Origin of the sequence: Mesobacterium pallidum, from assembly GCF_019966535.1 — a bacterium.
Taxonomy (GTDB): Bacteria; Pseudomonadota; Alphaproteobacteria; order Rhodobacterales; family Rhodobacteraceae; genus Mesobacterium; species Mesobacterium pallidum.
This window is the reverse complement of the sequence record NZ_JAIMID010000004.1, coordinates 271,098-361,203: the sequence shown is the minus strand read 5'-3', so window position 1 is coordinate 361,203 and position 90,106 is coordinate 271,098. Positions and strand designations below refer to the sequence as shown.

Annotated in this window: 95 protein-coding genes and 1 CRISPR repeat array; of the genes, 34 read left to right on the top strand and 61 right to left on the bottom strand. The window is 63.8% G+C overall.

The window, feature by feature from the left end; translation table 11 throughout:
* Positions 1-27 precede the first annotated feature (27 nt).
* From MF270_RS08870 to MF270_RS08855, 4 genes are all read right to left on the bottom strand, one after another.
* Entirely contained in the window at positions 28-435 is a 408-nt protein-coding gene (locus MF270_RS08870; protein WP_238365514.1) for an NERD domain-containing protein, read from the bottom strand.
* A 797-nt stretch (positions 436-1,232) separates the two neighbouring features.
* Positions 1,233-1,484: a ribbon-helix-helix domain-containing protein gene (locus tag MF270_RS08865; RefSeq protein WP_238365513.1), complete on the bottom strand. Its 252-nt coding sequence runs from the start codon at positions 1,482-1,484 to the stop codon at positions 1,233-1,235.
* Between the two features lie 179 nt (positions 1,485-1,663).
* A complete protein-coding gene (locus MF270_RS08860) occupies positions 1,664-2,983 on the bottom strand; it encodes an MFS transporter (RefSeq protein ID WP_238365512.1) in 1,320 nt (439 codons plus the stop codon).
* 8 nt (positions 2,984-2,991) lie between these two features.
* A complete protein-coding gene (locus MF270_RS08855; RefSeq protein ID WP_238365511.1) occupies positions 2,992-3,252 on the bottom strand; it encodes a metal-sensing transcriptional repressor in 261 nt (86 codons plus the stop codon).
* A gap of 85 nt (positions 3,253-3,337) precedes the next feature.
* On the opposite strand from MF270_RS08855, the gene MF270_RS08850 reads away from it, so the two are divergent.
* The 3 genes from MF270_RS08850 (at position 3,338) to MF270_RS08840 (ending at position 5,121) form a co-directional block, all read left to right on the top strand.
* The gene (locus MF270_RS08850) at positions 3,338-3,691 is read left to right on the top strand and encodes a hypothetical protein (protein WP_238365510.1); all 354 of its coding nucleotides are present in this window, start codon (positions 3,338-3,340) and stop codon (positions 3,689-3,691) included.
* 61 nt (positions 3,692-3,752) lie between these two features.
* A complete protein-coding gene (locus MF270_RS08845; protein ID WP_238365509.1) occupies positions 3,753-4,481 on the top strand; it encodes a HupE/UreJ family protein in 729 nt (242 codons plus the stop codon).
* A 16-nt stretch (positions 4,482-4,497) separates the two neighbouring features.
* Complete coding sequence (locus tag MF270_RS08840) at positions 4,498-5,121, top strand: transmembrane anchor protein (RefSeq protein WP_238365508.1); 624 nt, start codon at positions 4,498-4,500, stop codon at positions 5,119-5,121.
* Between the two features lie 48 nt (positions 5,122-5,169).
* On the opposite strand, the gene chrA is transcribed toward MF270_RS08840, so the two are convergent.
* The 11 genes from chrA to MF270_RS08785 form a co-directional block, all read right to left on the bottom strand.
* Positions 5,170-6,573 (bottom strand): chromate efflux transporter, encoded by a 1,404-nt coding sequence (chrA, locus tag MF270_RS08835; protein WP_238365507.1) that lies wholly within the window; start codon positions 6,571-6,573, stop codon positions 5,170-5,172.
* Complete coding sequence (locus MF270_RS08830) at positions 6,570-7,406, bottom strand: chromate resistance protein ChrB domain-containing protein (protein ID WP_238365506.1); 837 nt, start codon at positions 7,404-7,406, stop codon at positions 6,570-6,572. The genes chrA and MF270_RS08830 overlap by 4 nt, the downstream gene beginning before the upstream one ends.
* A 318-nt stretch (positions 7,407-7,724) precedes the next feature.
* Positions 7,725-7,982 carry a hypothetical protein gene (locus tag MF270_RS08825; protein WP_238365505.1) on the bottom strand — a complete coding sequence of 86 codons (258 nt, stop codon included), beginning with the start codon at positions 7,980-7,982 and terminating at the stop codon, positions 7,725-7,727.
* Positions 7,979-8,653, bottom strand: a complete 675-nt coding sequence (locus MF270_RS08820) for a YcbK family protein (protein ID WP_238365504.1) — start codon at positions 8,651-8,653, stop codon at positions 7,979-7,981. The genes MF270_RS08825 and MF270_RS08820 overlap by 4 nt, the downstream gene beginning before the upstream one ends.
* A 75-nt stretch (positions 8,654-8,728) precedes the next feature.
* Positions 8,729-9,016, bottom strand: coding sequence for a DUF6127 family protein (locus MF270_RS08815; protein ID WP_023851444.1), 288 nt, complete (start codon positions 9,014-9,016; stop codon positions 8,729-8,731).
* Positions 9,017-9,035: 19 nt separating this feature from the next.
* Positions 9,036-10,112 (bottom strand): DUF2793 domain-containing protein, encoded by a 1,077-nt coding sequence (locus tag MF270_RS08810; RefSeq protein ID WP_238365503.1) that lies wholly within the window; start codon positions 10,110-10,112, stop codon positions 9,036-9,038.
* 10 nt (positions 10,113-10,122) lie between these two features.
* A complete protein-coding gene (locus MF270_RS08805; protein WP_238365502.1) occupies positions 10,123-14,088 on the bottom strand; it encodes a baseplate multidomain protein megatron in 3,966 nt (1,321 codons plus the stop codon).
* A gap of 9 nt (positions 14,089-14,097) precedes the next feature.
* Positions 14,098-14,544, bottom strand: coding sequence for an NlpC/P60 family protein (locus MF270_RS08800; protein WP_238365501.1), 447 nt, complete (start codon positions 14,542-14,544; stop codon positions 14,098-14,100).
* A complete protein-coding gene (locus MF270_RS08795) occupies positions 14,541-15,425 on the bottom strand; it encodes a DUF2163 domain-containing protein (RefSeq protein WP_238365500.1) in 885 nt (294 codons plus the stop codon). The genes MF270_RS08800 and MF270_RS08795 overlap by 4 nt, the downstream gene beginning before the upstream one ends.
* Positions 15,422-16,048 (bottom strand): phage distal tail protein, Rcc01695 family, encoded by a 627-nt coding sequence (locus tag MF270_RS08790; RefSeq protein ID WP_238365499.1) that lies wholly within the window; start codon positions 16,046-16,048, stop codon positions 15,422-15,424. The genes MF270_RS08795 and MF270_RS08790 overlap by 4 nt, the downstream gene beginning before the upstream one ends.
* Positions 16,049-16,051: 3 nt before the next feature.
* Complete coding sequence (locus MF270_RS08785) at positions 16,052-18,469, bottom strand: phage tail tape measure C-terminal domain-containing protein (RefSeq protein ID WP_238365498.1); 2,418 nt, start codon at positions 18,467-18,469, stop codon at positions 16,052-16,054.
* Positions 18,470-18,539: 70 nt separating this feature from the next.
* Here MF270_RS08785 and MF270_RS08780 point away from each other — a divergent pair, with 70 nt between their 5' ends.
* Positions 18,540-18,752 (top strand): AbrB/MazE/SpoVT family DNA-binding domain-containing protein, encoded by a 213-nt coding sequence (locus MF270_RS08780; RefSeq protein ID WP_036718052.1) that lies wholly within the window; start codon positions 18,540-18,542, stop codon positions 18,750-18,752.
* Complete coding sequence (locus MF270_RS08775; RefSeq protein ID WP_238365497.1) at positions 18,752-19,132, top strand: type II toxin-antitoxin system VapC family toxin; 381 nt, start codon at positions 18,752-18,754, stop codon at positions 19,130-19,132. Before MF270_RS08780 ends, MF270_RS08775 begins: the two co-directional genes overlap by 1 nt.
* On the opposite strand, the gene MF270_RS08770 is transcribed toward MF270_RS08775, so the two are convergent.
* From MF270_RS08770 to MF270_RS08700, 15 genes are all read right to left on the bottom strand, one after another.
* The gene (locus tag MF270_RS08770; protein ID WP_418887871.1) at positions 19,122-19,292 is read right to left on the bottom strand and encodes a DUF7697 family protein; all 171 of its coding nucleotides are present in this window, start codon (positions 19,290-19,292) and stop codon (positions 19,122-19,124) included. The two genes, MF270_RS08775 and MF270_RS08770, sit on opposite strands and share 11 nt — an antisense overlap.
* Positions 19,293-19,363: 71 nt before the next feature.
* Positions 19,364-19,801, bottom strand: coding sequence for a hypothetical protein (locus MF270_RS08765; RefSeq protein WP_238365495.1), 438 nt, complete (start codon positions 19,799-19,801; stop codon positions 19,364-19,366).
* Entirely contained in the window at positions 19,801-20,739 is a 939-nt protein-coding gene (locus MF270_RS08760; RefSeq protein WP_238365494.1) for a phage tail tube protein, read from the bottom strand. The genes MF270_RS08765 and MF270_RS08760 overlap by 1 nt, the downstream gene beginning before the upstream one ends.
* Before the next feature lie 24 nt (positions 20,740-20,763).
* Complete coding sequence (locus tag MF270_RS08755) at positions 20,764-21,183, bottom strand: acyl-CoA transferase (protein ID WP_238365493.1); 420 nt, start codon at positions 21,181-21,183, stop codon at positions 20,764-20,766.
* Positions 21,184-21,190: 7 nt separating this feature from the next.
* Complete coding sequence (locus MF270_RS08750; RefSeq protein WP_238365492.1) at positions 21,191-22,105, bottom strand: addiction module antidote protein; 915 nt, start codon at positions 22,103-22,105, stop codon at positions 21,191-21,193.
* Entirely contained in the window at positions 22,102-22,695 is a 594-nt protein-coding gene (locus tag MF270_RS08745) for a ComF family protein (RefSeq protein WP_238365491.1), read from the bottom strand. Before MF270_RS08745 ends, MF270_RS08750 begins: the two co-directional genes overlap by 4 nt.
* Before the next feature lie 114 nt (positions 22,696-22,809).
* Positions 22,810-23,439, bottom strand: a complete 630-nt coding sequence (locus tag MF270_RS08740; protein ID WP_238365490.1) for a DUF6441 family protein — start codon at positions 23,437-23,439, stop codon at positions 22,810-22,812.
* Positions 23,436-23,747 carry a head-tail joining protein gene (locus tag MF270_RS08735; RefSeq protein ID WP_238365489.1) on the bottom strand — a complete coding sequence of 104 codons (312 nt, stop codon included), beginning with the start codon at positions 23,745-23,747 and terminating at the stop codon, positions 23,436-23,438. Before MF270_RS08735 ends, MF270_RS08740 begins: the two co-directional genes overlap by 4 nt.
* Positions 23,747-24,082 (bottom strand): DUF2190 family protein, encoded by a 336-nt coding sequence (locus tag MF270_RS08730; RefSeq protein ID WP_238365488.1) that lies wholly within the window; start codon positions 24,080-24,082, stop codon positions 23,747-23,749. The genes MF270_RS08735 and MF270_RS08730 overlap by 1 nt, the downstream gene beginning before the upstream one ends.
* Positions 24,083-24,097: 15 nt before the next feature.
* A complete protein-coding gene (locus tag MF270_RS08725) occupies positions 24,098-24,670 on the bottom strand; it encodes an HNH endonuclease signature motif containing protein (protein WP_238365487.1) in 573 nt (190 codons plus the stop codon).
* 15 nt (positions 24,671-24,685) lie between these two features.
* Positions 24,686-26,761, bottom strand: coding sequence for a prohead protease/major capsid protein fusion protein (locus MF270_RS08720; protein ID WP_238365486.1), 2,076 nt, complete (start codon positions 26,759-26,761; stop codon positions 24,686-24,688).
* 5 nt (positions 26,762-26,766) lie between these two features.
* Positions 26,767-28,323 carry a phage portal protein gene (locus MF270_RS08715; RefSeq protein ID WP_238365485.1) on the bottom strand — a complete coding sequence of 519 codons (1,557 nt, stop codon included), beginning with the start codon at positions 28,321-28,323 and terminating at the stop codon, positions 26,767-26,769.
* A complete protein-coding gene (locus tag MF270_RS08710; protein ID WP_036706675.1) occupies positions 28,323-28,532 on the bottom strand; it encodes a phage head-tail joining protein in 210 nt (69 codons plus the stop codon). Before MF270_RS08710 ends, MF270_RS08715 begins: the two co-directional genes overlap by 1 nt.
* 2 nt (positions 28,533-28,534) lie before the next feature.
* Positions 28,535-30,538, bottom strand: a complete 2,004-nt coding sequence (locus MF270_RS08705) for a phage terminase large subunit family protein (protein ID WP_238365484.1) — start codon at positions 30,536-30,538, stop codon at positions 28,535-28,537.
* Positions 30,486-31,082, bottom strand: coding sequence for a hypothetical protein (locus tag MF270_RS08700; RefSeq protein WP_238365483.1), 597 nt, complete (start codon positions 31,080-31,082; stop codon positions 30,486-30,488). Before MF270_RS08700 ends, MF270_RS08705 begins: the two co-directional genes overlap by 53 nt.
* Positions 31,083-31,193: 111 nt before the next feature.
* Between MF270_RS08700 and MF270_RS08695 the strand changes: the two genes are divergently transcribed.
* Entirely contained in the window at positions 31,194-31,466 is a 273-nt protein-coding gene (locus MF270_RS08695) for a hypothetical protein (protein ID WP_036751164.1), read from the top strand.
* A 95-nt stretch (positions 31,467-31,561) separates the two neighbouring features.
* Entirely contained in the window at positions 31,562-32,149 is a 588-nt protein-coding gene (locus tag MF270_RS08690) for a DUF3489 domain-containing protein (RefSeq protein ID WP_238365482.1), read from the top strand.
* A gap of 53 nt (positions 32,150-32,202) precedes the next feature.
* Here the strand turns inward: MF270_RS08690 and MF270_RS08685 are convergent, their stop codons facing one another.
* From MF270_RS08685 to MF270_RS08590, 20 genes are all read right to left on the bottom strand, one after another.
* Entirely contained in the window at positions 32,203-32,427 is a 225-nt protein-coding gene (locus MF270_RS08685; protein ID WP_238365481.1) for a DUF7220 family protein, read from the bottom strand.
* 9 nt (positions 32,428-32,436) lie between these two features.
* A complete protein-coding gene (locus MF270_RS08680; protein WP_238365480.1) occupies positions 32,437-33,534 on the bottom strand; it encodes a DNA cytosine methyltransferase in 1,098 nt (365 codons plus the stop codon).
* A gap of 1 nt (position 33,535) precedes the next feature.
* Positions 33,536-34,915, bottom strand: coding sequence for a site-specific DNA-methyltransferase (locus MF270_RS08675; RefSeq protein ID WP_238365479.1), 1,380 nt, complete (start codon positions 34,913-34,915; stop codon positions 33,536-33,538).
* Positions 34,916-35,184: 269 nt separating this feature from the next.
* Complete coding sequence (locus tag MF270_RS08670) at positions 35,185-35,754, bottom strand: hypothetical protein (RefSeq protein ID WP_238365478.1); 570 nt, start codon at positions 35,752-35,754, stop codon at positions 35,185-35,187.
* Positions 35,755-35,932: 178 nt separating this feature from the next.
* Positions 35,933-36,313 carry a DUF6362 family protein gene (locus tag MF270_RS08665; RefSeq protein WP_018303644.1) on the bottom strand — a complete coding sequence of 127 codons (381 nt, stop codon included), beginning with the start codon at positions 36,311-36,313 and terminating at the stop codon, positions 35,933-35,935.
* Complete coding sequence (locus MF270_RS08660; protein WP_137457471.1) at positions 36,306-36,506, bottom strand: hypothetical protein; 201 nt, start codon at positions 36,504-36,506, stop codon at positions 36,306-36,308. Before MF270_RS08660 ends, MF270_RS08665 begins: the two co-directional genes overlap by 8 nt.
* The gene (locus MF270_RS08655; protein ID WP_238365477.1) at positions 36,503-37,042 is read right to left on the bottom strand and encodes a hypothetical protein; all 540 of its coding nucleotides are present in this window, start codon (positions 37,040-37,042) and stop codon (positions 36,503-36,505) included. Before MF270_RS08655 ends, MF270_RS08660 begins: the two co-directional genes overlap by 4 nt.
* 340 nt (positions 37,043-37,382) lie before the next feature.
* Entirely contained in the window at positions 37,383-37,985 is a 603-nt protein-coding gene (locus MF270_RS08650; RefSeq protein WP_238365476.1) for a hypothetical protein, read from the bottom strand.
* Entirely contained in the window at positions 37,904-39,703 is a 1,800-nt protein-coding gene (locus MF270_RS08645; protein WP_238365475.1) for an AAA family ATPase, read from the bottom strand. The genes MF270_RS08650 and MF270_RS08645 overlap by 82 nt, the downstream gene beginning before the upstream one ends.
* Positions 39,700-40,467: a PD-(D/E)XK nuclease family protein gene (locus MF270_RS08640; protein ID WP_238365474.1), complete on the bottom strand. Its 768-nt coding sequence runs from the start codon at positions 40,465-40,467 to the stop codon at positions 39,700-39,702. The genes MF270_RS08645 and MF270_RS08640 overlap by 4 nt, the downstream gene beginning before the upstream one ends.
* Positions 40,454-40,852, bottom strand: coding sequence for a hypothetical protein (locus MF270_RS08635; protein ID WP_238365473.1), 399 nt, complete (start codon positions 40,850-40,852; stop codon positions 40,454-40,456). The genes MF270_RS08640 and MF270_RS08635 overlap by 14 nt, the downstream gene beginning before the upstream one ends.
* On the bottom strand, positions 40,852-41,262 hold the full coding sequence (locus MF270_RS08630; RefSeq protein ID WP_238365472.1) for a DUF6511 domain-containing protein: 411 nt from the start codon (positions 41,260-41,262) through the stop codon (positions 40,852-40,854). Before MF270_RS08630 ends, MF270_RS08635 begins: the two co-directional genes overlap by 1 nt.
* Positions 41,263-41,265: 3 nt before the next feature.
* A complete protein-coding gene (locus MF270_RS08625; protein ID WP_238365471.1) occupies positions 41,266-42,954 on the bottom strand; it encodes a DEAD/DEAH box helicase in 1,689 nt (562 codons plus the stop codon).
* 14 nt (positions 42,955-42,968) lie between these two features.
* The gene (locus MF270_RS08620; protein ID WP_238365470.1) at positions 42,969-43,592 is read right to left on the bottom strand and encodes a hypothetical protein; all 624 of its coding nucleotides are present in this window, start codon (positions 43,590-43,592) and stop codon (positions 42,969-42,971) included.
* Positions 43,593-43,693: 101 nt separating this feature from the next.
* Positions 43,694-44,569, bottom strand: coding sequence for an ATP-binding protein (locus MF270_RS08615; RefSeq protein ID WP_238365469.1), 876 nt, complete (start codon positions 44,567-44,569; stop codon positions 43,694-43,696).
* Entirely contained in the window at positions 44,569-44,865 is a 297-nt protein-coding gene (locus MF270_RS08610; RefSeq protein WP_238365468.1) for a hypothetical protein, read from the bottom strand. The genes MF270_RS08615 and MF270_RS08610 overlap by 1 nt, the downstream gene beginning before the upstream one ends.
* A 38-nt stretch (positions 44,866-44,903) precedes the next feature.
* A complete protein-coding gene (locus tag MF270_RS08605) occupies positions 44,904-45,098 on the bottom strand; it encodes a hypothetical protein (RefSeq protein WP_126010870.1) in 195 nt (64 codons plus the stop codon).
* Positions 45,099-45,182: 84 nt separating this feature from the next.
* A complete protein-coding gene (locus MF270_RS08600; RefSeq protein WP_238365467.1) occupies positions 45,183-45,905 on the bottom strand; it encodes an RNA polymerase sigma factor in 723 nt (240 codons plus the stop codon).
* Between the two features lie 110 nt (positions 45,906-46,015).
* A complete protein-coding gene (locus tag MF270_RS08595; RefSeq protein WP_238365466.1) occupies positions 46,016-46,255 on the bottom strand; it encodes a hypothetical protein in 240 nt (79 codons plus the stop codon).
* 109 nt (positions 46,256-46,364) lie between these two features.
* Positions 46,365-46,874, bottom strand: coding sequence for a helix-turn-helix domain-containing protein (locus MF270_RS08590; RefSeq protein ID WP_238365465.1), 510 nt, complete (start codon positions 46,872-46,874; stop codon positions 46,365-46,367).
* Between the two features lie 543 nt (positions 46,875-47,417).
* Here MF270_RS08590 and MF270_RS08585 point away from each other — a divergent pair.
* The 12 genes from MF270_RS08585 to MF270_RS08530 all read left to right on the top strand — a co-directional run bounded on the left by MF270_RS08585 (position 47,418) and on the right by MF270_RS08530 (position 60,398).
* Positions 47,418-47,873 carry a DUF2924 domain-containing protein gene (locus MF270_RS08585; RefSeq protein WP_238365464.1) on the top strand — a complete coding sequence of 152 codons (456 nt, stop codon included), beginning with the start codon at positions 47,418-47,420 and terminating at the stop codon, positions 47,871-47,873.
* Entirely contained in the window at positions 47,870-49,195 is a 1,326-nt protein-coding gene (locus tag MF270_RS08580) for a recombinase family protein (protein WP_238365463.1), read from the top strand. Before MF270_RS08585 ends, MF270_RS08580 begins: the two co-directional genes overlap by 4 nt.
* Positions 49,192-49,578, top strand: a complete 387-nt coding sequence (locus MF270_RS08575; protein ID WP_238365462.1) for a hypothetical protein — start codon at positions 49,192-49,194, stop codon at positions 49,576-49,578. The genes MF270_RS08580 and MF270_RS08575 overlap by 4 nt, the downstream gene beginning before the upstream one ends.
* Before the next feature lie 82 nt (positions 49,579-49,660).
* The gene (locus MF270_RS08570) at positions 49,661-50,251 is read left to right on the top strand and encodes a restriction endonuclease subunit S domain-containing protein (RefSeq protein ID WP_238365461.1); all 591 of its coding nucleotides are present in this window, start codon (positions 49,661-49,663) and stop codon (positions 50,249-50,251) included.
* The gene (locus MF270_RS08565; RefSeq protein WP_238365460.1) at positions 50,251-51,768 is read left to right on the top strand and encodes a type I restriction-modification system subunit M; all 1,518 of its coding nucleotides are present in this window, start codon (positions 50,251-50,253) and stop codon (positions 51,766-51,768) included. Before MF270_RS08570 ends, MF270_RS08565 begins: the two co-directional genes overlap by 1 nt.
* Positions 51,761-53,008, top strand: a complete 1,248-nt coding sequence (locus MF270_RS08560) for a restriction endonuclease subunit S (protein ID WP_238365523.1) — start codon at positions 51,761-51,763, stop codon at positions 53,006-53,008. Before MF270_RS08565 ends, MF270_RS08560 begins: the two co-directional genes overlap by 8 nt.
* The gene (locus MF270_RS08555; protein ID WP_238365459.1) at positions 53,005-53,706 is read left to right on the top strand and encodes a DUF3800 domain-containing protein; all 702 of its coding nucleotides are present in this window, start codon (positions 53,005-53,007) and stop codon (positions 53,704-53,706) included. Before MF270_RS08560 ends, MF270_RS08555 begins: the two co-directional genes overlap by 4 nt.
* Entirely contained in the window at positions 53,703-54,161 is a 459-nt protein-coding gene (locus MF270_RS08550; protein ID WP_238365458.1) for a hypothetical protein, read from the top strand. Before MF270_RS08555 ends, MF270_RS08550 begins: the two co-directional genes overlap by 4 nt.
* Before the next feature lie 174 nt (positions 54,162-54,335).
* Entirely contained in the window at positions 54,336-57,551 is a 3,216-nt protein-coding gene (locus MF270_RS08545; RefSeq protein ID WP_238365457.1) for a type I restriction endonuclease subunit R, read from the top strand.
* Positions 57,548-58,264: a M48 family metallopeptidase gene (locus MF270_RS08540; protein WP_238365456.1), complete on the top strand. Its 717-nt coding sequence runs from the start codon at positions 57,548-57,550 to the stop codon at positions 58,262-58,264. Before MF270_RS08545 ends, MF270_RS08540 begins: the two co-directional genes overlap by 4 nt.
* Before the next feature lie 497 nt (positions 58,265-58,761).
* The gene (locus MF270_RS08535; protein ID WP_238365455.1) at positions 58,762-59,127 is read left to right on the top strand and encodes a hypothetical protein; all 366 of its coding nucleotides are present in this window, start codon (positions 58,762-58,764) and stop codon (positions 59,125-59,127) included.
* Positions 59,124-60,398, top strand: coding sequence for a relaxase/mobilization nuclease domain-containing protein (locus MF270_RS08530; protein ID WP_238365454.1), 1,275 nt, complete (start codon positions 59,124-59,126; stop codon positions 60,396-60,398). The genes MF270_RS08535 and MF270_RS08530 overlap by 4 nt, the downstream gene beginning before the upstream one ends.
* A gap of 86 nt (positions 60,399-60,484) precedes the next feature.
* Here the strand turns inward: MF270_RS08530 and MF270_RS08525 are convergent, their stop codons facing one another.
* The 6 genes from MF270_RS08525 to MF270_RS08500 all read right to left on the bottom strand — a co-directional run bounded on the left by MF270_RS08525 (position 60,485) and on the right by MF270_RS08500 (position 65,920).
* On the bottom strand, positions 60,485-60,730 hold the full coding sequence (locus tag MF270_RS08525) for a hypothetical protein (RefSeq protein WP_238365453.1): 246 nt from the start codon (positions 60,728-60,730) through the stop codon (positions 60,485-60,487).
* Positions 60,717-61,184 carry a hypothetical protein gene (locus MF270_RS08520; RefSeq protein WP_238365452.1) on the bottom strand — a complete coding sequence of 156 codons (468 nt, stop codon included), beginning with the start codon at positions 61,182-61,184 and terminating at the stop codon, positions 60,717-60,719. Before MF270_RS08520 ends, MF270_RS08525 begins: the two co-directional genes overlap by 14 nt.
* A gap of 9 nt (positions 61,185-61,193) precedes the next feature.
* Entirely contained in the window at positions 61,194-63,125 is a 1,932-nt protein-coding gene (locus MF270_RS08515; protein ID WP_238365451.1) for a type IV secretory system conjugative DNA transfer family protein, read from the bottom strand.
* Positions 63,122-63,775 (bottom strand): hypothetical protein, encoded by a 654-nt coding sequence (locus MF270_RS08510; protein WP_238365450.1) that lies wholly within the window; start codon positions 63,773-63,775, stop codon positions 63,122-63,124. The genes MF270_RS08515 and MF270_RS08510 overlap by 4 nt, the downstream gene beginning before the upstream one ends.
* Positions 63,776-63,827: 52 nt before the next feature.
* Complete coding sequence (locus MF270_RS08505) at positions 63,828-65,027, bottom strand: hypothetical protein (protein WP_238365449.1); 1,200 nt, start codon at positions 65,025-65,027, stop codon at positions 63,828-63,830.
* Positions 65,028-65,287: 260 nt separating this feature from the next.
* On the bottom strand, positions 65,288-65,920 hold the full coding sequence (locus tag MF270_RS08500; protein WP_238365448.1) for a hypothetical protein: 633 nt from the start codon (positions 65,918-65,920) through the stop codon (positions 65,288-65,290).
* Between the two features lie 347 nt (positions 65,921-66,267).
* Here MF270_RS08500 and MF270_RS08495 point away from each other — a divergent pair, with 347 nt between their 5' ends.
* On the top strand, positions 66,268-66,834 hold the full coding sequence (locus MF270_RS08495; protein ID WP_238365447.1) for a hypothetical protein: 567 nt from the start codon (positions 66,268-66,270) through the stop codon (positions 66,832-66,834).
* On the opposite strand, the gene MF270_RS08490 is transcribed toward MF270_RS08495, so the two are convergent.
* Complete coding sequence (locus MF270_RS08490) at positions 66,827-67,018, bottom strand: hypothetical protein (protein ID WP_238365446.1); 192 nt, start codon at positions 67,016-67,018, stop codon at positions 66,827-66,829. The genes MF270_RS08495 and MF270_RS08490 overlap by 8 nt on opposite strands.
* Positions 67,019-67,326: 308 nt before the next feature.
* Here MF270_RS08490 and MF270_RS08485 point away from each other — a divergent pair, with 308 nt between their 5' ends.
* Positions 67,327-67,932, top strand: a complete 606-nt coding sequence (locus tag MF270_RS08485; RefSeq protein ID WP_238365445.1) for a recombinase family protein — start codon at positions 67,327-67,329, stop codon at positions 67,930-67,932.
* 157 nt (positions 67,933-68,089) lie between these two features.
* On the opposite strand, the gene MF270_RS08480 is transcribed toward MF270_RS08485, so the two are convergent.
* A complete protein-coding gene (locus tag MF270_RS08480) occupies positions 68,090-68,533 on the bottom strand; it encodes a hypothetical protein (RefSeq protein WP_238365444.1) in 444 nt (147 codons plus the stop codon).
* 706 nt (positions 68,534-69,239) lie between these two features.
* Between MF270_RS08480 and MF270_RS08475 the strand changes: the two genes are divergently transcribed.
* Positions 69,240-71,918 carry a CHAT domain-containing protein gene (locus MF270_RS08475; RefSeq protein WP_238365443.1) on the top strand — a complete coding sequence of 893 codons (2,679 nt, stop codon included), beginning with the start codon at positions 69,240-69,242 and terminating at the stop codon, positions 71,916-71,918.
* Here MF270_RS08475 and MF270_RS08470 read toward each other — a convergent pair.
* Positions 71,905-73,338 carry a hypothetical protein gene (locus MF270_RS08470; protein ID WP_238365442.1) on the bottom strand — a complete coding sequence of 478 codons (1,434 nt, stop codon included), beginning with the start codon at positions 73,336-73,338 and terminating at the stop codon, positions 71,905-71,907. The two genes, MF270_RS08475 and MF270_RS08470, sit on opposite strands and share 14 nt — an antisense overlap.
* Positions 73,339-74,216: 878 nt before the next feature.
* Between MF270_RS08470 and MF270_RS08465 the strand changes: the two genes are divergently transcribed.
* The 3 genes from MF270_RS08465 (at position 74,217) to MF270_RS08460 (ending at position 76,145) form a co-directional block, all read left to right on the top strand.
* A protein-coding gene (locus tag MF270_RS08465; RefSeq protein WP_238365441.1) for an IS5 family transposase occupies positions 74,217-75,004 on the top strand; the annotation gives its coding sequence in 2 pieces (ribosomal slippage) (positions 74,217-74,553 and positions 74,553-75,004; 789 coding nt in all).
* A gap of 252 nt (positions 75,005-75,256) precedes the next feature.
* On the top strand, positions 75,257-75,622 hold the full coding sequence (locus MF270_RS28415; protein WP_418887869.1) for a glycosyltransferase family 2 protein: 366 nt from the start codon (positions 75,257-75,259) through the stop codon (positions 75,620-75,622).
* 112 nt (positions 75,623-75,734) lie between these two features.
* Complete coding sequence (locus MF270_RS08460; protein ID WP_238365440.1) at positions 75,735-76,145, top strand: hypothetical protein; 411 nt, start codon at positions 75,735-75,737, stop codon at positions 76,143-76,145.
* A gap of 3 nt (positions 76,146-76,148) precedes the next feature.
* Here MF270_RS08460 and MF270_RS08455 read toward each other — a convergent pair whose 3' ends face one another.
* On the bottom strand, positions 76,149-77,147 hold the full coding sequence (locus MF270_RS08455) for a tyrosine-type recombinase/integrase (RefSeq protein ID WP_238365439.1): 999 nt from the start codon (positions 77,145-77,147) through the stop codon (positions 76,149-76,151).
* A gap of 442 nt (positions 77,148-77,589) precedes the next feature.
* Positions 77,590-77,823, bottom strand: coding sequence for a hypothetical protein (locus MF270_RS08450; protein WP_238365438.1), 234 nt, complete (start codon positions 77,821-77,823; stop codon positions 77,590-77,592).
* Between MF270_RS08450 and MF270_RS08445 the strand changes: the two genes are divergently transcribed.
* The 9 genes from MF270_RS08445 (at position 77,822) to cas2 (ending at position 89,165) form a co-directional block, all read left to right on the top strand.
* Positions 77,822-78,739: a hypothetical protein gene (locus tag MF270_RS08445; protein WP_238365437.1), complete on the top strand. Its 918-nt coding sequence runs from the start codon at positions 77,822-77,824 to the stop codon at positions 78,737-78,739. The two genes, MF270_RS08450 and MF270_RS08445, sit on opposite strands and share 2 nt — an antisense overlap.
* A 188-nt stretch (positions 78,740-78,927) precedes the next feature.
* Positions 78,928-79,140 (top strand): helix-turn-helix transcriptional regulator, encoded by a 213-nt coding sequence (locus tag MF270_RS08440; protein WP_238365436.1) that lies wholly within the window; start codon positions 78,928-78,930, stop codon positions 79,138-79,140.
* Between the two features lie 430 nt (positions 79,141-79,570).
* The gene (locus MF270_RS08435; protein WP_272490708.1) at positions 79,571-79,963 is read left to right on the top strand and encodes a TadE/TadG family type IV pilus assembly protein; all 393 of its coding nucleotides are present in this window, start codon (positions 79,571-79,573) and stop codon (positions 79,961-79,963) included.
* A complete protein-coding gene (locus MF270_RS08430) occupies positions 79,963-81,267 on the top strand; it encodes a hypothetical protein (RefSeq protein WP_238365434.1) in 1,305 nt (434 codons plus the stop codon). Before MF270_RS08435 ends, MF270_RS08430 begins: the two co-directional genes overlap by 1 nt.
* Positions 81,268-81,524: 257 nt before the next feature.
* Positions 81,525-82,346: a calcium/sodium antiporter gene (locus tag MF270_RS08425; RefSeq protein ID WP_238365433.1), complete on the top strand. Its 822-nt coding sequence runs from the start codon at positions 81,525-81,527 to the stop codon at positions 82,344-82,346.
* 40 nt (positions 82,347-82,386) lie between these two features.
* Positions 82,387-84,162, top strand: coding sequence for an SLC13 family permease (locus tag MF270_RS08420; RefSeq protein ID WP_238365432.1), 1,776 nt, complete (start codon positions 82,387-82,389; stop codon positions 84,160-84,162).
* A 440-nt stretch (positions 84,163-84,602) separates the two neighbouring features.
* A complete protein-coding gene (cas9, locus tag MF270_RS08415; protein ID WP_238365431.1) occupies positions 84,603-87,851 on the top strand; it encodes a type II CRISPR RNA-guided endonuclease Cas9 in 3,249 nt (1,082 codons plus the stop codon).
* Between the two features lie 61 nt (positions 87,852-87,912).
* Positions 87,913-88,824: a type II CRISPR-associated endonuclease Cas1 gene (gene cas1, locus MF270_RS08410; RefSeq protein WP_238365430.1), complete on the top strand. Its 912-nt coding sequence runs from the start codon at positions 87,913-87,915 to the stop codon at positions 88,822-88,824.
* Positions 88,825-88,859: 35 nt separating this feature from the next.
* Entirely contained in the window at positions 88,860-89,165 is a 306-nt protein-coding gene (cas2, locus tag MF270_RS08405; protein WP_238365429.1) for a CRISPR-associated endonuclease Cas2, read from the top strand.
* A gap of 74 nt (positions 89,166-89,239) precedes the next feature.
* A CRISPR array of direct repeats spans positions 89,240-90,065; the repeat unit is 36 nt; unit sequence AGTTTAGCTGTTCAGAATTCGGGGTCCAGCCGCAAC.
* Between the last annotated feature and the right edge of the window lie 41 nt (positions 90,066-90,106).

The window sequence follows — 90,106 nt, the reverse complement described above, 5'->3', positions numbered from 1 at the left end:
CTCAGCATAACAACGAAAGCCGCCTGATCATGCCCTCAGGCCATCCGGGAAATTACACCACCTTGACGGACGTGACCCCCAGAGGTCAGTACGGTTCTGAGACATACGTTTGGGAAAGTAGTCCATGGCATCGAGATTCCAGTCTTTCACCTCAAAGACCGCAATGCCGATATCTGGGTTCAACAGCACGAAGTCAGGACGCAAGCCGTTAAGGTGAGGTTGAACGTAGATTTCCCATTTCGGGCTAAGATTCCGATGAAAGAAATCGAACACCATCCTTTCACCTTGCGTCAGCTCTTGGCGCAGGTTTGAGAACTCCTCCAGAGGAGGTTCGACTAAACGCTGAGACAGCGCGTTCTGCGACCCTGTCGGCCACTCACTGCGGTCCGGCGCTCCAGCTTCGATTGGAGATTTGGAGGTAGGATGTTCAGACACTGTACGCGCCCTCCCAAAGGACTCTGATCGTAACTGCATGATGAATTTGGCTTATTCTGGGCGGGATCAGTGCGACGCACAACGGCTTCCTGCTTCCACGCAGGACGATCACTCCGCTTCTTGGTGCTACGCCTCCTGCATGTTCGGTCTCTGTTTCGCTCGATAGCGAAGGAAACAGGGCGCGCAGTTTTGGCGGGCCTGCGAGTCAGGCCATTGGAAAGGCGAGGAAAATTTCGACCGAACCGGAATCGGCGCGGTTCGCCCGACCAGAGACGAGAGGCCATACAGAGACGGGAAACGCTGCGCACCCGGGTCTCAGCGGTTCGCACCCACCCGGCAAACCCCTTTGAAAACAGGAGAAACTCCGCTCTTGGCGGCCGACTAGAACGGGTTCGAAAGGGTGATAGTGGCGGAGGGGACGGGCCTGATATCCAACCTTCTCTACCTTAAGCCTTTTTTGTGTGCTTCGGCTGCGCAAACCCACCTTCGACTTGCCTATGTCTCGTGCCCGCGCCTTCGTTTCATAACAACGAAACGAGTTGCCCAGGAGGGATCGAAGATGCCGGACCAGTACACAGACCAAATCGAATTGGTAAATCCATGGCGGATCAGCCCTCGATTATTGAAGCGTTCAGGCTGGCATGGCGAGTCACCTATCATGAAACGCCCAAATCCACTCCCTACCGCTCTAATCACACCAGCCGAGCGTCGTGCAGAACTCTGCACTTTCCTGGCGCTTGCGTTGGTACGGTCCCGGCTTCCCGAGAGCTGATGCGGTCAATGCGGCTGAGACGGGCTCAGCCTTGGTTCCGGGCAATTACCTCGGCGGCGGTAAGCGACACGTAGCTGCCCTCGGGCGCGGAAAAGGCTCGGTTCAGTTCGGCTTTCAGGCGATCGGACGCGGCGCGCTCGACGCGTTCCATATCGCGGCGGATCAGGTCGCGGATATACTCGCTCACGTTTTCGTAGGCACCGTACTCGCCGACATTGGCCGCAACGAAATCGCTGAGCGCGCCGCTAACGCGAATAGTCATGGTGGTGCGGGGCATGGCGCGCTTTCTCCTCTGCACCCAAACTAGATGACTAAAACGATCAAGAAGCAAGGGTGCGGCCATCGCTGCAAGTGCTAGAGCCGGGCCACTTCACGCCCTTGTTCTTTCCTTTTGCAGTCAGAATATGGATCTTCCGCTTGTTGCTCACAGAAGCTTTCCGGACGATCTATGCACCTCTAAAGCTGCGACGCCCAGCGTGGATGCTGGTCGTCCACGACGAACGGGTGCGCGTGGCGGCGCTCACCCTTGAGGTGAGGATGATCGAGCGGCAGGTTTTCGTGGGTATGCTCGAGGATCTCGGGATCCTCCTGCGGCCAGAGGCGCAGCGCGGTGAGCGCACCGGCACCCGCGAGCAAGGCAAGGCACCCGAGGGCCACGACCGGCCCGAACTGTGTCATCAGCCAACCCGAGAGCGGATAGGTGACAAGCCAGCAGGCGTGGCTGAGGGCGAACTGGGCGGCGAAGAGCGCGGGGCGGTCCTCGGCATGGGCCGAGCGGCGCAGGAGACGGCCGGAGGGGGTGAGCACCGCCGAATAGCCCAAGCCTACCAGAAGCCAGGCGCCGAGAAGGAACGGCCAGTCGAGCCCGAGTGCGACGACCTCCCCTGCCAGCGCCAGCAGCGTCAGCACCATGAGCGCGGCGCCGCCGACCATCACGGGCCTGTCGGGCACACGGTCGAGCAGACGCGGCAGCGCGAACGCCGCCAGCATCGAGCCGGCGCCGAAAGCGAACATGGTCCAGGCGAGCGCGCTTTCGTCGAGGCCCAGCGTGCCGCGCACCAGCACCACGGAGTTGACCAGGACCATGGCGCCAGCTGCCGCGGCGGCGAGGTTCAGCGCCAGCAGCCCGCGCAGGCGCGGCGTCGCAAGATAGATGCGGATGCCGCGTGTCGTCCGGTCGTAGACGCCACGCGGCTCGGACGGCTTCGGGCTCGGCAGGATGACCGACACCACCAGCAGCGCCGAGGCGGCAAACCCCACGACGGTGCCGAGGAAGAGGGAGTTGTAGCTCATGATCGCGAGCAGGAGCGCCGCGAGCGTCGGGCTGACGATGTTCTCCAGATCGTACGCCAGCCGCGAGAGCGACAGCGCACGGGTGTAGCGCGCCTCCTCGGGCAGCACGTCGGGGATCGTCGCCTGGAAGGTCGGTGTGAAGGCGGCCGAGGCCGATTGCAGCAGGAAGATCAGGACGTAGACCTGCCAGACCTCGGTCACGAACGGCAGGCAGAGTGCCGCGCCCGCGCGCACCACGTCGAGCCCGACCAGCAACGCGCGACGCGGCAACCGGTCGGCGAAGGCGCCGGCGATGGGCGCGATGCCGACATAGGCCACCATCTTGATGGTGAAGACCGTGCCCAGCACCATCGCGGCGCCGTCGCCCGCGAGATCGTATGCCAGCAGGCCAAGCGCCACGGTCGCGAGGCCCGTGCCAAGAAGCGCCACGACCTGTGCGAGGAACAGGTGGCGGTAGGTGCGGTCAGAGAGGATCTCCAGCATCAATGGTCTCAGAGGTAGCGGGCGATGGCCTTCAGCTCGTCGCGATCCGCGGGGGAATGATCTTCGTCCAGGCAATGGTCCATGTGATCGTGGATCAGCGCCCGCTTGGCGTTGGCGACGGCCTTCTCGACCGCATGCAGCTGCTGCGCGACGTCGAGGCAGGGTTTGCCGTCCTCGATCATGACGATCACCGCGCGCAGATGGCCGTCGGCGCGTTTCAGCCGGGCGATCAAGGCGGGATGGGTTGCGTGGACATGGGGCTTTGTCATAGAAAGACGCTATCCTCCCTGGGGGGATAGAACAAGATGACCTTTCAAGGGGTCACGCAATCGAGCGGGCAGACAGGCAAGACTGATGAGACTTCTGGCGACATACGGAAGACGGGCGTTTGCGGCGCTTCTCTGCCTGTCGCTCGTGGTCTGGTCGGTCATGCCCGCCGCAACCCATGCGCCGACCGTCTTCGAGACAATCCAGGACCACCTGGAGATGATCGCGGATCACGGGCATTCGCACGGGTTCGAGGAAGACCTCTACTGGGCGATGCACGGCCACAGCCACGACACAGCTGATCACGATCACAGCCAGGCGCTGCCCGAACCAGGCGAGAGATCACATCTGATCGCATCCTACCGCGATGCGTGGATGCTGAAGGCCTCGCCCGGCGGCGGTCACCACGCCTTCAGGATCGAACGACCTCCGCGTGCCTGATCGGCGCCGCGCCGCCGCGCGGCATCACCGATCCCTCAACCGCACGAACGGAGACCTATTCATGAGTTCAAGCTCAAGGGGGCTGCATGCGCTCGCATCGCGACGCGCGGTCGCCCTGACCCTTACAGTGCTGGCGCTCTACGCCTCGAGCGTGGCGCAGGCGCTGGCCCACAACGTCACCGAAGGCGACGCGGGCTACATCCAGGAAATCTGGGGGGTGCACATCATCCCCTTCATGTACCTCGGCGCCAAGCACATGGTGACCGGATACGATCACATCCTGTTCCTGCTCGGCGTCGTTTTCTTCCTCTACCGGATGAAGGACGTCGGCATCTACGTGAGCCTCTTCGCCCTCGGCCATTCGACCACGATGCTGCTCGGCGTCTGGTTCGGCTGGGGCATCAACGCCTACATCATCGACGCCATCATCGGCCTGTCGGTCGTCTACAAGGCGCTCGACAATCTGGGGGCATACCAGCGCTGGTTCGGGTTCCAGCCGAACACCAAGGCCGCGACGCTGATCTTCGGCTTCTTCCACGGCACGGGCCTCGCCACCAAGATCCTCGACTACGAGATCGCCTCGGAGGGGCTTCTGGCCAACCTCCTGGCATTCAACGTGGGTGTCGAGATCGGGCAGCTTCTGGCGCTCGCTGTGATCCTCATCGTCATGGGCTACTGGCGGAAGTCCCCGAACTTCTTCCGCCAGGCCTACACCGTCAACGTCGTCATGATGTCCATGGGCTTCATCCTCATGGGCTACCAGATCACCGGCTACTTCGTGGCCGCGTAAGCTATTGGAGAGACACATGTTCAACGCAGAGAAACCCAGCCTCGAAGAGCTGCCGAGCTCCGCGCAGCTGCTGAAGTCCACGATCATCGCCGCGGTGTCGGCGGTAGTCATCCTCGTGACAATTGTCCTGCCCGCGGAATACGGCATCGACCCGACCGGCGTCGGCCGCGCGATCGGGTTGGCGGAGATGGGCGAGATCAAGACCCAGCTCGCCGAGGAGGCCGAAGCGGACCGGATGCTCGACGCCGCAGCCGACGAGCAGTCCAGCCTCTTGGGCGATTTCCTCGGCCTCTTCGTCGGCGCCGCCCATGCGCAGGAAGCCGAAACCTGGCGCGACGAGGTCACGTTCACGCTGGCGCCTGGAGAGTCGGCGGAATGGAAGCTGGTCATGACCGAAGGTCAGACCGCCGAGTACCGCATGATGGTCGACGGCGGTCGCGTGAACTTCGACCTGCACGGGCACGGCTCGGGCCAGTCGGTCACCTATGATCGCGGGCGCGGGTCCACCGGGAACGAAGGCGAGATCGTCGCGAATTTCGACGGAGAACACGGCTGGTTCTGGCGCAACCGCGACAGTTCTCCGGTGACCGTGACCGTGCAGGTCCGTGGCGAATACGCCGAGTTCAGGGACGCGAGCTGAGCCTTGAGCAAGGTCGGGCGGCGCGTCTCTGGCGCGCCGCCACTGCCGTCAAGCGGCCCCCGCGAGGTGCAGCGCGACACCAAGCAGGGCAGCGCCCCCGAGGACGACCGCCATCCCAAGCTTCAGCCGGAACACCGCGACCAAGGCCAGCGCGGACAGCGCAGCGGCGGCCCAGTCGATCGATGCGAGCCTGGGCAACTCGATCGACAGCGGACCGGCCTCGATCCGGAGCACCTCCCGCCACACGACATGGATTGCGAACCAGATCGCGAGGTTCATGATGACCCCGACCACGGCCGCCGTCACGGCCGTCAGAGCCGCCGAGAGCGCCCGGTTCGACCGCAGCCCCTCCATGAACGGCGCGCCGAGGAAGATCCACGCGAAGCACGGTGCGAAGGTCACCCAGGTAGCGAGCAGCCCGCCAAGGGTGCCGGCCATGAGCGCGCTTTCCCAGCCGGCGTCGCGGAAGGCGCCGAGGAAGCCCACGAACTGCAGCACCATGATGAGCGGCCCGGGCGTGGTCTCGGCCATGCCGAGCCCGTCGAGCATCTCGCCGGGCTCGAGCCAGCCATAGGTTCCGACCGCCTCCTGCGCCACGTAGGCCAGAACCGCATAGGCGCCGCCGAAGGTGACCACCGCCATCTTCGAGAAGAAGAGAGCGATATCGGCGAAGACGTTGCCCGGCCCGAGGGCGAGGAGCAGGAGCGCGACCGGCAGAAGCCAGAGCGCCAGCGCCGCCAACCCCGCGACGAGCGCGCCGCGCCGCGCCTCCCTCGGCATTCCCGCCAGCTCCTCTCCGAGCAGCGTCTGCGCATCCTCAACATGAGCGGCGCCGACCGTCCCGTGACCGCCGCCAGGCGCGAACGCCGCGAGACCGGCGCGCGCGCCGAGAAACCCGATCAGAGCCGCCGCAAGCACAATGAGCGGGAACGGCGCTTCGAAGGCGAAGATCGCGATGAAGGACAGCACCGCGATCACGCGCATGGCGTCGTTCTTGAGCGCCCGCCGGCCGACGCGGACGACCGCCTGAAGGACGATGGCAAGGACCGCGGCCTTCAGTCCGAAGAAGAGCGCCGAGACGACCCCGACCTCGCCGAACAGCACGTAGACCCAGCTCAGCGCCATGATCGCTATGACGCCCGGCAGCACGAAGAGCACGCCCGCGATCACGCCGCCCCAGGTGCGGTGCAGGAGCCAGCCGATATAGGTGGCAAGTTGCTGCGCCTCGGGGCCGGGAAGCAGCATGCAGAAGTTCAGTGCATGCAGAAACCGCCCGTCGCCCAGCCACCGCTTTTCCTCGACGAGGATGCGGTGCATCACCGCGATCTGCCCGGCCGGGCCGCCAAAGGACAGAAGCGCCACGCGCGCCCAGACCCGCGTCGCCTCGGCCAGCGTCGGAAAGGGCTGCGGCTCGATCCGGGTCTGCGTATTCGGCAGCGGTGCGTCGGTCATTGCGCACCTGCGGGACGGTTCGTCGGCCAGTTGTGGGTCTCGTCCGTGGCGTCGCGCGCCCAGCGGTAGATCGCGTCATAGAGCGCCATGCCGGCCTCGAGCTGCTCGAGGTCGTCCGAGTACATGCGGGAGAGACCGAGGGAGGCGGCGAGCAGCCCGGCCGCTTCGGGCGCGAGTTCCGGGCGCCCCGTATCGGCGCCGCGCACGATGGCGGCCAGCCGATCGAGCGCGGGCGTCGAAAGGCCGAACTCCTCGATCATTGTGTCGAAGGAGCAGCGCTCACCCCTGTGGCTCCAGAATACGTCCTCGATGTCGTAGGGCATCGCACCGAAGAGCTCCGCCGTGCCGAGCACTTCCGCGGGCGCGACGTAGAGGAATATTGCGCGAGGGTCGACGAAGCGCCGGATCAGCCAGGGACAGGCGATCCGGTCGATCTTGGGGCGTGAACGCGTCACCCAGACCGACCGGCCTTCGGCGTCGCGCGCGGTGATCTTGCGGGCATCGATCAGTTGAAGACCCGCAGCGAGCCAGGCCGCCTGACCTCCTTCCAGGTATTCCGCCGAAATGCCTGCGCTGCGCAGGACAGCGGCCACGCCCTGACTGCGCCTGTGCCCTTCGGCGCAGACGGCGACCACGGGACCGGTCATGGTTGCCGCAAGGCGCTCCAGCGCATGATGTGCGATCTCGGCCTCGGCGAGCGGTCGGGCGGCAGGGACTAGCCGCGGCTCGGAGGCGCGGGCCGCCTCGGCGCGGACATCGAGAATGATGGGGCAGCGAGGGGTGCCGATCAGCTTCGCAAGCTTGTCGGCGGTGATGGAATCTGGCGCAGGCATGCGCGTTCCTCCTTGAGTTCAAGGTTGAGGTGGAACGCGAGCTTCGGCTGTCGCCTCGTGGGGAGATCGCGGATCCCCATGCGCCAAAAATCGCGGATGGCGGGCTTGCTGTCAATTGTCCTGCGCGGCCATCACGACCGCCTTGCCGTCAGCCCGAGGTGAGCACAGGCGCGAACCTGATCCCGCAGCACGGCATAATCGCTGAGCATCTCCGCGAGCGCCGAGTCTTCCTGCAGCAAGGCCATCTCCTCTGCCGCCCGCAACTGGAACTCCCGGCTGTACTGGACGGTCGGCGGACATGCTCGTGGCCCACCGCCGTCAGAACTCACCGTCGCGCAACCGCTGAGCCAGATCGTCGCGAGAACGAGGGCGGCGAGCCGCCGCCTCGAGCATCCGGCGTTGGACGTCATTGGCCTTCTCCGTGGTTTCAAGGCGTTCGGCGAGGCGGCCCGTGCGCTCGCCGGAGCGGCGCAGGGCCAGCAGGAACAGGAGCACTGCCAGTGCGATGGCTGCGTAGCGTAGCGCCGACCCCATCCACGGGCTGGCCGCAATCCCGCTGAGGAGCGCGGCGATCACCGCCGCCCCCGGCGCCAGTCGTCGAGCCGCGCGTAGATCGTGACCGCGATGCCGCCGAGCGCCACGGCGATGAACACCCAGCGGAGCGTATCAAGATACGGGACCAGCGGCAGGACGGCGCTTTGCGTCTCCGCCAGCACCTGCTGGGCGACTTCCACCCCGGCCGCGCCGAGCGTCGCGACACCCGCCGCGCCGCCACCCTTCATGGTGCGGCTGTCAGCCAGCACCTCGCGCGCGGGCGGCGTCTCCGCTGCAAATGCTGTCGCCCGGACCGGGAACCGCTCGCCCCACTGACGCTCGGGGCCAAGATCGACATGCATAAACCCCGAGCGCGGATAGAAGCCGAAGCCGAGGAACCCGACCTCCCGCGCCGCGGCCTCGAACGCCACCGGGTCGTGGTTCACCATGGCGATGTCGAAGGCGGCCCCGTCGAGGTGCTTCGAGCGCTTCGCGCCGCCCACGGCGCGGTTGTGCTCGGGGCTGCGATAGGCGGAGCGGACGATCAGCGGCTTGCCCAGCCGGTCGCGCAGCGCCTGCAGCCTGTCGAGCGCGGGTTCGTTGACGAGCAGCTTGCCGGTGCCCCGGCAGGCGATCTCGGCTGGGCTGAAATTCGGCCAGCGCCAGGTGCTCTCCGGAACGTCGCGCCAATGGCGATGGAATGTCGTGGTCATGGGGGTCCTCCGAAACGAAAGAACCCGCCTCGAAGGGCGGGTCATTGCGGGCTGATGAATGGGGATGGGGCGCGGCTACGGGCCGCCGCCGAAGATCTTGAGCTTGATGGCGATGCCGGCGAGCAGCGCCAGCATGACGCCGGTAGTGATCATGCGGACGGCGGTCTGCATCGCGGTGCGGCGCACCAGCCGGATGCAGTCCACCAGGGAGCGCAGATCGCGGATGTCGAGCGCGGCCTCGTCGCCGTCGAGCCCGACATCGGCAAGCGCGCGCTTCGCGCCTTCCTCGGCCGCCCGCGTCAGGATCGCCTCGAACTCGGCGTCGGGCATGCGGACGAAGCCCTCGGATCGGGGTGGTGTCATCGGATCCTCCCTCCGCCACTCAGCCAATCTTGCAGCCCCAGAAGGACGTGTGATCAGCGGCGAAATACCCGTCCGCAACCCGGAAATACCCCTGCAGCTCGACGGTATCGCCTGCGGTGAGCGGCACCATGGTCTGCAGCCAGATCGCGGTGGCGAGCGAGACGTGGGTGGCGGAGATTTCGCCGAGGGAGCCGCGGATTTGGGTGGTGCCGTTCAGGACGAGCCGCCCACTCATCCGCGCCGTGGCGCTGGCGTTGATCTTGTAGAGCAGCGTCGCGCCGAAGACGTAGGTGCCGTCCACCGGCGCCACGAAGTGGTTGTTCGCGGCGTCGAACGCGCCCTGATCGTTGGTGTCGGTGTTGTTGAGGCCGATCTTCGTCCAGGCACCGACGCCGACGTAGTTGTCGTAGTTCGTCCAGGCCTTGAACCGTGGCAGCCGGGGCTGGTCGACGATGCCGTTGGCGTTGTTCACGCTGAGCCCGTCGAAGAAGGTGCTGCCGTCCGCGGAGACCGCAAGCCGGAAGCGGTCGGAGCCGAAGAGCCCCACCAGCGCCTTGGTCACGAAGCCGGTCTGCAAGGTCAGCCCGAGATCGTCGCCCGCGGCCTCCTTGTTCATGGTGTAGAAGAGATCGCCGGTCCCGCCCTCGGCCACGGTCCTCGCCGTCCAGAGCGCGGCGTTCAGCTTGGCCGAGAACGGGTTCGACGCATCCGCCGTCGTACCGAGCCCCAGGAGCGCCATGTTCTGCAGCGCGTCCGGCGTTGTCCCGATCCAGCCTGCGCCGTCATAGACCAGCAGCAGACCTTCGTCTTCGACCCAAGCCCGCCACCCGGTCCGTGGCGGCAGGCGCAGCCAGGTGCCGTCCGTCCAGAGCGCGACATTCAGATCCCAGCCCGTCCAATCGCCCGTCGCGCCGGAGGCGATAATGTAGCGGTCGCCGTCGACGGGGCTGGCGGGCGGCGCGCTCAGGTCCCGGTCGAGGACGGAGAGCTGGACGAGTCCGTCGAGGATCCGCAGCGCCTCGTTGTTGGTGACATGCTTCTGGGCCTGCGCCGCCAGGATGTAGGGCAGCAGGAGATGGGTCGTGGCGTCGGACATCGGTTGGCTTTCAGAACAGGAGCGTGACGGTCTTGGGCGCGCCCCGCCCGACGAGGGCGGAGAGCTGGAAGATGCGGATCGAGAGGCTTTCGCCGGGGCCGAGCGGCGCACCCCAATCGGCGCTCTGCTGGGCGGCGGTGTAGACCGCGCTGGTGGTGGCGGTGCCCAGCACCCGCTTCACGGTGGCGCCGTCGAGGATCTCCACCTCGTAGGCTTCCAGTTCCTCGGCCAGCGGCACTTCGAGCCCGCCCCAGCTGTCCGCCGCAAGTGCGCGCGACCGGCGCGTCCAGCGGATGGTCAGATCGCCGGGACTGCGCGGCTTGCGCCACGGCTGCTCCACATGGCCCACAGAGAACGGTCGCAGCCCCACGCCCTGAGGCGTGAAGGACTGCGCCACATAGGTCTCGTCGCCGACCGGGCGGCTGGCCGGACCGATGCGCCAGTTCCAAGGTATTCCGAGATCGGCCTCGGCGATCGGCAGGGACGCCAGCGCGGTGTCCAGGACCACGACCCGCGCGCCAGCAGGCGCCGGGTTGCCCATGGCGCTTTCGGTGCCGCGCTGGCCGCGCAGGAGACGTGTCAGCCGATACGTGCCCGGCGCCAGCAAGTCGGCCGCGCCCGCCTGCACGATCTCCCAGATGCCCGGCGCGCTCTCGATGGCGAGCGCATTGGCGCCGCCGAACAGGGTCAGGTCGGTGACGCTTTCCAACGTGCCGGTCAGCAGATCGACCACCAGCGCATTACCGAGGTCGAAGCGCGAGGTGGGGCCCGCATAGAAATCCGAGATCAGAGCCCCGATCCGGGCGCGGCTGCCGAAGGTCGTCAGCAGCTCGAAGCCATCCGTCGATGGGCTGCGGAACACCGCCATCTCGCCCGGCCAGGGAACCGCGTGGGCGGCGACGAACGGCCGATGCGCGGGCTGGTCCTCGGTCAGCTGCGGCAAATCCATCAGCACCGCATCCGGCGCGCCGAACACGACAGCGCGCGTCAGCGACGCCGCGCGGGGATCGCCGGGTGGCAGATCGTAGGTTGCCCGGTCCTGACGGACCGCCTCCATACCGCGCGCCTCCGCGTCGGCGATGGAGACGAGCCGCAGGTCGACCAGCCGCCCGTCATGCTCCAACCGAATTGCGTCGGCCGGATCGAGCGAGAGCCGCGAGGGCGGCAGACGGAAGGCCGCCGTCTCGCGCCCCACCCACGCCTCCATCAGGGCGCGGCGGCAGCGGCGTTCGGCCTCCTCGGGCGGCACGGCGATCGGGAAGGACTCGGAGGCGATCCGGGTCGTGTCCACGGTGATGCGCCGCGCCTCGACGAGGGCGGCGTCGTAGTCCTCGTCGGCGCGGGCGACCTGCCATTTCAGGGCCTGCGGCAGTTCGGTCTCCTGGCCACGGGTCAGCTCCAGCACGTCGCCCTCGCGGGCGGCGACCAGATCGTCGGGCGCGAGGGTGGCGACGGAGGCGCGGCCGCGCATGACGAAGCGGATCACGCCCTCGGTCTCCACGGCGTCGAACCCGAAATGCCGCGACAGCGTGGTGATCGAGGCGCGCGGGCTTTCGAGCGCCGTGATTGCGTAGCCCTCGACCGCGCCCCAGAGGCCGGTGACAACGATGCGGTTCTCGGGCAGCCCGGCGCGGAGACAGAGGTGCCGCACGAGGGCTGCCAGCGACACCGCTCCCAGCCGCCCCGTCAGCCAGTGCCCCAGCCGCCAGTTCGCCCCGTCCGTCCAGACGTCGGTCAGCGCCGGAAAGAAAGGGTACGGCCGCGCGTCCCAGGTCCAGGCGGCGCATTCGGGCACATGCACCATCCGGCCGCCATAGACCGAGGAAACAGGGTTGTTCGCCGCGGTGCCCCACCAGAGGTACGTTGCCTCCAGATAGGCCCGCTGAATGGCGTCGTCGCGCCAGCCCCGCGAGAAATGCGGCGTGAAGCTCTCGGACGACTTCGGATCGAAGAAGACGTTGGGCTGGTTCGTGCCCCGGTCGATGGCGGGACAGCCGAGCTCGGTGAACCAGATCGGCTTCGACTCCGGCGCCCACGTCGTCGGCGTTCCGGCCTCCACCCCGCCCGGGCGGTCGTAATGCGGGTTCGCCCACCAGGCGCGCAGATCCTTGTAGCGGAAGACCCACGGCTTGGCGGCCGCGCCGTCCGTGATCGGAGTGCGCACCTGCGCGGTGCGATCGGCGGTGCTGGCATAGAACCAGTCGTAGCCTTCGCCGCCCGCGATGTTCGTCTGCAGATAGGCGCGGTCGTAGATCGCGGGCCAGCCCTCGGCGGCATCAGCGTGCTCGAAGCCGTCGCGCCAGTCGGAGAGCGGCATGTAGTTGTCGATCCCGACGAAATCGATCTCCGGATCGGCCCAGAGCGGATCGAGGTGAAAGTACACGTCGCCCGAGCCATCGCCCGGCTGATGCCCGAAATACTCGCTCCAGTCCGCCGCATAGCCGATCCTGGTCCCGGACCCGAGGATGGACCGCACATCCGAGAGCAGATCCCGATAGGCCTGCACCGCCGGATAGCTGCTGGCGCCCGAGCGGATAGTGGTCAGCCCCGGCATCTCGGTCCCGATCAGGAAGGCGTCGACCCCGCCCGCCGCCGCGCAGAGATGGGCGTAGTGCAGCACCATGCGCCGCAGGCCCCAATCGCCGGGCGTGCCTGTCCAGCTGACGCTCTCGCCTGAGACGCTGAAGCTCGCGGGCGTGGCAGCGCCGAACAGCGCCGCGACCTGGCTTGCGGCCGTTCCGGTCTTGTCCACCGTCCCGGCGAAACCGGCGGCGGGAGAACAGGTGATCCGCCCCCGCCACGGGAAGGCAGGCTGCCCGGTCTCGGCGGCGTTGTCGGAATACGGGTTCGGCAGGGTATTCCCGGGCGGCACGTCCATCAGGATGAACGGATAGAAGGTGACGCGCAGCCCGCGCGCCGTCATCTCCTGGATCGCCTGCACCACGGCGAAGTCGGACGGCGTGCCGCCATAGACCGGGCGATCCTGGTCGTCGCGGCTGACGAGGAAGGCATTGGCGCGGCTGACGCCATTCACCGACCAGCTGGCGGGCGTGGTCGACTTGGCCGAGACCTCGACACCAGGCCGCACCTTGCAGGATCCCGCCCGCAGATCGTCGCCGAACCAGGCGACGACGAGGCTGACGCTTACGACCGCCGGTGCCATCGCCTGCAGCCGGTCGAGCGCCTCCACCATGTCGGTGGCGTCGGCCAGAGCGTTCAGGTTCTCGGGCACCGTTGCGCCGCCATCGGTCTTGCGGATGGCCTGCGTCGCGTAGGTGAACTCGCCCGATGCGGGGATCATGGTGACCGCGCGGGTCAGCCCCTCGGCGGTGTCGGGATCGGCGAGTGGGCGGAACACCTCGAAGGAAAGTTGCGGCAGGCGGTTGCCGTAGGTCGAGAGCGCCAGTTCCTCGAAGACCACATAGGCCGTGCCGCGATAGGCGGGCGTGCTGGCCGCGCCCATCTTCGCGGCAATGAACGGATCGGGGCTCTGCGCCTCGTCGCCGGGATACCAGCGCCAGGTGACGCCGGAGAGGTCCATAGGCTTGCCGTCGGCCCAGATGCGGCCGATGCCGGTGATCGAACCCTCGCAGAGCGCGACGGCGAAGCTGGCGTAGTAGAGATACTCGGTGGTCTTGACCTTGCCGCCCCCGCCGCCCTTGCCGCCGCCCTGTGTCGTGGTCTTCGTCTCCTCGCGAAAATCGGTCGCCCAGATGATGTTGCCGCCCATCCGCATCCGGCCATAGAGCCGCGGGATGACCGCGCCCTCGGTGGCCGAGGTGATGCGCAGCGTGTCGAGCCGCGCGCCCTCGATGCGCTGCGTCGGCGCCAGCGACGAGATGATCCAGCTGTCGACGACAGAGCCGATGCTCGAGCCGATGAAGCCGCCGATGGTCGCGGCGCTCACGCCGAGGATCGCGCCGCCGATGCTGCCGCCAATGGCGGCGCCAGCGGCACCGAGAACGAGCGTTGCCATGTCGGGGTCTCAGCGGTGCGGGAACAGGAAGGCGAAGGCGATGCGCCGCCGCCATGGTTGCGTGAGCGGTTCCTCGATGACGCCGAGCCGCTCGTAGGCATGGAGGAAGCTGTCGGGCCCGGTCACGATCCCGACATGCTTGGCGATGGCGCGGGGCTTCATGCGGAACAGCACCAGTGCGCCAGGACCGGCCTCGGCGGGAGCCACCTCGATCATCATGCGCCGCGCGGCCTCGGCCAGCACCTCGCGCGGGCCGGTCTCGCCCCAGTCGCGGCTGTAGGCCGGGATCGGGAACGGTTCGGGCCCGACGACCTCGCGCCAGATCCCGCGCGCCAGTCCGAGGCAGTCGCAACCGACGCCCCGAAGGCTAGCCTGGTCGTGATACGGCGTGCCGAGCCAGGACCGCGCGATGGCGATGACGCGCGCGGGGTCGGCCAATGCGAGGGGTTGCGTCACAGCACGCCTCCCTCGTGCCCGCCATCCTTGGTGGCGTAGCGCAGCACGGCATCCTGGCCGGGGATATGCGGGAAGCCGCGGAAGTTGGCGGTGTTGGCGAACTTCGCGCCACAGGTCTCCATGCGCTTGTCGCAACCCGCACGGATGGTGAAGCCGTCACCCTCGGCGATCGCGCGCACCGGCGCCTCGAGCAGGGTCAGGATCGCGATGCCGTCGGTCACATCATGGCCCAGCACCTCGGCACGCCGGCCTGCGTTCGCGCCGCTCGTCCAGTCCAGCGTACCGAAGGTGAACCAGCCGGAGGCGAAACCGCCAAGGCCTGAGGCAGTGAAGGCCCGGTCGCGCAAGAGATCGATGACGGCGCCCGTGCCCTTGTAGGCCGGATCCTCGAGATCGACGCCACAGCGCGCGTCGCCGAGCGCGGCGTCGCAGGTCGCCTGGAAGGTCCGCCCGACCGTCTGGCCGAGCACATGGGCGAGCGAGCGCACCTCGGCGACGAAGGCCAGCCGCCCGCGCCGAATCTGGCCGATGGCCCCGCGGCGCATCAGCACGCGCTGGCCGGTGTCGGCCCAGTTAACCCGCCAGACCTCGACCTCGGCGTTGTCCCAGCGGCCGTCGAGGATGTCGGTCTCGGTGATCCGATCCGAGGTCAGCACGCCTTCCGCGTCTTGTGCATCCACCGACAGGTCCGATCCCGAGCGGACCTCGGAGGCTGTCAGCCCGCTCTCGGGCTCGAAGTCGGTCCCGTCGAAGGCGAGCGTCCGGTCATGGTCGGTGAAGCCGAAGGTGACGCCATCGGCCCGGGTGATCCGCCAGCACCAGGCGAGCGTGGTCCTGCCCTCCTCGAGATGGGCCTGCAGGGCGGGATCGAGGGTCTTCATCGGCGCAGTTCCAGAAGCGGAATGGAGGTGATCGAGCCGAGCCGCTCGAGGTCGAGCGTCACATCGAGCACGTCGGTGTCGAAGCGGACTGGCACATCGAACTCGAAGCCCGCGGTGATCGCGACGCCAGCGCTCGGCGCCGCGCTGAAGGTGACGAGGCCAGTGGCGGTGTCGACCGACCAGCCGGAGGGCTGCTCGACCCCGCCGAGGGCGATGCGCACGCTGCCCGCCACCGGCTTGGTGATGGCGCGAGTCCAGGATTGCGCGCCCGAGGCGTAGCGCTTGACCAGCTGGAAGGCAGTCGTCGCGCCGTCGCCGGTGCCGATCGCCTGGTCGGTCGGCGATGGCGTGCCCGAAGGCAAGCAGGACTTGTGATCGCCCCAGTCCTTGAAGCGGAAACCGTGGAGCCGGCCATTGCGCGCCTCGAAGAAGGCGACCACCGTCGCCAGATCGTCCGCGCGGCGGATGCCGTAGGCCACGTCAAAGCGGCGGCGCGAATTGGCCCAGCTGGCGTTGCGCTCCTCGTCGCCCGAGGCCAGCTCGACGATCTGGGTACGCCGCTCGGGTCCGCCGCGCGCCCCACGACTGATGTTGTCCGGGAACCGAATCTCATAGAACGCCACGGCTTACATCCCCCGGCGCCCGAGCGAGACCGCACGGGCGATGTCTGCCGCGACCTGCGTACGCGATTGCCGGAAGCTCTCGGCGTCGCGCGCCATGATCGTGACGTTGACGCCGCCGCCTGCGCCGTAGTTCTGGGCCTCACGGCGCGACAGCACCCGCTCGCCGCGTTGCAGGATCGCAGGCACCTCATCGTGTCGAAGTCCGGCCATCCCGCCGGAATGCATCCGGGGCGCAGAGGCGAAGGCCATGGCCGGGATCATGCGCGAGGGTCCAGCCGATCCGACCATCCCGCCCGCATGCAGGACGTTGGCGAAGATGCCGCCCGCGCCTGCGAAGACGCCCGAGAGCGCATTGGCGATCGGCCCGAGGATGAAGCGTCGGGCGGCGAGCTGGGCAAGATCGGCGATCATCGACGTGACCATGTCGCGGAAGTTCAGCTTGCCGGTCTTCACGAACTCGCCGACGGCGTTCTCGGCCGACTGGAATGCGCCGACGAGGCTCTGGCCGATATCGCCGCCGATCTCGCGGGCCTTGCTTGCGTAGTCCGACAGCGCCGCCGTGACCGCCCGCCAACCGGTGACGGCAGCCTCGGTCGCGGGCTCTGCCGCAGCGGCGGCAGCCCCGGCCGCCGCACCGGCGCCCGTGGCTGCGCGACCTGCATCTCCGAGCGCCGTCTCCAGCCGCTCGGCCGCGCCGGTGGCCTCGGTCAGCGCATCGGCACTGGCCTCGTCGGTGCCGCGCACGGCATCGCGCAGCGCCTGCCAGCTTTCCAGCGGCGCGCGGGCCCCGTCGGCCAGATCGCGCGCCGCGCCACGGTAGACGTTGGCTGACTCGAGCGCCCGGTTCGCCGCCTCGGTCAGACCGAGATCGGGCGCGGTGAGCGAGTTGTCCTCGAAGGCCCGGTCGAACGCCGCCTGCGCCGCTGTCGTGGCAGCACTGGCCGCACCCTCGAAGCGGTTCTCGATCTCGCCAATGTCGAGGTCAGGCACCAGCGAGATGCGGCGCTCCGACCCGAGCGCTTCCAGCCCCTGGTTGATGCCGCCGATGAAGCCGTTGATGCGCGCGACTACGCCGTTCAGCATCGCCTCGACACCATCGACCAGGCTGTTGGCCGCCTGGAACGCCAGATCGCCGATGGCAGCAGGCAGCAGACCCCAGATCGCCTTGATCGCCTCGTAGGCACCTTCGAAGGTGTTCGCGGCGGTGTTGCCGAAAGCCACCACGCTCTCGATGGCGCTCTGCATGCCCGACGCGGCGTCCGCCTTCAGGTCGAAGAACATCGCCGTGGCGGCTGCACCAGCGGCAGCGGCGCCCATCCTGATCCGCTCCCAGACCTCGACAGCGAGGTCCTTCAGGAGCGACATCGCCTCACCAAAGCCGCCTGCACCAGAGACGAGACGCGTGAACTGGTAGACGAGCTCGCCCGCGCCGACAATCAGCGCCCCGATGCCGGTGCGGATCAGCGCGCCGCGCAGGACGACGAGCGCCGTGGCAAGGCCTCGCACGGAGAGCGCGGCGGCGGCCATGCCTGCCACCCAGCGGCTCGCGAGAAACGCCGCGAAAGTGGCGGCATAGGTCGTCAGGCGACCGATGTTGTCGAAGAAACCGCGGATCGCGATGCCGAGCGGACCGGTGCGGCTGGCGACCGCCGCCATGGCGTTGGCCACGGCTTCCAGCGCCGGGGCCGCGGCGACGGCCAGCTGGTTCGACAGGCCGCGCCAGATCAGACCGAGACGGGAGATGGCGTCGTTCGTCCGTTCGATCTGGTCGGCATCCTGCTCGGAGACGACCACCCCGAAGGCGAGGACATCCTCCGTCGCCTGGCGCAGCGTCGCGGTATCGATCCGCGACATGGCGATCGAGCCTTCCTCGCCGAAAAGCTGGCCCGCGACAGCCGCGCGTTCAGCGGCGGGCACGAAGCTCTCAATGGCCGCGTTGATCGCGCCGACGCGCTGGTCCAGCGGCAGGGAGATCAGCTCATTGGCCGAGAGCCCCAGCCGGTCCAGCGCATCGGCGGCGGGCCCGGTCCCGGCGGCCGCCTGGCTGAGACGGCGCGTCAGATCCTTGGTGGCCTGCTCGATGCCGGACATCGACACGCCCGCCAGCTCGCCCGCGCGCTCCAGCGTCTGGATAGAGGCGACCGTGGTGCCGAGGGATTGGGCGAGCTTCGCCTGCGCATCGACCGTCTGGAGGCCGGACCGAATCATCGCCACGCCAGCGGCGGCTGCGGCCGCCACTGCGGCGGCGGCAGCCACACGCACCCGGCGTGAGAAAGCCGCCAGCCGGGCGTTCGCCGCTTCCATCTCGCGGCTCAGCCGTCCGAAGCCGCGCGATCCGGCCTCGCCGACGCCTTCCAGCTCGGCGCGCACCTGCCGTCCGCCCACAGCCGCGAGGCGGACGCTTACCCGTTTTTCCGCCATCGGTCAGAGTCCTTGCTTTCGCCGCATGGGCGTCTTACGTTTTAGCTATCGATCCTATGAGAGTATGACCATGGCCGAGACCGCGACCCTTTCCTCGAAGTTCCAGATCTCGATCCCCAAGGCGATCCGCGCGGCGCAGCACTGGGAAGCCGGGCTGACCTTCGCCTTCATCCCGAAGGGCACCGGCGTCCTGCTAGTGCCGGTGCCGAAGCGGGAGGCGCTGAAAGGGCTCGCGCGCGGAGCATCCGCCACCGACTATCGCGACCGCTCGGACCGGTTCTGATGATCCTGGTCGATACGTCGGCCTGGATCGAATGGCTGATCGACTCGGCAACCGGCGCCAAGGTGGCCGAGCACCTGCCCGAACAGGCGGAGTGGCTCGTCCCGACCATGGTCCAGCTCGAGCTGGCGAAATGGCTGACCCGCGAGGTCGGCGAGGACAAGGCCGATCAGGTCATAGCCTTCACGCAGGTCTGCGCTGTCGTGACGCTCGACACTGAGATCGCGCTGGCGGCCGCGGAAGCCTGCCGCGAGCACAAGCTCGCCACTGCCGACGCCATCATCTTCGTGACGGCCCGGGCCCGAGGAGCGACGCTCCTGACCTGCGACGCACATTTCGAGGGGCTGCCGGGCGTCACCCTGATCGAGAAGATCAAGGCCTGACACCCGGGCTGCCATTCGCGGCCAGTTCCTCGTTCAGTTTCCGCACCATCACCGCCTCGATGACAGGCAGCAGTTCGGCTAGGACGAGCGGCGGCACGCCGAGGGCGTCACCGAGAGCAAGCGCCGCCGACATATCCCAGCCGATCACCGCACCCGGCAGGACACGCAGCTGACCGCCGAGACGGCCGACAAGATCCCAGACCTGCCAGCCCTCGAGGGTGAGCGGCCGGTTCAGCCGCGCCGGGCAGTCCGGGCAGGCTTGCGCGCAGGCTTCGCAGTATCGCTCGCCCCCGCCGAAGGACCACTCGGCGAGAGCGCGGAGGCGTTTTTTTCCTGTTCCAGCAGCAGGCCCTTCGACACGTAGGTCAGCTGGAAGGCCTCGAAGATCGGCCAGATGTCGAGAAGCGCGTCGATGGCCTCGGGGCTGGGATCAATGGCGTTGCCGTCCGCATCGCCGATGCCGTCCCAGGCGATCACCGCGCGGCGTGCCAGCGCCTTGGCGAAAGCGACGGCGCGCTCCTCGTCGGAAGCTTCGTCCGGCACCGCCTCCACGGCCGGGTCGCTGCGCGTCGCCACCATCAACGCGGTGGTCAGCGGGCGCAACTGCACCCGGACGCCGGGCGCGAGGTCATGCCAGCGCGGGGAGTTGGTCAGGTCGAGCGTCAGCATTAATAGGTCTCCACATCGTTCACGAGGGTGGCAGTGCACATCCGGCCGACGACGCTGTCGCGGGCGGCCTGCCAGTCGAAGGTCGCCTGCACCCCTTGCGGCCCGGAAATCTCGATGCGCGGGCGCGGCAGGTAGACGGCGTGCACGGTGAATGTGAAGCTCTCGCCCGAGGGCAGGACGTAGGCGAATTCCATCTCGCAGGCCTCGCCGTTGATCGCCTGCGTGACCAGTGTCTGGTCTGCAAAGCGGACCTCGATCCGGCCGGTCAGCGCCGCGATGGACGGGTCCGCGCCGTCGATGCGCCCGTCCGAGCGGATGGTCTCGATCCGGTCGAGGTTGTTGGCATGGGTGATCTCGGCCGAGACCACGTTGCCGAGCGCAGTGCCATTTCGGCTGATCGACCCGTTGAAATGGCCGAAGCGCTTCAGCTCCAGCGCGGCCGGCGTCCCCGCGCCGGTGGTCGTCGCCACCGTCTCGCCCTGCGCGACCAGCCGCGCGGTTGCCGTCAGCAGGCCAGATCGCTGCATCTGCCAGGTGATCTGGTCGAGCACGCAGCCGGAATACATCGCGTAGCGCGGCACCTCGGGCATGCCGGTCTCGATGGAGAGGCTGGGCAGCGTCCAGGCACCCGACTGGAACTCGTGCGTCCATGGGCCAGTGCCCGTGGTCGTCGGCGCGCCGAAGGCCGCCTTCAGCCAGAAGCCGAAGGCTTCCGCGTCGAGCGGCACCACGACATCGCCGTCCGCCGTGACCGCGTCCTTGATCGGCGCCAGCGGATCGCGGCCGTAGCCGAGAAGCTCGGAATTGAGGAGCGGCTGCTCTGCCCCCAGCGAGGTGCTGGCGAAGGGCATGCGGGTGAAGCCGCTCGCGGGCGGCGTTCCATAGGTCGTCTCGAACGCAAGCGCCATCAGCGCCCGCGCCCCCTGAGCTCGTGCCATGGTGTTCTCCTCGGGTTGTCGGGATCAGCCGAGCGGATCGGCCGTGGAATAGTGCAGCACCACCGGGATCACGGCGGCTTTCAGGCTGGCCGCGCCCTCTACGGCCAAATCGACCGGGCGCGGGGCTTCCGCCTCCACCCAGTCGCAGAGCCCGCCCAGCGTGCGGTCGGCGGCGAGCGCCGTGCCGATGCTGGCGGTCAGCGCGTCGAAGGCGGAGTCACGGTCGGTGCCCTGCACGACCGCCTCGATTTCTGCGCGGTGCTGGTAGTGGTAAGCCAGCGGCGACAGCGTCACCTCCGCCTCGCCCGGCTCGCCATCGCGCAGGATCAGCAGCCCCTCGGCCGGGACGCGCTCGGGCAGCACCTCGCCGCGGAGCGCGGTGGCGGGCAGCGCCGAGAGCCGCGCATGCAGCGCGGCGAGGATGGCTTCGCGGGGGGTAGGCATCGGATGCTCAACTCTTCAGTGCAACCGGTTCGCTGTCGGATTCGGCTTTCTGAGCCTTGACCTCTAGTCGCAAGCCAATCGACGAAAGCACCTTCAGTACTGTCGTGAATTCGGGATTTCCCTTGGGGTCCAACGAGCGGTAGAGGCTCTCACGAGCAAGTCCGGTTTCGCGCGCAACCTGACTCATCCCATGATCGCGCGCGATCCGGCCTAAAGTTTCCTTCACCGCGGGCGCATCCGAGCGGGCCAGCGCGCCGTTTAGTGCTGCGACAAGGTCATCAAGCGTCAAAAGCTGAGTGGGCGAATAGGTGTCGGCCTCGTTTGAGCCTTTCTTAGCGTTCGAAACGGAAGGCCCATCCTCGATCGCCGACAAGAAGTTGGGCTGATCGCTCATCTCGACCAACTGCCATTCATCGGGCGTTGCGCGATCCTTTACGTCGCGGCGGAGCTCGTCGCTGCAGTGCGCAATGAAATTCCTCCATGCGTCTACAGACTTGATGTTGATGACGTCCTTGGTCGGAACGTTGAACAGCACCGCGATCTTTCCGGCAACGGCGAGGCGCAGCACGTTGAGCACAGTGCCCGGGCTCTTTCCGTCCCAGATCATCAGGCCGAAGTCCGCCTCACGCGCCATTTCTCGGTCCTTGGCCGCGTAAAACTGAAAGCCCTTCGCATGCTTGGGCGCGTCAACGTGACGGGTTAGCCAAGTTCCAATATTGTTGCGTGGTGATGCGCCCGAGCAGAACACCGTGACCTTATCATAGTGCATGTCGTGAAAATGCTTCTGGACGGCCTTGTCGGCCCCGTTGGCATCTCCGATGATTACGCGATGGCCGCTCGCAACGACGTTGTCGAGCCGCTTTTTTACCTCGGAAGGCAGTCGGGAAACGTGTCGCGAGCCGCCTATGAAAATCGTGTTCAATGGTTGCTCCGTGTCTTGGTAATGGTGACCGCCCGAACGACCGCTGCTTGGCCCGGGCCGAGCAACTGATCTGTGATTGCATTCATCGTGGTCCCTGACCGAAAGAGATCATCGAAAAGGAGTATGCTGCGGCCACGTGTCTGCGTCGCGTCGACCTGATATAGGCCTTCGACTTGCTTCTTCCGCTCCTCCGGATCGGTCACATTCTTGAGTTGGGTGGTCGGGCGGGTTGTCGTGACGCAAGACAACACGGGAACACCAAGCGCTGCTCCAATTCCCTCGGCCAAGACGGTGACTGGCTGCAATGCGCGCTGGTGGGACGGCGGGACCGGGACGATGCTATCGAACTTATCCCGATGCGCAGCGAGAAAGTTGACAGCGGTCTCGATGATCGGCCCTGCCGCATCCTTGTCGGCACGGTTCTTAAGTCGATACAGAAGTTCGGCAATTTCGGGTCGCACCGTATCGAACTGCATATGTCCGAATTCGTTGTATCCTATCGGCGTGCTACTTGTTGTGTGAAGATCAAGGGCAACGCCTGATTGCCAGCGGCCCTCGATTTTTATCGGGTTGATCTTGACCATTGCCATTCGATCTCCGGGACCTGCCGTGGTGTAACCCATAGGCTACAACTGGGCAAGGCCCGATCGCGGCTGAGCCTGACGAAGTATCTAGCGCCCGATCTTAAGGATCCTCACATGATATCAAAGGCGCCCCGCTACCCAGTTCGCCACGATCAGCCCCGGCACACCATCCAACGCTCGGTCTGCATCCCGCGCAAGGTCCAGCCGCTTCGGCAGCTTGACCTGCGGCACCAGCAGGAAGATCGGTGCGGTGACCTTGCCGCGTCCGGTCTTCGAGCGCGACACCACCGCCTGACCCTTCGTGTTCAGCCGACCCTCCGCCACCAGCAGACTCGGACCCGTGCGGCGATAGACGAAGCGCAGACGCAGGCCACGGCGGCGCTCCCATTCGCCGGGTGTGATCCGGCCGCCCCGCAGGGACTTGCCAGCAGCGGGCAGCGGGATCGCCAGCCAGAACCCGTCCTTCGAGCGGATCAGCGGGCCGGTGTCATGCGCGCCGACGATGACCGGAGCCTTCGACCAGACCAGAGCCGCGGCATCGAGGCTTTCGCCGGACCTCGGGAAGTTCTGGCTCCGGATCGAATTGGCGAGCCGGGTGCCGAGCCCCGCACCGGTGATCTGCAACCGCCATGCCGTCTTCAGCCCGGTTCCGGCCTCGCGCATGGCGGCCGTGACGGCGCGCTCGCCCGCAGCGACCTCCGCAGCCATCATCGCAACGATGTCAGGATCGATGTCGAGCTTCAGTTTCACGCAGGCCTCAGATCGACGGTCCAGACGAGCCGCTCGCGGTCACGGACGGGCTCGCCCTGAATGAGGAAGGCGTCGCCGTCGATCTCGATGCGGTCACCGGGGCGTGGGTTCGCCACCTCGGCGACGCGAAGGTCGATCCTGGTGGTCTCGGACCAGAGCCGCGCGTCGCCGAAGTCGCTGATCGCATCGGCACGGCGCGCGACGACGCGCACGAGCGTGGGCGCGCCGCCGTCGGCGATGTAGACCGCGTCCCGACCGATATTGGGATCCGCGAAGAGTGCGCCCACGGCGTCGGCGAAGGCGCTCATCAGAACGTCGCGTTCAGGCGTACCCGGCCGATGGTGTCGCCCGCTCCGCTGGCCACGGCCTCGACGGCGACGCCGATCAGGGTATTGTCGGTGGCGACCGTGGTGCAGCGCTTGTTGGTGTCGTCCCAATAGACCTTGGCGCCGACGGTCCAGGCCTGAGAGCCGACCTTGGTGATGTCAAAGATGCCGACGAGCGCGGTCTCGACCGCCTCGCCGAGGGCGGCCGCTCCGGCGGCGATACCGAAGATGGAGCCCACGAGCAGACCATCGCCGGAGGCGACGGCATAGGGCGCGGTCAGGGTGATGGTATTGCCGGGCTGGACGTAGTTTTTCATGGGGAGGATCCTTTCTCAGACGCGCTGATTGGTCAGGTGTTTCCGGATGCGACCGGTCTTCAGGGCCGCGACATGTGAGACGGTGACGCCGAACGCCCCGGCGACCTCGCGGCGGGAGAACCCCGCGCCGAGGCAATCGAGCATGCGGCTGCATTGATGATCGGTCAGACGCGAGAGATGCGAGCGGTCGCCACAGGGCATCGTGCCGTGGTCGCGCTTGTGCTCTATGTTCTCGCGCTGGGTGACATAGGCGAGGTTTTCGACACCGTTGTTGGACTTGTCACCGTCGAGATGGGCGACGACCAGCCCCTCCGGCCGCGACCCGAGGAACGTGGTCGCGACCAGAATGTGCAAGGCGATCCGCTGGCGGCTGCCTGCCGTTTCTCGGACCAGCGTGTGGTGCAGATACCCCTCCGGATCACACCAAGGCTGCCGCAGCGTCCAGTCGCGGCGATCCAGCCAGCGAGAGCACGCACCGCGAGGGATCCTGCCCTTGCGATGCGCGCTCCAGACCCGGCCGGTCCGGTCGATGTGGTATCCGGGGAACCCGGAGATCGGCACAGCGCCCTGTCGATCATGGATTGTCATGGGGATCTGCTGATCCTACGCCCCAGGATTTTTATAGAGGCCGCGCCAGTCGATGGCCTTGGCGCCGAAGTCGAGGCGGCACTTGATCTCGACGCCGTCGACATCGAAGCCGTTGCGCGTCTCGATGTAGGCGCCCTGCTGACCCTCGAGATAGGCGTATTCGATGGTGTCGATCTGGTTGGGGCTCGCCGCCAGATACCAGGCTGTCTCGCTGGCGGCGTCGAGCCGGGGCTCGCTGATCGGCGCGAGGGTGCGGATCGATTGGGGCACGACGCTGGCGGTCGCAGCGGGCACGAGGTTCTGGGCGACCAGCTGCTCGGCCTTCAGTTCCAGCGAGGCGGGCACGATCAGGAAGGCGGGGCGGACGTTCAGCACCGTCTTCTTGTCGAGGCCGGTCTGCTTGGCCATCGCCGCCCGCGCCGCGCCCACCGCCTCGACCGCCAACGCCGTGCCGGTGCCCGCGAGGTTCTTGTGGGTGGTGTGGAACAGCGCGTTGCCGTCGGCCATGGCCGGGTTGGCGGTGATGATGCCCCAGACCACGTCCGACTCCAGCTGGGCGATGGAGTTGCCGTACATCGCCGGGATCCGGGTGAAGGCGTCGAGATCGTCGTTGATCAGCGTCTGGCGGGTGATCGCGACGACCCGGCCATAGGTCTTGACCTTGTAGCTCTCCTTGCTCTCGCCGAGCGTGCCTCGCTTGAACTCGCCGCTCTCGCCGACCTCCAGCAGCTGTGGCGCCTCGCCGAGCTGGACGCGGTGCATCGCCTTGAAGTCGGTGGCGAGCACTTGGCGGCAGAACAGCATGAACGTGCGCGGATAGGCCTCGTAGGCCTGCCGCAGGGTCTTGTTGGTGACGGCCGACAGGATCTCCGGGAAGTCCGAGGTCGAGTGCAGGGCCCGCGTCGCCACCTCGTCGCGCGAGAGGCCCCGCGTGTTGACCCCGGCATTGCCGAGGCTCTCGCGGGAGAGTTCCAGCAGCGTCATGCCGCGGTACTGGCGCGCGGCGTCCTCCAGCTGGAACAGCGTCGGGCTGTAGCGGTGCAGGAGCGCGTTGGCCACCGCATCGCGGCGGGTGATGCGCTCATCCCGGCCGCCGAGGGGGACGGAGACATGCGGGAAAGTCCGGGTCTCGTCGGACTTCGCGGCGACCTGGTCGAGGATCAGGCGGCGGGACTCGTCCACGCTCACGCCACGCTTGACGAGATCCTCGGCAAAGCCGCGCTCGAGGTTCAGCCGCCCGGCCAGATCGTAGATGGTGGAGACGCGGTCGCGCTCGGCCTCGCGGGCGCGGGTCGCGACCGCTTCGGTGTCGGGCGCGGGAGTTACCTGCGTCTTCGGCTGGCTGCGCGTCTCACTTGCGTGGACCTTCGGTTCGCTGGCCGCGACCTTCGGGTCGGGCGCAGCCGCTTTCGGCTCGGTCATGGGGGTGTCCTCGGTTTCGACCGGCGCGGTCGGCTGGGTGGTGGCGGGGGTTGCGGCGTCGCTCGCCGGGGTCTGGGTCTCGTCCGTCATCGGGGATGCTCCTTGCAGTGTGGGGGCGTCCCGGCGGTGGAGGACGCAGTCGTGAAGGGGATGCTGGGCGCGGAAGCCCGCGGCGGGGTCAGCCCCGACCGCGACGGCAGAGACCTCGAACGGCGTCCAGTCCACCGCCCGCCAGAGTTCGCGTGCTGCCTCCGGCTTGGAGACCTCGAAGCGGTGGACCTGGTAGCCGATCGAGACCGCCCGGATGTGCCCGGCCTGGATGTCGCGCCAGATCGGCTCGACATCAGCACGTTCGCTGATCCGCACCAGCGCGATGCCGCGGCCGTTCTCGATCCGCGCCGAACCTGGCACGACCGAACCGATCACCGCGTCGAGCGTGTCGAGCTCGTGCACCTTCAGGAACGGCGCGCCCGCGTTCAGCCGGTCGAGGCGGACATGGGCCGGATCGAGGCTGAGTTCCTCGTCATAGGGCTCGCCGAAGAAGGTGGCGCGGCGGACGCGCGCGCCTGCCGACCAGACAACCTCGACGGTGCGGGTGTCGGCATCGGCCGTATTCGGCGCAAGCTCCGCCGACCGGCGCATGGCCGGCAGTTCGATCATCGTGTCCATGAAGGTCAGTCCTGTTGGTCGGCCTGCGCCGGGTCGGTTTCCGCCTCGGCGGAGGAGTCGTCGGTATCCGGTGCGTCGGCGGCCGGATCGGTTGCCGGATCGCCGGTCTGTGCGCTGCCGGTCTTGGTGACGCGGCGCGGGTCGCTGTCGAGCACCAGCCCCAGCGCGTCGAGCTTGGCGTTGGTCGCGGCGATCTCCGCCAGCACGGCGTCCGGGTTACGGCCCTGTTTCGCGATCACCTCGGCCAGCGTCATGGTGCCCGAGCGGATCGACAGCAGGTTCGCCATCGCGTCCTTCTGCGGATCGACCGCCTCGAACTTCGGCGGCGACCATTCGACCGGCACGGTGGGCGACGGGATCTGCCCCGCCGCCCATGCGGCCTCGGTGAACCAGCGCCAGACCGGCGTGCAGAACAGCGGAATGAACAGCTGCCACTGCACCGCGTCGATCTGGCGGCGGAACTCGACGAGACCGGCCCGGATCGAGGAATAATTGACCTGGCTGAGATCGCCGGTCAGCAGCTCGTAGGGCACCCGGAACCCAGCCGAGATCGTGTGCAGGCTCGCCCGCTTGTATTCGCCGTAGCCACCCGTGGCCGACGGCTGGTTGAAGCGGATGTCCTTGCCGCCACGCGCATAGGCGATCAGCCCCGGTTCGAACTGCTCGATACGGTTGCCATCGGCGTCGACCACCGAGGGCGCGATGCCCTGCTGGGCCTCGTCGTCGCCGAAGACGATGGCCGTGACGCAGGCCTCGGTCTTCTTGCGGACCAGCTCGGCCACCTCGTAGTCGTCGAGATCGCGCAAGCTGCGGATCACGGGCGCGCCCCAGGGAACGCCGCGCGCCTGCGTGCGCTGCTTCTCGTAGACATGCGCGATCTCACTCGCCGGGACCGGGCGGCTTTGCAGCCCATTCTGCAGCGCGCCATAGGCGTCGCCCGGATGCTCGGCATGCAGCCAGTAGGCCCGGCGCTTGCCGACCGGGTCGAACTCGATCCCTTGCACCAGCCGCCCCGCGCCGAGGGCGCCGGATTTCGTGGCGTCGAGGAAGTCGGCCTCCAGCACCTGCAATTGCAGCGGCACGGGCAGGCCATCCGAAGACCGGCGCAGGCGGCGGCGCACCAGCACCTCGCCCGCCTCGACCATCTCGCGGCAGATCAGCGTCTGCAGACCGTAGAAATCCAGTTGGCCATCGGCGTCGCACTCCGCCGTCCAGCGTTCGAACAGGGCGTCGACCTTCCGGTCGAGCGTGTCGTCGCCACTGGCGGCGCGCGGCATGATGCCCGCGCCGATGATGTTGTTGACCAGCACCGCCACCGCCTTGGCCGCATGCGGGTTGTTGCGCACCAGATCGCGCATCCGGTCGCGCAAGAGCGCCCCGGCCACGCCGATCTCGGTGTCGGCCGAGGATCCGGGCGCGCGCCAGCCCTCGGTGCGACGCCCGCGCGCGGCGCCGTCATACCCCCGTGTCAGGGTCTCGAACGCCTGTCGCGCCATCACGCGGCGCGCGGCCATGCGCGGGGCCACCGTGGCGATGGCGTGGTCGAACCAGGTCGCCGACATCACCGGTCCCCGCGCGAGAAGCCCGCCAGCCCGGCCACCGGCAGCGGTCTGCCGACGCCCGCGATGGCCCGCTCGATGGTCCGGATGCGGGCGAGCAGGTCCTCGGCCGAGCCGTAGTCGACCGACTTGCCGTCATAGCTCACCCGGGTCGTGCCGCTGGCATAGGCCCGGCGCAGCGCCGAGAGCTCGGTTTCCGTCCAGTCAGTCATGTTCAGAACCATCCTCCGCGCCGTCCGAGCCAGTCGGAGCGGCGCTTGCCCTGCGGGGCCTGTCCCGGTCGGTTGATCTGCCCGGCGGGATCGGTGTCGGTGGGGGCCCCCCCGAGCTGATCCTCGAGGTCGCGCCATTTCTCCTCAGACCAGCGGTCAGCGCCCGCGATCCAGGCGGCGGCGCGGGCATAGACCCGGCAATCCAGCGCCTCGTTGCGCTCGCGGAGCTTCTGCCATTCCAGCCGGGCGAATCCGCGCTTCGTGCGCACCGTCACCAGCTGCTCGGCCACGAACTGCTTCAGCCATTCGTTCTCGACCCAATGCGGCAGATGCACCGAGCCGGGCGGGAACGCCGCCCCGTCGGCCATCTCCTCCTGGGTCGGCCGGGCCAACCGCAGGAAGCGGTAGGTCTCGGCCTTGAAGGTCGACACGGCGACAGTCCAGAGCCGCGCCCCGCGCCGCAGGCGTTTGCCGCCCTCGGTCGCATCGACGAAGGTCGGCCCCGACACCGGGCTCGAGCGGTTGAACCCCTCGACGCCCTTTACCGGCGCCACCTGCGCGAAGCCCTGCGCCCGGGACCAGGAATAGACCGCCGGGGCCTCGTAGCCGGTGTCGATGGCGAGCCGCGCGATCCTGAGATGCGCGCCACGTTCATGCGGCCAAGACCTGTCGAGCAGCGCGGTCAGTTCCGACCAGGCGTCATGCCGATCCGGCCCGCCCTCGATCACGACGTGATCGACGAGCCAGCTTTGCAGCCCGCGGCCCCAAGCCCAGACATCGACCTCGATCCGGTCCTTCTGAACGTCGGCCCCGGCCGTCAGGAACAGCCCGCCCGCAGGCACCGTGCCGGATGTCCAGCGCTCGCGCCGGTCGTAGAGCCGCTGCCAGTCCGGCGCTTCCCCGGTCTCGACCCATGTCTCGCCGAGGATGGTGTTGCGGAAGGCCTTGATCGCCTCGTCCGACCCTTGGGCCGCGTCCCATGCCCGCACGATCCGCTCCCAGCTCAGCCAGCCGATCGGCGAATAGAGCGCGGAGAGGTGATACCCGACCGTGGTCGGATCGGCGGCCGTGGCGGTCGCCCGCCATTCGCCACCCTCCAGCATCGCCGTCTTGTGGTGTTCCGCGATGGGCGTCTCGCAGCCCTCGCAGTGATATTCCGCCGTTTCCGGGCGGCCTTTCTGCCAGCGCAGCCGGTCGAACTTCAGCCACTGCATCGCCCCGCAATGCGGGCATGGCACGAAGAACCGCCGCTGGTCGCTGGCCTCGAACTCCCGCTCGATCCGGCTCAGCCCCCGGATCGTGGGCGTCGAGACCAGCAGCACCTTGCGCCGATGCGCGAATGTCAGCGACCGCGCTTCCGCCAGCGTGACCGGATCGCCTTCCTCGTCGGCCGAGGCCGGATAGGCGTCGACCTCGTCGAGGAAAATGTACCGCGCCGGGGTCGAGCGCAGCCCGACCGCCGAGTTCGCGCCCGTCATGATCAGGATGCCGCCCGCGAACTCCTTCGACAGCATGGTGTTGCCCGCATCGCGGGATCGCGCGGGCTTCACCCGCTCCCGCAGCTCCGGGCTCTCGTCGATCAGCGGGTCGATCCGCTGGCGCGAGTTGCGCTTGGCCAGTTCCACCGTCGGCTGGACGGCCAGCATCGGCCCCGGCGCCTGGTGGATGGTGAACCCGATCCAGTTGTTGCCCGCCTCGGTCGCCCCGACCTGCGCGGCCTTCATGAACACGATCCGCTGCGTGGGATCGCCGGGCGACAGCCGGTCCATGATCTCGCGCATATAAGGAGTGCGCGCCGTCCGGTACCGCCCGGGCTCGGCCGAGGCGCGGCCAGAGAGCATGCGGTGCCGGTCCGCCCATTCGGATACGGTGAGGTCCGGGTCGGGCCGCAGCCCGTTGCCCCAGGCGCGCAGGATCTCGCCCGCGCCGTCGAAGTCCGTCAGTGCGTCATCATCACCGGAAGTCGGGCCGGACCTCGGCGAGTTCGTCGAGGTGGGCGCGTACATGTCTCTCCAGCACCTTCTGCATCGCGGCTGGCTCCACAATGATCTGCCGGCCCGTCGCGTCGCTGCACGAGGCCGAGAGCTCTGCCGCCATCAGCGCCGCCGCGCGTGCAGGCCAGGTCACCCACGTGTCCCGTTCCTCCCGCGCCAGGCGGAACACCAGCGCCAGCGCCCGGGCCCGCTCGATCAACTCCCCCTTCAGCTTCTGCAGCCGGATGCGTCGTTCCTGGGCCTTCAGCACCTCGTTCGCAGTCTTGGCCTGCAGGAAGGTCGTGCCGCCGCCGACCGCCGGCACCGCCAGCCCCTGTTTGCGCAAGGTGTCGCCGACAGCAGCGACCGCCGCCTCGGGGACGGGCTTCAGCTTCGGCGCGGTCGGCTTTCTCGTCTTCGACGGGTCCGTCGTCTCCGCGCGCCGGGCGTCGCTCGCGGCCGCGTTGATGCTGCCGTCGGGATAGAGAACCAGCCGCTCGGCCGTCTTCGCCTTCTGGATCGCGCCGCGCGACAGCCCGACATGCGCGGCGTACTGGCGCTCGCTCATGCCACGCATCGACGGCTCCGATTATCATTCTAAATCATGTGCTTATCGAGTTGATAAGCGTCACGACCGGAGCGAACGTCCGTTCAGAAGGACGATGCAACTCACCACGGAGCCACGACGATGACCACCCGACTGAACCCGATCACCACCCCGCGCCACGAACTCCGCGCCGAAAAGGCGCGCCGGAACAAGGAAGCCGCGCTCGCGGCCTTCATCGGCAAGAAAGCCGAGATCGACGAGATGCTCGCCCGCCTGCAGGCGCTCAGCGACGACCATTTCAACTGCGCCCCCGACGAGGCGGGCTGGGCCATGGTCGGCACCCTCGAACACTACGCCAGCCTGCTGAAGCGCATCACCGACAGCGCCTTCGGCGAGGGCGAACACGCCCGCTGATTTCCGGCCCAGCCGGAACTCCCGCCGCGCGCCCCGCGCGGCTCGGGGTCGTAGAAGGCGCCGCATGACGCGGGCCCGAATACGGAGACGACCCCATGACCAAGCTTTCCGATACCCAGCTCGTGATCCTCAGCGCTGCCGCGCAGCGCGAAGACCGCAACGTCCTGCCACTCCCCGGCTCGCTCCGCGGCGGCGCCGCCGCCAAGGTGGTCGGCGCGCTCCTCTCCCGCAGGCTGGTCGCCGAGACGGCGACCGACAACAGGACCAAGGCCGACGCCTCGCTCAACCGGATCTGGCGCAACGACGAGGACGGCCGCGCCATTCTCCTGCACATCACGGACGCGGGCCTCGCCGCCATCGGCGTCGACCCGGAAGGCGGCGACACCGCGCCCAAGGGCGCCGACGAGGTGCCGAGTGCGGAGGCCTCGCAGGACACCCCTACCGAGCCCGCAGCCGCGCCCAAGGCGCGCACGCCGCGCGAGGGCACCAAGCAGGCCACGCTGATCGCCATGCTGCGCGCGCCGGACGGCGCGACCATCGAGGAGATCATGGCCGCGACGGGCTGGCAGTCGCACACGGTGCGTGGCGCGATGGCCGGGGCGCTGAAGAAGAAGCTCGGGCTCGAGGTGACCTCCGAGAAGGTCGAGAATCGGGGGCGTGTGTACAAGCTCCCCGCCGCCTGAGGCACCGGAGTCCGACAAGCTGATGGCCGCCGTCCCTCCGGGGCGGCGGTCGATCATTTGGCGGTCCGCATCCGGATCGCCTCGAACACCCGCCGCAAGGCGAAGGAACGCACTATCGACACGATAGTGAAGATGGCGCCCATCTTCAGGTTCTGCGCCAGCGTCGTATGCAGGCCGAAGATCGGGAAGATCAGGATCTGCGTCATGACCGCGACGCCGTAGCCGACGATCACGTTGGCGACGGACTCGACCAGAGACATGAGGCGTGACTGCTTCATGCGGCTGCCTCATCCATCGGCCAGCAGTTCAGCCGCGAGAGTTCGCAGCGCATGCGCCGCAACCAGCGGGACCACGCCATTGCCACAGAGGCGAAGGCGGTCCACCCGGTGGGCCAGCCCATCAGCGCCTCGACGAACAGCGGGTTCAAGGTCCGGCGCGCATCGGAGGTACCGCTCCCAGCCCTCGACGTCACCAGGACCTGGCGGCCAAGCAGGCCGTTCACAGGCGTGTTCGCCAAGCTCGTGGCCCCGTCCTTGTGATCCCGCGCCGTCGGCGTCATCCACAGCCCCGCCGAATGGGTCAGGTCGGCAGATCGGCGGTTGCCCGCGCTCGGTTTGCGGCCATCGTTCGCCATCGGCGTCGGCCACATCGCGGCTGTCGTAGCGAGGTTCATCCCGTGCTGACCCGCAGCCTGCGAGGGCGTCGGTTTCATCTGCCGGTTCTCGTTGGCACTGGCCCTCGGGGTCGGCCAGAGCCTCAACAGCTCCGTCCGGTTCCCGCCGCTCGACCGGGTGCCAGAACAGGCGCGCGGGGTCGGCCAGCTCGTCCCCCTCGCGGATGGCGAGAATGAAGAGCCGCTCCCGCTTGTGGGGCGCGCCGACTTCCGCCGCCGTGAAGAGGCCTGCCGCAAGGCGGTAGCCCATGCCGACCAGTCCTGCGGCGACTTCGGGGAAGCCGAGGCGGAGATGATGGGCGACATTCTCGAGGAAGACGAAGGGCGGCTCGATCTCACTGATGATGCGGGCGACATGGGGCCATAGATGGCGCGGGTCGTCTGCACCCCGGCGCTTGCCCGCGACGGAGAACGGCTGGCACGGATAGCCCGCAGTGACGACGTCCACCGCGCCGCGCCAAGGGCGGCCGTCGAAGGTGGCAACATCGTCCCAGACAGGAGCCCGATCCAGGGACGCGTCTTCCATCCGCGCCACGAGAATGGCCGCGGCGTAGGTTTCCCGTTCGACATGGCCCACAGCACGATATCCGGGGAGGGCGATGGCGAGCCCGAGGTCGAGCCCGCCCGCGCCGGAGCAGAGGGAGAGGCCGAAGAGGCATGCGTCTCCGGCCCCGGAAGCGTCTCCGGAGGGATGTAAAGCCAGGTCATGCATGTCACGCGGCGTTCTTGCGCTTTCGCGCGGGTTCTGGGGCGGCGTCCGTGTCCGGCGTCCGGGCTGGTGGTTCGGCGTCGCCGCCCAGCCGCTCGGTTCTCACCTGCGTGAAGGTCCGGCCGTCGCCGTCGAGGATCGCGTCACAGCCGGTTTCGGCCTGCCAGCGTTCAACGGCGACATCGATGTAGGCCGGGCTGATTTCCATGGCGAAGACGCGGCGGCCGTTGGCTTCGCCCGCCATGATCTGCGAGCCGGAGCCAGAGAATGGCTCGTAGCAAAGCCCACCGCGCGCAACATGCTGGCGCATCGGGATGGCGAAGGCGTCGAGCGGTTTCGGCGTCGGGTGGTCGGGCCGCTCGTCCTTGGCAAAGGACGGCATCTCCCAGGTCGAGGGCAGCGTCTGCTCGGCCACCTTCGGCGGGCGGTTCGGGCGGCGCCAGCCCATGAAGCAGGGTTCGTGCTTCCAGAGGTAGTGCGATCGGGTCAGGACGCCCCGGTCCTTCACCCAGATGATCTGCTGGTGGACGAAGGCGCCCGCCTTTTCCCAGCAGGCTTCCAGCATCGCCTGGCGACGGGAGGCGTGCCAGCAGTACCAGGCCGCATCCTCGGTGATCGCTTCGGCCACGGCCGCCGCGATGAACCCGTCGTAGAGCTCCGCGCCTTGAGAACTGTCGTCCCAGGTCGTGCCGTAGGACGCGGACCAGTCCTTGTTGCGGGTCGGATGGTTCGAGCCGTCGTAGTCGACGAGGTACGGCGGGTCTGTCGCGAACAGGATCGCGCGCTCGCCGTTCATCAGGCGGCGCACGTCGTCATGGGATGTGCTGTCTCCGCACAGCAGCCGATGGTCCCCGAGGATCCACAGATCGCCGGTGCGCGAGGCCGGGTTGCGCGGCGGTTCGGGGATGGTCACCGGCGGCACGGAGCCCCCGGCGCCACCCTCTTCTTCACCGCCCCCGTCCGGATCGAAGGCCAGCAGCTTGTCCAGCTCGCCGTCGGAGAAGCCGACCAGCGACAGGTCGAAATCATCGGCCAGCAGGTCGTTCATTTCCGCCGACAGCAGCGCCTCGTCCCACGTCCCGAGTTCGGTCAGCTTGTTGTCCGCGATCCTGTAAGCCCGCCGCTGCGCCTCCGTCAGATGCCCGAGCACGATGACCGGCGCTTCGGTCAGTCCCAGCTGGGTTGCCGCCAGCACGCGCCCGTGGCCCGCGATCAGTTCGCCGTCTTCGGCCACGAGGCAGGGAACGGTCCAGCCGAACTCGGCCATGCTGGCGGCGATCTTCGCGACCTGGTCCGGCCCGTGCGCCTTCGCGTTCTTCGCGTAGGGCTGGAGGCGCGACAGCGGCCACGTCTCGATCGCGTCCGGGGCGAAGCTCAGCGTCATGGTGGGCAAGGTTCCTCGATCGGGTGGATGCCGGTGGCTTCCGGACTCCGGATGCCGCGCCGGACTCCAAGCGGGGTCCACCGGCTACCAGCGGTGTCCGGTCGGAAGGTCAGCGTTCATTGGTGTTAGCGCGGGGCGCGAGTGGGTCCGGCTTCCGGGTGGCTTCCCAAAAATCCGGCCCTGTCGCTGGCGATGTCCCGCGCTTCGCCCGCCAGCATACGAATATCGCCAGGAAGGAACCGCGATGTCGGGCGTGACCCGCCCGACCTTTACGGGTGACGGGCGAACCGAATTTCCACGGTGCTGTTGCTCGCCACTAATCGGACGAGGACGTTTGGTATCTCGGGCAAAGAAACAGCTTGCGGTTCATCTGGCGCTGCCACCTGCGACTCCAAGTATTCGTCAAGCCTGAGGCGCTCGAATCCTTCTACCTTCTCGGAAGCACGGCCTAGCGCCATGGCCAAGAACACGCCGCCCAGTGAAGGCTCGAGCCTCTCGGAAGCCTCGATCACCTCCCCAAATCTGAGCACGAGATCGACCTCATCTCGTGCCAAGGTTTGATTGAGATCGAGAGAGCGTGGAATAAAGATGCTTCCGTGCGCGATACCATCCTGTAGTCGACTGAGATTAGGAAAGCAGTCAAGCCTCAAAAGCTTGTCGCCGACGTATCCGCCACCGTCGAACTCGCGGAACTGCACTGCAGTCATTGAAACGTTGGGGTCGCTCAGTTCGGCCTCAGCGGCTTTAACCGCATCTTCCTGATTGGCGAAGAAGTCGCGAAAGATTTCTGAACTGCCCGAATAGCTTTCCGCAAAGTATGGAGTATTCTTGTCCAGCATTCGGGCAGTCTCAGATCATTCTGGCATTGCGGTTGGGTTGGCTTCGATCAATGTCTGTCTAGACGGACGATCGACAAGATCTAGCGAATGCTTTCCAGCGCACTCTCCCCATCTTGCCTTCGGAATAGCATGGATCTGTTGCAGATGTCGAAGGGAAAAGTGTTGCAACACATTGGAGTCACTGCGCATTCAGGCGCGCAGCGATCTTGGTCAGCGCGAGCTGCCAGCGCCGCCATGCCGTCGTGCGGTCGCAGCCGAGCTCTCCGCTGATCTGTTTCCACGGCACCCGGGCCGCGCGCGACCAGACCAGCTTGCGCTCCGCCTCCTCGATCCAGAGCACCCAGTCGAAGGTCTGCTCGAGCCGGGTGATCGCGGCGGCCGAGGGCCAGACCCGCATCGGCTGCGGCTCCATCGCCGCGATCTCGCGGCTGGTCCGCACGATGTCGGGCCAGGTGTTGAAGTAGCCCTGCGCCTTCACCGGCGGCAGCTTGCGCAGGGTGCGGAACGCCTCCTCGAAATGATCGGCGACGCAGTCGGCGGTCCATTCGCGATCAGCCATGACGCGCCTCCCTGTCGGCAGGGCGCGGGCCGTAGAGCTTCTCGCCGAGCTGTCGGACCAGTTCACGCTCGGGCCAGGTGAGGCGGTCGTCATCGGCGGAGACCGCGAGGACGCCCTGTTCGTGCCAGCCCTCGCGCTTGACCTGTTCGGGATCCCGGCGCCGACCGCCGTAGCCGTGGGGGTGCCATCTCATGCGACACCTCCGTTCGTCTCGATCGCCCAGAGCAGGAGCGCGATGGCGTCGGCCTCGTTGTCGTCGGCGGGGCTGAAGCCTCGGGCGCGGACGGCCGCGACCATGGCGGCCTTGTCGGCGTTGCCCTTGCCAGCGGCATGGCGCTTGATCGTGCCGATCGGGACACCCTCGTAGGGCACGCCGCGCAGCTCAGCCCATGCGGTCAGCGTGGCCATGAGCCCGCCGTAGATGTGGCTCGCGTCGGTGCCCGCGTGGCGGCGGACTTCCTCGAACCAGATGGCGGCGACAGGACCGGACAGCCGGTCGATCTCGGTGAGCCAGTTGGTGAAGCGCAAGTAGCGCATGCCGCCGCCGTCGAATCGGCCGGGGCGCAGCGAGACGGTGCCGCTGGTGATCAGGCCGTCATGGCCGCGGATCGCCCAGCCGGTCGAGGTGCCGAGGTCGAGCGCGAGGATGCAGCGGTTGCGGGGCGTGTCGAGCGGCAGCGATTCAAACCTTGCGCCGTCGCAATTCGGGATCAGAGTCGGCTGAGCCATGATGGGTCTCCTTTGCCGGTGGCCTGTGGTGGTGGAAGACGACGGCGGTCTGGTGCTTGGCGGTACGGGGCCGCCGTCGTCGGATCGGGAAGCACAACAGACCGTCACGGCGGCGCGCGCGGCTGACCCGGACGTATGGGAGGAGTGGCCAACCCTGTGGGGTGGCCCTCCCATACGTAGTATGGGGGTTTGACACCTAACTGTTCCGAGGCGTTCAAGTGGCTGAAATCATTGCGGAATAAGACTTCATGAAGTCTTCGGGCATGAGTTAGGGACCTAACTCTTATTTCCCCGTAACCCGTTGATTTCCTTGAGTGCACAGTTGGCGCTGTCATATGAGTCAGGCCTCACTCATATGAGTGAGGTCGTCCTCCAGCCCGTCCGGGTAGACCCAGACGGCGGGATTTTCGACCTGCAGGCAGAGCCCGGACTGGGGGCATTTGAAGTGGCTTGGCAGGACTTGGCGGACCTCCGTGGTGACCTCGCCGGTGGCCGGATCGACATGATCGGCGGGTGCGCCGAACTGCATGCCCTCGACGCAGAGATAGCCGAACCGCGACCGGGTGATGGGAAAGCCGAACCCCGAGGGGTCGCGCAGGAACTTCACGAAGCCTTTGGTCGCCAGCACGCTGAGGCGCTCGCGGATGGTGTGCTTGCTGCCCAGACCGCCCCGGTTCTCGAAGGTCTCGGCGAACTGCATCGCGGTGTAGAGGCGCTCGCTGGCCGCCTCGTCCAGCAGCATGCCGAGGATGACATCATGCTTGCGCAGCCGCTCGGCATCGAGCCTGGCGCCGACCTCCTTGCGCACCAGGCGCTCGTTCATCGGGTTCAGCTCGACCCATTCGCCCTTCACCTTGTCGATCAGCTTGCCCGGCAGCGCGGGGCCGTTCCGCAGCTCGATCTCCAGCCTGCGGACGCTGCTGTCCTCGTCGGGGCGGTGCATGAGCAGTCCCGAGGTGTAGAAACCCCGCAGCGCGCTGGCGCCGGAGAGCGCGAGAAAGGGTCGTCCTTGACCTGGTGCTTGCTGGCCTTGCGGGTGTGGTGGGCGAGGATGACGCCCGCGTCCGGATTGACCGCCTCGCGCAGGAGCTCCACCCGGTCCTTCAGGAAGAACATCATGGCGGTGTTGTCGTTCTCGCCGCCCCCCTCAGGTCCGCCATCGAAGAGGTTGCGGATCGGGTCGATGACGATGATGTCGGGCGGCGCGTCGGGGAATGCGGCCCGGATCGCCTCGGCCACGCGGGCGACGCCCTCCGCGTCGAGCAGCAGCTTCAGCTTCGGCGTGGCGATGAAGGTGTCGCGCGCGGCGGCGATCACGGCGGCGGGCAGCGCGATCTGCTGCATGCGCTCGCGCAGGTAGTGATACTGGATCTCGGCCTGCAGGTAGAACACGCGCAGCGGCCGGGGCGGCGTGAAGCCGAGGAACGGCACGCCAGCGGCCATGTGCACGAGCCAGGAGATCAGGAAGTCGCTCTTGCCGACCTTGGGCGCGCCGCCAAGCACCAGGAGCCCGCCCGGCGTCAGCACGCGCGGCCCGATGATGTCCTCGGGCATGGGGCTCGTGTCGTCGAGCAGAGCGCCGAGGCTGAAGGTCGGCAGTGGGCTGATCGAGACACCCGCGTGGGCCGCGCGCAGGAGCGGCGGACCGTTGCGCTTCACATGCAGCTCCCAGAGCCGTTCGGACTCGGCCTGCAGCCGATCGAGCGGCCAGGACGGGCGCAGCATGGCGGCGTTGTAGCCGCAGATCGCCTCCCAGCCCGCGGAGGGGTCGAGGCGGCCCTCGTGCACCAGGCGCACGTAATGGCCGATGGCGGCGCTCGCCCCCTGGAACCGGGACCAGTCGTCGATCGCGCCTTCGCGCACCGGCGTGGTGAGCACGGCGTCGATGCTTGGCTTCGCGGTCGGCGCGGTGGCGACGCTGGCGAAGCCCACGCCCGGCAGCGGCGGCATGTCTGCGACCTTTTCCGCGAAATCCGCGAGGTCCACCTCGGCCGCGCGATGTTCGCGGATCTGCACGAGGCGCTGATGGCCGTGCTTGTGATAGACCGTGCCCGGCACCCGGATCGGCTGGTGTGCCGAGCGGAAATGCGTGTCGCCGCCGACCTTCACCGCGATCTCGCCCCGCAGGCGGCACAAGGTGGCCAGATCCTCTCCCTCGGCCGGTTCGGTCAGTTTCCACCAGACATGGAGCTTGGCCGCACCCTCGGGTGTACGCCCGCCGCTTTCGATGATGAGCGTTGGCGGGCCGAGGTGGCGGGTGACATGATCCAGCTTGGCCGGGATGTCGCCCGCATCGAGATCGACGACGATGGCCTGCATCTGCAGCACGTCGGCGGCGCGGGCCTGGCCCTGTTCCTCGACCGTGCCGGGGATGACATAGACCGCCGCGCCCTCGCGGTTCGCCCACGCGGCGAAGGTCGCGAGCTTTCCCGGCGCGGTGTCGTCGGCCGTGATCCAGATGTTGTGCGGCTTGCCGTCCCGGCCCTGACCCTTGTCGACGAAGCCGCGCAGCGGGATCAGCCCCTCGCACCAGCTGAACACGGTGTCGAGGAACACGGCGATCTGCTCGGGGTCAGGGTCGCACCCGAAGGGGTTCTCGGACGGCGGCCCGTCGTTGAAGTCCATCCACGGGTTGAAATGCAAGATGCCGTCGTCGCTCATGTGGGAAGCCTCCAGCAGCGCTCGGACCACGGGCAGAAGCGGCATTCGAAGAAGTCGGGCGTGGTGGCGACGCGTGGCAGAAGCTCGCCCGCATCGGTCGCCTGCAGGATCCGCACGCCCCGGTCGGACATGCGCTGCGCGAGATCCGCGTCGAAGGGCACCAGCTCATGGTGAAGCTCGGCGGTGTCCTTGTTGATCGCGGTGAAGAGCGCCGGCGCGGCCGAGATGCCGGGGACCGCCCCTTCCATGTAGGCTTGGTAGAGGGCGATCTGGGCCGCGTAGACCGGCTTGGATTTCGTGACGCCGTCCTTGATGCAGGCGCGCCAGTTCTTCGCGTTCATCGTCTTGCATTCCCAGAGCGCGGGAACGGCGAGACCGAAGCCATCGGGCCCGGATGCGATGATGCCGTCGACATGACCGCGGATGCGCCCGCCCGCGACGGAGAACCCGAACTGGCCGCCATCTGGCCGGTTGCCCTTGCGCGTGTAGAGGTCGAAGCCCGCGCCGCGCAGCCAGGCGACGGCCAGATCCTCGAGCGCGTGGCCGATGGCGAAGATGCGCAGCGACTGGCCGCTGAAGTCCTGGCCCTCGTCCTTCGGCGTCGCCGTGAACTCGAACTGCAGGGCACGCTCGCAGGCATGGCCGAGGCGGGATCCGCCGAGATAGTCGCGGGGCGGCCGCGTAGCCTGATCGGCGGTCAGCGCCCGATCGACGGCGGCGTTGACCCGGTCGGCGAAGCTGGGGCGGCGGTTATAGTCCAGCATGCTGGACTCCCTCGTAGCTGCGGTGGGCGAGCCCGTGGCAGGTCGAGCAGAGCCATTCGACCGAGAGCGGCGCGTCATAGTCGTGGTGATGCGCTTCGAGATCGGTCACGCAGCTGCAGCGCTGACACCAGACCGGCACGATGATCCGGCACGCCTTGACGGCGCTCCTGACGATGCTGTGCGCTCGGTTCTTCTCGGCGTGGCGCAGCCGATAGCGGCGCTGCGCCTCCCGATGCCTTTCGGGATCGCGGAAGTTCTGCGCATAGGCACGCTGATATTCCCGGCGGCAATCCCGGCACCAAGCCTGTAGGCCATCGGGGCTCCGGCGCCGCACGCCAAACTCCACCGCCGTCTTCTCTTCGCTGCATTTGCTGCACGTTTTCATTAGAACGGCACCTCCGGCGCGTTGGCCCTTGCGATGTCGGACATGGCCTCGCGGAAGCCCTCGACGGCCTCCTCGATCAGCGCGCGCACCTGCGCCTCGGTCAGATCCGCAAGCGGGGTGGCCCAGCCGATCTCGTCCATCAGCAGGGCGACGCGCTTCATGGTGGCGGTGATCGCGGCGCGCTCCTCCTCGGTCAGGTCAACCATGGCGAAACGCTCCCTGGCCAAGCGCGTCCAGAAGGACTGGCAGGGCATCGAGCAGAACCAGACCGAGGGCCGGGGCCGCTTCGACCGGTGCGGATCGAACCAGCCAAAGCCACGGGTGGGTTGCCGGCAGACAGCACAGAGCGTTCCACGCGGATGCCAGAGCCGCCGCCGGTTCTCGGCTGTGATTGGGGTTGAGGTGGACATGGATCATGCCGCCCTCCGTTCGGGGCTGGCCGCGCTGTCGATCAGCTGCCGGATGGCGCGCTTGTTGAAACCGAAGGTCATCAGCGCCGAGGCGCGGTAGCGCGTCAGGCCGAAGTCATGGCGGCACTCGGGCGGCAGGTACTGCAGCTGCTTCTCGGTCGGCGGCTGGCGCAGCCAGGACCGGGTCTTGAAGGCGCTCTCGTCGGTCTCGTGGGTGTTCAGCCAGTCGTCGGCCTGCGCGAGGCAGACAGTGCGCTCACCGACACCCAACAGGTGGGGGCGATCGCCCTTCGCCCCGCCGATGGCGTACCAGACCCCGTCCAGCCAGAAGATGCCGCCCCAGGCTGTGAAGCCCGTGGCCATCAGCGCGTCGTCCGTGCCGTAGAGGTCGACCCAGGCGAAGCTGGACCGCTTCAGCAGGTCGATTTCCGTCATCATGAAGCCCGACAGCGGCGCAGCACCGCCACCTTCACCGGTCTCTTCGTCCTCCCGCGGGAACGCCTCGCCGCAGAGCGGGCATTCGGTGGCGGCCAGCGGGATCTCCGCCTCGCAGGCAGGACAGGTCTTGGTCGGCGCCTCGCCGGTTTCGGTCTTGCCGTCGAGATCGACATCCTGTTCCAGCGTGCCGTGGATCAGGCTCGACGTCCCGAAATCCAGAACGACGCAGTCGGTCTTCACGATGCCCGGGTGTTCCTCGGGATCGACGGTGCGCAGGCCGCGCCCGACCATCTGGATCATGGTGGACTTGTAGGAGCTGGGCCGCAGCAGCACGACGCAGGAGGTTGGCGGATGGTCCCAGCCCTCGGTCAGCACCGCCACGTTGACGACGACGCGGATGCTGCCCGCCGCGTAGTCGGCGAGGATCGCCTTGCGGGTCTCGGCCGCCAGATCGCCGTGGATCAGCACGGCGGACACGCCGGCTGCCCTGAACGCGTCGGTGACGTGCTCGGCGTGGGCCACAGTGGAGCAGAACACCACGGTCTGCCGGTCGCCCGCCTTCTCCTTCCAGTGGCGGATCACCTCGTCGGTGACGGGGGCGCGGTCCATGATGCCGGCCACTTCCGCCATGTCGAAATCCGACATGGTCTTGCGGACCGAGCGCAGCTCGTCCTGCACGCCCACGTCGATGACGAAGGTGCGCGGCGGCACCAGATGGCCCGAGGCGATCAGTTCGCCCAGCCGCACCTGATCGGCCACGTTGTCGAAGACCTCGCGCAGGCCCTTCCTGTCGCCCCGGTTCGGCGTCGCCGTGACCCCGAAGATGCGGGCGTCGGGATTGGCCTCGCGCACCCGGTCGATGATGCGGCGGTAGCTGTCGGCGACGGCATGGTGCGCCTCATCCACGACCAGCAGATCGAGGCGCGGCATGTCGGCGAGGTTCGAAGCCCGCGCCAGCGTCGGCACCATGGCGAAGGCCACCTGGCCGCCCCAGGACTTTTCCGTGGCGTCGATGACCGAGGTGGCGACGCCCGGCACCACGCGCTGGAACTTGGTGCGGTTCTGCGCCGTCAGCTCGTCGCGATGCGCCAGCACGCAGGCCTTGGCCCCGTCGCCGATCATCTCGCCGGTGACCGCCGAGAGCATGATGGTCTTGCCCGCACCGGTGGGTGCCACGCCCAGCGTGTTGCCGCGGGAGGCGAGCGCAGCCACGCTGCGCTCGACGAAGGTCTTCTGGCGGGGGCGCAGGCGCATGGCCGGTCTCCCCCTTACTGCGCCCAGCTCGGCCGACCGGCGGCGCCGGTGGCGGATGCGGGCTGGCTGGGCTGGGTGGCCGTGGTGGGCTGCTGCGCGGCGTGGCCCTGCGCAGGGGCGGCGGAGACCTGCGGCGCGACCGTGCCCATCAACGCGGCATAGTCACGGTGATCGGGGGTGACCGCGGCGCGGATCTCGTTCTTGTCCTCGCCGTTGGTGTCGGTGCCGATGTCGATGCGGGCGACGAACTCGACACCGTCGAGATCGCCGAACCCGTTGATGCGGCGGCGGGCCTGCGCCTCGGGCGAGTTGTCCTTGTCGGACACGCCGCGCGCCGAGTTGAGGATGCCGCGGATCAGTCCGCGCCCCATGTTGGCCCAGTCCGGGCCCTTCGGGCTGTAGAGGCCGATCAGCGACCAGACCTTGCGCCGGGCATAGGGGCCTTCGAGCACAGTGTATTCGGCATCGAGATAGACGGCGCCGGTGGTGGCGCGGCGCGCCCAGCCACCGGTCCAGCCCTGCGAGGGGTCGTCGAAGCCGCCGGGGCGGAGCGTCAGACGCACCTTGGCGAGCGTGCCCTTGGGGATGACGTTGGTGTTGGATTGGGCGGAGTTGAAGTCGTTCCAGGGTCCGGACATTGCGCGGCTCCTTTCAGTTGGAGGATGGGACGCGCAGCGGCGTCAGATGGGAAAAGCCACCCCGGCGACCGGATCGGGACACCGGGCATGGCAAGAGGCGCTCAGCCATGTCCGGGCTCCTGCGCGGGCGCGGGATCGGTGGGCGTCACCGGCGGCCAGGTCAGGCGTTCGGAGGCAGGCGCCGCGGGGCGCTGGATCTTCTCCATCAGCCGTCCGAGATGCGGGGCCTCGACCCGGTCGAGGCGACCGGAGCGGTCCTTGGCGGGATACCCCCAGGGGTTCAGCGTCTGGCAGACGAAGGCGCGCTGCGGCTGGCCGCCGGGGTCCGGGATGTCGGCCATGGTGATGACCTGATCCACGATGCCCGGCAGCTCGAGCCCGGTCTTCGAGCCGTCGATCTGGGGATGGAAGACCTTGCGATTGAAGTCGTCGAGCCGCTCGTCGAGGATGCCCACGAACCAGACATGCTTGCCGCGCGTGTGCTGCAGATGGGTCAGCCAGCCGATCATCTCGCGGCCATGCAGCCCGTAGGCGCCGCGGATGTCGGGCTTGCCGGTCTTCTCGGAGAACGCCTCGGGCTGCCCACGGCACCATTGGAAGCAGAGCCGCCCGGCAACGGTGATCGAGTCGATGAAGACGGTCTCGTACTTCCCGATCACCGCCGGATCGCCGTAGCGCCCGCAGACCTCGTCGAAATGCGCCTGGCTGTAGGGCTGATCCTCGCGCAGCGCCGGGTTCGGCCCGCCGATGAACACCGCGAAATCGCGGCATTCCTTCCAGGTGCGGGGCCGGAGCGTGTCGATCTCCAGCCCCTCGACCGCCAGATCCCCGGCCTCGAGGTCGAGGAAGAGCGTGGTCGAGGCATTCAGCGTCCAGAGCAGGCTGGTCTTGCCGATGCCGGACCGGCCGAAGATGACGCCCTTGATCCCCTTGCGCTGCGCGAGCCGCTCGTCGGCGCCGATGATTGGAAGGGCCATCACTGGCCCTCCTTCTTCATGACTGCGGCGGCGGCGCGATCTGCACCGATGCATCCGGCCTCGCGGGCGAGCTTGTAGAGCCGCTTCAGCGCATCGGCGCGGCGGTAGGCGGCCGTGCTCTCGCGCTCCGCTTCCACGATCGCGAAGGCGATCTCGTCGACGGTCGCCTCGACGACCGGCAGCGGCTCGCGCGGCTCGTCACCCGCGCGCTGCGGGAAGGCGATGGTTTCGGGGAGATCTTCGAGCGCGTAGCTCGCCTTGCGAAGACGGGTGATGTCGTCCGGCTGGTCCGGCATGGCGGTTCTCCGTGAGATGAATTGATCGAGGAGGCCCATCAGGCGGCCTCGCGGGCGTCGGGCGCGGGCTCGGCGACGTAGATCGCCAGCAGTGGCGTCCCGTCGGCGTGGGTGCCGGCGTCCTCGATCTGATAGTTGCGGTTGGGCTCGCAGACCTCGGTCAGCTCCCAGCGGCGATAGAGCCCCGGAAGACGCCTGAAATCCTCGAGCGACAGATCGGCAGTGCGGTTCATGCGTGTCTGCTTTCGGTTGGAGGGAAGGCGCTCTGGGCGCTCGAATGGAAAAAGCCACCGGCGGGACCGGATCGGGACATCGGCTCAGGGGATTTCCTCGAGGGCAGCGTGCAGCCGGCGCATCGCGCGCTGGTACCGCTTGCGGGCGGCGGCTTCGGTCAGGCCCAGCTCGACCGCGACCTCGGCCTGCGAGAAGCCCTCGATCGCCACGCGGATCACCAGCAGGGCGTCGTCGCCGAGCAGCTTCCGCACGGCGCCGTTCAGCTTTGCGTACCCGGCCGCGCCGATCCCGCTGTCGCCGCTGTCCGCCACCTCGTCGGGATCGGCGCCGCTGGCGAGATGTTCGCGCGCCGTGTCACGCTGGCGCACGCGGATCATGTCGCGCTCGACGTTGCGCAGCACCGTGGCCGCGATCCAGTTGACGCGCCCGAGGTCGAGGCTGCGGACCGCCTCGGTGGTGCGCGCCAAAACGTCGGACGCGATCTCGTCGGCGCTGCCGAGCCTGCGCCAGAGCGACCGGCGGCGGATGGCGTCAAGGCCGGGCCAGAGCGCCAGCAACAGCAGCGTCAGCGCGCAGTCGGACGCGGGCCCGTCGCCCTGAGCCGCCCCGACCAGCGCGGCGAGGATCACGTTCTTCCGGGCCGGATCGCCGGCGGTGCGGTGCAGCCCGTCCAGCAGGGTCGCCGGATCGCGGAACGGCGCGAGGGCGGCCTGCGTGCGCCGGATGGCGTCGAAACTGCGCTGGAAGTTAAGCTTGGAAGATGAATCGGTAAGATGATCGCGGATCGCGTGCCACGCGATGGACATTGGACGCCTGCCTTGCGGCCAGGCGTCCGGCGCCTTCTCGTGGCCAGGTCAGGACGTCGCGCGTCTCTTGGATTTCAGGGGGTTGGGTGAATGCGCGCGTTGCCGCGCGCTTACGGCTTGCTCGTCACGTTCAGCGACCCGCAGCCGGGACAGGTCGCAAGCACCGGAAACCCGACAACATAATCGAGCGGCTTCCGGCGGATCTGCATCTGACTGCCGTTGGTCTTGCCGAGGAGCCTCCCGCAGTCATGGCACCGCCACTCCCGCGTGAATTCGGCGTCCATGGCGCCGCTTCCGGCGCCAAAAGGGCGACGCGACCGATCGATGCTGTGTTTGGAATGTTGGTTCATGCGGCGCCTTTCTTCTTGGCCTTCGAAAATCTGGACGTGCGGGATCGTTCGAAGCAGCGCATCTTGCTGCTTCGTGGTGAGGTCTTCGGGTGGACTGGGTCAGTCGGGTTTAGCTGGGGCCGTCCTTGTCCGCCCCGGTCTTCTTCTTGGGACGCCAGCCAGGGGAGGCAGCAGCCTTCCGGCTCTTGCGCGCCAACTCACGCGCCTCGCGGAACTCGGGCTCGATCTCGGCGAGTTTGTCGACAAGGCCCTGCAGGTCGTACATGTTGGTCTGCCGACCACCGTGATCGCCATAGCGCTCCTGCCGGCGCAGGAGCCCTTCGTTTTCCAGGTCGGTGATGTACCGCTGCACCTGGCGCTCGCTGATGCCGAGGCGGGAGGAAAGCTCCTTCTTGCTCGGGTACGGTTTGCGTGCGGCGTCCCACCAGTGATCGATGATCTGAAGCAGGACGGCGAGCTGAGACGGGTTCAGGTGCAGCCGGCGTTGCGCGCGCAGCAGCAGCGACGGGATCATGCAGAAACCCTGCTCCATTACCTTCGCGCCCCACTTGTCCGCGTTCGCGGACCGACGCGGCTTCTTGGGCGGGGTTGCCGTTTCTGATTGATTCTGTTCGGTCATTTGTGTTCTCCTTGGCGCATAGATGCAGCCTACCAAGGCTCCACACAAGGCTAGGAAAGTGGACGTTGGTGTCTTGGGGGTGCAGACACATGCGCCTTCTCCCCCAAGTCGTCAGCGTCTCCTGATAAAGACATCAGTTACGCAGGAGAACGGGAAGGCGCATAACAAGCATATGGAACCCCCAGACACAGATGACCTATGGGGCGCCCCCCTGAGCCCGGTTCGTTCGGCTCGGAACCCCGGTATCAGGCTCTTCTGACGGCAGCTGTCCCGATCAGGCCGACCACTTGGCTTTTCTCTCTCAGAACGCGCTGCAACCAAGCGCCGCATGACGGAGACCAAGTTGAAACGCCCGAACCCACTCCCGCCCGACCAGATGACGCCCGCAGAACGCCGCGCCGAGTTGTGCGGGCTGCTGGCGCTCGGGCTGGTTCGGTTGCGGATACGGGATGGGGGCGAAGTATCTGACGATACTGGAGAACGTGGCCTACACTATCCGCCCGACCAATGCCGTCATGCAACTCCAACGCACCGGAGAAATGCATGAACAAGCCCGATCCCGTCCCCGCGCGCCTCGCCGCGCTCAAGACCACGCCGACGCCTGACCTGAAAAAGCAGTGGCGCGACCTGTTCGACAGCGAGCCGCCGCCGTTCAATCGCCGCTACCTGGAAAGCCGCTTGGCCTACCGCATCCAGGAACTTGCCTATGGCGGGCTCAAACCCGAGACGATCCGGCGCCTCGAACGACTCGGCGAGGAACTGGACGGCGGCGACAGGAAGAAGCGCGGCATCCGCGCCGATCGCGACCGCCCCATCACCGGCACGCGCCTCCTGCGCGAATGGCAGGGCGTCGAACAGATCGTAACTGTTACCGCCGACGGCTTCGAATGGCAGGGTCGGCCGTACAAGTCGCTGTCCGCTATCGCACGGGCCATCACTGGCACGCGCTGGAACGGCTGGACCTTCTTCGGGCTCAAGAACCACAGGGGGCGGACATGACGAAGCCGCCGGATAAATCGAAGGTCGTCCGCAAGCTGCGATGTGCCGTCTACACCCGGAAGTCCTCCGAGGAAGGGCTGGAGCAGGAGTTCAACAGCCTGCATGCCCAACGTGAGGCCTGCGAGGCCTACATTGCCAGCCAGCGCTCCGAAGGATGGGTGCTTGTCCGCGATCAGTATGACGACGGCGGCATTTCCGGCGGCACGCTGGAGCGCGTGGGCCTTCAGAGGCTGCTGGAGGACATCGAGGACGGGCTGATCGACGTGGTGGTGGTCTACAAGATCGACCGCCTGTCGCGCTCGCTCGCCGACTTCGCCAAGCTGGTCGAGGTGTTCGACCGGAACGGCGTGACGTTCGTCTCTGTCACGCAGTCGTTCAACACGACCACGTCCATGGGGCGGCTGACGCTTAACATCCTGCTCTCGTTCGCCCAGTTCGAACGCGAGGTCACCGCCGAGCGCATCCGCGACAAGGTCGCCGCCTCTCGGCGCAAGGGCATGTGGATGGGGGGCGTGCCGCCCTACGGCTACCGGGTGGAAAACCGCAAACTGCTGGTGGACGAGGAAGCCGCCGCGCACGTCCGCTGGATCTTCGCCCACTTCCTCGAGATCGGGTCGGGCACGGAGCTGGCGAGAGAGATCACGAAACGCGGCATCCGGACGCCGCGCGGCAACCGGATCGACAAGAAATACATCTACAGGATGCTGAGCAACCGCGCCTATATCGGCGAGGCGGTCCACAAGGGCGAGAGCTATCCCGGCGAGCACGACGCGATCATCGATCGCGAAACGTGGGACCGCGTCCACGTGATCCTGCAGGAGAGCCCCCGCAAGAGGGCGATGCGGACGCGCGCCGAGACCCCCGCGCTGCTCAAGGGACTGTTGTTCGGGCCGGATGGCGCGGCATTCTCGCCAACGCATACCCGCAAGGGCGAGAGGCTCTACCGCTACTATGTCAGCCAGACCGTGCTGAAGCATGGCGCCAGGTCGTGCCCGGTGGGCCGTGTGCCCGCGGGCGAGGTTGAAGCGGCCGTTATTGACCAGCTGCGCGCCGTGTTCCGCCAGCCAGAGATCGTAGCCGGGACATGGAAGGCCGCCCGCGCTCACGCCGCCGACATCACCGAGGCCGACGCTCGCTCGGCGCTGCAGAGGCTTGATCCACTGTGGGACGAGCTGTTCCCAGCCGAGCAGGCGCGCATCGTCACGCTGCTGGTCGAGCGCGTGGACATCGGCGCGGACGAGCTGAACGTCCGGCTCCGGGTGGACGGCCTGAACGACCTCGCGCGCGAGATGCTGGCCGGCGGGATCGGAGAAGCCGCATGACCCGCGGAGCTCCGATCCCAGAGACGGTGACGCTCCATGTCCCGTTCCGCCTCGTGAAGCGCGGCGGGCGGAAGGAGATGCAGCTGCCGGAAGGCGCTACCCAGCCGCGGCGCGCCGACAGCACGCTGGTCAAGGCTCTGGCACGCGCATTCCGCTGGAAGCGGATGCTCGAGTCGGGCGAGTTTGCCACCATCGCCGAGCTGGCCGAGCACGAAGGAATCGCACCGTCCTACATGACGCGCGTCCTGCGGCTCACTCTGCTCGCGCCCGACATTGTCGCCGCGATCCTGGACGGGAAGCAGGGGTCGGAGGTGACACTGGCGCGGGTGTTGGAGCCGTTTCCGCTCACATGGCAGCATCAGGCACTACATTTTTCTCTGTAGGATGAAAACTGCATATTGAAGGATTGACTCGCGAGGCGAGCTCGCCTAGATCTCTGTAACTCGCCTTACAGAGGATTCCTTCATGCGGCTCGCGGATTTCTCTGAGATTCACTCCGGCTACACGGCGCGCGGCAGGCTCGATCCGCTGCCGGAGGGTGGCGTGCCGGCACTGCAGCTGCGTGACGTCGGGACTAGCGGTGAAGCGCCAGGCCCAGATTTCCAGAGGTACGACCTGGACAAGCTGTCCGATCGATACTTTGTCCGCGGCGGCGAGGTTGTCTTTCGATCGCGTGGCGAGCCGAACGCCGCGGCGGCCATTCCCGCTTCGCTGCCGGAGCCCGTCGTGGTCATCGTCCCGTTGGTGATCGTTCGCCCCGACAGGGATCTCGTTCTCCCCGAATACGTGGCATGGGCCATCAACCAGCCCGACGCGCAGCGCAGGCTCGGCGCGGAAGCACAGGGCACAAGCCTCCGGATGATCCCGATGGCGGTCCTCGAAAACCTCGAGATCGCCGTCCCCGACCTGCTCACGCAGAAACGCATCGTCGAACTCAATGCCTTGGCTCGGCAGGAGGGACAACTGCTCCGCCAACTCTCCGCTCGCCGCGAAGAACTCGTAAGCGCCATTCTCGGAGAGGCCGCGAAGGCCGCCGACCAGAAGGAAATTGTCTGATGACCAACCAGATTACCCAAGACCAGGTCAATAATGCCGCCTGGGCTGCTTGCGACACCTTCCGGGGCGCAGTCGATCCCGCTCAGTACAAGGACTACATCCTCGTGATGTTGTTCCTGAAGTATATTTCGGACCTCTGGAACGACCACCTCCAGACCTACCGCAAGCAGTATGGCGACGACGAGGCACGCATTCGCCGGCGCCTCGAGCGCGAGCGCTTCATACTGCCTGAGGGCGCCAGCTTCTACGACCTCCACGCCCAGCGGAACGAGGCCAATATCGGCGAGCTGATCAACATCGCGCTGGAAAAAATCGAGGACGCAAACCGGGCCAAGCTCGAGGGCGTCTTCCGCAATATCGATTTCAACTCCGAGGCCAATCTCGGCCGCCCGAAGGATCGCAACCGCCGCCTCAAGAACATGCTTGAGGACTTCGCCAAGCCAGCACTCGACCTGCGCCCGTCGCGGGTGACCGAGGACATCATCGGCGAGTGCTACATCTACCTGATCTCGCGCTTTGCCTCGGACGCCGGGAAGAAGGCGGGCGAGTTCTACACGCCCACGGCTGTCTCGCGTCTGCTGGCCAAGCTGGCCGCGCCGCAGCCCGGCAACACGATCTGCGATCCCGCCTGCGGGTCCGGCTCACTGCTGATCCAGACTTCGCAGGAGGTCGGGTCCGAGAACTTTGCCCTCTACGGGCAGGAGGTGAACGGAGCGACCTGGGCGCTGGCCCGAATGAACATGTTCCTGCACGCCAAGGACGCCGCCCGCATCGAATGGTGCGACACGCTCAACAGCCCCGCGCTGGTCGAGGGCGACCACCTGATGCGCTTCGACGTGGTGCTGGCCAATCCGCCGTTCTCGCTCGACAAATGGGGCGCTGAGGACGCCGATAGCGACCAGTTTAAGCGTTTCTGGCGCGGCGTGCCGCCCAAGTCCAAGGGCGACTACGCCTTCATCACCCACATGATCGAGATCGCCAAGCGCCAGTCTGGCCGGGTGGCAGTCATCGTGCCCCACGGCGTGCTGTTCCGGGCCGGTGCGGAGGGGCGCATCCGACAGCAGCTGATCGAGGAGAACTTGCTCGATGCCGTTGTCGGCCTGCCCGCCAACCTGTTCACCACCACTGGGATCCCGGTCGCCATCCTGATCTTTGACCGCTCGCGCGAGGAAGGCGGCGCGAATGAAGACCGGCGCGATGTGCTGTTCATCGACGCCAGCAAGGAGTTCACGCCGGGCAAGACCCAGAACGTGATGGGCGAGGCGCACGTGGCCAAAGTGCTGGAGACCTACGGCACGCGCGCCGAGGTCGCGCGGTATTCGCACCGGGCCAGCCCCGAGGAGATCGCCGAGAACGGCTACAACCTCAACATCCCCCGCTACGTCGACACCTTCGAGCCCGAAGACGAGATCGACGTCGCCGCCGTGCAGAAGGACATCCTGCGGATCGAGGCCGAGCTGGCCGAGGTACGCGCGAAGATGGCCGGCTATCTGAAGGAGCTCGGTGTTGATGCTTGATGGCGGTGACACCTTGAAGCCGTTTCCCGATCTCGGAAGTGCCTTGCCGACAGGATGGCGCAGGGCGCGGCTGGACGACGTTGTCGACCGGGCAAGCGGCCACACACCGGATCAGGGAAAACCGGAGTATTGGAACGGTGGAGTGTCTTGGGTCTCGCTGGCGGATAGCGCCAAGCTTGACCAAGGGTATATCGAAGAAACCGACAAGCAGATTTCTCACCTTGGCATCAGGCACTCATCAGCAGTCTTGCTGCCCCCGGAAACAGTGATCCTGTCTCGGGATGCCGGCGTTGGAAAGTCTGCAGTCCTGAAGACCGAAATGGCTGTCAGTCAGCATTTCATTGCGTGGTCCTGCTCCAACAAAGACGTCCTCGACCCTTGGTTTCTCTACGCGTGGATGCAGACGCAGAAGCCCTTCTTTGAGCGGATGGCTGTTGGCTCAACGATCAAGACCATCGGGTTGCCGATCTTCAAGCGCCTTACAATTGATTTCCCACCACTCCCCGAACAGCGCAAGATCGCCGAGATCCTGCGGACCTGGGACGAGGCGCTCGAAAAGCTGACTACCCTTCGCGCGTTGAACATCCGCCGCCGCGTCTGGTTCCGGACCCATCTGTTCACCGGCAAAGTCAGGTTGCCCGGCTTCACGGGCGAGTGGCGCGTTGTCCCGCTGAGTGCGGTCCTCCATGAGCACGGGTCGAGATCCACCGGCGCGGAAGAGGTCTTTTCGGTCTCGGTCCACAAGGGGCTGGTCAACCAAATCGAGCATCTCGGGCGATCATTTTCGGCCGCGAACACCGACCACTACAATCGCGTCCTGCCGGGCGACATCGTCTACACCAAGAGCCCCACTGGCGATTTCCCGCTCGGGATCATCAAGCAGAGCAAGATCGACCGCGAGGTCATCGTCTCCCCGCTCTACGGCGTGTTCACCCCGCAGACCTACGCGCTTGGCGTGATCTTCGATGCGCTCTTCGAGTCGCCGCTGGCCGCCCGCAACTACCTCTATCCCCTTGTCCAGAAGGGCGCCAAGAACACGATCGCGGTCACCAACAACCAGTTTCTCGAAGGCAAGCTCCGCCTGCCGATGGACCCGGCCGAACAGGCCGCCATCGCCGACATCGCAAATGCGTCGCATGCCGAGTGCGCCGGCATCGAAGCCGAGATCGAAGCCCTGACCCGCCAGAAACGCGGCCTGATGCAGAAACTGCTGACCGGGGAATGGAGGGTCAGTCAGTGAAATTCGAGGTCTATTGCGACGAGACTCTGCCCGACCTGTTCACCTCCGGGAAGCCACAGGGCCGATACCTGATGATCGGCAGCCTTTGGCTGCCCGCCGAACTGCGCGAGGACGTCAAGGCGCGGATCGCCGATCTGCGCCAGCGTCACGGTGTTCATGGAGAGATGAAGTGGCGAAAGGTCTCGCCGTCGAAGGCTGCTTTCTACACCGATCTCGTGGACCTTTTCATGAGTTTTGGCCTCGACCTTCGGTTCCGCTGCATTGCGGTCGATCACCAGGCCATGAATCTGGACCTTCATAACGGTGATGCGGAACTTGGCTTCTACAAGTTCTACTATCAGGTTCTCCACCACTGGATACTTGACCGGAACGAATACACAGTCTTTTGCGACCTGAAACGCAACAGAGACCGTACACGGCTTCACACTCTCCAGCGTGTCCTGAACAACGCCAACCGCACATCGACCATTCCAGAAGTTCAGTCGTTACCTTCCTCCGAAGTAGTTCTTTTGCAGCTCTGTGATGTGCTGCTCGGCGCGGTTTCCGCTCGGATCAATGAGCGGACCGATCTTGGAACAGCGAAAGAAGGCTTCATCGCCCACTTGGAACGGCGGCTCAATCGTCCGCGCCTCAGCCCTACCCACAAGTCGGAGGAGAAGTTCAATATCTTCAAGATCCGGCTGGGAGGTGGTTGGTGACTCCGCCGCTGTTGAAGCTTGCTGATCAGGCCGCCTATCGCACCCACTACGAGCGAACGCTCTGCCGAGGCGGGATCGTTACACATGATGGTATTCGTGTCTTTTTTCGAAAGCAGGAATTTGATCATGCTTTTTTCGAGAGTTCGGGGCGTCGTGGGGAAAACGACGTGTTCTCCCTTGAACGCGCGATGCGCATGGAATGGATCGCTCCTGCACTTGCCGATCCGAATGCGCGGCGTCTACAGGGTTGGTTGAAGAAAGAGCAACGGCATGACCCAACGCGGCGCGTAACCGTGTTCATCGACGGCTTCCTCGTAATCATCGCCTTGCGTTTGAGAGACGGAGAACTGCGCGCCCAGTTCGTGACCTGCTATCCCGCAGACGCCAGGACGCAGACCAAGCTAACCCGTGCGCCATTCTGGACGCTGGAGGACTGTCTCAATGCGTTGCGATAAGGGAAGAGGGACGCTGATTCGCTATGCTGGCTCAGCGTCCGAAGCCTCGACAGATTCACAGCCGATGGGCAGTGAACTCTTGGTAGATATGGTCATTGTATGGCTTGGAAGTCAAGGGACCCCTAACAGGTCGCACGTTTCGTCAGGTCATCGAGCAGCGTTCGGAGCACGCTCATGACCTTCAACGCCGCCGAGAAACACCAGTCCCAGGTTCCGGCGCTGCAGCTGCTCGTGGCGCTCGGGTTCACGCCGCTCTCGCAGGAGGAGGCCTTGCGCCTGCGCGGCGGGCGGCTGCGGAACGTGGTGCTGGACGACGTGCTCGCCGAACAGCTCATGCGCATCAACCGCTTCACGCATAGGGGTCGAGAGTACGCCTTCGACCTCGAGGACGCACACGAGGCGATACGGCGGCTCAAGCCCACGCCAGACCGACTGAAGGGGCTGCGGGGAACGAACCAGGACATCTACGACACGCTTGTCCTCGGCACGACGATCACGAAGTCCATCGACGGCGACTCGAAGAGCTACTCGTTCCACTACATCGATTGGGAGCGGCCGGAGAACAACGTATTCCATGTCACTGCCGAGTTCTCGGTCGAGAGGACCGCGTCGAGCCAGACCAAGCGCTGCGACATCGTCGCGTTTGTGAACGGCATCCCGATCCTGGTGATCGAGAACAAGCGGCCGACAGAGAGCCTGAAGAAGGCGGACAGCCAGCTGATCGGCTACCAGAACGAGGACAAGATCCCGCAGCTATTCCACTTCGCCCAGCTGCTGATCGGCATGAACCGGAACGAGGCGCGCTACGCGACCGTCGGGACGCCGCGGAAATTCTGGCAGACCTGGCGCGACGAGGAGGACACTGACGAGGCCATCGCGCCCTTTGCCAACCGCGTGCTCACCGCAGCGGAGAAGGACGCCGTTTTCTCCGGCGACTTCGCGGGCGCACGAGCCTACTTCGACGCCATGGCCGCCGAGGGCGAGCGCGCGGTCACGGTTCAGGACCGGACGGTGTACGCGCTGTGTCGCCCCGAGCGGCTGCTCGACCTCATCCGCCGCTTCACCGTGTTCGACGGCGGCGTCCGCAAGGTGGCACGCCATCAGCAGTTCTTCGGGATCCGGCGCGCGGTCGAGACGGTCAAGCAGCATGATGTCAGCGGCGCCAGAAAGGGCGGCGTGATCTGGCACACGCAGGGTTCGGGAAAGTCATTGACGATGGTGATGCTGGGACGCTCGCTTGCCTTGGAGCGCAGCATCGAGAACCCACGGATCATCATCGTCACGGACCGCGACGATCTCGACAAGCAGATCAAGGACACCTTCAAGTCCTGTGACCTCGAACCGGTTCGGGCGACGAGTGGGTCCCACCTTCTGGAGCTCGTCCACAACAAAGCTCCGCTGGTCACCACGATCATCAACAAGTTCGACACGGCGCTGAAGAACAGCAAGCTGGTGGACGAGGATCCGAACATCTTCGTGCTGGTCGACGAGAGCCACAGGACGCAGACGGGTCGCTACGGCGGCCACAGCCAGTTCGCCGCCAAGATGCGGCGCCTTCTGCCCAAGGCCTGCTACCTCGGCTTCACCGGCACGCCTCTCCTTAAGAAGGAGAAGAACACGCTGTCGACCTTCGGGCGGCTGATCCACCGCTACGCGATCGACGAGGCGGTCGCCGACGGCGCCGTCGTGCCGCTGCTCTACGAGGGACGGCTTGTCGAGCAGCAGGTCTCGGGCACCGTGATCGACCGATGGTTCGACAAGATCAGCGAGGGGCTGACTGACAGCCAGAAGGCCGACCTCAAGCGCAAGTTCTCCCGGATGGACGCGCTGTCGAAGACCGACCAGGCCATCCGAGCCAAGGCGTTCGACATCTCCGAGCACTATCGCCAACACTGGCAGGGCACTGGCTTCAAGGCACAGCTCGTTGCCCCCTCGAAGGCCGCGGCCGTCCGCTTCAAGGAGGTCCTCGACGAGATCGGCCACGTCTCGAGCGCGATCGTCATCTCGCCGCCGGATGAGAACGAGGGTAACGAGGATGTCGACCAGGAATCCAAGGACCTCGTGCGTCGCTTCTGGTCGCAGATGATGGCGCGGTACAAGACCGAGGAGGAGTACAACCGCCAGATCATCGATGCCTTCAAAGGTTCCGGCGATCCAGAAATCCTGATCGTCGTCTCCAAGCTCCTCACCGGCTTCGACGCGCCCCGGAACACAGTGCTTTATGTCTGCAAGTCCTTGAAGGAACATAATCTCCTGCAGGCGATTGCGCGCGTGAACCGGCTCTACGAGGACGGCGGCACGGAGAAGCAATTCGGCTTCATTATCGACTACGAAGGGTTGCTGGGCGAGCTCGACAGCGCCCTGACGACCTATAGCGCATTCGAGGGGTACGAGGCGGCGGACCTCGCCGAGACGGTGCATGACGTCCGCGAGGAGATCCGCAAGCTGCCCCAGCTGCACGATCAGCTCTGGGACCTGTTCAAGCCGGTCCGGAACAAGAAGGACATGGAGCAGTTCGAGCAGCACCTTGCCGACGAGTCGCTTCGCCATGAGTTCTACGCGCGCCTCAAGGCTTTCAGCCGGTGCCTGCACATATCGCTCTCGTCGGACAAGCTGTTCGATGTCTTCGACGAGGCCAAGGTCGACGCCCTGAAGCGGGACTGGAAGCAGTTCTCCGAGCTCAAGCGGTCGGTCCAGCTCCGTTACCAGGAGACGGTCGATGTCCGCGAGTTCGAGCCGAAGATCCAGAAGCTGCTCGATGACCATGTCGTGGCGATGCCTGCCGAGACCATCATCGAGGTGGTGAACATCAACGATCCCGATGCGCTGAAGGCGGTCGTCGAGGAGACGGGCGTCTCAGAAGCCTCGAGGGCGGACCGCATCGCCAGCGCCACCCGGCGGGCAATCACCGAGAAGATGGATGAGGACCCGACGTTCTACAAACAGTTCTCCGAGCTGCTCGAAGAGACCATTCGCGCCTATCGCGAGAAGCGGCTCTCCGAGCGCGAGTACCTGAACAGCGTCGTGGACCTCGCGAGCAAGGTGGCACGCAAGGATAGGGGCCGGGATGTTCCCGAAAGCATCCGGGGCGATGAGGATGCACAGGCGTTCTTCGGAATCCTGGACGGTCAGCTCAGGACCAAGGGAGACTCGCTGGTTGGAGGCGACGATGCCGCAGCGATCGCACAACGGATAATAGACATCATCAAATCGCACCTGATCGTCGACATTTGGTCGAACGAGGTGGCGCAGAACAATCTGCGCAACGCCATAGACGACTACTTCTTCGACGTTCTGCGCGACGAGCAAGGCATCGACCTCCCCGTGGAGGTGCTCGACGATCTCGAACTGAAGATCATGGACCTCGCCCGGGCCCGGTTCGCGGCATGACGCGCGAGTTGTACTGCCTGCGTTACGGCGAGCAGGAGATCCGATATGAAATCGTCCGCCGCCCGAGGAAGACGCTCGAGATCGCCGTCGAGCCGGATGCTTCGGTGGTGATCGCAGCCCCGGAGGACGCGACGCTCGACGCCATTGAAGCCAAGCTGCGAAAGCGCGCGGCATGGGTGACAAAGCAGCAACGGTACTTCTCACAGTTCCTACCGCGGACGCCGGAGCGCAGGTTCGTCGCCGGAGAGACGCATCTCTACCTCGGCCGCCAGTACCGGCTGAAGGTCGTGCCGCATGTGCAGGAATGCGTGAAGCTGATCCGCGGCTTTATCGTCGTGCAGACTCATCGGCCGACCAGGCCGGAAGTAACGCGCGAACTGGTCGATGCCTGGTACCGGGATCGGGCCCACATCAAGTTCCCGGAGCGGATCGAACTCTGTCTCGGTCTCTTCCCGGATCCCGAGGCATTTCGGCCGAAGGGGCTCATCGTGCGCCAAACCAGGCAGCGATGGGGATCCATGTCTCCGGCAGGCCGCCTCCTGCTGAACCGCCGCCTCGTGCAGGCGCCTGTCGACGCCATCGACTATGTCATCACCCACGAGCTTTGCCATGTGGCCGAGCCACATCACGGCCCCGCATTCTTCGAGCTCCTCGACAAAGTGATGCCCAATTGGGAGCGTCGGAAACAGAGACTGGAACGGGCAATGGCCTGAGAACTTCCGAACCCGGTCGCGGCAGACGCAAACGCGACTCCAATCCAAGCAATTTCCGCGGTTTGAAATTTCTTCTTTTCTACAACAACTTACGAGAAATTCACCAAACCCGCGCAGTCATGAGGTCCGGAGAATACCGGCCCTGAGAGACCGCTCCCATGCCTCCTGGCGCAGGTGCCAGTGCTCAGCCCAACCCGCATAACCCCCGAATACAACGGAAAAATCCGGCCGCAGCCGGATCGGGAGAACGCTTTCGTAAGGTCAAGTGGCGGACACGGAGGGAGGTTTTTCGAACCACTGGGATGCCTTATTCGCTGAGTTGGAGCGTTGGGAAGCGGTCCTGAGCCAGCGCTCTGACGTGCCCGCAGAGGCCGACCACCAACCACCAGATCCGCCCGAGTGACGCCCACCTTCGTCGCCCCCAATCATCATGTTCAACCCGACCCCGCCCCTCGACCCGAGGCGGCGGGGTTTTCTATTTGGAGACCCCAACCCCCATGCCTCCCAATGCCAAGGATACGCGATTGACGATCCGGCTGACGCCCGAAGAGCGTCTGGCGCTGGAGGCAAAGGCCGGGGACCGGGCTTTGAGTGCCTTCGTGCGCGATCTGGCCTTGGCGGAAGCGGCAAACAAGCGCGCCAACACGCGTGTCCCGGCGGCTTCGTCCAGGGAGCTGGCGCAGGTCCTGGCCTTGCTCGGCCAGAGCGGCGCTTTGCAAGGGCTGGATCGGCTCGGTGCCGCCGCTACGAACGGCATCGTTGCGTTGGATGAAGTGGAACGCGGGCAGATCGACACTGCACGGGCCGAGATTGGCGAGATCCGCGCTTTGCTCATGCAGGCGCTGCGGGTGAAGAGCCGATGATCTTGAAGGGGTCGCAGCGATCCGGGGCCAAGGCGCTGGCGGTGCATCTGTTGCGTACCGACGAGAACGATCATGTCGAACTTCACGAAGTGTCGGGCTTTTGCACCGACGATTTGACCGAAGCGTTGAAGGAGATTCAGGCGGTGGCCAAAGGGACGCGCTGTCGCCAGCCGCTGTTTTCGGTGTCGTTCAACCCGCCGGGCAGCGCCGCCGTCTCAGACGCGGCCTTTGTTGCCGCCATCGACAAGGTGGCGGAGGCGACGGGCCTCTCCGGCCAGCCCAGAGCGATAGTGTTTCACGAGAAGGACGGGCGGCGTCATGCCCATTGCGTTTGGTCGCGGATCGACGCCGTGACCATGCGGGCGATCAACCTCGACTATACGCGGCAACGGCTGCGGAAGGTGTCGCAAGCGCTCTTTCTGGAACATGGTTGGACGCTGCCGCAGGGCATGATCGACCAAGCGCCGAAGTCGGCGCTGACCTATTCGCTGGCGGAATGGCAGGAAGCCAAACGCAGGGGCATTCACGCGGGCGACCAGAAGGCGCTGATCCAACAAAGCTGGGCGGCGGCGGACAATCGCGCGGCCTTCGAACAGGCACTGGGGCAACGTGGCTACCGGCTTGCGCGCGGGGATCGACGTGGATTTGTGATCGTCTCGCCCGAGGGCCAAGTCATGGCCGTGGCGCGGAGCCTGGGCAAGCGCACCAAGGAGGTCGCGGCGCGGCTGGGCGATCCCAAGGACTATGCGCCGGTCGCAGAGGTCCGGCAGGCGATGAAGACGGATATGCGCCGGGCCTTCACCCGGTTGGCGAAGGAGGTGCGTGGACAGTTTGGCCGGAATCGTACGGGACTGAACGCGCGGCGCGCCAAGATGATCGCACGCCACCGGGCAGAACGCGCGTTGTTGCAGACCGAACAGGCCAAGCGGCGGGACGCGGAAGCGGCAGCGCGCAAGGCGCTGCTCAAGACAGGCCTTGGCGGCTTGTGGCAATGGATGACGGGGCAGCGCGCCCGTCTCCAGCGCAGCCATGCGCAAGAGTATCTGAAGGCATCGGCGCGGGACCGTGATCAGATGGACGCACATCGGCAGGCACAATTGAGGGAACGCCGGGTGATCGAAGCCCAACGGATTGCAGCGCGGCAGGCAGCGTTCGGGATTGTCCAGGAATTGAAGCAAGAGTTCCGGGAGATGTTCAAGGACGATGCCCCTGCGGCGACCAGGCGACAGCGGCGCAGGCGCGCCGATCCGGGACATATGCCGCAGCCCTAGCTGTTTGGTCCTGGCCATGGCCAGTCTTACGGGTGCGGGCGGAGAGCTGGCGCTGACCCGTTCGGCCAGCTCCGCCGTTCCGGTTTCTAGAACGAAGAGATGTCGAAGTCCCGCTCCATCTTGCGGGTTGCGCCCTCCAGACGATGGGTCAGATAGCGGATCCGGCGCTCACGGGCGGCGATGCGGCGCAGCGCCGCCGACTGGGCGGAGCTGTCGGCCCAACTGGGCGCGGGATGCTCGTGGCTCAGCCTGTCATGGTCGGATTCGCGCTCCTCGATCAGCCGCGAGACCTCCCGGCGCGAGGCGGTCTGGCGGGCGTCACTGGCGTTCATGCGCAATCTCCTGGTCCTGACCGCGCACCGGCTTGCCCTGGGCGAGGCGTTGCTCGCTCAAATAGGTATAGGGGTCGGTGCTATGGCGGGTCTCGAAGCTTTTGGCGATCACCGCTTTCATCTCGTCGCGCGAATGGCCGGTGGCCTCTGACAGGCGTTCGGCAAACAGGTTGAGCGTCTTGGAATAATAGCCCTTGTCGTCGATTTGCAGTTTCAGCTTGTCGGCGTAGTCGCGCGCCATCTGGTCGTGTTTCTCGCTCCAGCTCTCGGGATCTGGCGTGGCGATCACAGGGCCTTTTTCGGTGACATAGACCATCGCACGATCCAGATCCTGCGGCAGTTCGGTGTTGCGGAAGTAGTCTTTCAGCATCACGCCTTGCTGGCTGCGCGGGATGCTGGCCACCCCGTCGCGGGTCTGGATGTGGCGATGGGTGTTCGGGTCGATATCGGACATGTCGTTCTCCTAGTTTGACTTGCGCAGAATGATGAACGGGCAAGACGGCCCGTTGATCGTGAAGGGCCTGGGACCGATATAGCGGCACCAGGTAAACCGACGGGCGGAATACGGTCCGACATAGCCATAGCTGGCGCGCAGATGCGGCATCCCGTGCTCGGCGGTGAGCGCCAAGGCCACCAGAAGGAAGATCACCCAGGCACCGGGCGAGAGTTTGCGCGCCAGGAACACCCAGATCGGCCAGCTGGAGACCCGTCCGGTTCGCGCCATCCATCCGCGCGGCGTGACTTGCGTTCCCCACCAGCGCAGTCGGATTTCGATGGGCAGCAGATGGCGGCGCTTGCTGTACATCGTGTTGATTCCGATCCTGTGCCGCCAGGGATGGATCGCAAAGACCTGCACCTTGCGCAGCAGCATCGGCTTCAGATTGCCCCAGATGACGATCTGCTTTTCGGAGCTCAGACGACGCAACTCGTCGGGCGTCTTCAACGGGCGTTCGGTCTTTGCCAGGCTTTCCTGCACGCCGTCTTTCTGGAAGCTGTAGCTGGGCGCATGCTCGGTCTCATTGCCCAGATACTTGCTGAGATAATCCAAAGTCGTTTGCGACCGGATCCCACCCAGGAATTGCTTGATATCGGCCTCCGAGAGCACGGATTCCAGAGCGTTTTTGCCGTACACCCGATGGATGTCATCCAGATCCTGCGTCGCCATGATGCAGCGGATACCGTAGCTCCTGAGCAGCGTCAGCATCGTGGGCAAGCCATTCAGCGGGGCGTTGCAGAATTCGTCCAGCAACAGATAGACCGGCGTGTTGGTCCGCTCCTGCACCAACTGCCAGGTTGCAAGCCATTGCATCATTCCGGCCCAAGGACCGGCGGCGTCCTTGTTGGCATAATCGACCACCAGATAGGCCGTGATCCGCGCGTGTTTCATATCGGCAAAGCGGAAGGTCGTCCGAGACGTGATCCGGGCGAGCGGCCCGCCCTTGGCATAGATCGCGGTGGCTTGAGCCGCGCCGAGGCGGAATTGCTCATGTGTCTTGGCCGCGCCGTCGTCGCCAAAGGCCTGGGCATGGAGACTAGACGCCAGTTCCGCAATCGCCCCGTCAAGCGCTTCGACGGCCATGGCCCGATCAAGCAGCTCGTGTAGGAAGGAGGGGTCGGAAAGCGCCCTGTTGGTGGTGGCCAGCGTCCGGTGCTCGGGCGGACAGGTGGCCGCGACCGCGCAATTCAACCCGGTGATCAACTCGCGGCTGCCGATAGTGAAGAAGGCATTCTGGTCCGGCTTTGGCGGATCGGGCTTCATCTGGAACGACAGGGCGCGGGCATAGGTCAGGGCTATGGGGCTGTTCGCCGCGATCAGATCGGCCAGATCGTCGAGCGGATTGACGCAATCGGCGTCTGGATCGTCGGGGTCCAGCAGGACGATCCGGTGGCGCAGGTAGCGCCGACGATATGCGGCGGTGACGGCGTAGAGCTCTTTCTTGGAGTCATTGACAACCGCGCTGTCGCCCAGCCCGCAGAGCAAGGGAAAGAAGCCTGCGGTTGATTTGCTCGTCCCAGACGGACCCAAGATCAGCTGATGGGTTTCAGATCCGGCGAAGATCGCACTGCGACCCAACACGCCAATTAAACGGGTTCCGGGCTTGCGCCGGTCAAGCCGCAACCGCCGGGCCTGCCGTTCGCTCAGCCAGCCAGCGGCACCTTTGAGCTTGCCGCGCCGCCGGGAGCGCAGATAGCTCAGGATATCCTGCAGCTTTGTCACCATCCGGTTCAACGCTTTCACTGCTGTGACCCCGCCGAGGATCTTCATCGCCAGCGCCAGCAGCACGATCCCCGGTTCTTCGAGGATATGGGTTTCCAGCCAATCCCCGCCCCAGATAAGCCCCGATGCCAGAAGCATCGGGGCCAACACGCCTTGGCGCTCCTGCGGGGCGCTCAAGACAGGCCCTCCGGCCAGATGCAGCGGGCGCGATGGGCGGCGATGACCTCCCTGTCGATGCCGGGCTCGCGCAGGACCGTTTCGGGAATGCTCTCTTCTTTGAGGCCACGGATCTTGCTGTAGCGGGCCAGATAGATCGTGCGCAGATCATTCCCGCGCCCCAGAACCATGTAGCACCAGGCCTCGACCAGGCGGTTGTCGTGCAGCAGCGAGTCATAGCCATGCCCGGTGACGACCTCGTAGCGGCCGGTCTTGTTCTTGTGGAAGACGGCATAATCGCTGGCCCTCCGCTCGATCCTGGCCAGACGTTCGTGCAACGCCTGCAGCTCGGCCTTGCGCCGTTCCAGCTTGGCAAGTTCGGCCTCTTTGGCCTGCACCCGCGCCTCAGCCTCGGCGCGAATGCGCGCGGCCTCCGCCTGCGCTCTGCGCACCCGGTCCGCCGCCGCGTCGCGGCTCCGCTCGGCCTCGGCCTCGGCCTTGGCGATGACGCAACTGGTGGTGAGATTGTATGTGCAGGCGATGCGCTCGATGGCAGGCACCTCGGTGCCGAGCAGCATCCAGATAATCAGGGCCAGGCTGAGGGTCGCCATCAGCGTCAGCCCCAGGGACAGCAGCAAAAAGTTCAAGCCGCGTTGAACAAAAATCTTCATTGTCGTCTCCTCAGGTGGGTGGGTCACACCCCCCACCTGAGGCCATCGCGACCTAGTCTGTGGGCCGGGTGCGGGCGGTTTGTGCCGCCCGTGCTGCCCCGGCCCGCGCGGTCATCAGGAACATAAGCGCCCAGAGCGGGAACAGGTCCAGCGCAAGCGCCAGCGAGACCATGGGGACAAAGCGCCCGCCGTGCAGGCGGATGGCCGTGATCAGGTCGGGCGAGGTGATCGGTGCCAAAAGCGGGATCGGATCGCGTTTCAGCCGCGCGGTGATCAACTCGGTGCTGGCCACCAGCCCCGCAAGACCTGCCTTGATCCCTGCGACGGATTCAGCTTGCCGCTTCGAGAAGGCCGTCGTCTCCGACAGCTCCGCCACGCTGGCCCGCAGCTGGGCGGCACCGGCGTCCATGACATCCGTCAGATCCGACGCACGGATCTTTTGCAGCGCAGTGTTGAGCGCGACACCGGCATCGAGAAACCGGTCCTCACGCGCGACAATCGCCGCGTCTCTATCCCGGATTGCGCCGCGCATGGCCACGAGCGCGTCCTGCGCGGCCCCCACGCCTTGGATTGCGGCGTTCCGCGCCGCCATCATCGACCCCACAAAGCTCTTCGTCTGCTCGCAGACCCGCGCCAGGTTCGCGGCGACTGGACCGCTCCCGGCACCGGTGCCCGAGGCCACCCCGCCGTCAAGTTCGAGAGCGGCCAGCTTGCAGGCTTCGGCCTGCTGCGCCTGCCAGCCCGGCAGGATTTTGTCGATCCCCAGCACGCTCGTCTCCAGCCGGTTGGTCAGAGCCACATGATCGGTATGCGTCAGGGTCCAGGCATGGACCTTGCTCGGCGGTCCCACCAGCGCCGCCAGGTTCGACGTCGTGCTGGCCCCCAGCGTCAGGGCGGTCAGCGCCAGCCCCAGCAGGGTCATGCGCAGGCCCAGCCAGGGCGTCGGCGCTTCGGGGGCATATTTGAGGATCATGCCCCAGCCGACAGCCAGGATCGTGACGATGGAGAGCGTCAGGATGACTGCCGTCCCCTTGGTGGTGATCGACTCCCCGCCGATCTCGCTTTGGAACAGCTGAATGCCGTTAAAGCTGGCATAGCCCGACGCGATGGCCAGCATGGCCATGACAGAGCCGAAGACAAAGGTGATCCAGGCGTAATCCGCGCCGAACCGGTTCGGCTGCGGCGCAGGGGGCGTTCCGTCCGGCGAGGGCCTGCCGCCGGATGTGGATTTGGGGAAGGAAAGCAGGGTCATCAAAACCTCCGAGGTGTCAGGTGGGTAGACCCACGCTGCTAGAGCCTCGCCGCGCCCCCGATGGGCCTTGTCCGGGCGGATTGGCCCCAACCACGCCCCAGCAAAGCAATAGACCCCGCCGAAGCGGGGTCCCGGAGGTCGTCTTGCTCGATCCGGGAGCTAAAGCGCTCCGCCTTGACCTTGAATCGCCGATACCCTGCCGCGCTGCACGCTCTCGGGACATCGGCGATCCCCGTGTTTTAGGTTAATGGCGGGACGCTTTAGTGCGTCCAGGTCTCGATAAAGCCAGCGGCCTGATCGATCCGGTCCTGCGGCAGGCGCAGCATCCGGTAGCGCGTGACCAACACCCCGTCGATCCGCTCGGCATAGGCAAAGAGATGCCGGTTGCGGAAACCGCCATCCAGCTCCGTGATCCCATCCTCTCCGCTCAGCGCATAGCCGAGCTTCGCCAGCGCCCGAACCGAGTTCGGATTGGCCGAGCCGTGATGCGCGATCACCGCGCCTGCGCCGCTCTCAAAGCCGGGCCCAAGCGCCAGCAGCCCCCGGATCCCGAAGGAGACCATCGCCGGGGCCAGCGCCCGCCCACGGACCTCGTCGCCAACGATCAGGCCGCGCAGCCAGAGCACGCCCTCCTGAAGGGTAAAGTAGCATCCGCCGACCGGGCTTTGCGGCGCAGCCGGGCCGCTCCGGCGCGCGGTGACGATCATCGCCTTGCGCCCCACTAGATCGAAGGCATCGGCGGCAAAGAGATACCGCCCCGCCGGACGGTGGCGCTGGGACAGCAAATACCCGGCATAGGCTTCGGTTTGCGGCGCGCCGCGCTGTGCCTGCGTCAGGCTCAGCACGATGCCATTCCGGCGCTCGGTATGGAACATTGGCGTTTGCGTCGTCATGAGGTGGCCCTCCGAATATGCGCGGCGATGGCAGCGCTTCCGGTCATCGGACCTAGAGACCTGACTGGACGGGGCGGGCCGGGTCAGGGACGCAACCGGGCTGGTATCGGGCGGGTACTGGGCGGCTTAACAGATCGTTAACCTCGTTCCGGTACAATGATCCCTATTGATTGAGGTTTGATTTGAATGACTTAAGCGAAGAACACGACGCCCGAATGCGGCGTCTCCAAGACGACCACGATGCGCTTCAAGACGAGATGGCAGGGCATGGCTTTAGCCGTCAAAGCCGCATCGGACGCACACGTGAGGAAATTGCCGAACGCCGCAGCGGTCGCTCCGCATCCGGCATGTCCGACTTCACCAGCCAGCTACAAATGCTCCTGGCCAACGACCCCGAATATCGAGCAGCCTACGAGCGGACCTGGGATGTGTTGACCGATGCAGAAACGCGCGCCCAAAGCACGATTGATGCGCTTGAAGCGCAGCTTGAACGAGATGAGGCGGCCCTTGAGGCGCTCACCCGCAGCGCCGCGTCCCTGCCGGACGGCACGAAGGTGTTTCGTGCCGCCGACGGATCCCTGAAAACGCAAGAGGGAACCGATGTGTCCCATCTGTCAGACCACGTCGTCTGGCGCGGGGATGAGCCGTCATGGGAAGACTACCGCGACCAACAGGCCCGCACCGAGAACCTACGAGGCGATTTGGATGCCTGGCGATATTACCAGGTTGAGACCCTGGGCCATGCGCGAGACCGGCTGTCCGATGAGGACAATCCGCCGAGCGTTGAGGAGTTGGACGAGATCCAGCGCGATATTGAGGCGAAGATGCCGCAAGCTCCAGAACCGACTGAGCCAGCCGAAGCGGCAGACATTGCCGTGTCGCCAGCCGCAAAAATCGAGATTCCCGCTATTTGAACGCACCGCAGCGCTTCTTGAGCCAGGCGTAGATGATGCCGCTCGGATGATAACCGGGGTTTTCCCGGATGGTTTGACGGATTTCATCGTTGCGTTGTGCGCGGACGGCCTCACTCGAAAAATACCATTCGTCAATGCATTGCGCGACCGACGGCTTCGTTTGCGTTGCAATCACGGAGGCCATTGTAACCGATGTGCTCAAGTACCCGTCTTGCCCGGATTTGGACCACCTGAGGAATGCCTCCCCTGTGAACTCCTCCGCGCGGGATTGCTGTGGATAAACCCCGCCAAGCAAGACAAGAGCGGTTGCGGCACATAGGTTTAATCTGTTGATCATAATGGAAGAATTTAGATCACCAGATGACTTGACCGATGCCTATTGATTGCCGATACGAAACACAAGGAAATCTGCTGGATCCACCTCCGCGACAAGCGTCACGGCAGTCGTCCGGCACCTGTTCAAAAGGGTTCCTTTCCGAGCAGGATCCCGCCATGTCCGCCCGCACAGGCCGCAACGTGGGCTATCTCCGCGTGTCCACGCAGGAACAATCGACCGACCGGCAAGCCTTGGGCCTGCGGGATCTCTGCGACCTTTTCCATATTGAGTATGTTTCCGCCGTTTCCGACCGCCGTCCGGTGTTCGACCGTGTAATCGCCAGCATGCGCGCCGGGGATACGCTCCATGTCTGGGATCTGGACCGCGCGTTCCGGTCGACTATCGATGCGCTGATCACGGCAGAAACTCTGCGCAAGCGCGGGGTTCACCTCAAGATCGCCCGTCTGAGTATCGACACCGGGACAGAAGAGGGCGAGCTGTTCTATACGATGATCGCTGCCTTCGCTCGCTTTGAGCGCCGCATACTCGCGCGCCGAACCCGCGAAGGCCTGGCCGCCGCCCGCGCCAGAGGAACACGACTTGGCCGCCCCCCGGCCTTGTCCAAGGCTGACATCGAAACCGCCCATGCATATCTGCGCGACGGCTACCCCTGCCGCTACATCGCCTTCCTGCTGGGCGTCTCCCGCATCACGCTGGAACGCGGCTTCCACCGCGAAGGCCTGCGCTATCCGTTTGATCCAACGGAAAGACCAATCCATTGATCGAAACATGGTACTGCGTCGCTCAGCAAGAACTCTCTCGATTCATCCTGGTTGAAATAGCAATCCGCAATCTCGGTGCCCTGGGAGTTCCTAGGTGTTGCCCAGGGCTGCACTTGGTTCATTGAGTGGGGTAGCGACCAACGAGACCATTCCGGTATTAGATCGCGAACCCGAGCGGCGGCGTACGCAATCCGAGTTCCAGAATCTGCAGGCGTTGTTGTACGATCATCGAAGGCGACTTCAACAGCGGGCCAGCTTTACAGCGCCTGGGAAACTCGGAAAGCCATTTGTAGCTCGGATCATTGAACAAATCGTCAAGGCGATTCTCACTGACATCGAAGAGTTCGCCGTAATAGTCATGGAACAATCCACCCGCGTCCAGAAAGTACTCGAAACGCAACTGAACAAGATTGACGACGTTGCGTCTGGTCCAGGCTTGCTCAGCTAATGCTAAGCCGACTGACTGAGCGTTTTGACGAAGAGCGAAGGCGGGAAGAGGCAGCGCGGCCAAGACAGGGGGAATTCGATCTTGAGCGCTTCCCTCGCCACCTTCACGCCACCTAACCGCATTACCATAAGAATGCATTTCAAGACTCCACATAGTTGATCGTAGAGATGTTGTAGATGGCAAAATCACAGCAAACCGGAGATCACTAGAGTAATGTTGTAACACCTTGAATGTACAAGCTTTAATTCCCTGCGTCGTTCGCTTTGACAGGCGCTGGTTCGCCTACGAACACGCAGCACAAGCATCGTCTCAAACTTGATTCAATGGTCAGACGCACGGCCACTTCCCTCACAGCATAACCCCTCTCCGTAAAGTGCTCCACGGCATCCCGCTTGAAGTCTACGCTGAATATGATGCTGCCTATCATGGTCTACTTGCCACAAATGTAGCGATTAGGGCGTCCGCGAGGCACGGGAGCATTCAAAAGAATCTATGCTCCGACACAGTCCCTCTCAGTGCTGCACGCCCGAAATCACAAAATACGCGCTCGAAGTACTCCCCGAAGTCTGCAATGCTGGGATCAAAGCAAAGAATACGATGGCCTCATTACTTCGGATCCCAGCCCTACAACCTTGAACAAGAATCTGAGAGAATTTTCATGGCAACAATACAATCAAAAAACAGCCCCGATTCCATATTTACAAAATGGCTTCTAAATAGAACGTTCCTGTATGTACGTCTTTCATACCTCTGCTCGACGAAGAGGAGGAAGAGGTACGAAAACCGGCTGCAAAGAAGGCTACGTGCCGCGACTGAGTCAATGCTATTTAGAGAACACAAGCTCACAATGAAGAACGCAATGCAGATCGCAAGCATAGTGTCCTATGTGATTGACAAAAAAGTTCTACCAAATGCACCAAATTCCGAAATCGCCAATCGATTCGCGTTGATAGATTGTCGAGTACTCCTGAAACTTGCTGAAAGAACTGCTGCAAAACATGGGCACCGCGACTTTCAGACCGCTTCTCAAATCCTGAGGGCCACAGTTGATGCTATGGCTATGGTACAAAGAGCAAGCTCGCCAATTGAAGCGGTCAGGTTGGCTCGCATTCGAAGGCGCCAACTGAGTGAACTGTTTGATAGGATCGGTTCAACAGATGAGGAGCAGCTACTACAGACAAAGTACCTTTACCTAATGACGCTATTTGTGGAACTCACCGTCGCATATAGGGCCGAGGAAAAGAGAATCGCGATAGAAGCCGCAATTACCCTGACCGGCGAAATGTCGCAAAGCTTTCCGATAGTTGCGCTAACCGAAGAAAGAAAAAAATCAACGAGCCAACCTCATCTAAAAATCGGCTCGATTGATTTGCATCGCGCAAAAGAAAACTCCGCCGTTACCCGAAACATCGAAGCCTACGCTATAATCGCAAAGTTTTGCCAACAATTGATCAGTGACTATAGACCAAAGGATGAGGTTGTTCGCGAGCTGACTGCGAGACTGAGAACCTATACTGAGGTTTGCCGCGAGAATGAAGCGACTGTTGAAGCAGGCACCACGCTAAATGTACTAGGTGAGCAGATCCTAAATCGGAGCATTTTTCATTCGGTTTGGCAGGCAAAAAGATCAAGTCCATACATGCTATTTCTAATCGAGATAACTGAAGCGTACAAATCAATGCGTCGCGTCGGTGGCAGTCTCAACGCAGCAGACGAAATCGACGGACAGCTATACGAAACGATGATTGCAACAATAACCAAGATGGCGACTGCGAGCGTCATCAGCTTTGAGATTGTAGAGGGTTGCATCCAAGAAACGATGTCACTTACTTCAAACAGTGAATCGAGCAGAGATTGGAAGTTTAGACACGCCATTATCCTATCAGAACTCTCGCTATACTGCTTCAATACCTGCGGTATTGGACGAAAAAGACTTGTTGCGGAACGATCTGCTGATTTCGCGCTGGAAGCACTGCAATCCGAATCTGGAGAAACAGTATTTCAAGAGCTCAAATTGACCGGCTACATATTGTCAATGGCGAAGTATTTGGCAAATCACGCGATCTACGCGCGACTTCATGACGTATACTCGAGAAGAAAAGCGGCATTGCGCCCGCTAGTGGGAGACGAATGGGCACTTCGGTCTGCGCTTAGATCTGGCGATACCCTCTATGAAGAGCTGGCAGGAGAGTATTTCGAAGCCAACGACTACGAAACAGCAATTGAAATAGTCGAGAACCAGCGAACTCTATTCTGGAATGATCAATCAAGATATCAAAGCCAGAACGACCACAAGAATTATCCTATTGTCTCCAATCCGAGAGAGAAATACTTTGTATTTCAACGCTTCATGAAGATAATCACAAACTCAAATGAAAGCATCTGTTTCATATTCGTTACGCTGAATCGATCTGGGGTGAACCTTCACATATTTGCTTCTGGGCCAAGTGGGTTTGTGACGAATGTTCAAGTATTCGATAATGAACAGTACGTAGGATACTCTCTGGGCGATATCTTTGAAGAAATCGCTTCAGACTTGCGCCGTGCATTTGATGAATATGGAAAGATTGATGCAGTGTACGGTTGCACCGTCGAAGAGCGGATAAATGAGTCTCTAAGACAGATTCACAGTGGGTTGTTTTGGAGGGTGTCTGAAGTTGTGCCGCAAGATCTATTAGACCAGATAGAAACACTTTACGTAGTTATTTCCGGTCGAACCGCGCGCTTACCACTTCATCTCTACCCGATAGTGTCAGATTCGTCTCTATCCGATAAATCGGTTGTCTTCTGTCCTTCATTGAACACCATTGATCTCGTATCTGACGCGGATGACGCGTCCCAGATTAGACGCACAGGCGTGTTCTTATTCGAAAGCGCATACGGTTCTAGGCTAGTTAACGATAGAAATTGGAAAACTATCAAGGATAGAGTACCGAACTTTCTTTTCTTCTCTGGCCCGAGCGCTACGACTTCGAACTTTCAAGAGATTGCTCCTAGCTTAGACGAGATATTCATCATTTGCCATGGACGATTTGACGGAAAGAATTATTCAAATGGCGGACTAATGTTATCGGATGGAATGTTAGACATTGACTCTCTTGGTTCAATAGAATTTCCAAAATCTCCATTCATTTTTCTCGGTGCCTGTGACAGTGGGGCTTTTAGCGGTCACGGAGTGTCAGGCGAGTATGAGAGCATAGCCGGAATGATGCTTCGTCAGGGAGCAGGCAGTTGCGTCGCCGCACATTGGCTATTGTCAGTAGAGGGCATGAATCACGCACTCAGTAACCTACTGCCACTTATAGGCACTGACAAACTTCGTGATCCAGCATGTGTTTCGAAAATCTTGATGCAGAGTCCCGCATTCGACCTTTCGGGCCATGATAACGCGGCTCTTTCACCTAGCACTTTCCTTGCTGGCCCGAAGGATGAGGGTAGTCCATTAATTGGTTCGGGCATTGGTTCATCTCCAATAGTTGCTCCAATACTCCAACATGGAGCACTTGCGCTGCACACGCGTTTGATCAAAATTCACTAACTGGGCCACCTTGACTGTCATGGCTTCCCGACATCATTGAGCGAAATTGGTCAAGCGTAATACCGCGTCGTCTACATTCGTCGAATTGAAGTTGCATGACCTGAGCAGAAACATCGGCGTAGTATGGAAGGAGCTTGGAAGAAAAATCCATGGGCGGCAATAGGTCAACAGGCAGTTGGCCAGAGCTGTTTACAATTAAAGGATTCAATTCACGTCGAACTCTTGAGATCGCTTTGTTGATATTCTCAATTCCACCATAGTCATCAGCATCAGTCTCAAGTTCGAATGTCGCCACTGGGTCTTCAGCTCTCCGTGATATGAGTTGCATGCAGTATGCCGCACCGTTCTCCACAATCATATGCAGCACTGTATTTCCCGACACCGGCTCCTGTTCATTGATGTCAAAGCCTTGCGTAATTGCTTTCAGCAGGTCTAGGTGTTGATCGTATTCAATGAATTTAAATGGTTTCATATTATTGGTTTCGTTGTCAATTCTGTGAAATCTTACCACATCTTGATTGCCGCCGGCAAATAAAAAATTGCCAATATCTCTAGAGTAAGCAGTCGATTGTTCCACAGTCGTATATGAGTTAACTATTTCCTTTCTGTTTCGCACATTAAAGTATCTAGACTTGTTGCCAATAAATCGCCCGGGATTCTCCAGTGTCTTTTTCTCCGGATCGGTAGACGTGGTGTACTCTGCATTCAAGAGGCGGTTGAATTCGCGGTCTTCGCCAAAAGTCAGGAACAAGGTTAACGTCTTGACCTTTTCTTGCGCTTGCGCATCGAGGTAGCAGATACCTGACAAATCTCCAGTGACGTGCAGCTCTCCCGCTATCTGGCTGGAATGGTAGAAACTCTTTTTCGAGGAGTCGGGATTTCTTTCTTTGGCAGCGAGTGTTCGCGTATTCCCTCGGGATAATGAGAGTTTGGCAGCCAAAATTCCCAACTCCAGATCTTTCATGGATATTCTTGTGAACAATAGGCGGGAGATATCAATGGATTCAGCGTCGCGGTTCTCAATTGCCCTCCAATACTCTCCCATGATCATCTTGCAGAACTTTGCCTTGCTGATGTCGGAGCGGCGAACTATTTTGACTGAGGTTTGCGATGCTTCCTTCTCCCAAAAGGAACTTGGCAATAGTTCCTCTTCAATGAGGTAGTAGACCATCGCCTTCATTGCGCCTTTTGACCTTAGTTGGTGTACCTTTCCCTGAAGAAAGTCATGGAAGCTATCGAGTGATACGATTTCTTCTTCTGGTTCTGTCTCAAAATTTAAAATATCACTGTCTAAAGTTCTCGCGGCGAACGATGCATTGACTTCATCAACCGTCCTTTGAACCTCCGCTGGTTTTGTGCCTCCCGACCTTCGAGATTCGAGTCTTTCTCTGCTTCTATTCATGGATACCATCAGTCTCATTCGAGTTCGTACTATTTCGATTTGGTCTGGTGTCACTAAGCTAGTCCTCATGCCGCGTCGTTCTATGTATTGGTATGCACATTTTGAGTAATCATCTCCTTATTGGCCGATCTTCAATTGGTTGTATCTGTTTGCCCTGTTTCTAACGTGACCGTCTTACGTTCGGTTTCGGGAATCCCTTGATCAACGCCAGAAGGTCGTCCTGTAAGACGAGAAGCGACATGCGCAGTGTCTGTACTTGACCGGATCGCAGCCCGCTCTTTGGGCGACTTCGTCGCCTACCTATTTAGATGGATCAGCATGGTCGTGCCCCGTTTCAAACGCTCCTCGGCACCGACCTTGCCATAAACTGGATCGACCGCCGAGGGCAAATGTGATCATCTGAGATTGAACATTATGTCACCAAGGCAGTCGGCGTTAGAATATTAGCTAAGTGTGTGGTCATGGATCGGTCACATGAAGGGCAAGATGTGTGTCCGTGGATCGGTCACATGAAGGGCAAGATGTGTGTCCGTGGATCGGTCACATGAAGGGCAAGATGTGTGCTGTCAGACAGCACATCTTGGCAGGGAGACCCGCTGCGCGTCTCCCGTGCACCCTCTTAGCCAAATGATCGTACCAGGCATTGAGCCCGTCACGATCATGAAACGCTTCGCCGTTTCATCGCGAACACGAAGAAGTCTGCTCTCCGTTCACCCGTCGATCAACAGGCAGACTGCCGCGACCGGCCCAAAGCCGCCTTTCATCGACGATCTGGGCCGCTGCGGTGCGGCCCGCAGCCCGCCATTCCGGACTTTCGCCGCACATGCGAAATCTAGGCCGTGTTGACAAAAGGGATTCACACCGGATCGCAGGCGTGATTCAAGCTGGTATCTATTATGGAGATCAGCTTGGCACGAGATCTGATGTCGGACGAAGAATGGGCCTTCTTTGAGCGGTTCATCCTGGCTGTCCGTGCGCCGAACGGGCGCAAGCCGACCAACCACCGTCTTGTTCTTGATGGGATTTTCTGGATTGCCCGCACCGGAGCGCCGTGGCGCGATCTGCCCGAAGAGTTCGGCAAATGGTCGAGCGTCTACCGCCAGTTCCGACGCTGGACACTGGCAGGGCTTTGGGAAGAGATTATGGACGTCCTGAACCATAGCGGGGCCGTGCCGGACGCCCTGCAAATGATCGACAGCACCGTCGTCCGCGCTCATCATCAGGCAGCGGGCGCAAAAGGGGGACTCCGAGACAGGGTTTTGGCCGCTCAAGAGGTGGCTTCACGACCAAAATCCACCTCCGCGTCAACGCAGCAGGCTTGCCCATGAGAACCGAGATCACGCCGGGCCAGACATCGGACTACGTGGGGTTCGATCTCGTCATGGCCGACAACCTGCCTGAGCCGAGTGTTCTGTTGGCTGACAGGGGGTATGATGCGGATAGTATTCGCAAAAAGATGGATGCGCGGGATGTGCTGACGCAGATCCCTATGCGCAAATCACGCAAGATGCGCGTCGGTGTCGATCATTCGCTGTATTCCCTGCGCAACCTCGTCGAGCGGTGCTTCAACAAGCTCAAGAATGCGCGCCGCGTCGCCACACGCTATGACAAGACCGTCGAGAGCTTTCTTGGCTTCATCGACATCACGTCCATCCGACTTTGGGTGCACCTTTTGTCAACATGACCTATGGCGCGGCTGGGGGTTCCGCTTTACATAACAGAACAAATAATTGACCATCGTTCACAAGTCAGCGGCGTCGCAGCCATATACAATCGATACACCTATCTCGAAGAGGTGCGCGTTGCACTTGAGAAATACGATTCCCACGTACAAAAGGTGGTTCGAACTGGCCTGAACTGATGCTGTGGATGCCAGAAAGAGATGAAAAATTTTGGATCAAGGGATAACTTCGGCAGACACACTGGGATTTGAAGTATGGCCGCGACATGGGGAATCACTACGACGACTAATGCAAGCCCCGCTGACATATTGCGTTTTACCAAGCACTATGCCGCGCTTGGCGCAACACAGATTGATATCTATCTGGATGAACCGCCCGACTCCCTCGAATCTCTCAAAGAGGCCCCTGCAATATCCAACTTCATCATGTGCACGAACAAATATTGGCATGATATCAAGGGTTCTCGACCCGAGAACCTTGTTAGTCGCCAGATAGCCAATGCGACTCGCAGCTACAGGATGGCAAGATTTGGATGGTTGGGTCACGTCGATACCGATGAGTTGATCATGTGCAACCCACCTTTTTGGGAGTCACTTGCACAAAGTACCCAAGAGCATTAACGAAATTCGAGTACGCACTGTCGAAAGACTTTGTGATCATCCTGATACTCTTGGTTCAGGGTATGAGTATTTCAAACTCCCCATTCGAAAAACGGCAGAGCACCCCGGACAGGTGAAAGAAGTTTATCCAGAGTACGGATATTTACTGTCCTCCGGTTTCATCAGTCACACGCGCGGCAAAGTCTTTGTTCGTTCTGGCTTGCAGGATCTAAGACTCGGCGTACATAAGGCGCGGGGCGTGAAAACCCGATCCCTTGAACTGACCGACTGCTATTTGGCGCACTATCACGTTCGAGACGTATCAGAGTTTCTTGACAGACTTCATGACCGAATATATGGCGGCTCCTATGGCAGAAGTTCAGATTTGGACCCGACCTCATTGAGGGCTGGCTTAGAGGAGTTGATGCGAAAAGAGGGCAGCGACGGTTTAAGAAAGTTCTTCCTCACCACTTGCACAGCGAACAATCAACTGCTGTTGAGACTTTCTCAAAAAGGCTTGCTATTACGCAGAAAGGTTCATTGATCGTCACAGTGAATCTTCGGCGGCGTCGTCATCCTCAAACGCTCGTGAGACCTGGGCGGCGGCCGACTGAGAAGCCAGTATCTTCCTTCCGTATCTGGCCGGCATTTCGGCCGAGGCCCATCGGCCAGCGACCATGATGGAAGAAAGATCACAGCCAAGCCTGAATGCGTCCTGAACGCCACCGACACGCGTGCTGTGTGATGATACATCTTTTCGGCCAGTACATCTTTTCATGATCCGCGAAACCGTCGAAGGATCCAACGGAGCCTTTTTCCCGCCAGGCTGTGACTTGGTGAGTATGGGATCCGCATCTTTCAACTCGGCTAGTTGGATCCACTGCATGACAGCTTTCGCTCCGCGAGGAGACAAATAAGCATAGGCCCCCATACCGTTGGGATCCGTCTTAGACCGTTCCAGGAACAGCAGACTGCTGCCATCATCCTGGCGCAGGAGATCCCGAACCTTGAAGGCGACAATCTCTGATGCTCGACACCAGCTGTCTGTCGCGATCCAAAGCAACGCTTTGTCTCTGAGGTCCTTCCTGCTGGTCCCCAGACGGCCAATCGCGCCAAGCACTTCAGCCTTCCCCAACGCGACAGCTTGGCGACGACCTCCACCAAATTTTCTCTTGACCCTTTTCAATGCGAGTTCGACCAAGCGGTGACGACACGGGGGCACGAGAAACATCGAGCGGTGCAGTTCAGCAATGCCCCAAAGCCTGGTTTCGATGGTAGTAGCAGCCAGTTTTCCACCCATTGACTCGACCCACTCAGCGACGATGCTCGGTGATACTGGCGGCTCCGGATCGTGGTCATTATCTACGCACCAGGTCCGAAACTGTCGAACTATCAACCTGTAGTTTCGAAGCGTTTGCGGAGCGAAAGCGCCTTCCGAGCGCCTCTTATACTCAGCGATCAATCTTTCGCGGTTCTCGCGAGATGACCTGGAAACTACAGAGAATACCTGATTTCTCTCCATTTCTCGTTCGTACATCGTGCCCATGGGTACGCCCCTCCTGACCGGCGCCCCGCATGTTAACCATATATTAACCATTTCCGCATACGCCCCCCTTCGTAGAGGGGATAACTTCGAAGGGCTGCAGGAACATGGCGGATACAGGAAAGGACTTCCAACGACTGTGCATGGACGCCTTGCTTGACTACATCGAGAGGTACGGGTTTTCAGACAAAGCAAGGCTTGCGTTCCTGACGAATTTGTCTGAACGAATGGAAGCTTCGCCGGTGGGCAAAAAACCTGACCAAGTCATACAGGCGCTCAGAGACCATAACGAGCTCTCTGCGGACATGATGCGTGCTCAGCATTCAATCACTTCAACCAGTCGAACAGACAGGAACTAAGCTCGCTGACATACCTGGAAGCAGCTCTGCCGTGTTCGGCACGACGGCCTCACCATGACCTTGCACCGAGCGACGCTAGGTGGTTATCAACCTTCGTGCCATGCCTGCGCCGAAAGTTCCAGCTTTCGGCCAGCGGCAGACTTACAAGCATCCAGTGGAGCGACGTCGGTGCCAAAGCTTTTCTTGCACGTTGGGATGCACAAGACCGGCACATCGTCAATCCAGTACAGCTTGGCTGCACTTCCTGAGGGACGTGGGGCAAGATATCTATCTTTCAGCGGCAGCGGCAATTCTTCAAAGATTGTGAAGCAGGCTTTCATGAAGCAAGAACGCTTTCCAAGTCGTTTTGCTAGATTGACTGCTTCAGAATTCGATATGCAACAAAAGCGCGCAAGAGAGCAGATATACTCCAAGCTTGAGGAACATAGGTCTGAGGATGTGATACTGAGCGCTGAGGATTTTGGGAACCTATCTGAGGATGAATTGGATTCTTTTGTCAAGAGTATCCAGCACCACGAAATCCATACCTATTGCTATATCAGGGACCCGATAGGGTATGCCCCGTCTGCATTTCAACAGCGCGTCAAGGCCGGAGTGCTGCGAGACTGGAACATAGGGGCGTTGGTTCCGCAGTACAGCAAGCTTCGGAAGTTTCTCACTTTGAAACACTGCGAACTCTTGCGGTACGACAAGAGTTCTTTGAAAAATGGATGTGTGGTCCAAGATTTCTGCGGCAGAATAGGTGTGGATATCCATCCCAACGAAATCAAGTATGAGAACGAGTCAATCAGCTTTCTGGCTATTTCACTGCTGTACTGCAGAAACAAGGCTCGCGCACACGAGGGCTTCAGAACGAACAATCCTTTGCTGCCGACGCTCAAAACGTTGAAAGGACCCAAAGTCAGTTTTTCGCCCCGTCTCATCAAGGAAATGCTTCAAAGACGTCAGAATGAAATTTCTCAGATGCAGAACTTTCTTGGGCGTCCTTGGCAGCCTGAGCGCACTCTGAAGCGCCCCAATGTTCGCGGCGAGTCCGACTTGCTAGAACCTCCAGCCGACGCCAGGAATTGGCTAGCCTGTCGTGTAGCAAGTTATGACGGCTCGCCTGACTATCGCGCAGTCGGAAAGGCCATGGACGAACTTGAGAACATTGTCATTGAGAGATCAAAGTCGCGCAAGTCCGGCATACTTACCAAAGACCACTCTCACCGGGGGAACTCAAACTCCGGTCCTTAAATCATGTCTCAGGCACCATCAGTGTTGTGGCCGCTATCAACAACGGGCACGCTGATATCGAAGAGAAGCGGCAAGCGTTTTCGACCTGCGTAGATCACCTACGACGTTATTCTTGGGGGCGCATAGACCTTACGAGAATTAGCACTAAGCTGAACGGACCTAGGCCAAGTCGTAACCTGGGCATCGCGATGCTCTTCAACCATGGAGAGATCGTGATGTGGATCTTGTCAAAGCGCCAGCTGAAGGAGTTGGTTTTGTATTCGCCGCAGCACATTGCGCGCCTGGAAAAGGACGGGAAATTCCCCAAGCGGGTAACTCTCGGCCCCAACAGGGTGGGATGGGTCGAAGTCGAAGTGCTGAACTGGCTACAGGAAAGACTGGACCGCCGCGAAACGACCTGACGACACTCCCTGATAGGGAGCTGGGTGGTCGCGTATGCACAGCGCGGCCACCCATTTAATGTACGGATGCGCTGCACGCTATCCTCCACGATCGGCGCGGGGCCGGTACGTGTGATTCCTTCTGGGCAGCACGGAACGTTTGCGCTTGGGGCGCGGCAGCCTCCGATCAGGCCCGAATTGCCCGCATCAGGCCCTGGATGCCGCAGCGCGGCCCGCCGAAGGGGAGATCTCGGATTCAACCTCTCTGCGCAACAAAACCAATCTAGAGGCGAAATTATGCATTGGGGAGTCATAAAAGCTTTTCTGTAAAATCAGCCGCATAGCCCGACAGGGAGCTTGGCGCCGCATTTTGGCCGTATTAGAGACGCGATTCGGTCGTTTTTCCCGCGCCTGATCAAAATGGGTGGGTAACGATCATTGCGAGGATAAGATGAGGTCTCGTACTCCTGTTTTCTTACTCGATGAATCCGCTAGCACGACCATCGAACTTGCCATCTGGACACCGCTGATCGCCGGCACACTGATGCTTGTGCTCGATTTCTCCTTCATGATGACCCTCAACGCGAACATGTGGAATGCCTCGCGCAGTGCTGCGCGTGCCGTTTCGATCCACGATCTGAACGCGACGGAAGCCGAGGCCTGGGCGCGGGACGAACTGTTGGTCTCCAACCGGCCCTACGAGATCGACGTGACCCGGGGTGAGACCGACGTGGTGGTCACGATCCGCCTGGCCGGGGACAAGGCGGGACTGACGCCTTTCCTCGCCCGTGTCTACAAGGGTGACATCAGCGCCTCGGTCCGCATGCTGAGGGAGCCGATCTGATGCCTTGCTTGCCCGACTTCACGCGCCGCATCCGGCGCCTGCTGCGCGGTGAGTCCGGTGCGGGTTCCGTGTTGGGTCTGACGCTGCTGGTCCTGTCTTTCCTCGTGGGTGGCGTCGCCATCGACACGGCCAATGCCTGGAGGGTCCGCGAAATCCTGCAATCCAATGCGGAGGCGGCGGCGCTGAGCGCGGCGATCCGCGCCAGCGAGGTGCAGCATGCCGCACGTCGCGAGGTGCGTGGCACAGCCAGGCTCACGGCCCGCCACGGGTTGGCCGAGGCCGGGCTGACCGACGCCTGGTATCGCGGCAGCTTCAGGACCGGGCGATTGGCGCCGGAGAGCGGCAACTTCGTGCCGACCCTGTCCGACTGGACTGCAGTTGAGGTTAAGCTCAGCCGTCACGCCCGCACCGGAAACGCCGAACCGCTGACCTGGCTGCGCCCCTTCGGCTACGAGCGGTGGAACCTCGAAGGGCGGGCCCTCGCCGAGGTCGTGCGCCGAGACCACGTCGATTGCATCGATCCGCTGCTGTCGCTCAAGGCGCGGGTCGACATTTCGGAGGTGGATGCCTTCGTCGGGATCTGCCTTTTTGCCCAGGCGACGGTCGATTATGGCGCACGGCCGCTATGGGTGGATGCTGGGTCGCTAGGGCTGGTCAACGCACTGGTCGCCGAGGCGATCGGGCTCAACATCACGCAGCCGCTGATGCAGAACGTCTCCGCCACGCCGGAATTGCTGCGCCAGGCGGTGGCCGGCGCCGACCGGTCGGTGAACCTTTCCGATCTCGACGACATCTCGGTGCTGGCGGATGAAAAGCTGCATGTGGTCTGTGGCGAGGACGACGTGCTGACTTTGCGCGATGGCACCGTGATCGAGAATGCCGCCATCTATGCCGATTGCCCGATCAACTTTCGCGGCAAGGTGACGATTCGCGCCTCGCTGGTGGTCTCCAACTTGCTGTCAGTGCTGGGCGAGGTGCCCCAGGTCCGGCTCGAGCCGGCCGCGCTGCTCTCAGGCTCGCCAGCCTGCGCGCCGGGCAACGGACTGCGGGTGCTGCTGTTTGCCGATGTGGGGGCTGTCGCCGAGGTACCCGCGCTGGTCTCGACCGACACGCCGCTGGGCGCCTTCCTAGACGACAGCCTCGGCGCGGTCGGCGGGCTGCTTGGCTGGACGCTCGACCAGCTCGGCCTCACGCTCGACACGCTCGAGGCGGATCTGAACCGCATCGCCAGCGATTTCCAGCTGCTTCCTGTCTGCCTCAACGTCGACACGATGGTCAGCAGCAAGACGGCCGTGCTGCGCTGAGTGGGCCTTGTGGGACGAATGACTGATTTCGCGATGTTTTTTCATCAACGAGAGAAGCGGCCTTTTCTGTCCGGCGCCCCAGAGGCTAGCGCCTGCGGCAATCCGCATTCCCGCCCATGGTTGCTCCGCCTTTTCGAAGCTCGTCGCTGGCCGTGGCATTTTCCCTCAGAATAATGTCCCGCCCGCCACTTGCGGACATAATGAACCGACGCCACGTCTTCTCCCGAGGCCGCACTGGGCTTCCCGGTACACACATCATGCTCCAAACCTTTCTGTCCCTCGCTCTCGGCCTGATCCTTCTGGTCGCCGGGGGTGAATTTCTCGTGCGTGGCGCCGTTCAGGTGGCGCGCAAACTCGGCGTCTCGCCGCTGGTCATCGGGCTCACGCTCGTCGGTTTCGGGACCTCGATGCCCGAGCTGGTCACTTCCGAAAAGGCAGGGCTTGCCGGCTCGCCAGGGATCGCCTTCGGCAATATCGTCGGCTCGAACATCGCCAACATCCTGCTCATCGCGGGCATATCGGCCGTGCTCTGCCCGGTCATCGTCGCCCGCGCCGCCCTCAGGCGCGATGCGATCGTGATGCTGGCGGTAGCCTTTGTCTTCGCGATGCTCGCGCCGATGGTGCCAATGGGGCGGCTGATGGGGGCGTGCCTGCTTGCGGGACTCGGCGTCTACCTGTGGACCGTCATCCGGCAGGAACGCGTAAGCCATGACGGCGGCGCGACGGGCGACAAGAGCGCGGCACTCGATAGCGTTGACCAGGTCCTCGCGGCCACCACCCGCCCGCTCGGCATCGCGCTGCTGATCGCCCTGGGCGGGCTGGTTCTGGTCGTCACCGGTGGCGCATTGCTGGTCGACGGGGCCATCGTCATCGCCCGCGACCTCGGCATCTCGGAGACAGTCATGCGGCTGACCGTCGTCGCGGTCGGCACCTCGTTGCCCGAACTGGTCACCTCGGTGGTCGCGGCGCTGTTCGTGTTGGTGGCAGCGACCGGCCTGCGCATCAACCGGGCCGAAGGGGAGCTGCTTGTTGCGGGCTATGTCCTCTATGTCTGGCTGCTCTGGCCCGCTTCCGTGTGATCTCTCTCCTGTCCTCCGACACCTTGCCCGCGAGCCCCCGATGCTTTTCGATCTCGGAGCCTATGCCCCCTTCGCCGCTCTCGTCCTCGTGACAGTGGTCTTTGGACTGTTTCTCGCCGAAAGGATTGCCGCAGAAGTGGTTGCGCTCTGCGGCGTCGCCGTAGCGCTCGCGCTCGGCCTCGTGCAGTCCTCAGACTTGCTGTCAGCCCTGGGCAACCCCGCCCCTGCCACCATCGGCGCTATGTTCGTCCTAAGCGCCGCGCTGGTTCGCACAGGTGTCCTTGAAGCGGTGACAGCCTCTCTCGCCAAGGGGATGGCGCGAAGCCCGCGCACGACCATCGCGGCTTTCTTCGGGCTGGCGGCCGTAGCGTCCGCCTTCATGAACAACACCCCCGTGGTGATGATCCTCATCCCCGTCATCTTCGGCCTCGCACGCGATATGGGCTCCTCGGCCTCGCGCCTGCTGATGCCGCTGAGTTTCGTGGTGATCCTGGGCGGCACGGGCAGTCTTATCGGCACGTCCACCAACCTGCTGGTCGATGGCGTTGCGCAGGACCTTGGACTTGTGCCATTCGGCCTGTTCGAAATCGCGCCGCTCGGGATCGCCCTCGCGCTGGTGGGCGGGGCGTTCCTCGCGCTCGCGGCGCCACGGCTGCTGCCCGACCGGCAGGCGTTGTCGCAATCCGTCACGGGGCGCAACCGCGTGTGGCAAGTGGTGCTCTTCGTGCCCGCAGGGTCGCCGCTGGCCGGCCGCCGCATTGCCGAAGTGGCCGATTTCCGGCGCCAGGGCACGCGGTTCGTCGACCTCATCCGCGACGACGTCTCTCTGCGCCGTGAACTGGCCGAACAGATCCTCCAGGCGGGCGATCGCGTGGTGCTGCATACCTCCGAGACCGAGGTCGCGGGATTTCGCGCGGGCTCCGGGCGCAGCCTCGCCATCCCCGGGCTTGAGCCTGCCTCCACGCGGCGCCACCAGGTGATCGAGGCACTCATCAAGGATCGAAAGGGCGCGGTATCCGGCCTCGGCTGGCGCCGAAGCTACGGGGTCTATCCCATCGCCGCACACCGCCAAGGCGCTGCGGTGGACATCGGCGCGGCCGGCCTGCATCTCGCGCCCGGCGACACCGTTCTTCTGGACGGAGCGCGCGAGGACATCGAACGGCTGGCTCGCGACGAGGACCTGATCCTGCTTGCGCCCTTGCAAGCTCGCGCCTTTCGCCGCGCCAAGGCGCCGATCGCCCTGGCGGTTCTGGCCCTCGTCGTGCTGGGGGCGGCGCTGAACATCGCACCGATCCTGCCGCTGGCCGTCATCGGTGCGGCGGTGGTCCTCATCACGGGATGCGTGGAGCCCGACGAAGGCATCGGCGCCATCGACGGCAGGCTCTTGTTGCTCGTCGTGAGCATGCTGGTGCTGGGCAGCGCCATGGACACGAGCGGCGCGATGGCGATGATCGTGGATGCTCTTTCGACCCCGCTCGGTCATCTCGGCCCGATCGCGGCCCTTGCGGTGATCTATGCCGCGTCCTCGGTCCTGACGGAGGTGGTGACCAACAACGCGGTCGCGGTCATCATGACACCCATCGCGGTAGGTGTGGCGCAAAGCCTCGGCCTTGATCCACGGGCCTTTGTCGTGGCCGTGATGTTCGGTGCGAGCGCGAGTTTCGCCACCCCCATCGGCTACCAGACGAATACGATGGTCTACAATGCGGGCGGCTACCGCTTCGGTGATTTCCTGAGGCTCGGCCTGCCAATGAATGTGCTCGCGGGCGTCGTCACGGTCCTGCTTGTCCCGCTCATCTGGCCGCTGCAGCCCTGAAGCATGGGGGCAAGGCAAGAGCCATGCGCACTACGTAGCGCGACTCCTTTTGAACTGACTTTCAAGAGTTCCGCAGCGAACTTCCGCTGTCCGCCCTGCCTGGCGGAACGTATCGACCGGCCCACAACGGTCATTCTTGCATAGACTGGGATGCTGCAGTCGCAACCCGCTTTCCGGACATTCGCGCAGACCTTCAGACTTGGGACAACCGGGCGGTCAGAACTTGTTCACGAGTAGGAAGGCTGTCTGAATCTCCAACAACAAAAAAAGGAAACGCGCCCCGTAGGACGCGCTTCAATGTGGTGCTACTTCGAGCTTGTTAACGGCTCGACCGCGAATTCTGAACAGCCCTTTGTTCGCATATGATGACCACGCTTTCAAGTTGCATTCTATTCCACGGCAAGGAATCCTGATCGAAATCGCAAATTTGGGTGATGAGAATGCGTTTGGGTCTTGATATTGGAGCGAACTCCATTGGCTGGTGGCTGTACGAAACCGACGGTGTCGAGGCTGACGCCAGGATCACTGGTGTGATAAGTGGCGGCGTTCGCGTTTTTTCGGATGGACGAGATCCGCAATCCGGCGCATCACTGGCGGTTGATCGAAGAACCGCCCGTGCCATGCGTCGCCGCCGTGACCGCTACCTGCGCAGGCGCTCCACGCTGATGAAGGTTCTGGCCGATGCGGGGCTGATGCCTGCCGATCCGGCAGAGGCGAAGACTCTGGAGGCGCTGGATCCTTACGCGTTGCGAGCAACCGGTCTGGACGAGGTCCTGCCGCTTACGCATTTCGGCCGGGCGCTGTTTCACATCAACCAGCGACGCGGTTTCAAATCCAACCGCAAGACGGATCGCGGCGACAATGAAAGCGGTATGATCAAGGACGCGACCGCGCGACTGGAGCAGGCGATGATGGCCAGCGGTGCCCGCACCTATGGCGAGTTCCTACACATGCGGCGCCAGCGCGCGACCGACCCGCAAAACGTGCCGACCGTGCGGACCCGCCTTTCCGTCGCCAGGCGGGATGGTCCGGATGTAAAGGAAGAAGCCGGGTATGACTTCTACCCGGATCGGAAACATCTCGAGGAGGAGTTTTGCAAACTCTGGACGGCCCAGGCGCGCTATCACCCTGAGCTGACCGAAGAACTGCGCGACCTCGTTTTCGAGAAGATCTTTTTTCAACGCCCGCTGAAAGAACCCAAGGTCGGGCTTTGCCTATTCACGGCCGAAGAGCGTTTGCCCAAGGCCCATCCTCTGACCCAGCGCCGTGTGCTTTATGAAACCGTGAATCAGTTGCGCGTGACGGCAGACGGCAGGGAAACACGCCGTCTGACCATCGAGGAACGCGACCAGGTCGTCCACGCACTGGATAACAAGAAGTCCACGGCGTCACTGAAATCGATGTCCATGAAACTGATTGCGCTCGCAAAAATTCTCAAACTGCGCGATGGCGAACGCTTCACCCTGGAATCCGGCGTGCGCGACGCCATCGCCTGCGATCCGGTGCGGGCCAGCCTGTCGCATCCCGACCGTTTCGGCCCGCGCTGGTCGGAATTGGATACAGACGCGCAATGGGATGTGATCTCACGACTCCGGAAGGTGCAAAGCGATGCAGATCACGCTGCGTTGGTAGACTGGCTGATGCAAGAGCATCGGCTCGACCGCGACCACGCGGAGGGGGCCGCCAAGTCACCGCTTCCCGAGGGCTATGGCCGACTGGGCCCGACGGTGACCGCGCGCATTCTCGATGCGTTGAAGGCAGACGTTGTAGTCTATTCGGACGCTGTCGCCGCCTGTGGCTGGCACCATTCGGACCAGCGGACGGGCGAGAGCCGAGTTTTTTCCTTTGATCCAAGATCATTGAGAAAACCTACTGGTTGTCGGTATATACCCTTGGAGTACTACGGAAAGGTTCTGGATCGACATGTGATCCCGGGAACCTATAACGAAGACGACGACGACATCACTCGCTATGGCCGCATCACGAACCCGACCGTGCATATCGGGCTCAATCAACTCCGTCGGCTCGTCAATTTGATCATCTGTACCTACGGCAAACCCGATCAGATCGTCGTCGAGCTGGCACGGGAGTTGAAGCAATCCGAACAGCAGAAAGCTGACGCGATGAAGCGAATTCGCGACACGACTGAGGCCGCAAAGAAGCGGAGCAAGAAACTGGAAGAGCTTGGCTACGCGGACAATGGCGGCAATCGGATGCTCTTGCGGCTGTGGGAAGATCTAAACCCTGAGGACTGCATGCGGCGGTTCTGCCCTTATACGGGCGAGCGCATCTCTGCCGCCATGATCTTTGATAGCTGCGATGTAGATCACATCCTGCCCTATTCGCGCACTCTGGACGACAGTTTTGCCAACCGGACCCTCTGCCTCCGCGAGGCCAACCGCGAAAAACGCAACCAGACCCCGTGGGAAGCCTGGGGCGGCACAGCCAGCTGGGACGCCATCGAAGCCAACCTGAAAAACCTTCCCGACAACAAGCGCTGGCGTTTCGCCCCTGACGCCATGGAGCGGTTCGAAGGCGAGAATGATTTTCTCGACCGGGCGCTGGTCGATACGCAATACCTCGCCCGGATATCACGCACCTATCTCGACACGCTGTTTACCAAAGGCGGCCATGTCTGGGTCGTGCCCGGACGATTGACCGAAATGCTACGGCGGCATTGGGGGCTGAATTCCCTGCTGAGCGACGCCGAGCGCGGTGCGGTCAAGGCCAAGAACCGCACCGATCACCGCCACCACGCCATCGACGCAGCCGTGGTCGCCGCCACGGACCGCAGCCTGCTCAACCGGATCAGCCGCGCTGCCGGTAAAGGCGAAGAGGCCGGCCAGTCCGCCGAACTCATCGCCCGTGAGACGCCGCCGCCCTGGGAAGGGTTCCGCAGTGATGTTGAATCGCAACTTGGCAAGATCATCGTAAGCCATCGCGCCGATCACGGCCGAATCGACAAGGCGGCACGCAAGCAGGGTCGCGACAGCACGGCCGGTCAGCTGCATCAGGAGACGGCCTATTCCATCGTCGATGACATGCATGTGGCGAGCCGGACTGATCTGCTGAGCGTCAAGCCTGCACAGCTGTTGGATGAGCCAGGCCGAAGTGGCCAGGTGCGTGACGCGCAGTTGCGAAAGGCGTTGCGCGTGGCGACCGGCGACAAGACTGGCAAGGACTACGAGAGGTCCCTGCGGGACTTCGCAGCCAAGCCCGGCCCATATCAAGGTATCCGCCGGGTGCGCATCATCAAGCCATTGCAAGAGCAGGCTCGCGTTGCAGTCCCCGCGAAAGACCCGGTCAAGGCGTACCAGAGCGGCAGGAACCACGCCTTCGAGATTTGGAGGTCTCCTGATGGCAAGATCGAGCCAAGAGTGATCACAACCTTTGAGGCTCATACTGAGGAAAGTGCGAACAACAAACGCCACCCGGCCGCTAAGCGGCTTTTGCGCGTTCACAAAGGCGACATGGTTGCGCTGGAACGAGAAGGGCGAACGATTGTGGGCCATGTCCAGCAAATGCACATCAAGAACGGACTGTTTATCGTTCCCCACAACGAGGCGAATGCGGCAGAGCGAAAGTGCTGGATACAGATAGCTGCACGGCCTGCGGTTGCGGCTGGGGTGCGTCGAGTTGCCGTTGATGAAATCGGCCGTCTTCGCGACGGAGGCGTCAAGCACACATAAGCAGGGGTCGCGCGAATCGAGAAAACATGCCAACCTTCCAATGGCTTGGAGGGTGAAGGCATTGGATCAGATCGTGGACATATCGACCGATGGTCGGCACCTCTCGCGCGACCGGGGCTTTCTTAAAGTCAGCGACGGTGTCGAAGAGATTGGCCGTATACCGCTCGACCAGGTCGTGGCAGTGATCGTGCACGCCCATGGGACCACATGGTCCACCTCACTCTTGACCGAGCTTGCCGATCGCGGAGCTCCGGTCGTTCTGTGCGGGCCCAACCACGCTCCCCGATCCGTTCTGCTGCCTATCGAGGGGCATCACGCCCAGGGTGCCCGTTTACGTGCTCAGTGGCAGGCTAAGGCCCCACTCTTCAAGCAAGCTTGGAAACAGGTCGTGATCTCCAAGATCGCCATGCAGGCTGCCGCTCTGGAGGCAGTGGGTGAGGCCCAGGCGCCTGTGGCAATGCTCAATCGTAAGGTGGCCAGCGGCGACAGCACCAATGTCGAAGCCCAGGCCGCCCGCTATTACTGGCCTCGCATGATGGGGCAGGAGTTTCGGCGGGATCGTACAGCAGCCGATCTCAATGCGGTGTTGAACTATGGGTATACCGTTTTGCGGGCAGCTACCGCCCGGGCCGTCGTGGCCGCCGGGCTGCACCCCACCATCGGGTTGCACCATTCTCACAGAGGCAACGCATTTGCCTTGGCAGATGACCTGATGGAGCCATTCCGACCCCTGGTGGATTGCTGCGTTCGCGGGCTCGCGGAACGAAATGGACCAGAGGTGGATACCGAGGCCAAAACGACACTGGCCCGGCTCATCGCACTTGATCTGCCGTTGGGCGGCGGCTTGACACCAGTGTCCGTAGCGCTTGGAAAACTCGCCGTTTCGCTGGGCCAGAGCTTTGAGACCGGACGCCTGAACCTTTCCCTTCCATCGCCGCCCGACGCACTTACCCTTGCGGGGTTGGGATCATGACCGCTGCACCTGTCTACTTGTCTGGATACCGAATCATGTGGATTCTCGTGATGTTTGATTTGCCCACCGACACCAAGCCGCAGCGAAAGGCGGCGACCAATTTTCGGAATTTCTTGCTGGATGAAGGTTTCGAGCGGAGTCAATTCTCGGTCTATGCTCGTTTCGTCAACGGCAAGGAAGCGTTCCAGACGAGCGTGAACCGTATAGAGCGGCATCTGCCGGACAAGGGTGACATCCAGATCCTCAATTTCACAGACCGGCAGTACCGTGGTATCGTGCATTTCTCGGATCAGGGCCGCAGGGCGGTCCGGAAGAATCCAGAGCAACTGGCGCTATTTTGATGAAGTTTCCCCGGTTTGCCTCACTCGCCCCCCTTCCAAGAATCCTGTGATTTCAGGAGCTTGGATGAGGGGCAAGTTTAGCTGTTCAGAATTCGGGGTCCAGCCGCAACCAGGGTGGCAGCATCTGCGGCAAGGCGATGAGTTTAGCTGTTCAGAATTCGGGGTCCAGCCGCAACATCCCCTTGACGGCGGAGTCGTCCATGCCGAGTTTAGCTGTTCAGAATTCGGGGTCCAGCCGCAACCCCTGATGGGCATACAGTCATCACCATCCAGTTTAGCTGTTCAGAATTCGGGGTCCAGCCGCAACGCGATAAGTCGCCATGCGTAACCTCTCAGAGTTTAGCTGTTCAGAATTCGGGGTCCAGCCGCAACTATTCCAACGATCCGGACACCCGCGTCGAGAGTTTAGCTGTTCAGAATTCGGGGTCCAGCCGCAACTGCGCGGTGTGGTGATAGAAAGCCGACCGGAGTTTAGCTGTTCAGAATTCGGGGTCCAGCCGCAACTGCGAGGTTCAGGGGGTCGAAATCAGTGTCAGTTTAGCTGTTCAGAATTCGGGGTCCAGCCGCAACGCTATTTGTGACACTGTCAGGTCACCGGGCAGTTTAGCTGTTCAGAATTCGGGGTCCAGCCGCAACGATCCGGGTCGCCAGCCGTTCAAGCTGTACAGTTTAGCTGTTCAGAATTCGGGGTCCAGCCGCAACAGCCGCTGCCGACGGCGCCTTGCGATCGAGAGTTTAGCTGTTCAGAATTCGGGGTCCAGCCGCAACGCGCAGTCGCTCATGGCGCGAAAGGGTTGGAGTTTAGCTGTTCAGAATTCGGGGTCCAGCCGCAACCGTCGCCTCGGTAATGTCCTCAAGAACGAAAGTTTAGCTGTTCAGAATTCGGGGTCCAGCCGCAACTGATCTGGTCAGCGGTCGGGCGGCTGGGCTAGTTTAGCTGT

What these genes read in the sequence shown, in the direction of transcription:
- MF270_RS08865 (WP_238365513.1), bottom strand. Translation starts at nt 1,484, where the DNA reads ATGCCCCGCACCACCATGACTATTCGCGTTAGCGGCGCGCTCAGCGAT.
- MF270_RS08860 (WP_238365512.1), bottom strand. Translation starts at nt 2,983, where the DNA reads ATGCTGGAGATCCTCTCTGACCGCACCTACCGCCACCTGTTCCTCGCA.
- MF270_RS08855 (WP_238365511.1), bottom strand. Translation starts at nt 3,252, where the DNA reads ATGACAAAGCCCCATGTCCACGCAACCCATCCCGCCTTGATCGCCCGG.
- MF270_RS08850 (WP_238365510.1), top strand. Translation starts at nt 3,338, where the DNA reads ATGAGACTTCTGGCGACATACGGAAGACGGGCGTTTGCGGCGCTTCTC.
- MF270_RS08845 (WP_238365509.1), top strand. Translation starts at nt 3,753, where the DNA reads ATGAGTTCAAGCTCAAGGGGGCTGCATGCGCTCGCATCGCGACGCGCG.
- MF270_RS08840 (WP_238365508.1), top strand. Translation starts at nt 4,498, where the DNA reads ATGTTCAACGCAGAGAAACCCAGCCTCGAAGAGCTGCCGAGCTCCGCG.
- chrA (WP_238365507.1), bottom strand. Translation starts at nt 6,573, where the DNA reads ATGACCGACGCACCGCTGCCGAATACGCAGACCCGGATCGAGCCGCAG.
- MF270_RS08830 (WP_238365506.1), bottom strand. Translation starts at nt 7,406, where the DNA reads ATGCCTGCGCCAGATTCCATCACCGCCGACAAGCTTGCGAAGCTGATC.
- MF270_RS08820 (WP_238365504.1), bottom strand. Translation starts at nt 8,653, where the DNA reads ATGACCACGACATTCCATCGCCATTGGCGCGACGTTCCGGAGAGCACC.
- MF270_RS08815 (WP_023851444.1), bottom strand. Translation starts at nt 9,016, where the DNA reads ATGACACCACCCCGATCCGAGGGCTTCGTCCGCATGCCCGACGCCGAG.
- MF270_RS08810 (WP_238365503.1), bottom strand. Translation starts at nt 10,112, where the DNA reads ATGTCCGACGCCACGACCCATCTCCTGCTGCCCTACATCCTGGCGGCG.
- MF270_RS08805 (WP_238365502.1), bottom strand. Translation starts at nt 14,088, where the DNA reads ATGGCAACGCTCGTTCTCGGTGCCGCTGGCGCCGCCATTGGCGGCAGC.
- MF270_RS08795 (WP_238365500.1), bottom strand. Translation starts at nt 15,425, where the DNA reads ATGAAGACCCTCGATCCCGCCCTGCAGGCCCATCTCGAGGAGGGCAGG.
- MF270_RS08785 (WP_238365498.1), bottom strand. Translation starts at nt 18,469, where the DNA reads ATGGCGGAAAAACGGGTAAGCGTCCGCCTCGCGGCTGTGGGCGGACGG.
- MF270_RS08780 (WP_036718052.1), top strand. Translation starts at nt 18,540, where the DNA reads ATGGCCGAGACCGCGACCCTTTCCTCGAAGTTCCAGATCTCGATCCCC.
- MF270_RS08775 (WP_238365497.1), top strand. Translation starts at nt 18,752, where the DNA reads ATGATCCTGGTCGATACGTCGGCCTGGATCGAATGGCTGATCGACTCG.
- MF270_RS08765 (WP_238365495.1), bottom strand. Translation starts at nt 19,801, where the DNA reads ATGCTGACGCTCGACCTGACCAACTCCCCGCGCTGGCATGACCTCGCG.
- MF270_RS08760 (WP_238365494.1), bottom strand. Translation starts at nt 20,739, where the DNA reads ATGGCACGAGCTCAGGGGGCGCGGGCGCTGATGGCGCTTGCGTTCGAG.
- MF270_RS08755 (WP_238365493.1), bottom strand. Translation starts at nt 21,183, where the DNA reads ATGCCTACCCCCCGCGAAGCCATCCTCGCCGCGCTGCATGCGCGGCTC.
- MF270_RS08745 (WP_238365491.1), bottom strand. Translation starts at nt 22,695, where the DNA reads ATGGCAATGGTCAAGATCAACCCGATAAAAATCGAGGGCCGCTGGCAA.
- MF270_RS08735 (WP_238365489.1), bottom strand. Translation starts at nt 23,747, where the DNA reads ATGAGCGCCTTCGCCGACGCCGTGGGCGCACTCTTCGCGGATCCCAAT.
- MF270_RS08730 (WP_238365488.1), bottom strand. Translation starts at nt 24,082, where the DNA reads ATGAAAAACTACGTCCAGCCCGGCAATACCATCACCCTGACCGCGCCC.
- MF270_RS08725 (WP_238365487.1), bottom strand. Translation starts at nt 24,670, where the DNA reads ATGACAATCCATGATCGACAGGGCGCTGTGCCGATCTCCGGGTTCCCC.
- MF270_RS08720 (WP_238365486.1), bottom strand. Translation starts at nt 26,761, where the DNA reads ATGGACACGATGATCGAACTGCCGGCCATGCGCCGGTCGGCGGAGCTT.
- MF270_RS08715 (WP_238365485.1), bottom strand. Translation starts at nt 28,323, where the DNA reads ATGTCGGCGACCTGGTTCGACCACGCCATCGCCACGGTGGCCCCGCGC.
- MF270_RS08710 (WP_036706675.1), bottom strand. Translation starts at nt 28,532, where the DNA reads ATGACTGACTGGACGGAAACCGAGCTCTCGGCGCTGCGCCGGGCCTAT.
- MF270_RS08705 (WP_238365484.1), bottom strand. Translation starts at nt 30,538, where the DNA reads ATGTACGCGCCCACCTCGACGAACTCGCCGAGGTCCGGCCCGACTTCC.
- MF270_RS08700 (WP_238365483.1), bottom strand. Translation starts at nt 31,082, where the DNA reads ATGCGTGGCATGAGCGAGCGCCAGTACGCCGCGCATGTCGGGCTGTCG.
- MF270_RS08695 (WP_036751164.1), top strand. Translation starts at nt 31,194, where the DNA reads ATGACCACCCGACTGAACCCGATCACCACCCCGCGCCACGAACTCCGC.
- MF270_RS08690 (WP_238365482.1), top strand. Translation starts at nt 31,562, where the DNA reads ATGACCAAGCTTTCCGATACCCAGCTCGTGATCCTCAGCGCTGCCGCG.
- MF270_RS08685 (WP_238365481.1), bottom strand. Translation starts at nt 32,427, where the DNA reads ATGAAGCAGTCACGCCTCATGTCTCTGGTCGAGTCCGTCGCCAACGTG.
- MF270_RS08680 (WP_238365480.1), bottom strand. Translation starts at nt 33,534, where the DNA reads ATGCATGACCTGGCTTTACATCCCTCCGGAGACGCTTCCGGGGCCGGA.
- MF270_RS08675 (WP_238365479.1), bottom strand. Translation starts at nt 34,915, where the DNA reads ATGACGCTGAGCTTCGCCCCGGACGCGATCGAGACGTGGCCGCTGTCG.
- MF270_RS08670 (WP_238365478.1), bottom strand. Translation starts at nt 35,754, where the DNA reads ATGCTGGACAAGAATACTCCATACTTTGCGGAAAGCTATTCGGGCAGT.
- MF270_RS08665 (WP_018303644.1), bottom strand. Translation starts at nt 36,313, where the DNA reads ATGGCTGATCGCGAATGGACCGCCGACTGCGTCGCCGATCATTTCGAG.
- MF270_RS08660 (WP_137457471.1), bottom strand. Translation starts at nt 36,506, where the DNA reads ATGAGATGGCACCCCCACGGCTACGGCGGTCGGCGCCGGGATCCCGAA.
- MF270_RS08655 (WP_238365477.1), bottom strand. Translation starts at nt 37,042, where the DNA reads ATGGCTCAGCCGACTCTGATCCCGAATTGCGACGGCGCAAGGTTTGAA.
- MF270_RS08650 (WP_238365476.1), bottom strand. Translation starts at nt 37,985, where the DNA reads ATGCACCGCCCCGACGAGGACAGCAGCGTCCGCAGGCTGGAGATCGAG.
- MF270_RS08645 (WP_238365475.1), bottom strand. Translation starts at nt 39,703, where the DNA reads ATGAGCGACGACGGCATCTTGCATTTCAACCCGTGGATGGACTTCAAC.
- MF270_RS08640 (WP_238365474.1), bottom strand. Translation starts at nt 40,467, where the DNA reads ATGCTGGACTATAACCGCCGCCCCAGCTTCGCCGACCGGGTCAACGCC.
- MF270_RS08635 (WP_238365473.1), bottom strand. Translation starts at nt 40,852, where the DNA reads ATGAAAACGTGCAGCAAATGCAGCGAAGAGAAGACGGCGGTGGAGTTT.
- MF270_RS08630 (WP_238365472.1), bottom strand. Translation starts at nt 41,262, where the DNA reads ATGTCCACCTCAACCCCAATCACAGCCGAGAACCGGCGGCGGCTCTGG.
- MF270_RS08625 (WP_238365471.1), bottom strand. Translation starts at nt 42,954, where the DNA reads ATGCGCCTGCGCCCCCGCCAGAAGACCTTCGTCGAGCGCAGCGTGGCT.
- MF270_RS08620 (WP_238365470.1), bottom strand. Translation starts at nt 43,592, where the DNA reads ATGTCCGGACCCTGGAACGACTTCAACTCCGCCCAATCCAACACCAAC.
- MF270_RS08615 (WP_238365469.1), bottom strand. Translation starts at nt 44,569, where the DNA reads ATGGCCCTTCCAATCATCGGCGCCGACGAGCGGCTCGCGCAGCGCAAG.
- MF270_RS08610 (WP_238365468.1), bottom strand. Translation starts at nt 44,865, where the DNA reads ATGCCGGACCAGCCGGACGACATCACCCGTCTTCGCAAGGCGAGCTAC.
- MF270_RS08605 (WP_126010870.1), bottom strand. Translation starts at nt 45,098, where the DNA reads ATGAACCGCACTGCCGATCTGTCGCTCGAGGATTTCAGGCGTCTTCCG.
- MF270_RS08600 (WP_238365467.1), bottom strand. Translation starts at nt 45,905, where the DNA reads ATGTCCATCGCGTGGCACGCGATCCGCGATCATCTTACCGATTCATCT.
- MF270_RS08595 (WP_238365466.1), bottom strand. Translation starts at nt 46,255, where the DNA reads ATGAACCAACATTCCAAACACAGCATCGATCGGTCGCGTCGCCCTTTT.
- MF270_RS08590 (WP_238365465.1), bottom strand. Translation starts at nt 46,874, where the DNA reads ATGACCGAACAGAATCAATCAGAAACGGCAACCCCGCCCAAGAAGCCG.
- MF270_RS08585 (WP_238365464.1), top strand. Translation starts at nt 47,418, where the DNA reads ATGAACAAGCCCGATCCCGTCCCCGCGCGCCTCGCCGCGCTCAAGACC.
- MF270_RS08580 (WP_238365463.1), top strand. Translation starts at nt 47,870, where the DNA reads ATGACGAAGCCGCCGGATAAATCGAAGGTCGTCCGCAAGCTGCGATGT.
- MF270_RS08575 (WP_238365462.1), top strand. Translation starts at nt 49,192, where the DNA reads ATGACCCGCGGAGCTCCGATCCCAGAGACGGTGACGCTCCATGTCCCG.
- MF270_RS08570 (WP_238365461.1), top strand. Translation starts at nt 49,661, where the DNA reads ATGCGGCTCGCGGATTTCTCTGAGATTCACTCCGGCTACACGGCGCGC.
- MF270_RS08565 (WP_238365460.1), top strand. Translation starts at nt 50,251, where the DNA reads ATGACCAACCAGATTACCCAAGACCAGGTCAATAATGCCGCCTGGGCT.
- MF270_RS08560 (WP_238365523.1), top strand. Translation starts at nt 51,761, where the DNA reads ATGCTTGATGGCGGTGACACCTTGAAGCCGTTTCCCGATCTCGGAAGT.
- MF270_RS08545 (WP_238365457.1), top strand. Translation starts at nt 54,336, where the DNA reads ATGACCTTCAACGCCGCCGAGAAACACCAGTCCCAGGTTCCGGCGCTG.
- MF270_RS08540 (WP_238365456.1), top strand. Translation starts at nt 57,548, where the DNA reads ATGACGCGCGAGTTGTACTGCCTGCGTTACGGCGAGCAGGAGATCCGA.
- MF270_RS08535 (WP_238365455.1), top strand. Translation starts at nt 58,762, where the DNA reads ATGCCTCCCAATGCCAAGGATACGCGATTGACGATCCGGCTGACGCCC.
- MF270_RS08530 (WP_238365454.1), top strand. Translation starts at nt 59,124, where the DNA reads ATGATCTTGAAGGGGTCGCAGCGATCCGGGGCCAAGGCGCTGGCGGTG.
- MF270_RS08525 (WP_238365453.1), bottom strand. Translation starts at nt 60,730, where the DNA reads ATGAACGCCAGTGACGCCCGCCAGACCGCCTCGCGCCGGGAGGTCTCG.
- MF270_RS08520 (WP_238365452.1), bottom strand. Translation starts at nt 61,184, where the DNA reads ATGTCCGATATCGACCCGAACACCCATCGCCACATCCAGACCCGCGAC.
- MF270_RS08510 (WP_238365450.1), bottom strand. Translation starts at nt 63,775, where the DNA reads ATGAAGATTTTTGTTCAACGCGGCTTGAACTTTTTGCTGCTGTCCCTG.
- MF270_RS08505 (WP_238365449.1), bottom strand. Translation starts at nt 65,027, where the DNA reads ATGACCCTGCTTTCCTTCCCCAAATCCACATCCGGCGGCAGGCCCTCG.
- MF270_RS08500 (WP_238365448.1), bottom strand. Translation starts at nt 65,920, where the DNA reads ATGACGACGCAAACGCCAATGTTCCATACCGAGCGCCGGAATGGCATC.
- MF270_RS08495 (WP_238365447.1), top strand. Translation starts at nt 66,268, where the DNA reads ATGTCCGACTTCACCAGCCAGCTACAAATGCTCCTGGCCAACGACCCC.
- MF270_RS08490 (WP_238365446.1), bottom strand. Translation starts at nt 67,018, where the DNA reads ATGGCCTCCGTGATTGCAACGCAAACGAAGCCGTCGGTCGCGCAATGC.
- MF270_RS08485 (WP_238365445.1), top strand. Translation starts at nt 67,327, where the DNA reads ATGTCCGCCCGCACAGGCCGCAACGTGGGCTATCTCCGCGTGTCCACG.
- MF270_RS08480 (WP_238365444.1), bottom strand. Translation starts at nt 68,533, where the DNA reads ATGTGGAGTCTTGAAATGCATTCTTATGGTAATGCGGTTAGGTGGCGT.
- MF270_RS08475 (WP_238365443.1), top strand. Translation starts at nt 69,240, where the DNA reads ATGCAGATCGCAAGCATAGTGTCCTATGTGATTGACAAAAAAGTTCTA.
- MF270_RS08470 (WP_238365442.1), bottom strand. Translation starts at nt 73,338, where the DNA reads ATGAGACTGATGGTATCCATGAATAGAAGCAGAGAAAGACTCGAATCT.
- MF270_RS28415 (WP_418887869.1), top strand. Translation starts at nt 75,257, where the DNA reads ATGGCCGCGACATGGGGAATCACTACGACGACTAATGCAAGCCCCGCT.
- MF270_RS08455 (WP_238365439.1), bottom strand. Translation starts at nt 77,147, where the DNA reads ATGGGCACGATGTACGAACGAGAAATGGAGAGAAATCAGGTATTCTCT.
- MF270_RS08445 (WP_238365437.1), top strand. Translation starts at nt 77,822, where the DNA reads ATGAAGCAAGAACGCTTTCCAAGTCGTTTTGCTAGATTGACTGCTTCA.
- MF270_RS08450 (WP_238365438.1), bottom strand. Translation starts at nt 77,823, where the DNA reads ATGAAAGCCTGCTTCACAATCTTTGAAGAATTGCCGCTGCCGCTGAAA.
- MF270_RS08440 (WP_238365436.1), top strand. Translation starts at nt 78,928, where the DNA reads ATGCTCTTCAACCATGGAGAGATCGTGATGTGGATCTTGTCAAAGCGC.
- MF270_RS08435 (WP_272490708.1), top strand. Translation starts at nt 79,571, where the DNA reads ATGAGGTCTCGTACTCCTGTTTTCTTACTCGATGAATCCGCTAGCACG.
- MF270_RS08430 (WP_238365434.1), top strand. Translation starts at nt 79,963, where the DNA reads ATGCCTTGCTTGCCCGACTTCACGCGCCGCATCCGGCGCCTGCTGCGC.
- MF270_RS08425 (WP_238365433.1), top strand. Translation starts at nt 81,525, where the DNA reads ATGCTCCAAACCTTTCTGTCCCTCGCTCTCGGCCTGATCCTTCTGGTC.
- MF270_RS08420 (WP_238365432.1), top strand. Translation starts at nt 82,387, where the DNA reads ATGCTTTTCGATCTCGGAGCCTATGCCCCCTTCGCCGCTCTCGTCCTC.
- cas9 (WP_238365431.1), top strand. Translation starts at nt 84,603, where the DNA reads ATGCGTTTGGGTCTTGATATTGGAGCGAACTCCATTGGCTGGTGGCTG.
- cas2 (WP_238365429.1), top strand. Translation starts at nt 88,860, where the DNA reads ATGTGGATTCTCGTGATGTTTGATTTGCCCACCGACACCAAGCCGCAG.